A 115,343-nucleotide genomic window follows, 5' to 3' on the forward strand; every position below is an offset into this window, starting at 1 on the left:
GCCGGGCAGTGACGTCGTGGCGACCGGCAGTTCGCTGTCCGTCAAAGTGGGACCGGAAATCCTCGGCAAGGTACTGGACGGATTGGGACGCCCGCTGAAGGGAAGCATCCCGCCCGGCCTTGCCACCTATCCGACCAACAATGCGCCTCCCAATCCGCTGCTGCGGCCGCGCATCACAGAACCGCTCAGCGTCGGCGTGCGGGCCATCGACGGGCTGCTGACGGTCGGAAAAGGACAGCGTGTGGGGATCTTCGCCGGTTCCGGCGTCGGAAAGAGCACGCTGCTGGGAATGATCGCCCGCAACACGACGGCGGACATCAACGTCATCGCCCTGATCGGGGAGCGCGGCCGCGAGGTGATGGAGTTTATCGAGCGGGATCTCGGGGAAGAAGGACTGAAGAGGTCGGTTGTCGTGGTCGCCACCTCCGACCAGCCGGCCATGATCCGGATCAAAGGGGCAATGATCGCCACCTCGATCGCCGAGTATTTTCGCGACCGCGGCCTGAACGTCATGCTGATGATGGATTCGGTCACCCGTTTTGCCATGGCGCAGCGGGAAATCGGCCTGGCGATCGGCGAACCGCCGGCGACGCGCGGCTACACCCCGTCCGTGTTTGCTCTGCTGCCCAAGCTGTTGGAGCGGGCCGGCACGGCGGACAAAGGCAGCATCACCGGTTTTTACACCGTTCTGGTCGATTCCGACGACATGAACGATCCGATCGCGGACGCGGTGCGCGGGATCTTGGACGGGCATATCGTCCTCGACCGAAAAATCGCGCAAAAGGGACACTTTCCGGCGATTGACGTGCTTGCCAGCGTCAGCCGGGTGATGAACGAGATCTGCACTGAACGTCATCTTGAAGCGGCCCGCCAGGTAAAGCGGCATCTCGCCACATTCCGGGAAGCGGAAGACCTGATCAACATCGGCGCCTACAAGCCGGGAACCAACCGGGAGATTGACGCGGCGATTCGCTACAAGGACATCATCCGCGATTTTACGGCGCAGGGAACGCACGAACCGTCCGATCTGGACACCACGATTCAGGCGTTAACCGCCCATTTCGGAGGGGTGAACTAGCGTGAACGTGTTCCGGTTTCAACTCCAAAAAGTGCTGGATGTAAAAGAAAAGGAAAAAGAGCAGGCGGAGTGGGCGTTTGGCAAATCCGTGCAGCGAAAGAACGAAGAGGAGCTCAAGCTGTTTCGACTGACGGAGCGCCACGAGGCGGTGACCAACATGCTGCACGAGGCGCAGAGCCAAACCTGCAGCGCGGCCCAGTTGATCGAACTCACGCGGTACCGCCAGGCCGTCGAACAATCCATCGCCAACCAGCGGCGGACGCTGTACGGGTGTGAGCAGGAAGTGGAGCGCTGCCAGCGCAGGCTGGCGGAGCGGATGCGGGAGACGCAACTGTGGCAGCGGCTGCGGGAAAAGGCGCTCGGGCAGTTTCTCTACGCGGAAAGGCTCAGGGAGCAGAAGGAATTGGACGAGATTGGCACGCAGCTCTATCTTCGCAGGAGCAACTGAGGGAGGTTCACGATGGAAGAGATCCAAGAAGAACGGGAGTACAGCAGGTGGGAATGGTTTTTCTACATGATTGCGATCCCCGCTCTGTTTGCCACTCTCCTCGGAGGCGTGCTACTCAGCCTGTTGGGATACAACGTGTTGGGCAGCGTGCTCAGTTGGGCCAACACGATTCCCTACGTGGAAAAAATCGTGCCTGACCAGTACGCGACGGCCGATGCGGAAGAAAAGTCAGTCGACCTTGGCAAACAGGTGAGCAGCTTGCAGGAGGAGCAGGCGAAAAACAAACAGACAATCGCCAGCCTGCAGAGCGAAACGGCGAAAAAGGACGCCACCATTCAGGCGTTGGAAAAACAGGTGCAGGATCTGCAAAAGATGCTCGAGGACAAGCGCACCAGCGAGGAGGAGCGGCAGAAGCAGTATCAGGACCTGGCCAAATTGTACGCGACGATGTCGCCCAAAAACGCGGCGGCCATCGTCGAAAACCTCAGCCTGAGCGAAGCGGTTTCGGTCATGACGAAGATGAAACCGGAGCAGCAGGCGAACATCCTGGCCAAGATGGATCCGAAAAAAGCGGCCGACATCTCCATTCAATTGAAGGATACGGTGGTGAACAAGGACGATGACATCGCCGCGCTGCAGGAACGGGTACAGATCTTGACCAAGGCGCTGAGCGAGACGCGGAAGGATACGACCAGCATCGATTCGCTGATCCAGACCTTCTCGCAGATGCCGGCTGAGGATGCCGCCGCCGTCATCCGCTCGCTGATGGGCACCAACCGCAACCGGGCCATCTCCATCATGGCCGGCCTGTCTCATGACAAACGGGCGCAAATCCTGGCGGCGATCGCCCAGCAGGACAGCCAGCGGAATGAGAACGTGGCTGCCCGCATCACAAGCGAGTTGCTTCGATAGGCGACGGCAATACAAGAACCGCGTCTGTCGTTCTCATAAGCAACAATACAACCCGAGGAGGTGAATGAGATGAATGTAGCCAATGTGAAGGGGGCCCCGGCAGTGTCCGCCACCACATCCGGCGTTTCGGCACAGCAGAAACCGGACGGCGGCGATCTGTTTGCTGCACAAATCGGAAACGCGCTGCAGAATGTGCAGGCGGGGGAACTGCCCCAGACCCTGCCAGGAGAAGCAGGCGCCGAAGACATGGCGCTGCTGGCAGATCTGCTGGCGCTGATCCAACAGCTCTTCCCCACGCTTCACACGCAGGATCCCGAAGAGGTAACCGCTACGTTCACTCAGCGGGGAATCCCGCAGGCAACGGCAGAAAAACTGGCCGATGTGCTCGTATCGTTCGCACGTGCCGAAGGAGGCGCGAAGGTGCCGGAATGGCAGCAGGTGGACAAGCAGGTGGTGGCTCTGCTGAAGCAGTTTGGCGAGGAGCTGCGGGAAGCGGCCGGCAAACAGGCGGGTGACGCCAGGAAGCTGCCGCTCGTCTTGATCCATGGAAAGGGCGGTATTCGGAGCGCTGAACCGTCTGTCGTTCCGGTCCGGCACGCGGAGAAGGAACTCACCATGCAGTCCCTTCGCGTCACGCAGGCCCTGTCCAGCTACCAGGCGGAAGCCGCCGTACAGGTGCGGGGCAGCGGCACACCAGCGCAGCAGACGCTGAACGTGCAGGCTTCGCCGCTGGCGGAATCGGATTCAGCCCTTCTGCCTGAGCAGGCGGCTGTCCTTCCGTTCCACCAGGTGGCCAGTCATGGCCGGATTTCGCAGCAGCCGGTGACATCCCATCCGGTACACGCGCATCAATTTGCGCAGCAAGTCACGCAGCTGTTTGTCCAGCAGATGAAAATCACGCAGGGGAACGGCGTGCACGAGGCCAAACTGATTCTCCACCCGCAGTCGCTGGGACAAGTGGACGTGATCATCACAGCCCGTGACGGGGTGATTACGGCTCAGTTTTCCGCGGAAACGGCGGCCGGCAAGGAATTGCTGGACAACCAGCTTCCGCAGCTTCGCGCGGCGTTGACCCAGCAAGGCCTGCAGGTGGACCGCCTGGAAGTGAATCAGCAGCAGGCGAGTTCGTTTGCCTTCCAGCAGCAGCGGGAACAGGCACGTCAGCAAGGCGATGGACGCCAACGACAGGAACAGCAGGAAGATCAGGCGGAATTTTCGCTGGACGCCCTGCTGGAGGAAAGTGATGTTGCCGCGGTTGGGCGGGAGTTTGGCCGCGCTGCCATGAACGGCATCCGCTATCCGGTCTAGCTGTTCGTGAAAGGGGGACCCGCCATGCACACGTTTTACGTGGGGCAGACCTACTTTCCCAACAAGCCAAAGCGGCCAGCCGCTGTCAGCCAAACCGGCGCGGAACCGGCCGGCAAACCGTTTCGCCACTACCTCGCCGAGTCCGTTGGCCAAGCGGAAGGCCCCAAGTCCCTCACGTTCAGCCAGCACGCTCTGACGCGTCTGCGCGAACGGGGGATTTCGCTCAACGAAGCCGAGCTGAACCGACTGCAGTCGGCCGTGCAAAAAGCGGCTGACAAAGGGGCGAAAGAATCGCTGATCATGATGGACAACGTCGCCTACGTCGTCAGCATCATCAATCGAAAAGTGATCACCGCCGTCGACGTCGTCAGCATGAAGGAAAACGTGTTTACCAACATCGACAGCGCGGTCTTTGCATGACAGGATCACAGGGCTGGACCTCTCGGAGGAAGCCCGCCGGCTGCCGACTGACCGAGGCAGTCGACAAAAGACCCGATACCCATTTGTGAAGGAGGAATTGCGTTATGCTTCGTTCCATGTACTCCGGCATTTCCGGTCTGCGCGGTTTTCAAACCAAACTGGACGTAATCGGCAACAACATCGCCAACGTGAACACGGTGGGATTCAAGAAGGGCCGCGCGATGTTTCAGGACATTCTCAGCCAAAACATTGCCGGTGCGACCGCTCCAACCGACGGCGGGAAAGGCGGATCCAACCCGATGCAGGTCGGACTGGGATCGCAGATCGGCTCCATTGACACCGTGTTTACGGCGGGCAGCCCGATGACCACCAACGTGCCGACGGATTTGTCGATCGAAGGGGAAGCGTTCTTCATGGTAACGCCGGATGACGGTACGACCTACTACTACACCCGTGCCGGCAACTTTACCCGCGACGCGCAGGGCTTTTTGGTAAACCCGCAAGGTTTGAAGCTTGTTGACATGTCCGGTGATCCGATTCAGATTCAGCGGAACGCAGGAATCGTCTCCTACTCCATCGGAAAAGACGGGGTCATCACCACGGTGGATGATCAGGGGACGCTGGATTCTTCCATCCAGATCGGGCTGATGACGTTTGAGAATCCGGCCGGTCTCAAGAAAATCGGCAACTCCCTGTACGAATATACCGTCAACGCAGGGGCTTACGGAGATGCTCCCGATACCCCGATCGATGCGGCAACCGCCAAAGTGAACATCATCTCCGGCCAGTTGGAGATGTCCAACGTGGACCTGTCCGAAGAGTTTACCGAGATGATCGTGGCTCAGCGCGGGTTCCAGGCCAACTCCCGCATCATCACCACGTCTGACACCGTGCTGGAAGAACTGGTCAACCTGAAACGATAACGCCTAGCGGATGAGTGAGGGGGAGGCGGTCATCCCGCCGCCCCCCATCCCGAAAGGAGCAGCCGATGATCAGACTGACGCGATTTAACGGCGGGGCGTTTTACCTCAACGCTACCCATGTCGAAATGGTGGAATCCACTCCCGACACGGTCATCACGCTGTTTAACGGCAAGAAGTACATCGTCAGGGAAAGCGCTGAGGTAGTGGCTTCGCGGATAGTGGACTTTTACAGGCAGACGTTCCCGGCAAGCGCGACGCCGCGCGTTCCGGACGATTTCATTGAATAGCGGGAGGCACGTGTGATGTTTCAAAACCGGTTGTTTAACATGGCACTTATCATCATCATCGCGATTTCGCTTCTGGGCGTCGTTTCCTTCGTTCTCTGGCAGACGTACCTGTCCCCAGCAGCACAAACCGCAGGCCATGGAGAAGAAAAGGAGGTAAAGGCTCTCACGGCTAAGGAACTGGAGGAATACTCCGTCGATACCGGAGAAATCACCACCAATCTGCTCTCCAACAACTACATCATTGTCCGCTTCACGATTACGGCGGACAGTGCGGATGCCAAGGAAGAACTGGAGCAGCGCCTGCCCCAGGTCAACCAGATCATCATCAAGACGCTGGCCGGCCTGTCCCCCGAGGACATCAAGGGAACGGAAGGCGTCAACAAACTGGAAGCCAAGATCATGAACGAAATCAGTTCGCTCATGCAGGAAGGAAAAATCGTGCAGGTGCTGACGACGAAGCGCGTCTTGTCGTAAGCCGCGATGGATGTATACATAGCTGGGAGGTGACGACACATGGCCGAGGTTCTCTCACAAAGTGAGATTGACGCGTTGTTGGCCGCACTCTCGTCGGGAGAGATGGATGCCAACGAGCTGAAAAAAGAAGAGACTGAGCGAAAGGTAAAAGTATACGACTTTAAACGGGCCTTGCGTTTTTCCAAAGACCAGATCCGCGGCCTGACGCGCATTCACGAAAACTATGCGCGGCTGTTGACGACGTATTTTTCCGCTCAGCTTCGTACCTTCGTGCAAATTACGGTTGCCTCCGTCGACCAATTGCCGTATGACGAGTTTATTCGCTCCATTCCCAAAATGACCATTCTCAACATTTTTGAGGCGCCACCGCTGGAAGGGCGCATGGTATTGGAAGTGAATCCGAACATCGCATACACCATGCTGGATCGGCTTCTCGGCGGACAGGGAACGATTCCAGACAAGATGGGGGCGTTGACGGAAATTGAAACGACAGTCATGGAACGGGTGTTCAGCAAGGCGCTGGACACGTTTCATGAGGCATGGAAGCAGATTATCGAGCTTGATCCGTACCTGGAAGGACTGGAAATGAATCCGCAGTTCATGCAGATCGTTTCCCCCAACGAAATTGTTGCGGTCATCTCGTTCAGCACGAAGATCGGAGACACCACGGGCATGATCAACCTCTGCCTGCCCCATGTCGTGCTGGAGCCGATCATGCCGAAGCTGTCCGGGCAGTATTGGTTTTCCAAGCAGAAGAAGAACAGGGACGAAGAAGAGCGGCTGCGCGTGGAGGAGCGGGTGAAGACGGCCAAGCTGCCGGTGATCGCCGAGCTGGGCACGGCCACCATCACGGTAGGCGAGTTCCTGCAGTTACAGCCGGGTGATGTGATCCAGCTCGACCAGCTCATCGAGAACAAGCTGAAAATCCGGGTGGGCAACCGCCTGAAGTTCCTCGGACAGCCCGGTACGCAAAAAGGGCGTGTAGCCGTGCAGATCGAAGAAGTCCTCGAGGAAGGGGAGGAAAACAATGAGTAGAGACATGCTTTCTCAGGAAGAGATTGACGCGCTGCTCCGCGCGAACAATCTGGTTGAGGAGGAAGAGGAAGAAGCTTCGAGCGCTCCCAACGTCGCCGACTACCTGACCGAGTTTGAGCAGGACGCGCTCGGGGAAATCGGCAACATCTCCTTCGGCAGCGCTGCAACGGCTCTTTCCACGCTGTTGAACCAAAAAGTGGACATCACCACGCCGACGGTCTCGATGGTTCAGGTCGACGATCTGGAAAAGGAATTTCCCATCCCGCACGTCGCGGTTCACGTCGAGTACACGGACGGATTCAAGGGAATCAATCTGCTGGTCGTGCGGATGGAAGACGCGGCGGTGATCGCCGACCTGATGATGGGCGGTTCCGGCCGGCCGGAATCGATGGAGCTGTCGGAGCTGCACATCAGCGCGGTACAGGAAGCGATGAACCAGATGATGGGGTCTGCCGCCACGTCGATGTCCACCATCTTCAACCAGTTGGTGAACATCTCTCCGCCCGGCATCGACATCATGGATTTGGCCAAGGGAAAAGAAGGGCACAGCTTCACCGAGGATGACACGCCGCTTGTCAAGGTGTCTTTCCGGTTGAAAGTGGGGGAACATGGCGAGCTGATCGACTCCAACATCATGCAGCTTCTGCCGCTTTCCTTCGCCCGGGAAATGATCAACCGGCTGACCGGCGGTTCCGCGAGCGAGCTGGAAGCGGCGGCGGCTACGACGGAGGTGCCGGAAATGGCCGCATTGAGCGCGTCGGCTCCACAGCCGGAGGTACAGCAGAACGCTCCCGCTGCGCAGGAGACTTCGCCGCAGCAGCCGATGCAGTCGGTGCAACCGCCGCAGCAGCCGGTTCAACCGCCGCAAGCTCCTCCGGCCGGATATGCGCCGCCGATGGGGTATCCGGGATACCCGGGACAGCCCATGTACCCGAACGCCTACCCGCAGGGAATGCCCGCAGGCTATCCGCCGTATCCACCTCAGTATGCGCAGCAGCAGGTGCCGCCCGCACCGCAGCATCTGGGCGGACAGCCGAACAACCAGGCGAACGTGAAACCGGCCCAATTTGCGCCGTTTGGAGGTGGCCCGATGATTTCCGCTGACGGACAAAATCTCAACCTGCTGCTGGACATTCCTCTGCAGGTGACCGTTGAACTGGGGCGGACGAAAAAACTGATCAAGGAAATTCTCGACCTGTCGGCCGGATCGATCATCCAACTGGACAAGCTGGCAGGCGAACACGTCGACATCCTGGTCAACAACAAGCTGATCGCCAAAGGGGAAGTCGTCGTGATCGATGAAAATTTTGGCGTGCGCGTGACCGACATCATCAGCCAGTGGGACCGCGTACAAAAATTACAATAAATCATCAAATCATCGGATAAACAAGGAGGAGCTTACCTATGTCCAACAAAGTACTCGTTGTAGACGACGCAGCGTTCATGCGCATGATGATCAAGGAAATCCTGTCCAAAAACGGATACACCGTCGTAGGGGAAGCGAGCGACGGCGCGCAGGCGGTGGAGAAGTACAAAGAGCTGGGACCGGATCTGGTGACGATGGATATTACCATGCCGGAGATGGACGGCATCACTGCCCTGAAGGAGATCAAGAAAATCGACCCGAACGCCCGCGTCATCATGTGCTCGGCGATGGGGCAGCAGGCGATGGTCATCGATGCGATTCAGGCGGGCGCCAAAGATTTTATCGTCAAGCCGTTCCAGGCTGATCGCGTGCTGGAAGCGATCAAGAAGACGCTGGGCTAATGATGAAGGGCTTCCGGAAAACAGGGGCGCGTCTCATCTGGGTGTGCAGCATCATCGCCGCGATTGTCGCTTCCCTTCCGGCTTCCGCACTGGCGGAGGAAGACTCCGTAGCCGACGCCCTACGCAAAGGAACACTCTCTCCCGGTGCGCCTGCCGGCGGCCAACAGCCGGCGGCCATTCCCGGCAGTGAAACGGGCAGCATGTGGGGATATCTGCTCCAGGTGATCTTTTCGCTTGGGGTGATCGTCGTCCTGATCTATCTGCTGCTTCGTTTTCTCGCCAGGCGGCAGATGGGACAGACGCATGGTCCGATCAAAGTGATCAGTGCGGCTCCGCTGGGCAACGGCAAGACGATCCAACTGGTGATGATCGGGGAATCGCTGTACCTGCTCGGTGTGGGGGAAAACGTTCAACTGCTCAAGCACATTCCACCGGGGGAAGAGGCAGACCTCATCCTGGCGGAAGCGGAGATCAAGCCGATTGCCGGATTTTCGCTCGATTGGCTGCCGTTTGGCCGGAAGCGGCAGACGGAAGACGAGGAGATACACCTGTCCGCTGCGGACGGGCGCACGTTTGAAGAACTGCTGCACAAGCAGTGGAACGATCTCGACAAGCGATCCGACCAGACGGGAACCTGGATGGAGAAGCAAGGTCATGACAGAGGGGATCGAGGATGAAATCACTACTCCAGCTCCTGGCGATCGCCGCGGTGCTGCTGGCGATACCGGAATGGGCGGCCGCAGCGCCTGCCAACGCGCCGCTCGTACCTACCATCGATCTGAAAATTGGCGGCGGCAGCGGAACGCCGCAGGAAACCTCCTCGGCCGTACAGATTCTGCTGATGTTGACGGTCCTGTCCGTAGCGCCTGCCATCCTGCTGTTGATGACCAGCTTCACGCGGATCGTGGTTGTGCTGTCCTTCGTCCGCAACGCGCTGGCTACGCAGCAGATGCCGCCCAATCAGGTGCTGGTTTCGCTGGCGCTGTTCATGACGTTTTTCATCATGGCGCCCACGCTGGCCAAGGTAAACGAGACCGCGGTACAGCCGTTCATGCAGGGCAAATTGACCCAACAGCAGGCGCTGGAAGCGGCGGTGATCCCGTTCAAGGAGTTTATGGCCAAGCAGACGCGGGAAAAAGACTTGGCGCTCTTTTTGGCGTACACGAAAGCGGAGAGGCCCAAGACGATTCAGGACATTCCGCTGAGCGCGCTCGTGCCGGCGTATGCCATCAGCGAATTGAAGACCGCATTTCAAATCGGCTTCATGATCTTCATTCCGTTTCTCGTCATCGACATGATCATTTCCAGCATTTTGATGGGTATGGGGATGATGATGCTGCCCCCCGTGATGATTTCGCTGCCGTTCAAGATTTTGCTGTTCATCATGGTGGACGGATGGTATCTGGTCGTGAAATCGCTCTTGGCCAGTTTCTGACATCCGGCCGACAAGCCAGCCTAGGAGGGAGAGCATGACACAAGAATTTTTGATGCAAATCGCCCAAAGCTCCGTGTACACCATCCTGCTGGTGACGGCTCCGGCGCTGGGCGTCGGCATGCTGGTCGGCTTGCTCGTCAGCATTTTTCAGGCAACCACGCAAATTCAGGAACAGACGCTGGCATTCATCCCGAAAATTGTCGCCATCTTCGTCACGATTTTGGCCGTCGGGCCGTGGATGCTGCGGGTGATGCTGGAGTTCACGATGGGGATCTTCGGCAATCTGCACCGCTTTGTGGGATAAATGATGGCTGCCGTAATGCTTCATCTACCCGTGCTGCTGCTGGTGTTTGTCAGGATGACCGCGTTTTTCGTCTCGGCTCCCTTTTTCTCGGTGCGCGGCGTGCCCAATCCGTTCAAGATCGGCCTGGCCTTTGTCCTGGCCCTGATCAGTTTCAGCTACGTGCCGGTCCAGGGGCAGATTCCGCTGGATCTCACCTTTGTGCTGTACGCGGTCAAGGAAGCGCTGGTCGGCCTGATTCTCGGCGTGATCTGCGAGCTGATGTACGTCACCGTCCAGGTTGCCGGCGGATTGATGGACATGCAGATGGGGCTGGCGATGGCCAACGTGATCGACCCGCGTACCGGCGCCTACGTGCCGCTGACGGGCAACTTCAAGAACATCTTGGCGATGCTCTATTTGTTGAGCATCAACGGCCATCACGTGCTGATCAAAGGGATTCTCGCCAGCTACCAGGCGATTCCGCTCGACAGGATGTGGGCCGCGTTCGGCAGCGAACACGTGATGTGGATGGCCGTCAAGGTGTTTCGCGACATGTTTCTCAGCGCCTTTCTGATCGCGGCGCCGATCGTGGTCGCCCTCTTTCTGGTCGACCTCTCTCTTGGAATTATCGCCAAATCGGTTCCGCAATTTAATATCTTTGTGGTGGGACTGCCCATCAAATTGCTTGCCAGCTTTCTGATGCTGATCGTGGTCATGCCCGCATTTTTGCTGACGCTGAACGGCTTGTTTGAAAAGATGTTTCGGGCGCTTGCGGAAATGATGAAGTGGCTCGGAGGCGCAGCATGAAACGACTTGCCTTTTTGTATCCGGTCGATCTGCAGTATTTTAACGGCGAAAAGACGGAAAAGGCGACGCCGAAAAAGCGGGAAGATGCGAGAAAGAAAGGACAGGTGGCCAAAAGCGCGGACCTGTCTTCGGCCGTCAGCCTGACCGCGGCGTTTCTCATGTTGATCCTGCTGGGATCGTCGATGTTTCACACGTTCCAGAACGTGATGCGGGAGTCGCTCGTCACCTACACGAGCTGGCAGGTAAACGAGGAAAATCTGCGGGTCATCCTCTACCAGCTTTCCTTCGAAGCGGTCAAAATCGTCGGACCGGTTCTGGCCGTGGTGTTCATCGTCGCCGTCTTCGTCAATTACATGCAGGTGGGCTGGCTGTTTACCACCGAACCCCTGCGGATCAAACTGGACAAGCTGAATCCCGTGCAGGGGATGAAACGCCTGTTCAGCCTGCGCTCCGTGGTGGAACTGTTCAAATCGCTGTTGAAAATCAACGCGGGCATTCTCGTTGCGTTCATGATCTTGTGGGACACCAAGGACGATCTGGTGCAGCTCTCGCTGAAACCGCTGGAAGCCGCGCTCTCGCTGACGGCGGCGGAAGCGTCCAAATTGGGGCTGTACATCGGCCTCACACTGGTGGTCCTGGCTGTCCTGGATTACGCGTACCAGCGCTACGAGCATGAAAAGAGCCTGCGCATGTCCAAACAGGACATCAAGGATGAATTCAAACAGGCGGAGGGGGATCCCTTGATCAAGGGGAAAATCCGCGAGCGTCAGCGCAGCATGGCCATTCGCCGGATGATGCAGGAACTGCCGAAAGCGGACGTGGTGATCACCAACCCGACGCACTTCGCCGTTGCCATCCGGTACGACGCCCGCGAGATGAGCGCCCCCACGGTCATTGCCAAAGGGCAGGACTACCTCGCGCTGAAAATCAAGGAGATCGCCCAAAAACACCGGATCGTCACCATGGAAAACAAGCCCTTGGCCAGGGCTCTCTATAGTCAGGTCGAGATCGGCCAACAGATTCCCGAAGAGTTGTTCAAAGCGGTCGCGGAAGTTCTCGCGTACGTGTACAAGCTGCAAGGGAAAGTGAAATAAGCAGAAGAAAGGAGGATGCACGGTGGGATTCAAATTCAAGGAGCTGGGTACCGTTCTGTTCGTCATCAGCATTGTCGTCATGATGGTGATCCCACTGCCGTCTGAACTTTTGGACTTGCTCTTGATACTCAACATCTCCCTTGCATTGACGATTCTGCTCGTCTCGATGTACACAAAGGAAGCCCTGCAATTTTCCATCTTTCCCACGGTGCTCCTGATCACCACGCTCTTCCGCCTGGCGCTGAACGTGTCGACGACGCGGAACATTCTCTCGCACGCCGAGGGCGGCAAGGTCATCGAAGCGTTCGGCAGCTTCGTCGTCGGCGGCAATCAGGTGGTGGGCTTTGTCGTCTTCTTGATTCTCGTCGTCATCCAGTTCATCGTGATCACCAAAGGATCGGAGCGCGTGGCGGAAGTGGCCGCCCGCTTTACGCTGGACGCGATGCCGGGGAAACAGATGAGCATCGACGCCGACCTGAACGCGGGGATGATTACGGAGGCGGAAGCGCGCGCCCGCCGCAAAAAGATCGAGGACGAAGCCGACTTTTACGGCGCCATGGACGGTGCCAGCAAATTCGTCAAAGGGGACGCGATCGCCGGCATCATTATTTTCATCGTCAACATCATCGGCGGCTTCATCATCGGGATGGTGATTCACGATTTGAGCTTTACCGAATCGGCCTCCCGATTCACCACCATGTCCGTCGGCGACGCGCTGGTCAGCCAGATTCCGGCACTCTTGATTTCGACGGCGACTGGTATCATCGTCACCCGCGCCACTTCCGGCGAAGGGCTGGGCGAGGACATCAGCAACCAGTTGTTCAGCTATCCCCGCCTGCTGCTGATCGTGGCCGGCGGCATCATGCTGTTGGGCCTGCTGACGCCAATCGGCCTGCTGCCCGTCGTGCCGGTTGCGGGGCTGCTCGGGTTCGCCGGATGGAAGATGAACAAGAAGCAGAAAGTGGAGCAGGAAGAGTCTGCCCAACAGGAAGAGGAACAGCAGATCGAAGAAGTGCGCAGCCCCGAGAGTGTGGTCAACCTGCTGCAGGTGGACCCGATCGAGTTCGAGTTTGGCTACGGCCTGATCCCGCTTGCCGACGCCAAACAGGGTGGCGACCTTCTGGATCGCGTCATCATGATCCGCAGGCAGATCGCCCTGGAATTGGGGATCGTCGTGCCGGTGATCCGCATTCGCGACAATATCCAACTGCGTCCCAACGAGTACATAATCAAAATCAAAGGAAACCAGGTCGCCAAGGGAGAGATCCTCTTGGATCACTATCTGGCGATGAGTCCCGGCTTCGAAGACGATGCGGTCGTCGGTATCGAAACGGTCGAACCGGCGTTTGGACTGCCCGCATTGTGGGTAACAGAAGAGAATAAGGAGATTGCCGAACTGTCCGGCTATACGGTGGTCGATCCGCCGTCCGTTGTCGCCACCCATCTGACGGAAGTGATCAAGCGGCACGCCCACGAACTGCTCGGCCGCCAGGAGACGCGGGCCCTGATCGACAACGTGCGGGAGACGGCGCCTGTGCTGGTGGACGAACTGATTCCGGGCACGCTGTCGATCGGCGACGTGCAGAAGGTGCTGCAAAAACTGCTTCGGGAAAAGGTCTCGATCCGCAACCTGCCCGTCATTCTGGAAGCGCTGGCCGATCACGCGGTCTACACCAAGGATCCGGACGTGCTGACGGAGTACGTGCGTCAGGCGCTGTCCCGTCAAATTACGCTGCAATACACCGAACCCGGACAGCCGCTGCGGGTGATCACCGCCGGCCCCGGACTGGAAAAGGCCATCTCCGAGCGGATCGAGCAGTCGGAGCAGGGAACGTATCTGGCCATGGATCCGGAGACATCCCAGCGGATTTACCAGAGCGTGTCGGCGGAAGTGAGCAAAATGGTCAATGCCGGCCAGCAGCCGATCATTCTCGCCTCTCCGGCGATTCGCATGTACCTGCGGCAGCTTATGGAGCGGATGATGCCGGATGTTCCCGTCTTGTCGTACAGCGAGCTGGAGCCGCATGTTGAAGTGCAAAGCGTAGGGATGGTGAACCTGTCGTGAGAGTGAAACGCTATGTAGTCGATTCCATGCCGGACGCTCTGGAAAAAATCCGGATTGACCTGGGAAAGGACGCCATTATCCTCAACTCCAAGCCGATCCGAACCGGTGGACTGTTCGGATTGTTCGGGAAGCAGCGGATCGAAGTGGTGGCCGCCGTTGACGACAAGGGGGCCGAGCGGGCGCCGAGCGCTTCTCCCGCCCGTCAGCCCGACCTTCCTGCCCGGCCGCAGACAGGCAGCTACGCCGCTCAGCAGGCCTATCAAAAAGCGGCGATGGCGGCTGCTGCGCAGCCGGCCGCAGAAACAGAGCCGACCGGCACCGGTACCCGGCAGACGCCTCAAGAGACGGCCGCCGCCGCTCCCCAGGCGGATTCTCGTCCCGACCGACCGCCGGCAAAGAGAGCCCCTTCCGCGCCAGCGGCAGTAGCCGCGGCACTTGACGCTGACAGCAAGCAGTTGGCGGACGAAGTGCGGGATATGCGGCAGATCTTTGAAAAGCTGTTGATCAGCGGTCTCAACAGCCAACTGCCGCCTGCCATCCAGGCGGTTCAGGCGCATCTCGCAAAGCAGGAGGTCGCGGAAGAGGTGACGGCGGACATCATCCGCAAGCTGCTCCTGCACGGCGAGCCGTCCGCCCAGTGGACGGAGGAAGAAGCGAGGCAGGCCGCCGCGCGGATCATCGCCGAACTGGTGGAAAAGGCATCGCCCATGCCGTCCCGGATCGAGCCCGGCGTCAAGTACGCTTTCTTTTTTGGGCCGACCGGGGTGGGAAAAACCACCACCATTGCCAAACTGGCGGCAGACAGCATGCTGAAAGACAAGCGGCGGATCGGATTCATCACGGCGGACACGTACCGGATCGCCGCCGTCGAGCAGTTGAAGACGTACGCCAACATCTTGAACGTGCCGCTGGAAGTGATCTTTTCGCCGAAAGAGATCGTCCAGGCGATGGAGCGGCTGAGCGGATGCGACCTGATCTTTGTCGATACGGCCGGGCGCAATTTCCGCAACGACGAATACGTGCAGGGGATTCGCGACCTGCTGCGGGACGATGCGGACTGCCTCAATTTCCTGGTGCTCAGCCTGACCGCCAAGTACAGCGACATAAAAGCGATCATCCGCAACTTTGGCGATGTGCCCGTTTCCCGGGTGATCTTTACGAAGGCGGATGAGACGGAAGCGTACGGGGCGATGCTGAACGTGGCATATGAGACCGGTCTTCCCTTTTCGTACATCACCACAGGACAAAACGTGCCGGACGACATCGTGGCGGCCACGCCTGCGCTGGTAGCCAACATGATCATGGGAGATTGAAGCACATGCAAGACCAAGCCGAACGACTGCGCGCACGTATGCAACAGAACAACGTCTCCCGGCAGACCCGGCTGATTACGGTCACCAGCGGCAAAGGGGGCGTCGGCAAGTCCAACTTCAGCCTCAACTTTGCCCTGGGCCTGCAGGAAAAGGGGCACAAGCCGATCCTGTTCGACCTCGACCTGGGACTGGCCAACCTGGATGTGCTGATGGGGATATCGCCCAAGCGGCATCTGCTGCATCTGCTGGAGCCGGACATGACCGTGTGGGACATCATGGAAAGGGGACCGGGCGAGCTGGAATTTATCGCCGGCGGGTCCGGCTTCACCAAGCTGCTGCAGTTGGACGACGCCAAACTGGACCTGCTGTTTGCCCGTCTGGAGCCGCTGCAGGGCTATGCGGACACGATCATCTTTGACACCGGTGCGGGCATCTCCAACGAATCGCTGCGGTTCATGCTGTCTTCCGACGAGGTGATTCTCGTCACGACCCCGGAGCCGCCGGCGATCACCGACGCCTATGCCGTGATCAAGATGCTCCACTCCCGCAATCCCCGGACGACGATCCGGCTGGTGGTCAATCGCGTCACCTCCGCCCGTGAAGGGACGATGACCGCGGAAAAGCTGGCGATGGTGGCCAAACGGTTTCTCAACATGGACGTCCATCTGCTGGGATTTGTGCTGGACGACCCTCACGTTTCCAAAGCGGTGAAACTGCAGCGGCCCTTTTTGCTCGCGTATCCGCAGGCGCAGGCGTCCAGAGGAATCCGGAATCTGGCGGCCGCCTACCTGGGAAACGAGGCGGGAGGAAGGCAGTCTCCACCGGCAGGGCTCGGAGGTTTTCTGGAGAAGCTGAAACGCTTCATTCGTTAGGCAACAGGAGGAAGGAAGGAGCGGCAGCGGATGAACAAGATTCGAGTTCTCGTCACCGACGACTCTGCCTTTATGCGTAAAGTCATCACAGACATCTTACATAGCGATCCTGACATCGAAGTGGTTGACCGAGCCAAGAACGGACTCGAATGTCTTGAAAAAGTCAAGCAGCTCCATCCCGATGTCGTAACGCTCGATATTGAAATGCCGGTCATGAACGGACTGGATGCGCTGGAGCGTCTGATGACCGAGCACCCCGTCCCGGTCGTGATGCTCAGCAGCCTGACCAGGGAAGGGGCGGAAGCGACGATCCGCGCGCTGGAACTGGGCGCGGTAGACTTCGTGACCAAGCCGTCCGGTCCCATCTCGCTCGATATTCACAAAGTGGCCGAACGGCTGATCGAGCGGGTGAAAGCGGCGGCACAGGCGAACGGCCGTCTGCGAAAACCTCCGGGCAGACTCGGCACGACGGTCGCCCCGCTTTCGGCCATGCTCAAGCGGAAGACGGTGTGGACGCAGCCGGAGCCGGCCCATCCGGGCACGGGTGCACCGGATCGTGCCGCTCCGGGCACCATCCAACCGGGGACGGCTGATTCCGGTGTTACCCCGCCGGCGGCTGCCGCCCCGCGGCGAACGGCGGCCGTCTCCAAACTGGTTGTGCTGGGGACGTCCACCGGGGGGCCGAAAGCGCTGCAAACCGTGTTGACCGCACTCCCGGCCGACTTTCCGGCGCCGATTCTCATCGTCCAGCACATGCCGGCCGGTTTTACCAAATCGCTCGCGCAGCGGCTGGATTCGCTTTGCGCCATCCGCGTGACGGAAGCGGAAGACGGCGAATGGATCCAGCCGGGGACGGCGTATATCGCGCCGGGCGGCTTCCATCTGGAAGTGGTTCAGGCAAGCGGCGGGCGGCTGGAAACGCGCTTGCACCAAGAGGAACCGAGGGGCGGACACCGTCCTTCCGTCGACGTCCTGTTTGAGTCGGCAAGCCGATTGACAAATGTAGACAAATGGGCAATCATCATGACAGGCATGGGAAATGATGGGGCAAAAGGCCTGGGACGAATGAAAGAGACGGGACGCGTGACCAGCATTGTCGAGGACGAGTCGACATGTGTCGTTTTCGGAATGCCGCGGGCTGTCATTCAGGCGGGCCTTGCCGACAACGTCGTTCCTTTGGACCGGATAGCCGAAACGCTGTGTAAGCTGTTGCATTGATTATGGGAGGTGGATCACCCGTGGACATGAATCAATACCTGGACATGTTTATCGAAGAGTCAAAGGAACACCTGCAGGCGATCAACGCCAATCTGCTCCTCTTGGAGAACGATCCGGAAAACATCCAGATCGTGAACGAAATCTTCCGTTCCGCCCATACCCTGAAAGGGATGTCGGCCACCATGGGGTTTGAGGACATGGCAAGCCTCACGCACGAGACGGAAAACGTGCTGGACATGATCCGCAACCACAAGCTGACGATTACCGGCGACATCATGGACGTCATCTTTCAGAGCGTCGATTTGATCGAGGGCATGGTGATGAACATCGTGGAAGGCGGCGACGGTTCCGCCGATGTTTCCGCCCTGGTGAAAAAGCTGCGCGCCATCGTGGCAGGCGATTTTTCCGCCGTGCAGACCGCTGCGGCAGCCGAGGCGGCCGTGGAAGCACCCGCCGGGAAGGAAGCCGCCGGATCGGAGCGGCAGCACAACCTGGATGAGTTTGCCCTGACCGTTCTGAAACAGTCCAAGGAAGCGGGCCACAATCTGTTCTGGATCAAGGTGACGCTTGACGAAGGATGCGTGCTGAAGGCGGCCCGCGCCTACATGGTGTTTGATCAGCTGGAGTCGATGGGCGACGTGATCAAGTCGACACCGGCGGTGGAAGAGATCGAGAACGAACGGTTTGACCGATCGTTTGAACTGGTGTACGTCACGATGCAGCCGGCCGACAAGATCCGCCAGACCATCGCCAACATTTCGGAAATCAGGGAAGTGGAGCTGGAGCCGCTGCAGTTGAAGGAACCGGCCGCCAAGGCAGAGCAGGAAGTGAAGCAGGCGAAAGAACAGGCGGCGGCCAGCGCAGCGCCGGCAGTCGAGAAAAAGCCGGAGGCACCGGCAGGCGGATTGAAAAAGGTGTCCACCGCGGGCAAGACGATCCGCGTGGATATCGAGCGGCTGGATGTGCTGATGAACCTGTTCAGCGAACTGGTGATTGACAGGGGACGGCTGGAGCAGTTGGCGCGCGAGATCGGCAAGAGCGAACTGCAGGAGACCGTCGAACACATGAGCCGGATCAGCGGCGACCTGCAGAACATCATTCTGACCATGCGCATGGTGCCGGTCGAGCAGGTGTTCAACCGCTTCCCGCGGATGATCCGCGATTTGGCAAAAGACTTGAACAAAAAAGTAAATTTGGAGATTTTTGGTGCGGAGACCGAACTGGACCGCACCGTCATCGACGAAATCGGAGACCCGCTGGTGCACCTCCTGCGCAACTCGCTGGACCACGGCATCGAATCTCCGGCGGAACGGAAAAAGGCGGGCAAGCCGGAAGAGGGAACCATCTTCCTTCGGGCGTACCACAGCGGCAACCACGTCTTTATTGAGGTGAAGGACGACGGGGCCGGCATCAACAAGGAGAAGGTCCTGAAAAAAGCGATCGAACGGGGAATCGTCAATCCGGCCAATGCCGACAGCATGACGGACAAGCAGATTTACGAGCTGCTGTTCGCATCCGGCCTGAGCACGGCAGAGGTCATCTCCGATATCTCCGGCCGGGGGGTCGGCCTGGATGTGGTGAAGTCCAAAATCGAGTCCCTGGGCGGCAGCGTCAGCGTCGACTCCGTCCGCGGCCAGGGCACCACGTTCCTCATCCAGCTTCCGCTCACCCTGTCCATCATCTCGGCGATGCTGGTGCAGGTGCAGAACGAGAAGTACGCCGTGCCGCTCAGCTCGATCATCGAGACAGCTGTTTTCCGCAAAGATCAGATCATGATGGCGCACCGGCAGCAGGTGATCGACTTCCGCGGCAGGGTGGTTCCCCTCGTCTCGCTGCAGGACATCTTCCAGGTGCCTGACGCCGGAGTGGGCAGTGACGACGAAGTGGCCGTCGTGATCGTCCGCAAGGGAGAGAAAATGGCCGGCCTGGTGGTCGATTCCTTCATCGGCCAGCAGGAAATCGTTCTGAAATCACTGGGCAAATACCTGGTGAACGTCTTTGCCATCTCCGGCGCGACGATTCTTGGCGACGGACAGGTCGCACTGATTATCGATTGCAACGCACTGATCAAGTAAAGGGAGGCGCAGCCCATGCTGGAGCAAAAAGAAATTACAGGCGAAGTGAAAGTCATTGTTTTTCGGTTGAAAGACGAAGAGTACGGCGTGGAAGTGAACCAGGTCAAGTCGATTGAGAAGCTGGAGCATATCACGCGCGTTCCGCGCACGCCCAAGTTTGTCAAAGGGGTCATCAACCTGCGCGGCGTGGTCACGCCGATCATTGACCTGCGCAGCCGTTTCGGCCTGGAAGAGACGGCCTACGGCGAATCGACCCGGATCATCATCGTGGGGGTCGGCGAGCTGGAAGTGGGGCTGATCGTCGACGCAGCCAACGACGTCATCGATATTCCGGTCGACGCCATCGAGCCGCCACCGGAAGTGGTCGGCGGAGTGGAAGCGGCATACCTGCGGGGTGTGGCCAAGCTGGAGAAACGCCTCCTGATCCTGCTCAACCTCGACAAGGTGCTGAGCACCGAAGAAATCAAACAATTGGACGCGCTTGAGGGATAAGTGCAATGGAGTACTTTGCCAAGTTTGGAGACTTCCAGTTCGACGTGCTGCGCGAGGTGGGCAACATCGGCGCCGGCCATGCGGCTACGGCACTCTCCAAGCTCATTCAAAAAGAAATTGACATGAATGTGCCGAAGGTCAGCGTGATCCCGTTTGACCAGGTGGCCGATTGCGTCGGCGGTTCCGAGGCGATCGTCGTGACCGTGTTTCTTCGCGTGGAAGGCGATTGCCCCGGCAACATGTTCTTCATACTGGACATGGAGTCCGCCCGCAGCCTGCTGCGGCAGATGACGGGCGCGGACAAAGACGTGCACGAATGGACCGATTTCGAGTATTCCGCCCTGCACGAAATCGGCAACATCCTGACCGGGTCTTACCTGTCGTCGCTGGCGGATTTCACCAATCTGAACATGCAGCCTTCCGTGCCGGCGCTGGCCATCGACATGGCCGGAGCGATCCTCAGCCACGGGCTGATCGAACTCGGTCATTCGGGAGACGTCGCCCTGACGATTGACACCGCCTTCTTTGAAGGAAACGATCAGGTGCAAGGCCACTTTTTCCTGATCCCGGACCCGGATTCGTTGAAAACACTATTTGGTTCATTAGGAGTTCCGTTCGATGGAGATCATTAAAATCGGCATGGCAGACCTGGGCGTGGCAAAACCTCCGGACCGGCTGCGCACGACCGGATTGGGGTCGTGCGTCGGAGTCGTCTTGTATGACGTCGTGCACAAGGTGGGCGGGATGGCCCATGTGATGCTGCCCGAATCGTCCCTGGGAAAAGGCGGGCCGCTCACGGTGGGGAAATACGCGGACACCGCGATTCCCCAATTGATTCAGGAGATGGAACGGGCAGGCGCGTCGGTCCGCCACATGGTGGCCAAGCTGGCGGGCGGCGCGCAGATGTTCGCGTCTTTGGGCAACAGCGATACGATGCGGATTGGCCCGCGCAACGTGGAGGCCTGCAAGCAGGCGCTCCAATCCGCGCAGATCAGGATTGTGGCTGAGGATACCGGCGGCAATTGCGGAAGGACGATCGAATTCGACACGTCTACGGGCATTCTCCAGATCCGGACCGTAAATCATGGTGTGAAGGAAGTATAGGTATGTGGGGAACCATTTGGCTGAACACAGGGATCGGCTTTCTCGGCTTCGTCATGACGCTGGCCACGGCCTTGGCAGGAAACATCTGGCTTGTCTCTCTGGAGCGGGCCTTCACGGCTTTCATTCTCTTTTTTCTCGCGGCGTTTCCCCTGCGCTGGCTGCTGGCAAGGGTCATGGATACATCGGAGGCCGCCGCAGGCAAGGCAGCAGCGGACGGAACGGATGCCTCCCCGGAGAGTGGGGAGCAGCAGACCGCTCCGGACGATGAACCGTTTATGCCGCTGAACACAAACCAAATCGACCGAATTGCTCCGGTTCAAGATCCCTCTGTCGTTGCGGATGTTGTCAGGCGGTTAACTGATGAGTAAAGGTTGGTGACTGATTCGTGGCACGGCTTACCAATCAGGAGAAGGCAAGACAGTTCGATAAATGGGTGATGTGGAAGCAGGAAGGCAGTCGCGAGGCGGAGGAGGACCTGGTGACCCAGTACCTCCCCCTCGTCGACAAGGTTGCCAGCCGCTTGGCTGGCAGCCTGCCGGCCAACGTGGACAAGGACGATCTGATCAGTTACGGCCGCTTTGGCCTGCTGGATGCGCTGGCCAAGTTTGACCACACCCGCGGGCTGCAGTTCGAGACCTACGCGATGTGGCGCATTCGCGGCGCGATGATTGACGGACTGCGGGAGAACGACTGGATCCCGCGGACGATTCGCGACAAGGCCAAGAAGATCGAAGAGGCCTACTCCTACCTGGAACAAGAGAAGCTCCGCACGCCCACCGAAGGGGAAGTGTCCCAGTATCTGGGCATCTCCGAGAAGGAACTGCGGCAGGTTCACTACGAGACCTCCCTGGCATCGATGATCTCCATTGATGAAGCGGTCGGCGAAGAAGACGAACAAAAGACCGCGCGCCATTCCTACATCGTCGATGAAGTGACGCCCAGTCCGGAATACGTGGCGGAAACGGCCGGCTTGAAGGAAGTGCTGGTAAGCGTCATCGACAAGCTGCCGGAAAAAGAACGGCTGGTCGTCTCGCTGTTCTACTTCGAAGAACTGTCCTTGTCGGAAATTGCCGAGGTGATGAATCTCTCTCCGTCCCGCATCTCGCAGCTTCATTCCAAAGCGATTTTCCGCATGCGCTCCGCTCTGTCGCGCTGGAAATCGCAGTTGATGTAGGAGCGGACGGGAGCGGTGATTGCAGAACGAGAGCAATCCATGGTTTTGAGGGGGGCAGAAAGATGGAAGAGACAGGGAACATCAGGCTGGAAGTGAACATCTCTCCGGACAAGCTGGAAGCGAGGGTCACGCTGATCGTCCCCGACGAGGGGCGGGGTGGCCCTATCCTCATTACGGAACAAGACGTGCGTGATGCCCTGCGCGCGAAAAACGTGACGCACGGCATTTTGGACAGCGTCATCAGCGAACTGGTCGGCAACCCGGCCAAATTCGCCAACGTTTCGGTCACCGTCGCCTGCGGCACACCCCCGGTTCCCGGGATCGACGGAAAAATCGAGTATCCGTTTCTGACGCTCCTGCATGACGACAAACGTCCCAAAGAGCTGGATGACGGGCGGGTGGATTATTACAGCATCACCAATATTCCCAACGTGGCCAAAGGGCAGCTTCTGGCCGCCAAGACGCCGCCTACACCGGGGACGCCGGGAACGGCCGTGACGGGCGAGCCCATCGCTCCGAAGGCTGGCAGGGAAGTCATGATCAAGCCGGGAAAAAACGTCGTGATGAATCAGGAACGCACGCTGCTCTACGCCGCCATCGACGGCCAGGTGTCGTTTACGGAAAACGACAAGGTGAACGTCTTCCCCGTGTTTGAAGTAAACGGAGACGTGGATTTTCGCGTCGGCAACATCGACTTTGTGGGAACGGTGGTCATTCGCGGGAACGTCCCGACCGGGTTCAGGATCAAGGCGTCCGGCGACATCCGCGTGCTCGGCAGCGTGGAGGGAGCCGAGCTGGAGGCAGGGGGCTCGATCGAAATCCGAAGCGGCATCGTCGCCCAGGACAAGGGACATGTGGTGGCCGGCTGCAATGTAAAGACATCCTATATCCAAAACGCCAACGTCACCGCCGGCAATCAGGTGCTGGTGTCGCAGAGCATCATGTTTTCCCAGGTCCGGGCCGGGAAGCAGATCATCTGCAACGGCGCCAAGGGGTTCATCATCGGCGGCGTGCTGCAGGCCGGTGAAAAGATCGCGGCCCGCGTCATCGGCAATGCGAGCGCGACCCCGACCGTGCTGGAAGTGGGCGTCAAGCCGGAACTCAGGCAGGAATTGTCGACGATCACCAAAGAACTGCAAAACGTGTACGAAAATTTACGCAAAACGGATCAGGGGCTGGGCGTGCTCAGCCAACTGCTGCAGGTCGCCGGCGAACTGCCTCCGGAGAAACGAACGATGCAGATCAAGCTGACCAATACGCGTCTCGTGCTGGAGAAAGAGGTAAAGAAACTGGAGGCGCGAAAAAAAGAGATCGAACAGGAATTGGAAGGGGATGTGCCGGCTGCCGTGGAAGTGTACAACCTGATGTACCCCGGCATCAAGCTGGTGTTTGGCAAGCTGGTGCGCTTCATCAAACAGGAGTTCCCCCGCACCCGGTTTATCGTGCTGGAGGGGGAAATCACCACCTCCACCCTCATCTGACGCGGCCTGGTGGGAAACGGGATGAAGGAGTTGAGGCCGGATGAGTTTGAAAGCGGTTGAATGGCAGGTGTCCCTGCCGCGGAGCCCGGAGATCGGCCGCATCCAGGAACATGATCAGCAGCGGGCCGTGCACGAGCAGCAGTTGCAGACGGACGACCGCAAACTGGCGGATCTGCAGATGCGCCAGCGCCCCACAGACGTCAACGAGACGGCGAAAAACATGATTCGGGAACGGGAACATCCGCAAAAGCGAAAAAAACAAACCGCTTCCGGCGCGGAACAGGACGAAGCGAAGGACGGGTCGGCTGAAGGCAGGACGTCCGCCGGCGTGTCCATGCGCGATCCGCTGCGCGGGCGGTTTATCGACATCTCTTTGTAAACATCCGAGACAAGATGGGAGCATAGGTGACTTCAATGGATCTTCCTTATTATATTCTGATCGGAGCGGGAGCGCTGATCATGACGGCGGCGCTTCTGTTCAAACGGGAACGGACGGCCGGTTCGGATGAAACCACGCCGCCGCAAGGGCCATGGGACAAGGCGGACATGGAAAGAAGCCTGCAGCGGTTCCTCAACCAGATCAAACACGAACAGAAGGCGGCGGAAGTCAGATGGACGCAAGCCAATGCGGCGCTTGCGGAAGAGGTGGCGGAACTGAAGCAGCGCCTGGCCCGTGTGGAAAGCGAATGGGCCGCATGGCGAGCCGCAGGACAAGCGGCGGTCTCAGGGGCTCCGCGCGCGAGCGAAGAGGAATTGGCCGACGCGTTCTCCCTCCGGGAGCGCTATCGGCGCGTCTTTGAACTGCGGCAGGAGGGATTGTCCCCCGATGAAATCGCCAAAAGGCTGGGAGCCGGGCAGGGCGAGATCGAATTGATCCTCTCGCTGGCCGGTTCCGGAGAGAGAGGGAAGGCCGATGGGCAAGCGTGAACTGTTGGTTGGATTCGGCGCCGGCCTGATGGTGGCGGCAGCCGTGCTGGGCGCGGTGCATCAAGCCGCTCCGGCCTCTTCCGCCTCGCTGACCAAGGAACAGGTGAAACAGGCGGCCGAGGCTATGCAGATGGTGCTCCTGTCCAAAGCCGAGTACGACCGCCTGCGCCAGGAGCAGAACGTCTCGCTTCCGCCTGCTCCGACTCCGCCAAAGCAGCCGCAGGCACCCGCTGTCACGGCGCCGACGCAGCCCCAAACGCAGACGCCCCGACCGCCCGAGGGCAACCGCGCGCCGCAGCCTCCGTCCGCAGCCGTCCCTGCCGCTGCCGGCGAGCCGTCCAAACCGGACGGGAACACCCGCATTTCCGCCCCGGCGACACCGAAACCGCCGGCAGCGACCGTCACGGTTCAGGTCCCGTACAAGGCGACCGCCGAAGGTGTCGCCCGCAAGATGGTGGAAGCAGGGGTTCTCGACGCCGACAACACACTGGTGGAAACGCTGCGCGCGCAGAATAAACTGAACCGGATCCGGGTCGGGACCTATCAGATCCCGGCAGGAGCGAGCGAAGCGGAGATCGTCCGGATCATCACCACACCGCCTGCGAAGTAAGGCGGTGTTTTTTTGGGCAGGCCGCTGTCCGCCATCCCGTTCGCGCGCGGTCCGGGCCGGCATCCGGCGGGCGGATGACGCCTCGGACAGGGGAGGAACGATTTTGCAAAAAACAATGGAATCGTTTGTTGCATTTGAATGTGCCATGTGATATATTCATTAACGGTGTTGAATTCGCACGTCCACCAATTCCGACAACGGTGCTGCCCGTCGGCAGTCTTGTCCGGAAGATGCGGTGAGGCGGAGGTAGGCATCACTAAAAACCAATCTGAAGGAGGTGTGAAATATGGCAGTTATTTCGATGAAACAGCTCCTCGAGGCTGGTGTTCACTTCGGTCACCAAACTCGTCGCTGGAACCCGAAAATGGCTCGCTATATCTTCACCGAACGCAATGGTATCTACATTATCGACCTGCAAAAAACCGTAAAAAAAGTAGAGGAAGCGTACAACTTCGTGCGTGAACTCGCTGCAAACGGCGGTAAAATGCTCTTCGTGGGCACGAAGAAGCAAGCGCAGGAATCCGTGAAAGAAGAAGCGGAACGCACCGGTCACTACTACATCAACCAACGTTGGCTGGGCGGCACGCTGACCAACTTCGCAACCATCAAAAAGCGTACGGCTCGCCTGGCTGAGCTGAACCGCATGGAAGAAGACGGCACCTTCGACGTACTGCCGAAGAAAGAAGTAATCGTGCTGCGCAAGGAAAAAGAGCGCCTGGAGAAATTCCTCGGCGGTATCGCGAACATGGAAGAACTGCCCGACGCCCTGTTCGTCATCGACCCGCGCAAAGAGCGCATTGCTGTAGCGGAAGCCCGCAAGCTGGGCATCCCGATCGTGGCGATTGTCGATACCAACTGCGATCCGGACGAGATCGACTACGTAATCCCGGGCAACGACGACGCGATCCGCGCCGTGAAACTGCTCACCTCCAAAATGGCTGACGCCCTGCTGGAAGGCAGCCAAGGCGGAGAACAACAAACCACTACAACTGCGTAAGCAAGTGTTAAGAGGGTGGACTGAGGGTTTCAGAACCCCGTCCACCCTTTATTCACCACTATATACCCAGCTCGTCATTTTTCAAGGAGGTTCAACTCATGGCAATCAGTGCACAAGCGGTGAAAGAACTGCGCGAACGCACCGGCGCAGGCATGATGGACTGCAAACGCGCCCTGGAAGAAACCAACGGCGACATGGAAAAGGCGATTGACCTGCTGCGTGAGCGCGGCATCGCCAAAGCGGCGAAAAAAGCGGGCCGCATCGCTGCGGAAGGGCTCACCTCCTACGCGATCGAGGGCAACGTGGCAGCCATCGTGGAAGTGAACTGCGAGACCGACTTCGTGGCGAAAAACCCCGAGTTCCAAACGCTGGTGAAAGACATTGCCGAGCACGTGGTAAAACAACGTCCGGCTACCCTGGAAGCAGCTCTGGAACAGCCGTTCAAAGGCGAAGGCGCTCCTCTCTCCCAAGTGATCAGCGAGAAAATCGCCACCATCGGAGAAAACATCTCCTTCCGCCGCTTCTCCGTTCTGGAGAAATCCGACAACGGCGTGTTCGGCGCTTACCTGCACATGGGCGGTAAAATCGGTGTTCTGGTAGCGCTGGAAGGCACCAAGGACGAAGTGCTGGCGAAAGATCTGGGCATGCACGCGGCTGCGTCCAACCCGCGTTATGCCAACCGTGAAGAAGTATCCCAGGAAGAGATCGAACGCGAGCGCGAGGTACTCAAGAACCAGGCGCTGGCTGAAGGCAAACCGGCCAACATTGTGGAGAAAATGGTGGAAGGCCGCCTCTCCAAGTTCTTCGAAGAGTTCGTCATGGTCGAACAACCATTCGTGAAAGATCCGGACAAGAAAGTGTCCGCTCTCTTGAAAGAGGCAGGCGCTACGCTGAAGGCATTTGTCCGCTTCCAAGTTGGCGAAGGCATCGAGAAAAAACAGGAAGACTTCGCTGCGGAAGTAATGGCGCAAGTGAATAAACAGTAAAAACCGAAATGGGGAACACCTGTGTGTTCCCTATTTTGTAAGAGGCTTGTCGAAAGAGAGTTTCACACGATCCCTGTGTGAAACTCTCATCCGCGTAAAAAGAACAAGCCGCCGGCGGGTGCCGGAAGGATTCCGGTTCCGGACAGAGAATGATTCATGAATGGAGGCCGTTTCACATGCCACTTCCTGCCTATAAACGGGTTGTGTTAAAGTTGAGTGGGGAAGCTCTGGCGGGGGAATTAGGGTACGGAATCGACCCGAAAGTGATTTTCTCCATCGCTACTCAGATCAAGGAAATTGTAGAATTGGGCGTACAAGTCGCAGTCGTTGTCGGTGGAGGCAATATCTGGCGCGGACTTTCCGGCAGCTCCAAAGGCATGGATCGGGCCACTGCCGATTACATGGGCATGCTGGCGACGGTCATGAACTCGCTCGCTCTGCAGGATGGATTGGAAAAAGTGAACGTCCCGACTCGTGTACAAACGTCGATCGAAATGAGACAGGTGGCGGAACCGTACATACGCCGCCGGGCGATCCGCCATCTGGAGAAAAACCGGGTCGTGATTTTCGCGGCAGGCACGGGCAATCCGTATTTCTCCACGGATACAACGGCAGCCCTGCGTGCGGCGGAAATCGAGGCCGAAGTGATCCTGATGGCGAAAAACAAGGTGGACGGCGTCTACTCCGCCGACCCCAGCGTCGATCCTGCTGCAGTCAAGTATGACAAGCTGACATTCCTCGACGTGCTGAACAAGGGATTGGGCGTCATGGATTCGACGGCGTCCAGCCTGTGCATGGACAACAACATTCCGTTGATTGTCTTCAACATTTCCGAAGAAGGCAACATTCGCCGTGCCGTAATGGGCGAAAAGATCGGTACACTGGTTAAGGGGGAATCATAATGCCGCAAACCGTGCTGAAGGACATGGAAGAACGCATGAACAAAGCGATTGCCACACTGAAAAAAGACCTTGCCAGCCTGCGTGCCGGCCGTGCCAATCCGGCGATGCTGGACAAAATCACCGTGGATTACTACGGCACGCCGACGCCGATCAGCCAACTGGCCAACATCAGCGTACCGGAGCCGCGCATGCTGACGATCCAGCCGTGGGACAAATCGGCCCTGAAAGAGATCGACCGCGCGATTCAGCAGTCCGATCTGGGGCTGACGCCTTCCAACGACGGCAGCATCATCCGGATCGTCATCCCACTGCTGACGGAAGAGCGCCGCAAAGAGCTGGTGAAAGTGGCAAACAAGAGCGGTGAGGAAGCGAAAGTAGCCATCCGCAATATCCGCCGCGATGCCAACGAAGAAATCAAGAAGCTGGAGAAGAGCGGCACCATTTCCGAAGACGAGTCCCGCCGCCATCAGGAAACCGTGCAAAAAACCACGGACAAGTTTATCGCGGAAGTGGACAAGATCATCAAGGAAAAAGAGAAGGACATTCTCGAAGTGTAAGCCAGGAAATCCCCCTCTGATGAGGGGGATGTATGTCTATATCTCTCATTGCGGGGGAACACTTTATGTTAGAACATCTGGCGCGCAAATGGTCGCGCAAGGAACAACAGGCAACGACTGCTGAACTGGACCCGTCCGGCCAGATTCCGCATCACGTGGCGGTGATCATGGACGGCAACGGCCGGTGGGCCAAGAAGCGCAATCTGCCCCGGATGGCCGGCCATCGGGCAGGGATGAAAACGGTAAAGGAAGTCGTCAAGGCAGCCGACGAGATCGGCGTGCAGTATTTGACGATGTACGCGTTCTCCACCGAGAACTGGAAACGGCCGCGGGACGAAGTGGATTTTCTCATGAAACTTCCCCAGGAGTTTTTGTCGACTGAATTGGAAGAATTGGTCGAACGGAACGTGCGGGTCCGGATGGTCGGCAGCCGGGAGCAGTTGCCGTCCTATACGATTCAGGCGCTGGAAACGGCGGAGCAGAGGACGCGCAACAACACCGGTCTCCAGTTGAACTTCGCGCTCAACTACGGAGCGCGCAAGGAAATCGTCGAAGCGGTAAAGGACATTGCGGCCCGTCTGCAGGCGGGTGAAATCGACCTGGAGCAATTGAATGAAGATGTCATTTCCCGGCATCTCTACACGAGCGGAATCCCGGACCCGGATCTGTTGATACGCACCAGCGGAGAAATTCGCTTGAGCAACTTCATGCTGTGGCAGTTGGCCTACACGGAATTGTGGTTTACCGATGTGCTGTGGCCTGATTTTACCCGGGAACATTTTTATCAGGCGATTGTGGAATACCAGGGCCGAGCTCGACGCTACGGGGCGGTTTAAGCCGAGAGGTGGAATCAGTTGAAGCAGCGGATAATCACGGGCCTCATTGGTGGGGCAACCTTCCTGTTCCTCGTCTATCTGGGGAACGTGTGGTATTCATTACTGGTGTTGTTTTTGGCCGTCATGGGCCTTTTTGAATTTTTGCGGATGGCGGGACTGCGGCCGTTCAGCGCGGCGGGTGTGCTCGCTTACGCGTTGATGGTCAGCATCGTCTGGCCGGCTCTCTCCTTTTCGGCCGGGACCGGTGTTGTGATACCGGATTTGGTGCTGCCTGTCACGCTGCTGCTGCTGGTTTATTCCGTACTGCGGAAAAATCAGTTTCACATTGAACACGCCGCCCTTACGCTGATAGGGGCGTTATACATAGGCTACGGTTTTACATACATGGCGGCCGTGCGCAACCTCCCGGACGGCTTGATGCTGACGGTGCTGGTCATCCTGGGCATCTGGGCGTCTGATTCCGGTGCCTATTTCATCGGCAAGGCCGTGGGCAGGCGAAAGCTCTGGCCGGCCATCAGTCCGAACAAAACCGTAGAGGGATCGTTTGGCGGACTGCTCGCTGCGGTCGCGGTCGTGCTGGGCGTCAACGCCGCTTTCGGGCATCTCCCCCTCGGACAGGCTGTGGCGATTGCCCTGGTGGCGGCAGTGGCCGGACAGTTGGGCGATCTGGTGGAATCGGCGATCAAACGCCACTTTGGCGTCAAGGACTCCGGCCGCATCCTGCCCGGCCACGGCGGAGTCCTCGACCGCTGCGACAGTTGGATCATGGTCTTTCCCGTCTTGTATCTGCTGGGTATCGTCTAAATGCGAACGCCATATAGAAAGAGATATAGAGGGTGAAACGATTGAAACGCATATCGCTCTTGGGCTCTACCGGGTCGATCGGCATGAGTACGTTGGACGTGGTGGCCCAGCATCCGGAGGAGTTTTCGATAGTGGCCCTGGCGGCAGGGAACAATATGGAACGGCTTGCGGAGCAGGTGAAGCAATTCCGGCCCGAGCTGGTATCCGTCGGCAGTGAAAAAGCGGCGGGCGAACTGCGGGAGCGCCTCGGCAGCGCCCATCGTCCGGAGATCGTCTGCGGAACGGCCGGATTGGAGCTGGCCGCCCGCCATCCGAACGCCGATTTCGTCGTGACGGCGGTGGTCGGGAGTGTGGGAGTCGCGCCTACGCTGGCCGCCATCGAGGCGGGGAAAGCGATCGCACTGGCCAACAAGGAGACGCTCGTAAGCGCCGGTCACCTCGTCATGAAAGCCGCGCGCGAACGGGGAGTGCCGATCATCCCGGTGGACAGCGAGCACTCCGCCGTGTTTCAATCGCTCCAAGGGGAGCGCCGGGAGGACGTGGCCCGGATTATCCTGACGGCTTCCGGCGGCTCGTTCCGCCACTTGAGCCGGGAGGAACTGGCCCACGTGACCGTCGCCGAAGCGCTGAAACACCCCAACTGGAGCATGGGCGCCAAGATTACCATTGATTCCGCCAGCATGATGAACAAAGGTTTCGAGGTGATCGAAGCCCATTGGCTGTTCGACATGCCGTACGAACAGATCGACTGCATCCTGCACTATGAAAGCATCATTCACTCTATGGTAGAATATAAGGACCGGGCTGTCATGGCTCAACTGGGCACCCCGGACATGCGTGTTCCGATTCAGTACGCGCTCAGCTACCCGAAGCGCATGCCGCTGATGACGGAGCCGCTTGATCTGGTGAAGTGCGGAACCCTGCATTTTGCGCCGATGGATTTTGACCGTTATCCTCTGTTACAATTGGCATATGAATGCGGAAAACAAGGCGGTACCCATCCCGCCGTCCTGAACGCGGCCAACGAGGTAGCCGTTGCGCGCTTCCTCCAGGGCGAGATCGGCTTCCTGGACATTGAACGCATCGTGCGGGAAACCTGCGAAATCCACCAAGGAATCAGCCAGCCGTCCCTGGAGGAGATCATGGCTGCCGACGAGTGGGCACGCAATCAGGCGCTAGCCCTGTCTGCGCGATAATGGAGCTTGACGATAACGCAATGAAAGGTGGCTTCTCCCTTGCCTTTTCCCAACCTGGATTCAGTCGAATCGATTCTCGCGATCATCATCGTGTTTGGCGTACTCGTGTTTGTGCATGAATTGGGCCATTTCCTGCTGGCCAAGCGGGCCGGCATCCTCTGCCGGGAGTTTGCGTTGGGCATGGGGCCGAAAATCTTCAGCATAAAACGGGGAGAAACGGAATACACACTGCGCTTGCTGCCGATCGGGGGATTGGTGCGCATGGCCGGTGAAGATCCGGAGCTGGATATCCTCAAGCCGCACATGGAAGTGAGCGTGGAACGCGATGCAGTGGGAAAAGTGACGCGCATTCTGCTGGACAGAACGGACAGCGGTGGCAGAGGAAGCGTGACCGGAACGATCGTCCGCTTTGATCTGGAACACCAACTGACGCTCACCCTGGACGTGGACGGGGAGGAGCGGACGTTCTCCGTACACCCGCAGGCCCACCTGGTCAAGGACGGCCAGGAGGTGCAGATTGCGCCCTACAACAGGCAGTTCAAGGGAAAGACGGTCATGCAGCGCTTCTGGGCCATCTTTGCCGGTCCGGCGGCCAACTTTTTGCTCGCCTTCGTCCTGTTTGTCGTGATCGGACTGTCCTACGGGGTCCCCAGCAATGTGCCGTACCTCGGCGAAGTGAGGCCCGGCGGCCCCGCCGCCCAGGCAGGCCTGATGGAAGGGGACAGGGTGATCGCCATTCAGGGGCAGCCGGTCTCTTCGTGGAAGGAGATCGTGCAGATCGTCAGCCAGTCTCCCGGCAAGGAACTGGTCTTTGAAATCGAGCGGAACGGACAGCGCAAAAGCGCGAAAGTCCGGATCTTCAACGACAACAACGTCGGCAAGATCATGGTGACGCAGACGCTGACGTACGCGCCTGGCGAGGTGCTAAAGTACGGAGCCCTCTCCACGTACGAGTTTACCGCGATGATCCTGAAAAGCCTGGGCATGCTGTTTACCGGCGCCGTCGGGTTGAACGATCTGAGCGGACCGGTGGGGATCTTCAAGATGACGGGCGAATTCGCCCAGCAGGGATTGGCGGTCCTGTTGAAGTGGGCGGCGGTGCTCTCCATCAACCTGGGCTTGTTTAACCTGCTGCCGCTGCCGGCGCTGGACGGAGGACGGCTGGCGTTTTTGCTGGTGGAAGCACTGCGCGGCCGGCCGGTCGACCCGCACAAGGAAGGCATGGTGCATTTCCTCGGCTTCGCCTTCCTGATGCTGTTGATCCTGGTCGTGACCTGGAACGATTTGCAACGCTTGTTTTTGCAGTGACGCGTAATCACCGACACAAACAAAAGGATGGTGCTCTATGTACAAGCGCGAGGAGACGAAACCGGTTTTTGTTGGAGGCGTACAGATCGGCGGACAAAAAAGCGTCGTGATCCAGTCGATGACGACGGCGGACACCCGCGACGTGGAAGCCACGCTGGCACAGATCCAGCGGCTGTATGAAGCCGGCTGCCAAATCGTCCGCCTGGCGGTGATCAACGAAGACGCGGCGCGCGCCATCAAGGCGATCAAGGAACGCTCCCCGCTTCCGCTCGTCGCCGACATCCATTTTGACTACCGCCTGGCGCTGATCGCATTGGAAAGCGGCATCGACAAGATCCGCATCAACCCCGGCAACATCGGCTCCAAGGAAAAAACGAAAGCGGTCGTCGAGGCGTGCCGGGAGCGAAACGTTCCGATTCGCATCGGCGTCAACTCCGGTTCCGTGGAAAAACGGCTGTTGGAGAAGTACGGGTATCCGTCGCCGGAAGCGATCGTGGAGAGCGCCATGGACCACGTCCACATTCTGGAAGACCTGAACTACGACAACATCGTCATCTCCCTGAAGTCGTCCGACGTGCCGACGATGATCCAGACCTATTCGCTGATGGCCGAGAAGCGCGACTACCCGCTTCACGTCGGCGTGACGGAAGCGGGGACCCAGTTCTCCGGCAGCATCAAGTCGGCGGTCGGCATCGGCACCGTGCTGGCGATGGGCATCGGAGATACGATTCGCGTCTCGCTGACGGCTGACCCGGTCGAGGAGATCAAGGTGGCGAAGCAGATTCTCCGCAGCCTGGACATTGTCAACAACGACCCGGTGGTCATTGCCTGCCCGTCGTGCGGACGCTGCGCGATTGACCTGATCGGGCTGGCCACCAAGGTGGAGAATGCCGTCTCCACGCTGAAGGTTCCGCTCAAAATCGCCGTCATGGGATGCGCCGTCAACGGTCCCGGCGAGGCGCGCGAAGCGGATGTGGGCGTCGCCGGCGGCAACGGCGAGGGGCTCATTTTCCGCAACGGGGAGATTGTGCGGAAAGTGAAGGAAACGGAACTGTTCGAAGAGCTGATGAAAGAGATTCACGAATTGGTGGAAGAGCGGAAATCTACCACGGTTGGATAAGAGCAAGCCGCAACCGGTGACAAACCCACGTGCATGGCGGCGGCTCCTCGCGAAGCGGGAGGAGGAAGCACCCCCGCTGCGAGGTTCCCCAGGCACGTGGGTTTGGTTTGCCGAAAAAAGATTGTCGATGTAGTCGTGCCATGCAAGAAGGAGGACAAGCGTGTGTTGAAGCAAAGTCAGATGTTGATTCCCACCCTGCGGGAAGTGCCTGCGGATGCGGAGATTGCCAGCCACAAGCTGCTGCTTCGGGCCGGTATGGCCCGCCAGTTGGCGTCCGGGATTTACACCTACCTGCCGCTGGCGCTCCGCAGCCTGCAGAAATCCAGGCCATCGTGCGCGAAGAGATGAACCGCGCCGGGGCCCAGGAACTGCTGATGCCGGCGATGCAGCCGGCGGAGTTGTGGCATCAGACGGGCCGCTGGGACGTGTACGGCCCGGAACTGGTGCGCCTGCAGGACCGCCACGAACGTTCGTTTGCGCTTGGTCCGACGCATGAAGAAGTGATTACCAGTCTGGTGCGGGACGAAATCAACTCCTACAAGAAACTGCCGATCAACCTGTACCAGATTCAGACGAAGTTCCGCGACGAGGTCAGACCGCGCTTCGGTCTGATCCGCTGCCGCGAGTTCATCATGAAGGACGCCTACTCGTTTGACACCACGCCGGAAGGTCTGGACAAAAACTTCCAGGCGATGTTTGACGCCTACACCCGCATTTTCACCCGCGTCGGTCTGAACTTCCGCGCCGTGGAAGCGGACGCGGGGGCGATTGGCGGAAAAGGCACGTACGAATTCATGGCGCTGTGCGACATCGGCGAAGACACGATCGCCTATTCGGAAGAGGGCGATTACGCCGCCAATTTGGAAAAGGCGGAAGTGGTGTACAAGCCGGCCCCCAAACCGGCCGGCGAAACACCCGCGATGGAGAAAATCCACACGCCCGGCGTAAAAACCATTGACCAACTGACCGAAACGCTCGGCGTGGACGCGAGCCGGATCATCAAGAGCCTGATCTACCGGATCGACGACAAGCTGGTGATGGTGCTCGTCCGCGGCGACCACGAGCTGAACGAGGTCAAGCTGAAAAACCTGTTCGACGCGACGCAGGTCCGCCTTGCATCCGCAGAAGAGGTGCTGGCGGTCAGCGGCGCGCCGGCAGGCTTTGTCGGGCCGGTCGGCCTCGATGCCGAAAAAACGGAAATCGTCGCCGACAACTTCGTGCAGGATGTCTACGACGGAATCGTGGGCGCCAACGAAGCCGACTACCATCTCATCCATGTGCAGCCGGGCCGGGACTTTACCGTCTCCCGTTACGCCGACCTGCGCAACATCATGGAGGGAGACGAGTGCCCGCGCGGCGGCGGAGTCATCAAGTTTGCCCGTGGCGTGGAAGTGGGCCACGTGTTCAAACTGGGCACCAAGTACTCGCAGGCGATGGGCGCCACCTTCCTCGATGAGAACGGCCGCAGCCAGCCGATGATCATGGGCTGCTACGGCATCGGCATCTCCCGTACCCTGGCCGCCGTGATTGAGCAAAACAACGACGAAAACGGCATCATCTGGCCTGTGTCGGTGGCGCCGTTCCACGTCCACGTCATTCCGGTCAACACCAAAGTGGACGAGCAGCGTCAAGCGAGTGAACAGATCACGGAAGCGCTGATGGCGGCCGGCATCGAGGTGCTGTACGACGATCGGCCGGAGCGCGCCGGCGTGAAGTTCAAGGACGCCGACCTGATCGGCCTGCCGCTGCGCATCACCGTTTCCGACCGGGCCGCGCAGGAGGGCGTCGTCGAAGTGCGCGTCCGCCGTACCGGAGAAACGCACGAGGTCAAACGCGACGAACTGGTCGCCTTCGTGAAAGACCTGCTGACCCGCGTCGACCGGACGGGTGCGGAGCTGTTCCAAAAGTAAAAAGAAAGCAGGGATTCGGCTGATTTTGTCGAATCCATTCGGGGTACTCCCGTTGAACCGTGGGAGTACCCCCTGTTTTTTCCGGACATGTTTGTACTGATGGCATGATTGAGGTGGAGAACCGTGAATCGGTTGGAAGAGCAAAAACATCGCTTCTCGCTGTTGGTGAAGCAGTTGGATCTGCCGGCAGAGTGGGTGGAGCGATTTTTTCTTGATGGACAAATCGATAAATTGGAACTCTACCGGCAGAACAAGGAGTGGGTGTTTACCTTCACGCTGCCCCGGCTGCTGCCGGCAGAGATGTATCAGGCCTTTATGCGCCGGCTGACCCAGAGCTTTTCCCATCTGGCGACAGTGGACGCCCGATTCCGCTACCGCGAACAGCCGAGCGTGGAGCAGGCCGTCAACCAGTACTGGGACGTGCTGCTGGAGAATCTGGAGCAAAAGATCAACTCGCTGGCGGTGACGCTGCGCCAGGCGAAGCGGCAGGTGGAGGCGCAGAACGTAACCGTGTACCTGCCCACGGAGATGGCGGTCGAGATGGCCAAGCGGAAGAAAGCGGACAGCGAACTGGCGGCCGCATTTGAAAAAGTGACGGCCTGCGTGCCGCGCTTTACGTTTTTGGCCGAAGAGAGCGACGAGGCGTACAAGGCGTTCATGGAACAGCGGGAAGAAGAGGAGCGGGCGCTGATCGAAGTGGTCATGAGCGCGGTCCAGCAGGAGAAGGACAGCAAGGAGAGCGACAAGACAGAAGCGGTGACCACGCTGATGATCGGGTACGAGATCAAGGACGAGCCGCTGCCGATCCGCGAGATCCAGGACGAAGAGCGGCGTGTCACCATCCAGGGCACGGTGTTCGGCGCGGAGCTGAAGGAACTGCGCAGCGGCCGCCATCTGTTGACGTTCAACATCACCGACTACACCGATTCGCTGACAGTCAAGATTTTCTCCCGCGACAAGGAAGACGTCAAAATGCTGGAGGCCTTGAAGGACGGCATGTGGGTGAAGGTGCGCGGCAGCGTCCAGCATGACACCTTCTTGCGGGAACTGGTGATGGTGGCCAACGACATCAACCAGATCGAACAGGTTGCGCGAAAAGATACGGCCGAGGAGAAGCGGGTGGAGTTGCACTGCCATACGCCGATGAGCGCGCTCGACGCCGTCGCCTCCGTCAAGTCGCTCATTTCCACGGCGGCCAAGTGGGGACACAAGGCGATCGCCATCACCGACCACGGCGTCGTCCAAGCGTTCCCGGAAGCGTACAGCGTCGCCAAGAAGAACAACATCAAGTGCATCCTCGGCATGGAGGCGTACGTGGTGGAAGACGGCGTGGACATCGTCTACAACCTGACGCCGGAGAACAACCTGCCGATCGACGAAAACACCGAGTACGTCGTGTTCGACACGGAGACGACCGGTCTCAACGCGGCGGAGCACACGATTATCGAAATCGCGGCGGTGAAGATGCGCGGCACGGAGATCGTCGACAAGTGGACAGAGCTGATCGATCCACAGATCGAGATCGGCCCCAAGACGACCGAAATTACCGGGATTACCAACGAAATGCTGCGCGGCAAGGATACGCTGGACGTGGTCCTGCGCCGGTTCAAGGAGTTTACCGGCGACGCCGTGCTCGTGGCGCACAACGCAGAGTTTGACAAGGCGTTCATCAACGCCTGCGCCAAGCGGATCGGCATGGAGCCGTGGAACAACCCCATCCTGGACACGCTGCCGCTGGCCCGCCTGCTCTACAAGGGCATGCGCAACTACCGCCTGGGAACGCTGGCGAAGAAGTTCAACGTGGAGCTGATCAACGCCCACCGCGCGCTGGATGACACCGTGGCGCTGGCCCACGTCTTCCAGTACATGCTGAAAGACATCCGGGAGGCGGAGATCAAAACCCTGGCGGATCTGAACGAGCGGAGCAACGCGGAGGCCGATTACAAGAGCGGCCGCCCGTTCCACGCCACGCTGTTGGTCAAGACCAAGGCCGGGTTGAAAAACCTGTACAAACTGGTCAGCCGCTCCCACGTGGAGACGTTTTTCCGCGTCCCCCGCATCCAGCGTAGCCAGCTCGTCAAGTACCGCGACGGGCTTTTGATCGGCACGGCCTGCAAGGAGGGCGAGCTGATGCAGGCAATCCTGCGCGGGAAGTCGCGGGACGAGCTGAAAGAAGTGGCCGCCTTCTACGATTTTCTCGAACTGCAGCCGCTGGATCACTACACGCCGCTGCTGCGCAACGAGGAGATTCCCTCGCTGGAGACGATGAAGGGCTACCACCAGTTGATCGTCGAAATCGGAAAGGAACTGGGCAAGCCGGTGGTGGCGACGGGGGACGTCCACTTTCTCAACCCGCAGGACGACATCTTCCGCGACGTCTTTTTGCTGTCGCAAGGCTCCCCCGACGCGGGCAACCAGCCGCCGCTCTATCTGCGCACCACGGACGAGATGCTGGAGGCGTTTGCCCACCTCGGCGAAGAGACCGCCCGCGAAGTGGTGGTGACCGCGCCCAACGCGATCGCCGACATGATCGAGGACGTCAGCCCGATTCCGGACCGGCTGTACACGCCGATCATCGAGGGGGCGGATGACGAGCTGCGCCAGATGTGCTACGACAAGGCGAAGAAGCTGTACGGCGATCCGCTGCCGGAGATCGTGGAGAAGCGCCTGGAAAAAGAGCTGAACAGCATCATCACGCACGGGTTCGGCGTGATTTACCTGATCTCCCAGCGGCTGGTGACCAAGTCGCTGGCGGACGGCTATCTCGTAGGCTCCCGCGGTTCCGTCGGGTCCTCGTTCGTGGCCACCATGGCCGAGATCACCGAGGTCAATCCGCTGCCGCCGCACTACCGCTGTCCGAACTGCAAGCACAGCGAGTTCATCACGGACGGCTCGATCGGTTCCGGTTTCGACCTGCCGGACAAGGACTGCCCCGTCTGCGGGCACAAGCTGGCCAAAGACGGGCAGGACATTCCTTTCGAGACGTTCCTCGGCTTCAAAGGGGACAAGGTCCCCGATATCGACCTGAACTTCTCGGGCGAGTACCAGCCGCGCGCCCACAAGTACACCCAGGAGCTGTTCGGCGTGGACAACGTCTACCGCGCGGGGACGATCGGCACGGTGGCGGAAAAGACGGCCTACGGCTACGTGCGCAAATACGCGGACGAGCGCGGCCTGACGCTGCGAAACGCGGAAATCGCCCGGCTGGTAAACGGCTGCACGGGCGTCAAGCGGACCACCGGCCAACACCCGGGCGGGATCATCGTGGTGCCTGACTACATGGAGATCGAGGATTTTTGTCCGATCCAGTACCCGGCGGACGACAGCGAATCGGAGTGGCGGACCACGCATTTCGACTTCCACTCCATCCACGACAACCTGTTGAAGCTGGACATTCTCGGCCACGACGACCCGACCGTGATCCGCATGCTGCAGGATTTGACCGGCATCGACCCGAAGACGATCCCGCTGGACGACAAGGCGACGATGTCCATCTTCAGCTCGACCGAGGCGCTGGGCGTCACGCCGGAGCAGATTCGCACCAATCTGGGGACGTTGGGCATTCCCGAGTTCGGCACCAAATTCGTGCGGCAGATGCTGGAGGACACCAAGCCGACCACGTTTGCCGAGCTGGTGCAGATCTCCGGTCTTTCCCACGGAACGGACGTCTGGCTGAACAACGCGCAGGACTTGATCCGCAGCGGCACGTGCAAGCTGTCCGAGGTCATCGGGTGCCGCGACGACATCATGGTGTACCTGATCTACAAGGGGCTGGAACCGTCCCGCGCCTTCAAGATCATGGAGTCGGTGCGGAAAGGAAAAGGCGTTCCCGAGGAAGACCAGGAGGAGATGCGCCGAAACAACGTGCCGGAATGGTACATCGAGTCCTGCCAGAAGATCAAGTACATGTTCCCGAAGGCGCACGCCACCGCCTACGTGATGATGGCCGTGCGGATCGCCTACTTCAAGGTGCATTATCCGCTGGAGTTTTACGCCACCTACTTCACTGTGCGGGCGGACGACTTCGACATTCCGCTGATGGTCAAGGGCTCGTCGGCGATCCGGCAAAAAATCGAGGAGATCGAAGAAAAGGGACACGAGGCGCAGCCTAAGGAGAAGGCCCTTTTGACCGTGCTGGAAATGGCGCTGGAGATGGTGGAGCGCGGCTTCCGCTTCGCCAACGTCGACCTCTACCGCTCGGACGCGACCAAATTCCTGATCGACGGCAACAGCCTGATCGCTCCGTTCAACGCCCTGCCCGGTCTGGGAACCAACGCGGCGATCAGCATCGTCAAGGCGCGGGAGGAAGGAGAGTTCCTCTCCAAGGAAGACCTCTTGACCCGCGCCCGGATTTCCAAGAGCATCTTGGAATACCTGGAGGAGCAGGGAGCCCTGCAGGGGCTGCCGGAATCCAATCAGCTCTCGCTGTTCTGACGACGGCGGACGGGGAGCGGACCTGAGACAGCCTGTCGGGTTTCCGGGTAACACCCGGTTGTCAACGACAGGCTGTTATGCTATAATTTTTTTGGAAATACTGGTTATACGCACGCAGAGCGAGAGTGGGGAAACCCACTCTTTCTTTCTGGCCGAACCCCATGCTTGAAACGACAAGGAGGTACTTGCTTGAGCAAGGTAACAGACATTGTCACCGACCTGGTTACGCCCATTCTCGACGAACTGGGTCTGGAACTGGTTGACATCGAGTACAAGAAAGAAGGCAGCAACTGGTTTCTCCGCGTGTTCATCGACAATGAAACCGGGAACATCGACATCGATGACTGCGGCCTTGTCAGCGAGCGGCTGAGCCAGCGGCTGGACGAGGTGGACCCGATTCCCACCGCGTACTTCCTGGAGGTGTCGTCACCGGGAGCGGAGCGTCCGCTGCGCAAGGAAAGCGATTTTCGCAAGGCTGTCGGCAGGCACGTACATATCGTGACCAAGGAGCCGCTGGAAGGATCTACCGTGTTCGAAGGCGAACTGGTATCCTTTGAGGACGGCAGGCTGACAGTGAAGGAAGCGAAAAAAACGTACGTCATTTCCCTGGACCAAATCGACGCGGCCCGGATGGCCATCGTCTTTTAATTCCGCGGGGTGTGCTTGTAAAGGAGGAGGCAACGAAAATCATGAACGCCGATTTTATCGAGGCATTGGAAGCCATTGAGAGAGAAAAAGGAATCTCCAAAGACGTGTTGATCGAGGCCATCGAAGCGGCCCTCATTTCCGGATACAAACGGAATTTCAATTCGGCGCAGAACGTCCGCGTAGACGTGAATCGCCACACCGGCCAGGTGCGTGTGTTTGCCCGCAAGACGGTCGTGGAAGAAGTGCTCGACCCGCGTCTGGAGATTTCCCTGGAAGGGGCGCAGGAGATCGATCCCAATTTCCGGCTGGATGACATCGTCGAGATCGAAGTGACGCCCCGCGACTTTGGCCGCATCGCCGCCCAGACGGCGAAGCAGGTGGTGACCCAGCGCATTCGCGAAGCGGAGCGCGGGCTGATCTACAGCGAGTTCATCGAGCGGGAGGACGACATCATCACCGGCGTGGTCCAGCGGATGGATGCCCGCAACTACTACATCGACCTGGGCAAGGCGGAGGCGGTCATGCCGATCACGGAGAAGATGCCGACCGACGACTTCAAGCCCCAGGATCGGGTGAAAGCCTACATCATCAAGGTGGAAAAGACGACCAAAGGGCCGCAAATCGTCGTGTCCCGCACGCATCCCGGCCTGTTGAAACGGCTGTTTGAACTGGAAGTGCCGGAAATCTACGACGGCGTGGTGGAGATCAAATCCGTCGCCCGCGAAGCCGGAGACCGCTCCAAGATCGCCGTCCATTCGATCAATCCCGACGTCGACCCGGTAGGCGCCTGCGTCGGGCCGAAGGGAATGCGCGTGCAGACCATCGTCAACGAGCTGAAGGGCGAAAAGATCGACATTGTGCGCTGGTCGGAAGATCCCGCGGAATACGTGGCCAACGCGCTCAGCCCGGCCAAGGTGCTGCACGTGGAGGTAAACGCGCCGGAAAAAGTGACCCGCGTCATCGTACCGGATTACCAGTTGTCGCTGGCGATCGGCAAGCGCGGGCAAAACGCCCGTCTCGCGGCCAAGCTGACCGGCTGGAAGATCGACATCAAGAGCGAGACGCAGGCTGAACAGGAAGGCATCGCCTATCCGAAAGCGGGCGATGAGGGGGCTGACATCGAATAGCCATGAAGCAAAAGAAAATTCCTTTGCGGAAATGCATCGTGTGTCAGGAAATGTTTCCCAAAAAAGAACTGGTGCGCGTCGTGCGGACCCCGGACGAAGAGATCATCATCGATCCGACCGGCAAAGCAGCCGGGCGCGGGGCGTACGTGTGCCGTCAGGAAAGCTGTCTGAAGCCGGACACGTTTGCTTCGGGCAAGTGGAAAAAAGTGCTGGAACGCGCACTGAACATGTCCATCACCCAGGAAAAATACGACGCGTTCCGTGAAAAATGGCTGGAGATGATGGGACAATGATCCCCAAGGCAGCGCAATTGCTGGGGTTGGCCATGCGTGCACGCAAGGTGATTGCCGGCGAGGAGCTGGTCGTGCAGGCAGTGCGGACCGGTCAGGCCAAGCTGGTGCTGCTCGCGGCCGACGCCTCCGCCAACACGGCCAAGAAGGTACGCGACAAGTGCGCCTATTACGGCGTTCCGTGCGTGACGGCCGGCGACCGGTACGCGCTGGGGCACGCTATCGGCAAGGACGGGCGTGTCACCGTCGCGGTTACGGACGGGAAGCTGGCGGACAGCATGCTGCGCCTGCTCACCTAATTCAGAAGGGGTGAAGATCACTTGAAGACTCGAGTGTATGAATACGCCAAACAGCACAACATGAGCAGCAAGGAAATCCTCAATTTGCTAAAGCGGTTGAACATAGAAGTGGCAAATCATATGAGTATCATGGACGAAGCGACGATCAAAAAAATTGAGGATCACCTTGCCAAGCTGCGGGCCGGCGGCAAGCCGGAACAGCAGCGGTCCGCCGGACAGGCGGAAGCGAAGCCCAAACAGCAGGGCGACAAGAAGCGGACGGAGGAGTCGAAAGGGCAGCAAAAGCCGCAGCAGCAACAGCAGCAGCGCCGCAACGAACGTCCGTCTGATCGCGGCGGCAGCCGTCAGGGCGGCGGCCAGCGTTCCGACCAGCAGCGTCCGCATCAAGGCAAAAATCAGGGGAAGAATCAGGAGAGAAAACCGAGCGATATGAAAAGCCAATCCGCAAAACCGTTTGATCGCAAGCAGCAGGTTACCCAACAAGAGCCGACGGTCAATGAACTCGACGATCCGCGCGCAGGCGACGATTTCGAGGACAAGGTAAAAATCCCGCCCAAGGTTTCCCTGGAGAAGCGGGAAAAGATCAAAAAAGGACCGGGCGGCAAGAAGACATTCGACGAGAACAAAAAGAACCAGCCGTTCAAGGGCGGCAGCAAACGGCAGGACAACCGCCGTCAGGGGCATCGCGAACAGCAGCAGCGTCCGATGCCGGAACCGCCGTCCAAAATTACCTTCACCGAGTCTCTTACCGTCGCCGAACTGGCGAAAAAACTGCGCAGGGAACCGGCGGAAATCATCAAAAAGTTGTTTAATTTGGGCATCATGGCCACGATTAACCAGGATCTCGACCGCGACGCCATCGAGCTGATCTGCTCCGAGTACAACGTCGAGGTGGAAGAGAAGATCGTCATCGACGAAACCAATTTCGAGACGATCGAAGAGGTGGATAACCCGGCCGATCTGGTGGAACGTCCGCCGGTCGTCACCATCATGGGTCACGTCGACCACGGGAAGACCACCCTGTTGGACGCCATCCGCTCCACCAACGTCGTAGCGGGTGAAGCAGGCGGCATCACCCAGCACATCGGCGCGTACCAGGTGGAAGTCAAAGGGAAGAAGATCACCTTCCTGGACACCCCCGGCCACGCGGCGTTCACCACGATGCGTGCCCGCGGCGCCCAAATCACCGACATCACGATTCTCGTCGTAGCCGCGGACGACGGCGTCATGCCGCAAACCGTGGAGGCGATCAACCACGCGAAGGCGGCCAATGTGCCGATCATCGTCGCCGTCAACAAAGTCGACAAGCCGGAGGCAAACGTCGACCGGATCAAGCAGGAACTGACCGAGTACGGACTGGTGGCCGAAGAGTGGGGCGGCGACACCATTTTCTGCCCGATCTCCGCGAAACAGCGCATCGGCCTCGAGGAGCTGCTGGAGTACATCCTGCTCGTTGCCGAGGTGCAGGAGCTGAAAGCCAACCCGAACAAACGCGCCCGCGGTACCGTCGTCGAGGCGGAGCTGGACAAGGGACGCGGACCGGTGGCAACTGTCCTGGTGCAGCACGGTACGCTTAAAGTAGGGGATCCGATCGTCGTCGGCAGCACCTACGGCCGCGTCCGCGCGATGGTAAACGACAAGGGACGCCGTCTGAAAGAAGCGGGACCGTCCACGCCGGTGGAGATCACCGGTCTGAATGACGTGCCGCAGGCGGGCGACCAGTTCATGGTCTTCGAAGACGAGAAAAAGGCCCGCGCCATCGGCGAAGCGCGCGCGGCCAAGCAGCGCGAATCGGAACGGCGCGCCAACACGCGCGTGTCCCTGGACGATCTGTTCCAGCACATTCAGGAGGGCGACGTGAAAGAGCTCAACCTGATCGTGAAGGCGGATGTGCAGGGTTCCGTGGAAGCCCTCCGCGGCGCGCTCGAGAAGATCAATGTGAACGGTACGCGCGTCAAAATCATTCACACCGGCGTAGGGGCGATTACCGAGTCCGACATCACGCTGGCCAACGCGTCCAACGCGATCGTGATCGGCTTCAACGTGCGTCCTGAGCCAAACGCCCGCAACATGGCGGAACAGGAGAAGATCGACATTCGCCTGCACCGCGTCATCTACAACGTGATCGACGAGATCGAGCAGGCGCTGAAAGGCATGCTGGATCCGGTCTACAAGGAGACCATCATCGGCCAGGCGGAAATCCGCGAGGTCTTCAAGGTTTCCAAAGTGGGCAACATCGCCGGCTGCTACGTCACCGAAGGCAAGCTGACCCGCGATGCCGGCGCCCGGTTGATTCGCGAGGGCGTGGTCATCTACGAAGGCAAGCTGGATACGCTCAAGCGCTTCAAGGATGACGTCCGCGAAGTGATGAGCGGCTACGAGTGCGGCTTGACCCTGGAGCGCTTCCAGGACATCAAGGTGGGCGACGTGATCGAAGCCTTCATCATGGAGGAAGTGAAGCAGTAATGCTGGCGGGGGCGCGGATTGAACTGTTTCTGCCCGCCTGCCGCAACCTAAAAGAGAAACGGGCCATCGTCAAGAGCATTCTCGGCAAGCTGCGGAGCCGCTTCAACGTCTCCGCGGCGGAGGTGGCCTGTCAGGAGCAGTGGCAGCGTGCCGTACTGGGTATCGCTGCCGTTGCTAATGAATGGTCGTTTTTGCAGGAACAAATCCAGGCGGCTGTCCGTCTGGTGGAAAACCATCCCGGCGTGGAGTTGATCCGCGCCGATACGGAATACTACGACTAACGCCAGCGGAGGTGACAGACATGAACAAGACGAGGATGAGCCGGGTGGGCGAGGAGATCAAGAAAGAGCTGAGCCTCCTCCTGCAGCGCGGCCTCAAGGACCCGCGCATCGGCTTTGTCACGGTAACGGATGTGGAAGTGACCAGCGATCTCCAGTTGGCCAAGGTGTTCGTCAGCATTTTCGGCGACGACGAACAGCGCAAGGCGTCCCTGGCCGGGCTGCAAAAGGCAAAGGGCTACCTGCGCACGGAGATCGGCCGGCGCGTAAAGCTGCGCCACGTGCCCGATTTCGTGTTTAAACTGGACGAATCGATCGATTACGGGAACCGGATCGAATCAATTCTCCGCGAAATCTCCACAGAAGGTGCCAAAGGAGACAAACAGGATGAGTGATTATCGCCGTGCCTTGGAGGAAGCGGCCCGGTTCATGCGGGAACACGACCGCTTCCTAATTCTCTCCCATGTCAACCCGGACGGGGATGCGACCGGTTCGACACTGGCGGTGGCCGCGATGCTGGAACAGTTGGGAAAATCGTACCTGCTCGCCAACGAGGGCGGCACGCCGGACAAATTTTCATTTTTGCCCCGTTTTGAGCGGATTTGCAATCTTTCGCAAGCTTCGCCCGATGAGACCTTTTCCGCGGTGATCGCGGTCGATTGCGCCGACGCGTCGCGGATGGGCGACGTGCGTCATCTGTTTGCCCCCGACGCCGTCCTGCTCAATATCGACCACCATCCCACCAACGACGCCTTCGGTGCGGTAAACGTCATCCGTACCGACGCGGCCGCCACCGCGGAGATTCTGTTCGACCTGAGCGAAGCGGCCGGGCTGCCGATCACGGAAGACTTCGCGCTCTGCATCTACACGGGACTCTTGACCGACACGGGCGGCTTCCGCTACTCCAACACGTCGCCGCACGTCATGGAAATCGCCGCCCGCCTGCTGCGGTACGGCGTCAATCCGGGCGACGTGGCGAAGCGGTGCCTCGAAGTCATCACGCTGTCCCACGTCAAGCTGCTCCGGCGGGCGCTGCAGTCGCTGCGCGTGTCCCATCGCGGCCAGGTGGCATCCGTTTCCGTCAGCCTGCAGGATTTGGAGGATGTGGGAGCAGATCGGGAGGATGCCGGCGGACTGGTGAATTACTGCCGCAACATCGAAGGTGTGGAAGTGGGCGTGTCGTTTGTGGAAGCGGAGCCGGGGGCGGTGAAGGTGAGCCTGCGGGCCCGCAGCCGCGTGGACGTGTCGCAGATCGCCAAGGAACTGGGAGGCGGCGGCCACGCCAAAGCGGCGGGCTGCACGCTTCGCGGGACGCTGGCGGAAGCGCAGGAACGGGTGTGGAACGCCCTGGGGCAGGCGTTGGGAGTGAGCGCGGATGAGTAGCAAGTGGCATGGCGTCGTGGTGCTGGACAAGCCGGCCGGAATGACCTCTCACGACTGTGTGGCCCGCATCCGCCGCCTGTTTCGCACGAAAAAGGTGGGCCATGCCGGCACCCTGGACCCGGACGTGACCGGCGTGCTGCCCGTCTGTCTGGGACACGCCACCCGCCTGGTCGAATACCTGCAGGACCTCCCGAAGCGCTACGACGTGGTGATGCGCCTCGGTTCCTCCACCACGACCGAGGACGCGGCCGGGGAACTGGTGGAACACCTGCCGGTCGACTCCGCAGCCATCACGCCGGAGCGGCTGAACGGCGTGTTCCGCCAGTTTCTGGGCGAGATCGAGCAGGTCCCCCCGATGTACTCCGCCGTCAAGGTAAACGGCAAACGGCTGTACCAACTGGCCAGAGAGGGCGAAGTGGTGGAGCGCCCTGCACGCAGGGTGACGATCTACGAGCTGGACCTGCACGACATCCGTCCGGACGGCGACGCCGTGGACGTGTTCTTTTCCTGCACGTGTTCCAAAGGCACCTATGTGCGCACCTTGTGTGTTGACCTGGGACGCGCTCTGGGGTATCCTGCCCATATGAAGCAGTTGAGGCGCGTCAAAAGCGGCCCGTTTTCGGAACGGGACGCCGTGGCGCTGGAGCTGCTGGAAGAAAAGGGCGCGCGCGGAGAGGAGCTGTCCCCCTGGCTGGTCCCCTTGTCGCAAGCGGTCTCGTTTCTGCCGAGGTACCAGGTGCCGCCCGAGCGGACAAAAGCGGTGCTGAACGGTCTCTCCACCGCCCTCCCCGGCGTGAAGGCGGAAGAGGGCAGCCTGATCTGCCTGTTCGCGGGGGAACAGCTGCTGGGCATTCACCGCGTCTGCCGCGGCCCCAAAGGTCTTTTTGCCAAGGCTGAAAAAGTCTTTCCCACCGAGGTGTAAGCGTGAAAACGATATCCTTGACGTATCCACTGCCGCGGGATTTGCAGCCGGACCCCTGCGCCATCGCCCTGGGGTATTTTGACGGCGTACATATCGGCCATCGGCGCGTGATTCAAAAAGCGATCGACACGGCCAAGGCGAACGGATGGAAAAGCGCGGTCATGACCTTCGATCCCCATCCGCGCGAGGTGCTGGGGCAGACCGGGTACAGCCAGTATCTCACCCCGCTGGCGGACAAGCTGGAACAACTGGAGAAGATGGGCGTAGATCTGACCTACGTCATCCGTTTTGACATCGCCTTTGCGGCCGTCTACCCGGAGGACTTCATCGCCGAGTGCCTGCTGCCGCTCAACTGCCGCCACGTGGTCGTCGGGTTCGACTACACGTTTGGCTACCGCGGCATGGGCACGGCGCAAACGCTGCTGGCGGCGAGCGAGGGACGGTACGGCGTCGACATCATCGGGCCGGTCAACCGGCTGGGTGAAAAAGTGAGCAGCACGATTATCCGCGAGTATCTGCACCATGGCGACGTGGAGCAGACCCGCCTTCTGCTCGGACGGCCGTACAAGATCAGGGGCGTGGTCGTCCACGGCGACAAGCGCGGCCGCACGATCGGCTTCCCCACGGCCAACGTGCGCGTGTCCCGGCCGTATCTGATCGGGAAAAACGGGGTGTACGGCGTCCGCTTCAGCGTGGACGGCCAAAGCTACCGCGGCGTGATGAACGTGGGCATCAAGCCGACGTTTGAGCTGGAGAAGAAGGAGAAGTCGCTGGAAGTGCACATTTTTGACTTCCAGGGAGACCTGTACGGAAAAGAAGTGGAAGTGGAGTTTCTGTTCTTCATCCGCGACGAGCAAAAATTCTCCGGCGTGGACGCGCTGATCGCGCAAATCCGGGAAGACGTGGAATACGCCAAGCGGAAGTTTGCCGAGGCGAACGTGTAAATCTTTTTCTTTGCTTTTCCATGAGCGGTATGCTATAATTCAAAACGTTGTACAGATAACCGCAGCTTGGCTGTCCGACACTCACCGGCGGCAGACTCGGCTGACGGGGATAGACAAGAGGGAGGTGAGTCATGATGGCACTGTCTCAAGAACGCAAAGCTCAACTGATTCAAGAGTTCCGTACGCATGAGAACGACACCGGTTCTCCGGAAGTTCAGATCGCTATCCTGACCGAGAACATCAACAACCTGAACGAGCATCTGCGCACGCACAAGAAAGACCACCACAGCCGTCGTGGTCTGCTGAAGATGGTTGGTCAGCGCCGCAATCTGTTGAACTACCTGAAAGAAACGGACATTCAGCGTTATCGCGTACTGATTGACCGTCTCGGTCTGCGTCGCTAATGACATCAGTTGGAAAGCGGGTTCATCCCGCTTTTTCTGCTGTCTGCGCCTCTTTCCGCCGGCGGGGTGGCTGAAGACCGGGAGACAAGCCTCCTCTCGGGAAAGCTGCTGCGCCGGGCGGGCTCAGGCAGAAATCAATTCTTTTCTCCTTGCATCTGCCACAGCGTGCCATTTAATTTTCAAACAGGCAGGAAATAATACATATAGGTAGAAAAAAGATTGTGTACGTGTACTAAGTCGTGAAGGAGGACTGCTAGCAACATGGAGCAACAATACCGTACATACGACTTTGACCTGGCAGGCCGCAAACTGACGCTGGAATTCGGCAAGATGGCCAAGCAGGCGCAAGGTTCGGTTCTGGTTCGGTACGGCGATACGGCGATTCTCTCCGCCGTGACGGTGTCCAAGGAAGCAAAGCCGATCGACTTTTTCCCGCTGACCGTCAACTACGAGGAGCGGCTGTACGCAGTCGGGAAAATTCCGGGAGGCTTTATCAAGCGGGAGGGACGTCCCAGCGAAAAGGCGATTTTGGCCAGCCGCCTGATTGACCGTCCGATCCGTCCGCTGTTTCCCGAAGGGTTCCGCAACGAAGTCCAGGTGGTAAACACGGTGCTGTCCGTCGACCAGGACTGCTCGCCGGAGATCGCCGCCATGATCGGTACGTCGGCTGCGCTGTGCGTCTCGGAAATTCCCTTTAACGGCCCCATTGCCGGCGTGATCGTCGGGCGCGTCGACGGCCAGTTCGTGATCAACCCGACCGTCGAACAGATGGAAAAGAGCGACATTCACCTGGTCGTGGCCGGAACGCGCGACGCCATCAACATGGTGGAGGCGGGAGCCGACCAGGTGCCGGAAGAAGTGATGCTGGAAGCGATCATGACCGGCCACGAGGTCATCAAGGAACTGGTCAAATTCCAGGATCAGATCGTCGCCGAGATCGGCAAGGAAAAAATGGAAGTCGTGCTGCATGAAGTGGACCCGGTAATCGACCAGGCCGTCCGCAGCTATGCTGAAGCCCGGTTGAAGGAAGCGATCCGCATCGAGGAGAAGCAGGCGCGCTACGACGCTATCGACGCGATCAAGGAGGAAACGCGTCAGCATTTCGCCGAGCTCAATCCGGAGACGTATCCGGAACAGGAATCGATGATCAACGAGGTGCTGCACAACATCGTCAAGGAAGAAGTGCGCCGCCTGATCACGGAGGAGAAAATCCGGCCGGACGGACGGGCTCTCAACGAAATCCGCCCGCTGTCCAGCGAAGTGGGCCTGCTGGCGCGCACGCACGGTTCCGGGCTGTTCACGCGGGGCCAAACGCAAGCCCTCAGCGTATGCACGCTCGGCGCGCTGGGTGATGTGCAGATTCTGGACGGCTTGGGTCTGGAAGAGTCCAAACGCTTCATGCACCACTACAACTTCCCGCCGTACAGCGTAGGGGAAGCGCGGCCGCTGCGGGCACCGGGACGCCGCGAAATCGGACACGGGGCGCTGGGCGAGAGGGCCATCGAACCGATCATCCCGTCCGAGAGCGAGTTCCCGTATACCATCCGGCTTGTCTCCGAGGTCATCGAATCCAACGGTTCCACCTCCCAGGCGTCCATTTGCGCCAGCGTACTGGCTCTGATGGATGCGGGCGTGCCGATCAAGGCGCCGGTTGCCGGTATCGCGATGGGGCTGATCATGGGCAAGGACGGCAAGACCTTCTCCATCCTGACCGACATCCAGGGCATGGAAGACCACCTTGGCGACATGGACTTCAAAGTGGCCGGCACCGAAAAAGGGGTTACCGCCATCCAGATGGACATCAAGATTTCCGGCATCAACCGGGAGATCCTGCAGCAGGCGCTGGAACAGGCGCGCGAAGGACGGCTCGTGATCCTGAAGCACATGATGGAGACGATCTCCGCACCGCGGCCGCAGCTTTCTCCGTACGCGCCGAAAATTATTACGATGCAGATCAATCCGGACAAGATCCGCGAGGTGATCGGTCCCCAAGGACGCGTCATCAACAAGATCATCGACGAAACGGGCGTCAAAATCGACATCGAACAAGACGGCCGCATCTACATCGCCTCGGTTGACCAGGAAGCCAACCTGCGCGCGAAACAGATCATCGAGGACCTGGTGCGCGAGGTAACCGTTGGCCAGACCTATCTGGGCACCGTGAAGCGCGTGGAAAAATACGGGGCGTTCATCGAACTCTTCGCCGGCAAGGAAGGGCTCTGCCACATCTCCCAACTGGCGGAAGAGCGGGTCGCCAAAACCGAAGATGTCGTCTCCATCGGCGACAAGGTGCTCGTCAAGGTTACGGAAATTGACGATCAGGGCCGGATCAACCTGTCCCGCAAGGCCGTGCTGAAGGAACAGGCGGCACAGCGCGCGGCGGCCAAAGCAGAATAACTTTCAAGCAAAAGGCTTCGTCACTCGAAGGTATCTTCGCGTACGGAAGCTTTTTCTTTTTCTCCGTCCCTCCAACAGGGGGCGGAATTTGTCGACATAAAATTGTTGTACAACTCGCAATATTCATTTATTCTGTCAGCATATTACCGAATCCGGTACTGAAATCACCATCAACTACTCATTCGCGTTTTGCCGGACGAAGCGAATACCGGAAACGGTAGCAACCAGATGTTTGCAGATAGGGGCGTGCAGAGTGGTGAGCCACATGCTTGACGAACTGGACCTGGGGATCATCCAACTGCTGTCGAGAGACGGTCGAATGCCGTTCTCCGAGATGGCGGGACAGTTGGGCGTCACGGAAAAAACCGTTCGCGCGAGGTACAACAATTTGAAGGAAAACGACATGATAAGCGTCGTGGGCGTGGTCAATCCCATCTCCCTCGGGCTCAAGATCGGAGCCATCATCCAACTGCGGGTGGAGCACCGGCATCTGCAAAACGTGATGGAACAGATCAGCCGATGTCGAGAAGTCCGCTACGTCACGCTGACGTCCGGGGACTACCAACTGCTGATTCAGGTGCATGTGCGCCATCACGAAGAGCTGACTGATTTTGTCAAACACAAGTTGGGCAGCATCGAGGAGATTGCCAAGGTCAACCTGATCGTTCAACTGGAGGTGTACAAGAACACGTTCTCCTACATGTAAAGGGGACAAGCACTGCGGCATCTCGGCCGTCCGTGCGCGAAAGCCGCGGATGGCGGGGGAGGTCGGATTCCGGTTATCCATGCAAACCGGTCAACTCGTAGGGAGAGGGGAGAGATACCCATGAAAAAGCTCGCGACACTCGGCCTGGCGCTCGTCCTCGCGCTGCCAGCGCTGTCAGGATGCACGGGAGGGGGCTCCGGAGCCGCGGATCTGGCACAGGCGAACAAGTCCGGCGAAGGGAACAGACAGGAAATCGTCTTCAACGCCAAGTCCGAACCACCCGACCTGAATCCGCTGAAGTCGACGGACACCACGTCGTTCTGGATCATCGACCAGTTGTTTGAGGGATTGTACTGGACGAACCAAAACGGTGAGCCGGTATTGGCGGCCGCGAAAGACGTACAAATAACGGAGAATGGGAAACGGTACACGTTTACCCTGCGCGACGAGGCCAAATGGTCGAACGGCGACCCGGTCACGGCGGAAGACTTTGTCTATTCGTTCCTGACGCATCTCGACCCTGCGTTCGGTTCCACGACCGCCTTCCAGCTTTACTACATAAAAGGGGCGGAAGCGTTTAACAAGGGAACGGGCAAGGCGGAGGAGGTAGGGGTCAAGGCGCTGGATGACAAGACGCTGCAGATCGATCTGGTGGCGCCGATCAGCTATTTCCCGAAACTGTTGGCGACCCGTTACTACGCGCCGATCAACAAAAAAGTGGCGGAGGCCAACCCGAACTGGGCCGGAGATGCCAAGACGTACGTGTCCAACGGCGCCTATGCCTTGACCGAGTGGAATCACGATTCCTCCGTCACGATTGAGAAAAACGAACACTACTGGAACAAGGCCGACGTCAGCATGCCCAAGGTGACCTGGAAAATGGTGAACGAAGCCACCACGTACTATCAAATGTACAAGAGCGGCGAGCTGGATGTGATTCAGGACCTGCCGACCGAGGTGATCGAAAAGGAAAAGAACAATCCGGATTTCGTCAACAAGCCCAATTTTGGGACGTACATGTACATGTTTAACGTCGAACAGCCGCCGTTTACCAACAAAAAGATCCGCAAGGCGTTTGCCATGGCGCTGGACCGCAAGCTGATCACCGAGAGCGTGAGCATGGGCGGGGAAACGCCGGCGTATGCGATGGTGCCCGATGGAGTGGTCACCGCGACGGGAAGCGACTTCCGCAAAGAAAAGCCCGAATATTTTGCGTACGATCCGCAGGAAGCGAAGCGCTTGCTGGAAGAAGGGATGAAAGAAGAGGGATGGACGTCCTTCCCGGAGACGACGCTGATGTACAATACGGCCGAAAATCACAAGAAGATCGCCCAAGCGGTACAGGAAATGATCAGCAAGAACCTGGGCGTCGAACTGAAGCTGCAGAACCAGGAGTGGAAGGTATACCTCGACACGACTAAGCAAAAGAACTACCAGATGGCGCGGATGGGCTGGCTGCCCGCTGTCGTGGACCCGTCGTTCAGCCTGGATTATTACCTGGGAGACAGCCCCAACAACCGGACGGGCTGGGTCAACAAGGAGTACGACAGCTTGATGGCCGCGGCCAAGGTCGAACAGGACCCGCAAAAGCGAAACGACTTGCTGCACAGGGCGGAAGACATTCTGATGGACGAGATGCCGTTCATCCCGGTCTACTTTTACATGCAGAATTACCTCGTGAAACCGGATATCCACGGACTCTATTTCCCGCCGAACGGGTATCCGATCGCGCGGTGGGCGACCCGCGGGCAGTGACGCGCGGGCGAAAACGGCGGCCACGCCCCCAGCCTTGCCAATATCGGAGCGAAAGGAGCAGAGGCCATGGAGCCAACGGAAAAGCTGCTCGCCTTTTTGCGGGTGGACTCCGCGTATCAGCCGCAGGCCGTCCCCGGGCGGCGGTCGTTTACCTTCCTCTCCAAACGGACGGGAATTCCCCAACTGTGGACGTGGACGGAAGCGGGCGCGGACTTGGCGATCAACCTGCCCGACCGGGTGATGGAGGTGAGCCACTCGCCATCCGGCACCTATACGGTGGTCGGCATGGACTGCAGGGGGAACGAAAAACAGCAGTTGTACCTTCTGAACAACGACGACGCTTCCGTCGAAGAGCTGGCCGTTTCGCCGGATCATTTTCACTGCGTGGGCGGCTGGTCGCCGTGCGGAAAACGGGTGGCCTGGTCCAGCAACCGGCGTGATCCGGGCTGCTTCGACCTCTTTGTGCAGGACGTGGAGACGAAGAACATCGAGCGGGTCTACACGTGCGACGGGCGATTGGAGCCGATCGGCTGGCACCCGGATGGCGACAACCTGCTGGTCAGCCTGCAGGAGACCAACATCGACAACCGCCTGTACCTGATCGACCTGAAGCGGCAGACGGCACGTCGTCTGTGCGGGGATGATCGGCCGGCGCGGTATCGGTCGGCCCGGCTTGCAAAAGACGGGCGGGGCGGGTGGCTCGTGACCGATCAGGGGAGGAACACGATGGCGCTGTGCCGCTTCTCACTGGCGGACGGCGCGCTGGAGACGCTCGTCCACGTTCCCCGCTGGGACATCGTGGAGGCAATGCCGTCCGTCGACGAACAGCATCTGGCGTTCACGGTGAACGAAGGGGGAATCTTCGCCCTGTGCCTGTACAGCGTGACGGAGAAGTCGTTTCAGCGGGTGGAGGGGCTGCCCGCAGGCGTGGTCGATTCCCTCTCCTGGCTTGATCCAGACACACTGATCTTTTGTCTCAAAAGTCCCACGCTCCCCGGCGACGTGTGGCGTTACACCGTTTCGCGGCAGGAACTGTGCAGGCTGACCTTTTTCGGAAGAGCGGAGCAGATCGAGCATCTGTGGAAAGAACCGAAGATTCGCACCTATCGCTCGTTTGACGGTCTGGACGTGCCGTATTTCTTTTACGGAGACGAAGCCGATTCCCGCGGGCGGCCGGTCGTCGTCTACGTCCACGGCGGGCCGGAGAGCCAGATTCGCGCCGAGTTTCATCCGGTTCTTCAGTATCTCGCCAGTGAAGGCTTTATCGTCGTGGCGCCAAACGTCCGCGGCAGCATGGGGTATGGCAGGGAATACGTCCAACTGGACGACGGCCGCAAGCGAATGAATGCGGTCGCGGACCTGGCCTGGCTGGTCAGGGATCTTGCCGCCCTCCCCGCCGTCGATCCGACCAGGATCGGCATCATGGGGCGCAGTTACGGCGGATTTATGGTGCTGGCCGCCTTGACCCGCTATCCCGACTTGTGGGCCGCGGGCGTCGATATCGTCGGCATCTCGGACTTCCGCAGCTTCCTTGCCAACACCGGACCATGGCGCCGGAAGCTGCGCGAGGCCGAGTACGGCAGCCTGAGCGATCACGCCGATTTCTTCGCGGAGATCGCGCCGCTGCGCCACGCTCACAAGATACGGGTGCCGCTCCTCGTCTTTCACGGCCGAAACGACACCCGCGTGCCCGTGAGCGAGGCGGAGCAGTTGGTCGCGGACATGAAGAGGCGTCAACAGCACGTGGAACTGGTCGTATTTGAGGACGAGGGACATCAGACGGAAAAGCTGGAAAACCACATGGCGATGAATCGGCGCATCGCGCAGTTCTTTGGCCAGCACCTGCGACAAGCATGGATTAACGCAAAGGAAGGGTGATTCCCGTGAGGAAAAGCCGAGGCATGACAGCGGAAGATTTGTACCGGATCGCGTTTCTCGAAGATCCGCAGCTCTCGCCGGACGGAACCAAGGTTGCCTATGTGGTCAAAAGCATCGACGAATCGCGGCAGTACCGGTCCCATCTGTTCGTCCAGGGGATCGAGCAGGACGCGCCCGTCCAGTGGACGTACGGCAGCGTGCTTGACACCGCGCCGCGCTGGTCGCCGGACGGCAGGTCGCTGGCGTTTGTCTCCAACCGGAGCGGCCAGCCGCAAATCTGGTTATTTTCCGCGGAAGGCGGGGAACCGAGGCAGTTGACAACCTGCAGGCACGGGGCGAGACAGCCGGTCTGGTCGCCGGACGGGACGCGCATCCTGTTTTCCACGCGCCTGTCCGTCGACGAGCGGGCGGACGAAGAGGCTCCGCCTTCAACCGATCGGGAGGCGTCCGCTTCGGCGGGTGACGACCGCCGCGTCAAGAGGCCGATGGTCATCGATCGCCTCAAATACAAATCGGATGAGAGCGGATTTTTCGACGGGAAATACCGCCACCTGGCCGTCCTTGACCTGATTACCGGAGAAGTCCGCCAAATAACGGAGGGCCCCTATGATCACGACGGCGGCGCCTGGTCTCCGGATGGAACCATGATCGCGTTTACGGCCAATCGTACCGACGATCCCGACCGGACGCTGATCGCGGACGTGTACGTCGTCTCCATCCGAACGGACGAGTGGCGCAGGCTGACGAACGGCACCGGGGTGTTTTCCGTGCCGAGCTGGTCACCCGACGGCAGCCGGATCGCCTGTATCGGGCATGAAAAGGAGTACGCCGGCGCCACGCTGAAGAGAATCTGGACGATTGATCTCGTCTCCGGCGGCATGACCTGCGTCACCCGGGACTGGGATGTTCACGTGGGCGACGTCGTGATCGGCGACATGCGGTCCGACCACGCGGACCGCCCCGTCCTGTGGACGCCGGACGGCACAGGGGTGTACTTCCTCGCCAGCGACCGGGGCAGCACCGGCGTGTACCATGCCGGTCTGGACGGCAGCGTGTCGCCAGTCGCGGGAGGGGAGCGGCACGTCTATGCCGTCACCATAGATAGGGAGCGGAAGACGGCTGTTCTCGCCGCAAGCGATCCGCTGAATCCCGGCGATCTGTACCGGCTCAGCCTGACAACCGGCGTCGAACGACGTCTGACCCGGGTCAATCAGGCGCTGCTCGACGAGGTCGTCCTGTCCCGCCCCGAACCGCTCGCCTTTGAGGCGGAAGACGGGTGGCAGATTCACGGCTGGATCATGAAGCCGGTCGGCTGGCGGGAGGGGGAAACGTATCCGCTCATCCTGGAAATTCACGGCGGCCCCCACATGATGTACGGGTATACGTTTTTCCACGAAATGCAGATGCTGGCATCCCGCGGCTATGCCGTCCTGTTTACCAATCCGCGCGGCAGCCACGGCTACGGCCAGCGGTTTGTCGACGCCTGCCGCGGCGATTACGGCGGCAAAGACTACCGCGACCTGATGAACGCGGTGGACTACGCCGTGAAAACGTTCGCCTTCATTGACGAGAGCCGGATGGGGGTGACCGGGGGCAGCTACGGCGGTTTCATGACGAATTGGATCGTCGGCCAGACCAACCGCTTCCGGGCGGCTGTCACCCAGCGCTCGATTTCCAACTGGCTCAGCTTTTACGGCGTGAGCGACATCGGCTACTTTTTTGCCGCCGACGAGATTGGCGCAAACCTGTACGACAACCCGGACAAGCTCTGGCAGCACTCGCCGCTGCGCCATGCGGCACAGGTGGAGACGCCGCTGCTCATTCTGCACGGGGAGCGGGATTACCGCTGTCCGATCGAACAGGCGGAGCAGTTCTACGCCGCTCTCAAGCACCAAGACAAGGCGCCGGTGAGATTGGTCCGCTTCCCCGACGCGAATCACGAGCTGTCCCGCAGCGGCGATCCGGTGCTGCGGGTGGAGCGGCTGCGCCTCATCGCCGATTGGTTCGACCAGTATGTAAAGGCTGGCGCGGAGGAGAGGAGAAACGAATACGCCAAAGGCTGATGCGTTTCCCGTCCATGTCATGGGCATCCCCTTTTTCAAGGGGATGTTCTTTTTTCGTCTATCCGTTTTCCTCGACTCATACACTGGACAAAGAGAGAGGTTGTACGGTAGGAAAGGGAGGGGGCAACCCTCATGGGTCAAAAGGCGAAACGCTTGTGGTTTGCGGGAGGGGGTGCTGTCCTCCTGTCCTTTGTTCTCAGCTACGGCCCGATCGACCAGTACGTTGACGCGGTCAAGCACCAGACTGTGCAGGTTGCGCTTCCCCTGGGGGAAGACGAGCGGCTGCGCGCCCTGATCGATCAGTGGAAACAGGGACGGGAAGAGGCACCGGTCAATGCCCGGATCGACTCCATCTGGAAAGCGATTCCCGGTTACAACGGGCGCGTCGTGGACATCGAGGCGTCCCTGGCCAACATGAAGCTGTCACGCACGCCGGGGCCGGAGTCGCTGGTATACAAGGAGATCCCTCCGGCGGTCACGCTGGAACAGTTGGGCGCGCACCCGGTTTATCGGGGGAACGAAAAAAAGCCGGCCATTTCCTTTATGATCAACGTCGCCTGGGGCAACGAGTATCTCGATACGATCCTGGACACGCTGGACAAACACGGCGTGAAGACCACGTTTTTCCTGGACGGCTCGTGGGTCAAACGCTACCCGGAATGGGCGAAAAAGATTGCCGCCCGCGGCCATGAGATCGGCAACCACGCATATTCCCACCCCGACATGAGCCGGCTGGGCCGGGAGCGGATCCGCCAGGAAATCGGCCGCACGCAGGAGGTGATCCGCCATACACTGGGGGTAACACCCGTGTTGTTTGCCCCTCCCTCCGGCGCGTTCAATCAAGCGGTCGTCGACATCGCCCGCCACGACTTTCAAATGACGACCATACTCTGGACGGCCGACACGATTGACTGGCAAAAGCCGTCGGCTGACGTGCTGATTCGGCGGATCGAGCCCAAAATGGGCAACGGGGTACTGGTCCTGATGCACCCGACCGCGCCCACGGCGGCAGGGCTGGATGCGTTGATCCGGATGGCCAAGCAAAAGGGGCTGGTTCCCGCCACCGTTTCCGAGGTGATTTCCAGCCGGCGCCTGCCCTGAAAGTGCAGGACAATGCGATCATTTATTGTGGAGTCAAGGGAATTTTGCTATAGTTAGACGTGTTTACAAGAAAGTCCCGAAGCGGATAGAGACAGATAGACAACCGAGGAGGATTTCTGTGATACAACGGCATACATGTGAAAACGGTCTGCGGATCGTGACGGAGAAGATTCCTTCCGTGCGTTCCGTTGCACTGGGCATCTGGGTGGGGACCGGTTCCAAATACGAGACAAAACAGGACAACGGGATTTCCCATTTTCTGGAGCACATGTTTTTCAAGGGGACCACATCCCGCTCCGCGAAGGAAATTGCCGAAACATTTGACGAGATTGGCGGCAATGTGAATGCCTTCACCTCCAAGGAGTACACCTGCTACTACGCGCGGGTGCTGGACCAGCATGCCCCGATTGCGCTTGACGTTCTGGCGGACATGTACTTTCACTCCGTATTTGACGAGGAGGAGCTGGAGAAGGAAAAAAACGTGGTGATCGAAGAGATCAGCATGTACGAGGATACCCCGGACGATCTGGTGCACGATCTGATCGCCCGCGCCAGCTTCGCCGACCATCCGCTGGGGTCTTCCATTCTCGGCACGGAAGAGGTGCTGCGGGCGCTCAAGCGGGACGATTTGATCAACTACATTGAACGGCGCTACCTGCCGGCCAATACTGTGGTGACGGTGGCGGGCAATTTTGACGAATCCCTGATCGAAGAAATCAAACGGCGCTTCTCCGCGTTTCAGCGCCAGGCCCCTGCATTTGACGTGGCCCAGCCGGTCTTTGCGGCCAACGCGATTGCCCAGCACAAGGCCACGGAGCAGGCGCACCTCTGCATTTCGCTGCCCAGCTATCCGGTCGGACACGAGGAGATCTACTCGCTGATTCTGCTCAACAACGTGCTCGGCGGCAGCATGAGTTCCCGGCTGTTCCAGGAAATCCGCGAAGAACGCGGGCTCGCCTACTCCGTCTACTCGTACCACTCTTCGTACAAAGAGACGGGAACCTTCACGATCTACACCGGGACGGCGCCGGAGCAGGTCGGGCAAGTCTTTGACATCGTCGCCCACGTTCTGCGGGACGTTGCCGAGAACGGCATTACCGACAAGGAACTGAACAAGGGCAAGGAGCAGTTGAAGGGAAGCCTGATGCTCAGCCTGGAAAGCACCAACAGCCGCATGAGCCGGCTGGGCAAAAACGAGCTGCTGCTGGGGCGCCACCTCAGCCTGGACGAGACCCTCGCCAAGATCGACCGCGTCTCCCACGAGTCGGTCCACGCCGTGGCACGCGAGCTGTTCCGCTCCAAACTGGCGCTGGCGATGGTCAGCCCGCTGGACGGGTTCCCGGCCAATGTGAAAAGCGATATTCTCCTGTAAGAAGGGAAGACGAAAAATCCGGCATAGGCCGGATTTTTTCGTATAAGCATGGTGATGACGGGCTGTTGCCCAAACACGGGAAAGATCCGCCAGTGAAGGCGCGCGGCGGTTCGAACAAAGGGGGAAACGGCATGCGTTTGAGCGAGTTGGGCGGCAAGGAGATCATCGGACTGGACAACGGGGAACGGATGGGCGTGATCGGCGACGCGGATCTGGAGATCAATACGGAGACGGGACAGATCCGTTCGATCATCATCCCGGGAGGCAGCTTTTTCGGCTTGGGGAAACGGCGCGAGGACATCGTGATCCCCTGGGAGGCGATCGTCAAAATCGGTCCCGACATGGTGATCATCCACGTGGACAAGAGGGAGCCGCAAGCCTCCGAAAAGTAGGGGCGGGTGTCACCGAACCCATAAACGGCGAATAGGATGGGGGTAGACCGCAACGATTTCCGTCATCTTTTTCACACGGAAAAACCTTTGCGTTTCGAATCGATTGCAGTAAAATGTGTGGAAAGGGGAACGCAGCATGCTAACGGGCATACATGTTGCCTTTATCGGCGGCGACGCCCGCCAGTTGGAAGTCATCAAGCGGTGCATACAACTGGATGCCAGCGTCACGTTGATTGGCTTTGACAACCTGGAAAGCATCTTCACCGGGGCAACGAAGAGACCATTAACATGCGATGTGTTGCGAGACGTGGACGCCCTCATCCTTCCCGTGGTCGGTACTGATGACGACGGCTACGTGGAGAGCATCTTCTGCTCCAAGCCGCTGCAGCTTTTGGAGGAGCACGCAGCCAGCCTGCAAAAGCACTGCGTCGTGTACACCGGCATGGCGAAGCCCTATCTGAGGAATCTGTTGGCTGCCCAGCAGATTTCGCTGGTGGAACTCTTAGATCGTGATGACGTCGCCATCTACAACTCCATCCCGACGGTGGAGGGAGCGTTGATGATGGCGATTCAACATACTGACATTACGATTCACGGGTCACAGGCCATCGTGCTCGGACTGGGGCGGACAGGCATGTCCATGGCGCGGGCTCTGCATGCGCTGGGAGCCCGCGTGAAGGTGGGGGCAAGGCGTCAGGAACACTTGGCGCGCATTTTTGAAATGGGGCTTACCCCCTTTCATTTCAGCGAATTGAAGCAGCAGGTGAGCAATGCCGATTATATTTTCAACACCGTTCCACAGCTCGTCCTCACAGCGGAAGTGATTGCCCAGATGCCGCAAACGGCGTTTATACTGGACCTGGCGTCGAAGCCGGGGGGCACTGATTTTCGCTATGCCGAAAGACGAGGCATCAAGGCGCTTCTCGCTCCCGGATTGCCTGGAATCGTCGCACCGAAAACCGCCGGAAAGATCATGGCCCAAACGCTGTCTCGTCTGATTGCGGAGCAAACGATCACCAGGGGGAGTCATCATGAGTAAACTGCAGGGAAAGACCATTGGTTTCGGTTTGTCCGGTTCCCACTGCACGTTTGACGAGACGATGCCGCAGATCAAACGGCTGGTGGACGCAGGCGCGAGAGTCGTCCCGATTGTCACGCAGACGATCCTGACGACGGACACGCGCTTCGGCACTTCGGAAAGCTGGCAGCGCAAGCTTGTGGAGATTACGGGGGAAACGCTGATCACCTCGATTCCGGAGGCGGAGCCGCTGGGGCCGTCGAAGCTGCTGGACGTGATGGTGATCGCCCCCTGCACGGGAAGCACGACCAGCCGTCTGGCCAACGCGATCACCGACAGCCCGGTGTTGATGGCAGCCAAGGCGACGATGCGCAACTTGCGGCCGGTCGTCATCGCCATTTCCACCAATGACGGCCTCGGCTTGAACGCAGCCAACATCGCCAAGCTGCTTGCGGCCAAAAACATTTACTTTGTTCCGTTTGGACAGGATGCGCCGGACAAAAAGCCCAATTCGCTTGTCGCCCGCATGGATTTGATCTTGGAGACGTGTGAAGCTGCTTTGGAAGGCCGACAGTTGCAACCCTTGTTAATAGAAAGATACAACTATTCGTAATAGCTGAAATGCGATTTGGAGGAGAGTAAAAGATGGCGAACCAACTGACCTACAACGTCGCTGTGGTCGGCGCGACCGGCGCAGTCGGGCAGCAGATGATCAAGATTCTCGAAGAGCGCGATTTTCCGGTCAAGCAGCTGAAGCTGCTCGCTTCCGGACGTTCCGCCGGCAAGACCGTCCCCTTCAAGGGACAGGAAATCGTCGTGGAAGAGGCGACGCCGGACAGCTTTGCCGGAGTGGATTTTGCCTTGTTCAGCGCCGGTGGGGCGGTCAGCAAGGAGCTGGCTCATCACGCCGTGCGTCACGGTGCCGTGGTGATTGACAACACCAGCGCGTTCCGGATGGACCCGGACGTCCCCCTCGTCGTGCCGGAAGTGAACATGGAGGCCGCGCTCAAGCACAAGGGGATCATTGCCAATCCGAACTGCTCGACGATTCAGATGGTAGCCGCTTTGAAACCCTTGTATGATCGGTATGGAATAGATCGCATCATCGTCTCCACGTATCAGGCTGTATCCGGTGCGGGGGCGTCCGCCATTCAGGAGCTGTTGACGCAGACCCGCGACGTTCTGGACGGCAAGCAGCCGGAGTGCAAGGTGCTGCCTGTCGGCAAGCTGCCGGTGCATCACCCGATCGCCTTTAACGCCATTCCGCAGATCGACGTGTTCACGGACAACGGCTTCACGTACGAAGAGATGAAAATGGTCAACGAGACCAAGAAGATTCTCGGTGACGACAGCGTACAGGTTTCTGCCACGTGCGTGCGCATCCCGGTCGTCTACGGCCACAGCGAAGCCGTCTACGTGGAGCTGAAACAGGACTACGACCTGGTCGAAGTGAAGTCTCTCTTGGAACAGGCGCCTGGCGTCGTGCTGGTTGATCAGCCGGAAGAGCAGCGTTATCCGCTGGCGACGGATGCGGCCGGCAAGCTGGACGTGTTTGTCGGTCGGGTAAGACGCGACCTGCATCATCCCCGCGGACTGCACATGTGGATCGTTTCCGACAACTTGCTCAAAGGTGCGGCTTGGAATACGGTACAAATCGCTGAAGAACTCATCAAAGCACGAGCATAGGGGAGAGGTTTGTGAAAATTCTCGTCCAGAAGTTCGGCGGTTCTTCCCTGACGACGGAAGAGTGCCGAATGAGGGCCATTACGCATATGGAACGAGCGCTCGACGAAGGCTATGCCCTCGTCGTCGTCGTGTCTGCGATGGGCCGCAAAGGCGACCCGTATGCGACCGACACGCTCCTGCAGTTGATTCGCAACAACGGCAACCGTCTGCCCAGCAGGGAGACGGACCTGCTCATGCACACCGGAGAAATCATCTCCGCCACCGTGATGTGCAGCATGTTGAACGCCCGCGGCATCAAGTCCACCATCCTGACGGGCGGGCAGGCAAACATCGTCACGACCGACGAGTTTACCAACGCCCAGATCGAATCGATCGATCCGGGCCGCATCCTCAAGGAGCTGGAAGCGGGGTACGTGGTCATCGTCCCCGGTTTTCAGGGGCGCACGGCCGATTGGGAGATCACCACGCTGGGACGGGGCGGCAGCGACACGACGGCGACTGCGCTCGGTGTCGCCCTCCGCGCCGAAAGGGTGGACATTTTTACGGACGTGAACGGCATCATGACGGCTGATCCGCGCATTGTCGAGGAAGCGCAGCCGCTCAGCACGGTGACGTATACGGAAATTTGCAACATGGCCCACCTGGGGGCAAAAGTGATCCATCCCCGCGCGGTGGAGATCGCGATGCAGGCCAACGTGCCGATTCGGGTGCGCTCCACGTTTTCAGACGACCCCGGCACGCTGGTGACCACCATGCTGGAAATTGACAAGATGGGTTATACTGTACACGACCGTCTGGTGATGGGCATCGCGCACGTGCCGAACATCACGCAGATCAAGGTGGCGAACAAGGACGGAACGTACGACACCCAACTGCAGGTGTTCAAGGCGATGGCCCATCACAACATCAGCGTGGACTTTATCAACGTGAATCCGCTGGGCGTGGCGTACACCGTCCACGACGAGATGAGCGAAAAAGCTGCGCGGATTTTGAACGACATGGGATACGAACCGCAGATTTTGCCGCACTGCGCCAAAGTCTCCGTCATCGGGGCGGGGATTGCCGGCGTTCCCGGTGTAATGGCGCAGATTGTAGAGGCGCTGACGCAGGAAGACATCCAGATCTTGCAGTCGGCCGACTCGCATACGACCATCTGGGTACTGGTGCACGAAACGGACATGGTGCGGGCGGTTCGCGCCCTGCACAAACAGTTCAAGCTGCACATCGGACACATGTAGCACCATTTGCCGCACGGCAGATGGGGAAACAATCGAGGAGGAGTTGGAGGACGTGGCACGTTTTGGCCGACTGGTTACCGCCATGGTGACCCCGTTTACGGAACAATTGCAAATCGACTACGAGAAAACGGAACGACTGATTGACCATCTGCTGTCGACCGGTACGGAAGCGCTGGTGGTCAGCGGGACGACCGGTGAATCGCCGACCCTGACCCGTTCCGAAAAACTGGACTTGTTCCGGCATGTCGTGGCGTACGCGAAAGGCAAATGCCACATTATCGCCGGGACGGGGAGCAACGATACGGCCGCCAGCATCGAATTCACGCAGGAAGTGGAAAAGATCGGCGTGGACGCCGTGATGCTGGTGGCGCCTTACTACAGCCGTCCGTCGCAGGAAGGCTTGTACCGGCACTTCAAGGCGCTGGCTGAAGCTACCAACCTGCCGGTGATGCTGTACAACGTGCCCGGCCGCACCGGCGTCAACATGGCCGCCGAAACCACCGTGCGGTTGGCGCAGCTTCCCAATGTGGTGTGCATCAAGGAAGCGTCCGGCAACCTGTCGCAAATCGCCCGGATTGTCGAGGAGGCGCCCGAAGGATTTGAACTGTACAGCGGGGACGACGCGCTGACGCTGCCGATTCTGTCCGTAGGCGGCGTCGGTGTGGTCAGCGTGGCCAGCCACGTCGTGGGCAGCGAGATGGCGGAGATGATGGCGGCCTTCTTCGGAGGCGACAACGCCAAGGCGGCGGCCCTTCACCGCAAGCTGCTGCCCGTGTTCGAAGGGCTGTTCAAATACCCGAGCCCCGGTCCGACGAAGGCGGCACTGGAGAAGCTGGGCGTGCCGGTGGGCGGCGTTCGCCTGCCGCTGGTGGAGCTCAACGACGAGGAAAAAGCGTTTGTGCATTCGCTGCTGCAATAAACTGGCGGCTGCAGCCAAAAAGCTGTCCCGAAGGCGGAGAAAGCGCCGGACGGGCAGCTTTTTTTGCGTCGTGACACGGGTACAATCTTTTGGTTCATTTTTCTTGTGTTCCGCTTTTGCGTTCGGTTATAATGATACTAAGTGATTTGGGGCGGTTTTTTTGAGTGTAATGGACAACTAAATATAGGAGGTTACACGTTTTGGCAAAATCGAAACACTCTGTTCTCATTTTCGCCCTGGGCGGAGTTGGCGAAATTGGGAAGAACATGTACGTGGTGCAGTGCGATGACGACATCGTGGTCATCGACGCCGGATTAAAATTCCCGGAAGAGGAAATGCTGGGAATTGACATGGTCATTCCGGACATCACGTACCTGGAGGAACATCGTGACAAGGTTCGCGGCATCATTATCACGCACGGACACGAAGATCACATCGGCGGTCTCAGCTATGTGCTCAAACACCTCAATGTGCCCGTTTACGCCACTAAACTTACTCTGGGCCTGATTGAAGCCAAGCTGAAGGAAGCGGGTATCTTGGCGGATACCAAGCGGGTTTTGATCAACAGCGACTCGGAGATTGTTCTCGGCAAGATGAAAGCGACGTTTTTCCGCGTCAACCACAGCATCCCGGACAGCGTCGGGGTTTGCCTGGAGACGCCGGAAGGGTACATCGTGCACACCGGGGACTTCAAGTTTGACCAGACGCCGGTCAACAATCAACAGGCGGATCTGGCAAAGATGGCGATGATCGGCGACCGGGGAGTCCTGTGTCTCTTGTCTGACAGTACCAATGCCGAACGGCCGGGATTCACCGGTTCGGAACGTGCAGTCGGCATGGCGATCAAGGATGTCTTTAGCAAGGCGAGGGGACGCATCATCGTGTCCACCTTTGCGTCCAACGTCCACCGCATTCAGCAGGTGGTGGATGCGGCGCTTCAGTTCAACCGCAAGATTACGGTTGTCGGCCGGAGCATGCAAAACGTCATCAACATCAGCATGGACCTGGGTTACCTGAATGTGCCCGAGGGCTTGTTTGTCGAGACGGATGAAGTAAACAAGCTTCCAGCCGAACAAGTTGTCATTCTCTCCACTGGAAGTCAAGGGGAGCCGATGTCCGCGCTCACCCGGATGGCCCGATCCGCCCATCGGAAAATTGACATCCTTCCAGGGGATACGGTCGTGATTGCCGCGACGCCCATCCCGGGCAACGAAAAATACGTGGCGCGCACGATCGACCAGTTGTACCGCATTGGCGCAGAGGTGATTTACGGCGGTCACGGACCCAGCGGCACCGTCCACGTTTCCGGTCACGGCAGCCAGGAAGAACTGCGGCTGATGCTCAACCTGATGAAACCCAAGTACTTTATCCCCATTCACGGCGAATACCGCATGCTGCGGATGCACGGCATTCTGGCGGAACAAGTGGGCGTTCCGCGGGAGAACATCTTCCTGCTGGACAACGGCGACACGGTGGAGATCTCCGGCGGCAAAGCCCGATACGGTCCGAAAGTACACGCCGGCAACGTGCTGATTGACGGTCTCGGCGTCGGCGACGTCGGCAATATCGTACTGAGAGACCGCAAACTGCTCTCTCAAGATGGCATTCTGGTAGTTGTCGTTACACTCAGCAAACAAAATGGCACGATCCTGTCTGGTCCTGACATCATCTCCCGCGGATTCGTCTATGTGCGTGAATCCGAAGAACTGCTGGACGAGGCGAATCGCATAGTGACCCAAACACTTGTCAAATGCATGGAAGAAAACGTGAACGAGTGGTCTTCCCTGAAAAACAACGTCAAAGAAGCACTGGGGCGCTTCCTGTACGATCAGACGCGCCGCCGTCCGATGATTCTGCCCATCATCATGGAAGTGTAATGCTGCACGTCGAGAAATATTCATGGAACCCTTGATTGATCAAGGGTTCCTTTTGTTTTTGTTGCCCGACAACGAGGGCTTTGACACCCATTTGACAACCGTTCGTACGAAAAAGTCCAGGAAAAATCAAAGGTCCCGTGTTACCACGTATCCTGACCATCCGGCCGTTCATTCAATGGGGTACATGTACAGTCCCGACAGGCCAAAACCGCCGTCATACGTTTGTTTGCCTGCCTTTTCTGCCGCATTTCCAGAAGTGTATCGTTTTCCCTTGCCCAATCCATACTAACGGAGGAAAGCGAGGAGGATGGTTCATGCCAAACCGACGAATAACCGATTACCTGAACCGACCGCCTTTTTCGGGAAGTCAGGACGTCCCCCAGCCGGCACCGGCGGAGCAGCCGCAGCCGGCTACGGCGCCGCCGGCGGAAGCGCCGGGAACCGAGGATCAGAAAAAGAAGGTGCTCGATTCGATTACCCAGCTCGGGCAAACCAATGTCCCGCAGTTGGAGAGCAACATCTACTGCTTGACGATTATCGGGCAGGTGGAGGGGCATATCCAACTGCCGCCGCAAAACAAGACCACCAAATATGAGCACATCATTCCGCAGCTGGTTGCGGCCGAGCAAAACAGCAAGGTGGAAGGAGTGCTGGTGATCCTCAACACCGTGGGCGGCGATGTGGAAGCAGGACTGGCGATCGCGGAGATGGTCTCATCCCTCTCCAAACCCGTCGTCACCCTGGTGCTGGGCGGCGGACACAGCATCGGCGTGCCGATTGCCGTCGCGGGCGACTACTCGTTTATCGCCGAAACCGCGACGATGACGATTCACCCCATCCGCCTGACCGGATTGGTGATCGGCGTGCCGCAAACGTTCGAATACCTGGATAAAATGCAGGATCGGGTGGTCAGTTTTATCGCCCGCCACTCCAAGATTTCGGAAGAGAAGTTTCGCGAGCTGATGCTGCGCACCGGCGAGCTGACCCGCGACATCGGGACCAACGTGATCGGTGCCGATGCGGTCAAATACGGGCTGATTGACGAAGTGGGCGGATTGGGCAAAGCGCTGAAAAAACTGAATGAGCTGATTGAAAAGGCGCGCAGCGGAGAGAAGGTGCTGCAGTGATTTTCTACTCGGTCGTCCCGATGGAAGTGGTGTTCGCCAACATGGAGCAGGTGGAAAAGCGGGAACTGCGCGAACTGCCGCTGGGCGAGGCCACCATGGTAGTAGAACCGACAGGGCCCTACGAGGGCCGGATCGTGCGGCTGATCAGCCCCAACCCCCAGGATTACCTCAATCCGCGCCTGGCTCCCGGCGAGACGGTTCGCTTTCGCCCCGATTGGCACGCCTAAGAAGTCCTGTATTTCTATGAATTTCCTGTGTTATACTAGACATGAACGAACAGCAGCCGAACAGCGGACGGCTGCCTTTTTATGCAGGACAAAAGGAGGCGTGCCATTGAGTAGAAAAGAGAGAAGACAGTCACAAGCGGCATGGGCCTCGGTCGTCAAAGTGGAGCTGTTGGGCCTGGTCGTGATCGTGCTCAGCCTGATCGGCCTGTTGGAGAGCGGCTGGCTGGGGAAAAATGTGCTTGCCTTTTTGTTCCGGTTCGTGGCGGGCTCGTGGGACTTTGTCATCCCGCTGCTTCTGATCGGAATGGCCATCCACATGATGTTTACCCGCAAACCGCCGCGGCTCACCTACCGGGTGCTGGGCATCCTGTTTATCTTCTTGGCGATTTTGACGTGGGACCATCTGATGCTGTACAAGCAGGTTACGGCAGACGGCAAATTCGCCGAACAGAGCATCGTCCGCGTCACGTGGGACCGGCTGTGGCTGGACCACAGCCAGAAGGTGTCCACCACCGGCGTCGGCGGCGGCATGGCTGGAGCGCTCTTTTTTGTCCTGTGCAACAGCCTGGTGGGATTGACCGGGACCGGCCTGATCATCGCCCTGCTGTTTTTGGCCGGCATTATGTTCCTGTTTAACCTTTCGTACGTGGACATCGTGATCTTCATGCGCAACAAGACGGCGCAGCTATACGGCAAGTTGAAGGACTCGGTGAAAGATTCGGTCCAGCTTTTGCAGGAAGAAAGCGAGAAGCGCAAGCAGGAGAAGGAAAAGCGGAAGGCCCGCGAAGAGCGGACCGCCAAAGAGGCGGGGGCCGCTGCCCGGCAGGACGGAGCAGCCGATCCTGCGGCGGAGGCTGCCGATTCCCCGGAGGCGGCGGGACCGTCGGCGGACGGGGAGGAAGCGCTGCCCGTCGCCCCGCTGATCCGCGACTTCACCGAGCGGGTGGCGAGCGAACACGAACAGGAATCCCCCGAATCGGCGGCGCCGCCTGTCCGTCCGCAAGCGGCGCGGGAGATTACGTTCTCGCTGGAAGGCGACGAAGAGATTTTCGGCACGCTGGAAAACGCGGAGGTGCAGCCGGCTGTCCCCTATGTGCTTCCCAACTTGCAGATGCTGGCCCGGCCCAAAGGCTATACGCCGGGCAAGGACGTGGACCACACGTCCAACGCGGCCAAGCTGGTGCAGACGCTGAAAAGCTTCGGCGTCAGCGCGATCGTTTCGGAAGTGCACCGGGGACCGGCCGTTACCCGCTACGAAGTGCAGCCCGCGACCGGCGTGAAAGTGAGCCGGATCGTCAGCCTGACCGACGATTTGGCGCTGGCGCTGGCGGCCAAGGATATCCGCATCGAGGCGCCGATTCCGGGCAAGTCGGCGATCGGCATCGAGGTGCCCAATGCCGAAGTGGCGGTGGTTTCGCTTCGCGAGGTGCTGGAATCGCCGCAGTACCAGGAGGCGCCCGGCAAGCTGACGGTGGCGCTCGGCCGGGACATCTCGGGCGAGCCGATCGTGGCCGACCTGGCGAAAATGCCCCACCTGCTGGTGGCAGGCGCGACCGGCAGCGGCAAATCGGTCTGCATCAACGGATTGATCATGAGCATCCTGTTCCGGGCGAAGCCGGATGAAGTGAAGCTGATGATGGTTGATCCGAAGATGGTCGAGCTGAATGTGTACAACGGGATTCCCCACCTGCTCGCACCGGTGGTGACCGACCCCCGCCGCGCGTCCGTCGCGCTGAAGAAAGTGGTCGCGGAGATGGAGCGGCGCTACAATCTGTTCGCCAAAACGGGCAGCCGCAACATCGAGATGTACAACCAGCAGGCGGAGGGAAGCCCGCTGCCGTACATCGTGGTCATCGTCGACGAGCTGGCGGACCTGATGATGGTGGCGCCGGGAGAAGTGGAAGACGCCATCTGCCGCCTGGCTCAGATGGCCCGTGCGGCCGGCATTCACCTGATTATCGCCACGCAGCGTCCGTCCGTGGACGTCATCACCGGCGTGATCAAGGCGAACATCCCGTCGCGGATTGCCTTTGGCGTTTCGTCCATGGCCGACTCCCGCACCATCCTGGACATGGGCGGGGCGGAAAAACTGCTCGGCCGCGGGGACATGCTCTACCTGCCGATGGGGGCTTCCAAGCCGATTCGCGTGCAGGGGGCGTTCGTCTCCGACAAGGAAGTGGAGGACGTCGTCCGCTTTGTCAAGGAACAGCAGGAAGTCCACTACCAGGAAGAGATGATCCCGGACGAGGTGGCGGACGAGCAGCAGGCCGTTGTGGACGACGAGCTGTACGATCAGGCGGTGCAGATTGTCGTCGAGGCGCAGACCGCATCCGCATCCCTGCTGCAGCGCAGGCTTCGGATCGGCTATACGCGGGCGGCCCGGCTGATCGACATGATGGAAGCGCAGGGGGTCGTCGGCCCGTATGAGGGCAGCAAGCCCCGCGAAGTGCGCATACCGCGTCCGGCCCAGGAGAGCAGCATCTCCTGAGCCGGGCGTTTCTTTTTCATCTGCCGGATTGGAACTTCAAATGAGCGGTCGCTCAGTCGCTGCCTGAAAACGCAAAAACTGGCAGGAGACTTCTGAAAATTTATATTGCATGATACCTGCCCCTACGGTACAATTTTTACGGGATTCAAGGAAATTGTTGTTATCGTTGCGTGTGAATCAGAGGTCTGACGTCCTACCTGTTGGGATGGCTGAAGGGTAAGCAGGAGTGAAGGTGGATGAGCATCAAGGGGAATTTCCGGTCGCTGAGCCTCTTGGTCATGGACAAGATCAAGAGCAATATTGATTCCGGGGAGCTAAAACCCGGCGAACGTCTCCCTTCCGAAGCCGAGCTGTCAAAACAGTTGGGTGTGAGTCGGGCGACGCTGCGGGAAGCGCTTCGCCTTCTCGAAGAAGAGAAAATCGTGATCCGTCGTCACGGGGTCGGCACGTTTATCAATTCCCGTCCTGTTTTTTCCGGCGGGATTGGGGAACTCTTTAGTGTGACGGACGCGATTGAGCGGCAGGGGTACAAGGCGGGGACGATCATTCTCCGCACCGCGTTCGGCGAGCCTGGCGAGGAAGAGCGCAAACGGCTGTCCCTCAATCCGGGCGAAGGCGTGCTCATGGTGGAGCGCATTCGCACGGCGGACGGCGACCCGGTCGTCTACTGCTTTGACCGCATCCCGGCCCACCTGGTGCCCGGAGGCTACACGGCAGAGGGCGAGTCCATCTTCAACTGGCTGGAGAGCAAAACGGGCCTGCGCATCGCGTATGCAGTGGCTCACATCGAACCGCTGGGCTACTCTGAAAAGGTTTCCAATCTGCTGCGGTGCGACAAAAACGCGACGCTGCTCCTGCTGAAACAGATTCACTACGACGAGAGTGAACGGCCCGTGCTTTATTCCCACAATTATTTCCGGGCGGACAAGATTCACTTTCACGTCGTGCGCAGACGGCTCTAACAAGCGGGGGAAACCTCGCACAACAATTTCATTCCATTTAAAAACAGGGGGTATTCCGGCATGAAAAAGGTACTTTCCGTCCTCTCCGTGGCAGCCCTCAGCCTTTCGCTTGTCCTGGCTGGGTGCGGCGGAAAAACAGAAGGACAGCAAGGAGCGGCCAACCAAGGGGAAGGCCAGGCGGCTGCGCCGAACGCGAGAATCGGCATGGTGACCGACGTGGGCGGTGTGAACGACAACTCCTTCAACCAGAGCGCGTGGGAAGGTCTGCAAAAACTGCAAAAAGACCTCAACCTCCCGGAAGAAAACGTAAACTACCTCCAGTCCACCAGTGACGCCGACTACATCCCGAACCTGACCCAGTTCGTCAAGGACAAATGGGATCTGACCTGGGGGATCGGCTTCCTGATGGGCGACCACGTGAAAAAAGTGGCTTCCGAAAACCCGGACGCCAAACTGGCGATCATTGACGCCGAAGTGGACGCGCCGAACGTGGAATCCGTCCTGTTCAAAGAGCATGAAGGTTCCTTCCTGGTTGGCGTGGTAGCCGCGAAAATGAGCAAAACGAAAAAGGTCGGCTTTGTCGGCGGGATGGAAATTCCGGTGATCAAGCGCTTTGAAGCCGGCTTCGAAGCAGGCGTGAAGGCCGTCGATCCGAGCGTTCAGGTCGTGAAGGTGTACACCGCCGCATTCGACAAACCGGACCAGGGCAAATCCACCGCGTCGCAAATGTACGACCAGGGCGTTGACATCATCTTCCACGCGTCCGGCGCGACCGGCGACGGCGTGTTCAACGAAGCCAAGGCTCGCAAGGCCAAAGGCCAACAGGTTTGGGTAATCGGCGTGGACAAGGACCAGTCCCTGACCTTCGGCGACGACATCACCCTCACCTCCATGGTGAAGCGCGTGGACGAAGCCGTATACCGCGTGTCCAAAGACGTCATCGACGGCAAATTCAAAGGCGGCATCGTATGGCTTGGTCTGAAGGAAAACGGCGTAGGCCTGGCCGACACCTCCAACAAGAACGTGCCGGCAGACGTGCTGAAGCTGGTTGACGAGTACAAGCAAAAAATCGTAAACGGCGAGATCAAGGTTCCTGAAACACCTCAACAGTAACCCACAGCAGGCTGCACACGGACAAGGCTAGTTCGAGCAACTAGCCTTGTTCTTTACCTTCAAACTAAGACCCACAAAAACGGGGGGAACATGGTTGAATTCGGTACAGACAGTTGTTGAAATGCGCGGGATTACCAAGCGCTTTCCCGGCATCGTCGCAAACGACAACATCAACCTGGTCGTGAAAAAAGGCGAAATCCACGCCCTCCTGGGGGAGAACGGCGCGGGGAAGTCCACGTTGATGAACATCTTGTTTGGCTTGTATCAACCGGATGAGGGAGAAATCCTCATCAACGGGAAACCGGTACACATCACGAGTCCCAACGTCGCGAACGAACTGGGCATCGGCATGGTGCACCAACATTTCATGCTTGTGGAAACCTTTACGGTCACTGAAAACATTGTGTTAGGAAACGAACCGAAAAACGGGTTGCAGATAGATATTCGCCGAGCGGTCAAGGAAGTGGAGGAGCTTTCCCGCAAGTACGGGCTGAAAGTGGATCCCACTGCCAAAATTGCCGATATTTCCGTAGGCATGCAGCAGCGGGTGGAGATTTTGAAAACGCTTTACCGCGGGGCGGACATCCTCATTTTTGACGAGCCGACCGCCGTCCTGACCCCGCAGGAGATTCAGGAACTGATCGAGATCATGCACAATCTGGTAAAAGAGGGCAAGACGATCATCCTGATCACCCACAAGTTGAAGGAGATCATGGCCGTCTGCGACGCGGTCACGATCATTCGCCGGGGCAAGGTGATCGATTCGGTCGCCGTCAAGGATACCAACCCGGACGAGTTGGCCGCCAAGATGGTGGGGCGCGAGGTTACGTTCAAAGTGGACAAGCAGCCGCCGCAGCCGAAAGAGGTCATCCTCTCCGTCGAGAACGTCACCGCCATGGGCAACCGCGGCGTCAACGCGCTGAACGGCATCTCGTTTGAAGTGCGCGCCGGGGAGATCCTCGGCATCGCCGGCGTGGACGGCAACGGCCAAAGCGAACTGATCGAGGTGCTGACCGGACTGCGCAAGGCTTCCGGCGGACGGATCCTCTTGAAGGGCCAGGACATTACCAACCGGCTGCCGCGGGAAATCTCGGAAGCGGGCCTGTCCCACATTCCGGAAGACCGGCACAAGCGCGGGCTGGTGCTCGACTTTACCATGAGCGAAAACATGGTGCTGGAGACGTACTTCCACCCGCGGTTCAACAAAAACGGCTTCCTGGACTACGCGGCGATTGACAAGCACGCATCCAGACTGATCGAGGAGTTCGACGTCCGCACGCCGAGCATCCACACCAAGGCACGAGCGCTTTCCGGCGGCAACCAGCAGAAGGCAATCATCGCCCGCGAAGTGGACAAGGACCCGGATCTTTTGATCGCGGCGCAGCCGACGCGTGGGTTGGACGTGGGGGCCATCGAGTTTATCCACAAACGGCTCGTGGAGCAGCGCGACAAGGGCAAGGCCGTGCTGCTGATTTCGCTCGAACTGGACGAGGTAATCAACGTATCCGACCGGATTGCGGTCATTTACGAGGGACAGATTGTCGGCATTGTCGACGCCAAGTCGACGACCGAACAAGAACTGGGCTTGATGATGTCCGGCGGAAAACGGATGCAAGGAGGAGGAAGCGATGAATAGAGTGATTGCTGTTTTTACCAAGGAATCGTTCCTCGTCCCGGCAGCAGCTATCATTCTTGGATTATTGACCGGAGCCGTCGCCATGCTCGCGGGGGGATTCAACCCGATCAAGGCGTACGCGTCCCTTGTGGAAAAGGTATTCGGCAGTTCGTACAACTTCGGTGAGACGATCCGCCAGATCACGCCGCTGATCTTTACGGGCCTGTCCGTGGCGTTTGCTTTCCGCACCGGCCTGTTCAACATCGGGGCGGAGGGGCAGTTCATCATGGGGATGATCGCCTCTACGGCGGTGGGCATTTCCCTGGATCTCCCGGCGTACATTCACGCGCCGCTCGCCGTGCTGGCCGGTGCGCTGGCAGGGGGCCTGTGGGGAGCCATCGCCGGCTACCTGAAAGCGGCCCGGGGCGTCAACGAGGTCATCACGACCATCATGCTGAACTGGATTGCCCTCTACTTCGCCAACTACATTCTGAACGCTTTCTTCGTGCCGGCGGGACAGCAGCGTTCCGAGATGATCAAGGATTCCGCCTCCATCACGATCGGCTGGCTGTCACAGATGTTTGACAGCGCCCGGCTGCACTGGGGGACGCTGCTGGCCGTGCTCGCCGCCGTCTTTTTCTACGTCGTCCTGTGGAAGACCAAGACCGGTTTCGAACTGCGCGCGGTCGGCCTGAACCCGCACGCGTCCGAGTACGCCGGAATGAACGTCAACCGCAACGTGGTCAACGCCATGTTTATCGGCGGGATGTTCGCCGGCATCGGCGGCGCATGCGAGATCCTGGGCGTGTCTCACTACCAGGCTGTCATGGCGGGCATGCCGGGGTACGGCTTTGACGGAATCGCCGTCGCCCTGATCGGCGGCAACAACCCGTTGGGCGTCGTCCTGGCAGCGATTCTGTTCGGCATGCTGACGTTCGGCGCGGCCGGCATGAAGTTTGGCGCCGGCGTTCCGGTCGAGCTGATTCGCGTCGTGATCGCGTCCGTCATCTTCTTCGTGGCTGCTCACGGCATCGTGAAAGTCTTCCTGAAGCCTATTCTGAAGAAAAAGGAGGGTGGAAACTGATGGATTGGGGCATGATCCTCAGCAACCTGGTTCACGATACCATCGTGTTTTCCACTGCCTTGATTTTTGCCGCGCTGGGCGGCATGTACTCGGAGCGTTCCGGGGTCGTCAACATCGCGCTGGAAGGGATGATGATCATCGGGGCGTTTACCGGTGCCGTGGTCACCTTCTTTGCGCAGGACGCGTTCGGCAGCGGCGCGCCGTGGGTGGGCTTTGCCGCCGCGATCGTGGCCGGTGCGATTTTCGCCCTGCCGCACGCGGTCGCCTCGATCACGTTCAAGGCCGACCAGGTGGTCAGCGGCGTTGCGCTGAACTTCCTGGCCGCGGGGTTGTCCGTCTACCTGACCAAGATCATCTTCCACGGTGCGGGTCAAACCACGACGCTCTCCCACGTGTTCGGCAAATGGCACATTCCGCTGTTGGCCGACATCCCGTATGTGGGACACGCGCTGTTCGAAGGGTATCCGACCAGCTTTATCGCGTTTGCGCTGGTGGCTCTCTCCTGGTACGTGCTGTTCAAAACGCCGTTCGGTCTGCGGCTGCGGGCGGTCGGTGAGCATCCGCGCGCCGCGGACACCGTCGGCATCAACGTCAAGCGCATGCGCTACACCGCGGTCATGATCAGCGGCGCCCTGGCGGCGATGGGCGGCGCGACGATCGCCCTGACCACGACCAGCAACTTCTCCCACAACACGGTGTCCGGCCAAGGATTCATCGCGCTGGCTGCCTTGATTTTCGGGAAGTGGCATCCGGCCGGCGCGATGGGCGCGGCGCTGTTCTTCGGGGTGGCGCAGGCGATCAAGTCGCTGGTGCAGATCTTCGGTCTGACCCAATACGTTCCGACCGGATTCATCTACATGCTTCCGTACATTTTGACCATCCTGGTCCTGGCGGGCGTGGTCGGCCGTTCGAGCGCACCCGCCGCACTGGGCAAGCCGTACGAGACCGGCTCCCGCTAATAAAACTCGATCATGCGTCTGGAACCTGGCGCTCTCCCTCCGCGGTCGTGCTCTCGCCAAACCGCGCAGGGGGAGAGGAGCGATTCGCCGTTTGTGGAAACGGCGGTCGGTCTCTTGCCCGGACTTCCGGGCGCTTTTTTGTTGGAACGCGAACGATCAGCGGATGCGTCCGCGTAATCCCGAGGGAGATTGGGGCACACTACACGGAGGAAGCACTTCTTCATAAAGGAGGACGTCTGATGTGGACCTGCCCCTACTGCGGCGGCACCCACGGCCTGCCGTTTCACGACAGCCAACTGGACGGGATGCTCTGCCTGGAACCCGACTGCGGCCGCTTTGTCGAAAGCAATGCGGACCCCGACGATCTCAGCGAGTGGGATGACACCGATCTGTAGCGAAACGGGAGCGGGACCCGTTCTTTTGCAGTGGTAGGCATCGGCCGGGGTGCATACAGTAACAGAAGAGATCATTTTCACGGCGAAAAGGCGGAGACGGTACGGTCCCGCCTTTTCTCGTCTGCTTTGCTGAACGGCCTGCCAATTGGTTACAATAGAAGAGATCAAGCCGACGGAGAAGGGAGAATGGGATATGAGCGAGCAGCGGAATGAGATTGCGTTTCACACCTCCTCAGTCAACGGAATCCATGTACATATCCTGCCGACTGCCAAATTCAAGACCACGACCATCGTGACTATGATCGAACAGGAACTGTCCGAAGCGCACGTGACCAAGACGGCGCTCCTGGCCATGGTAATGAAGCGGGCAACCGCCCGATTCCCCGAGACCAAGCAGCTTCGCGAACATCTGGACTATCTCTACGGAGCGATTTTCGACGTGGACGTGGTGAAAAAGGGAGAGCGGCAGATCCTCCAGATCTACATGGAAGTGCCGAACGAGAAGTACCTTTCGCAAGAGACGTCCCTCTTGGACCAGGCGATTCGCTTCGTCGGCGACGTGCTGACCCGCCCCTATCTGGAAGGGGAAGCGTTTGCCGAAAAGTACGTCGCCCAGGAAAAAGAGACGCTGCGCAAGCGGATCGAGAGCCTGATTGACGACAAGATGAAGTACGCCAACCAGCGGGTGACGGCGGAGATGTGCAAAGGGGAGCCGTTCGCCCTGCTCGCCCAGGGGCGGACCGAGGATCTGCCGTCCATTACGGGGGCGGAGCTGTACCGCTATTTCCGCGAGATCACGTCGCGCAATCCGATCGACATCTTCGTGGTCGGGGACGTGCAGCGGGCGGAAGTGGAGGAGGCGATCAGCACCCATGTGACCCCGGATCGGGCGGAGGTGATAACGTTCCCGCCGACCAACGCCACCAAACAAGTGACCCAGGCGCGGGAAGTCATCGAGCGGCTCGATGTCAGCCAGGCGAAACTGAACATCGGCTGCCGGACGCAGATTTCCTACAAGGACGACGATTACCCGGCGCTCCTGGTCTACAACGGCGTGCTGGGCGGTTTTCCCCATTCCAAACTGTTTGTCAACGTCCGTGAAAAGGCGAGTCTGGCTTACTACGCCGTCTCCCGGCTGGAGAGCCACAAAGGCATCCTGATGATGATGTCCGGCATCGACGTAAACAACTACCGGCGGGCTGTCGACATCATCAAGGAACAGTTGGAGCTGATGCGGCAGGGAAGCATCACCGCCGGAGAACTGGAGCAGACAAAAGCCACGCTGACCAACCAGTTCCGCGAACTGCTGGACAGCGCCCGGATGATGATCGACTTTGCCTACAACGGCGTGCTCAGCGGGCGGAAACGGCAGTTGAACGAACTGCTGAACGAGATCAACGGTGTGACGGTGGACGACATCAAGCGCGTGGCGGAACGCGTCGCGATCGATACCATCTATCTCTTGCGGGACAAAAAGGGGGATGTGTAACATGCAGACCACCGTGTTTGAACAGGTGAACGAAACCGTTTATCACGAGAAACTGCCGAACGGCCTGCAGGTGTACCTGGTGCCCAAGCAGGGATTCAGCAAGACGTACGCCGTTTTTACCACGCGATACGGCTCCGTCGACAGCCATTTTCGCACCCGCAGCGGGGAAGAGGTGCACGTGCCGGACGGGATCGCTCATTTTCTGGAACATAAAATGTTTGAGAAAAAGGACCGGGATGTCATGCACGAGTTCAGCAAGAACGGCGCCTCCTGCAACGCCTTCACCAGCTTCAACCGCACGGCGTACCTGTTTTCCTGCACCGACAAGCTGGAGGCCAACCTGAATCTGCTGCTGGATTACGTGCAGGAACCGTACTTTTCCGACGCCAGCGTGGAAAAGGAAAAAGGCATCATCGGCCAGGAAATCACCATGTACGACGACAACCCGGACTGGAAAGTGTACATGAATCTCCTGAAAGCCATGTATCAGCGGTATCCGATCAACATCGAGATCGCCGGCACGATTGACTCTATCTCCAAGATCACCAAGGAGATGCTGTACCAGTGCTACGAAACGTTTTACCATCCGGCCAACATGCTGCTGTTGGTGGTGGGGTCGTTTGAGCCGGAAGCAGTCATGGGCTTGATCCGGAACAATCAGGCCGCCAAGGAGTTCCCGCCCGCGCCGAAGATCGAACGCATCTTTCCGGAAGAGCCGGCGGAAGTGGCCAAGCAGCGCATCGAACATCATCTGCCCGTGGGGATGCCCAAATGCATGATCGGCTTCAAGGAAAAACAAAGCGGTTTGTCCGGAGAGGCCTTGTTAAAACGGGAGCTTGCCACTAAACTGTTGTTGGACATCGCGTTTGGCACCAGCTCCGCCCTCTACCAGAAATGGTACGACAGCGGGCTGATCACGGAGAATTTCGACGTCGACTACAGCGGCGAACAGGACTACGGCTACTCCATTATCGGCGCCGACACTCCCGATCCCGACCGCTTGGCCGAAGAAGTCAAGCAGGGAATCGCGGCGTTGAAGCAGTCGGGCATCGCGCAGGACGATTTTGAACGCGCCAAGCGGAAAAAAATCGGCCAGTTTTTGCGCTCGCTCAATTCCGTGGAGTTTATCGCCAACCAGTTTACCAGCTACAAATTCAACGGCAGCGACCTCTTCTCCGTGGTGCCGGCGCTGGAGTCGATCACCCGCGAAGACGTGGAGGAACGCTTGAGGGAGCACTTTCTGCCGGAACAAATGTCCATCTCGATCGTTCGTTCCGCTTCGCCGCAGGAGTAGTGAACGCACATGAACCCACAGACGCCTTGGGCGTTGGTGACAGGGGCGTCCGGCGAGATCGGCCGCGCCATCAGCCTGGCGTTGGCCGCGTCGGGCGTCCCGCTTTACCTGCATTACCATCAATCCTACGACAAGCTGGAGCCGGTGCTGAACGAATGCCGGGCGCGGGGCGTCCCCGCGTATGCCCTGCAGGCCGACCTGCGCGACGTGGGGCAGATCACCGCCATGTTTCAGGCCATGCCCGTTGCCCCGCTGCTGCTCGTCAACAACGCGTCGGCGGATCACGTCGGTCTTTTTACCGATGTGTCGCCCGAAATGTTTGACGAGCTGGTGGCGCTCAACGTCCGCTCCGCCTATTTCGTGACGCAGGCGGCGTTGGGCGCGATGCTTCGGGAGCGGTACGGCCGGATCGTCAACATCTCCTCCGTCTGGGGCCTGACGGGCGGCTCCTGCGAAGTGCTCTACTCGCTCACCAAGGGGGCCGTCAACGCCTTTACCAAAGCGCTGGCCAAAGAGCTTGCCCCCAACGGCATCACCGTAAACGCGGTGGCGCCGGGAGCGATTCAGGGCGGCATGATGGAGCGGTTTTCTCCCGAGGAACTGGAAATGATCGCCGCCGAGATCCCAGCGGGCCGTCTGGGCACGCCGGCGGAGGTGGCTGCGGTCGTCCGCTTTTTGCTGATGGCAGAGGCGAGCTACCTGACCGGTCAGATCATCAGTCCCAACGGTGGCTGGTACGCCTGAGACGGCATGCATAATTCCCTCCTGATGATGGCATTCTACCAATATACGGGCACAAACCTGTCCGTAACGCACAGAAGGAGGGAATAGTACATGTCGGTTCTCGACAATTTCCGCGACTGGAAGCAATTTCTCGGCGAGCGCGTAGAGCAGGCCAAACAGGCTGGCATGGAAAGCGACACCATTCAAAATGTGGCGTATCAGATCGGCCATTACCTGGCCGGTCAGGTGGACCCGAAAAACGATCAGGAGCGCCTGCTGAAGCAGTTGTGGGACGCCGGCGACGAAGAGCAGCAGCGCGCGCTGGCATCCATGATGGTCAAGCTGGTGGAGAACGACGCCGGCCCCAACCAAGGCAGCTAACTGCACTGAAATCCCCTTTCCACGGGGATTTTTCTTTTCCGTCCGAATCTCTGATTGTCGATCGTTCGGAACGTGATATACTACATACGAAGAGAAAATTGGCTGTCGGAGAGGATAGGGGCATGGAAGCGAAAAAAGAGTGGTACATGGAATACGAAATCTCCAAAAACCGGCCCGGTCTGCTGGGGGATGTCGCCTCCATCTTGGGGATGCTCAACATCAATATCGTGACGATCAACGGTGTCGACAACATGCGACGCGGCATGCTGCTGCTGACGGATGACGACGAAAAAATAGAGGTACTGCGCAACGTTGTGCTAAAAATGGACAATATAACCATAACGAGGCTGCGGCCGCCGACGATGCTGGACAGACTGGCGGTTCGCCACGGGCGCTACATCGAGCGCGACAGCGAGGACAAAAAAACGTTCCGGTTCGTGCGCGACGAGCTGGGGCTCTTGGTCGACTTCATGGCGGAGATTTTGAAGCGGGAGGGCCACCAGTTGATCGGCATCCGCGGCATGCCGCGCGTCGGCAAAACCGAGTCGATGATCGCGGCCAGCGTGTCGGCCAACAAGCGCTGGACGTTCATCTCCTCCACGCTGCTGCGGCAGACCGTGCGCAGCTCCCTTGCCGTTGATGAGATGACGACTGATCATGTATATTTAATAGATGGAATTGTGTCGACGCTGCGCTCCACGGAGAAACATCACGCGCTGCTGAGGGAAATCATGAACTTCCCGGCCGCCAAGATCATCGAACATCCCGATATTTTCGTCCGCGAGTCGGAGTACGAACTGTCAGATTTTCACTACATCATCGAACTGCGTCAGCATCCGGACGAAGAGATTACATACGAGTTGATCAACAACCGCGGCTTCGACCATTTCGACATGAATTAAGGAGGGTAAGCTGTGTCTGAGCTAGGTCAAGTACTACAAAGGGCCCGCGAAGAAAAAGGGATCACGCTCGACGACATCCAACGGATCACCAAGATCCAGCGGCGATATTTGGAAGCCATTGAAAGGGGCCATTTTCACGTACTCCCTGGCCACTTTTACGCACGGGCTTTCGTCAAGAGCTACGCGGAAGCCGTCGGTCTTGATCCGAACCACATCATGAGTCACTTCCAGGCGGATCTGCCTGCCCAACCTCCGCAGGAACAAGTGGAACGGCTGCGCCGCCGCCGGGTGGCGTCCGCCAACAACCCGCTGCAGGCCGGCAGATGGCTGACCAAGACCTTGCTGGTGCTGTTTATCGCGCTGATCATCGGGGTGATCTACATCGCTGTCGTCAACAGCGGGATGAACACCCAGCCGGCGGTGCCGGGGGGGAATCTGTCGTCAGGCGCGGAAATCGTCAATCCGGGCCAGAGCGGCACGCCGACGCCAACCCCTTCGCCGCAGACCCAGACGCCCAGACCTCCCGCCACCGTTACGGAACCGGCTCCCGATTCGACCGCGGCCGTCCCGGAGGTTCCGAGCGGCGAGCAGCAGGCGACGGTCACGTTCGAGTCGCAGCAGGGGTCCCTGTACAAGTACACGCTGAGCGGCGGCGGCGACAAGATCACGGTCAAACTCAAAGTCGTCAACGACAAATGCTGGTACGGGGTGTCCGAGGCGAAGGGCAAGAAATACGTCAAAGAGGGCACGTTGAAGAAAGACGAGGAAGTCGTCGTCGAACTGGGCAAGACGGCGTACATCCGTCTGGGCAAGCCGACGGTCGTGGAGATGACGGTCAACGGCGCGCGTGTAGACACGTCCAACATGAAATACATGCCGTCCAACGTCGTCGTTACGATGGCACCATCCGTTACCCAATAGGCAAGCGTCATGCTTGCCTTTCGTACTTTCTTCACTTTTGACACTCCGTTGCGGCTTATATTATACTGAATAGGTGTAATCTGGGCAGGTGTGACCAATTGGAGGAAAACAGATGACAGAGAAGGTAGGCTCACGTGAAAAAGTAGCGATCGTTACGCTGGGCTGTGAAAAGAATCTGGTCGATTCGGACATGATGGCCCATCTGATAGATGAAAAAGGCTACGAACTGGTCGATAACCCCGAAGAAGCAACGGTCGTCATCGTCAATACCTGCGGATTCATCGACGCCGCCAAGGAAGAATCGGTCAACAAGATTCTCGACATGGCGGAGCTGAAGGAATCCGGCAAGCTGAAATCGCTTGTCGTGGCAGGCTGTCTCACGCAACGGTACAAAGAGGATATTCTAAAAGAGATCCCGGAAGTGGACGGCATTGTCGGAACAGGCGATTTTATGTCGATTACGGACATTATTGCTGAATCGCTCGCGGGCAAGCGGCCCGCCTATGTCGGCAATCCCGTCTTCACTTACGAGGAAGTGGTCAAACGGAAAGTGAAGGCAGGGACCTATTCCGCCTACATCAAGATTGCGGAGGGCTGCGACAACGCCTGTACGTTCTGCAGCATTCCGCTGATGCGCGGAGGATTTCGCAGCCGGACCATCGAATCGATCGTGGAGGAGGCAAAACACCTCGCTGCGCAGGGGATCGTGGAGATCAGCCTGATCGCGCAGGATTCCACCAACTACGGCACCGACATTTACGACGGCAAGCACATGCTGCCCGAGCTGCTGAACCGGTTGGCCGAGGTGGACGGGATTCAGTGGATCAGACTGCACTATGCGTACCCCGGATTCTTTACAGACGAGCTGATCGAGGTGTTTGCGACCAATTCCAAAGTGTGCAAATACGTTGATATGCCGCTGCAGCACTCCGAGGATCATATCCTGAAAAAGATGCGCCGCCCCGGCCGCCAGCGTGATGCCCGCGAACTGGTGGCGAAGATTCGCGCCCGCGTTCCGGACGTCGCCCTGCGAACGTCCCTGATCGTCGGCTTCCCCGGCGAGACGGAAGAGGACTTCCAGCGCCTGTGCGAATTTGTGAAGGATGTGAAGTTTGACCGGCTGGGCGTCTTCACCTATTCGAACGAAGACGATACGCCGGCGACCCGTCTGCCGAACCACGTCGACGAGGAGACCAAGGAAAAACGGGCCAACATCCTGATGGAGATTCAGCGGGAAATCGCCGCCGAGCGAAACGGCCGCTTTGTCGGACAGGTGCTGGACGTGCTCATCGAGCGGTACGAAGGGCGCAATGACATCTACGTCGGCCGCACCCAGTACGACGCTCCGGAGATTGACGGCGAGGTGTTCGTCACGGGATACAAGGGCGAACTGGGCAAAATCGTGAAGGTGAAGATTACGCACTCCTACGAATACGACTTGGCCGGGGAGGTAGTCTAGGTGAATCTCGCCAACCGCATCACCCTCGCCAGGATCTTCCTGGTGCCGGTAGTCATGTTTTTTCTGCTGGTGCGTTACAACATCGGGACGTTTACCATCGGCAGCGTGTCGATGACGTACAACGAACTGATTGCGGCATTGGTGTTCATCCTGGCGGCCAGTACCGACGGTCTGGACGGCTATATCGCCCGCAAACGCAAAATCGTGACCAACTTGGGGAAGTTCCTCGATCCGTTGGCGGATAAGCTGCTGATTTCCGCGGCGCTGATTTCGCTGGTGGAAATGCACCGGCTGGAAGCGTGGATCGCCATCGTCATCATCAGCCGCGAGTTTGCCGTGACCGGTCTGAGACTGGTGGCAGCGGCGGAAGGGCAGGTAATTGCCGCCAGCGCATTGGGCAAACTAAAAACATGGGTGCAGATCGTGGCCATTACTGCGGTGATGGTAAACAATTTTCCGTTTGAGATTTTCGGCATTCCCTTTGATGAAGCGGCGATATGGGCAATGGTGGTGATTACCCTGTACTCCGGGTATGACTACTTCGCCAAGAATCGCAACGTCATCCAATACTCGTAAGAAACGGGTATTGGTCTTCTTTTCTTACCGTATCAGACAGGAAAACCGTTCGGGGACGGCCTGACGATGCGGCAGGAAAAGCTTCGCCGGATGGGCTTCGACGGCAGCGTTACTTTATTTCCAAAGAGAGTGGATGAGGGGCATGAGAGCGGAGATTATCGCGGTGGGAACGGAACTTTTGCTTGGGCAGATCGCCAATACGAACGCCCAGTATCTCTCCCAGAAGCTGGCGGAAATCGGCGTTGGCGTCTATTTCCACACGGTGGTGGGGGATAATGCCGAACGGCTGGTAAGCGTGATCCGCCAGGCGGCGGCTCGGTCCGATCTGATCGTGTTCACCGGCGGACTGGGACCGACCCAGGACGACTTGACGAAAGAAACCGTGGCGGAGCACCTGGGCGTCGGGTTGACCACCGATCAGGCGGCGATGGAGCGGATCGAGGCGTTTTTTCGCCAGCGGGGCATCACGATGACGGAGAACAACCGCAAGCAGGCGCTGGTGCTGGCGGGCAGCCGCGTCTTCCCGAACGATCACGGCATGGCGCCCGGCATGGCGGCGCAGCGCGACGGACGCACCTACGTGCTGCTGCCGGGGCCGCCTAGTGAACTGTACCCGATGGTAGAGAAATACGTGATGCCGTATCTGATCGGGCTGAAGCCGGAGCAGCAGGTGTTTCACTCGCGCGTGCTGCGCTTCTACGGCATTGGCGAATCGGCGCTGGAGGAACGGCTGCTCGACTTGATCGAACGGCAGGACAACCCGACGATCGCCCCGTACGCCAAGGAGTTTGAAGTGACGCTGCGGATCACGGCCAGGGCGGCGAACGTGGACGATGCGGAGCGGCTGATTCAGCCCGTGGAGAGGGAGATTCGCGAGCGGTTGGGCGAGTACATCTACGCGACGGGAGAGACGTCGCTGCACGAGGTGCTGGTGGACGAACTGAAGCGCAGGAGCGCGACGATCGCCTGCGCGGAGAGCTGCACCGGGGGAACGGCCGCCTCCCTCATCACATCCGTACCCGGCAGTTCCGCCGTCATGCGCGGCGGAGTGGTGTGCTATACCAACAAGGCGAAGCGGCAGCTGCTCAACGTGCCGGAGGAAGTCCTGGCAGGGGAAGGGGCCATCAGCGAGACGACGGCCCGGCTGCTTGCCGAAAACGTCAGGACGACGCTCGGCGCGGACGTCGGCATCTCCGTGACGGGGGTGGCCGGCCCGGATTCCTCGGAAGGCAAACCGGTGGGATTGGTCTACGTCGGCGTCGCCGTGGAAGGGCTGCCCACGCTGGTCAAGGAGCTTCGCCTCGCCGGACGACGACAGGCCATCGTCGGCCGGGCGGCCAAATTTGCGCTGTTTTACGCGCTGCAACGACTAAAAGAAAGGTGACAACACATGACGATTTTTTCTGATTTTCCTTTACATAAATCCATTCTGCAAGCCATTTACGACATGGGCTTCGAAGAGCCGAGCCCGATCCAGGCTGCCTGCATCCCGAAAGTGCTGGAGGGCGGGGACCTGATCGGTCAGGCGCAAACGGGTACGGGGAAAACCGCCGCTTTCGGCATTCCGCTGATTGAAAAAGTGACGCCGGGCAACCGCGTGCAGGCGATCGTCCTGACGCCCACCCGCGAGCTGGCCATCCAGGTGGCGGGCGAGCTCTTGCGCATCTCCAAGTATAAAAAAGTCCGCACCCTGCCGATCTACGGCGGACAGTCCATCGGGCACCAGATCCGTGCGCTCCGCCAGGGCGTCCAGGTCGTGGTCGGGACGCCCGGCCGCGTGCTTGACCACCTGCGCCGCAAAACGCTGAAGCTGGAGCACGTGCACACGCTGGTGCTGGACGAAGCGGACGAAATGCTGGACATGGGGTTCATCGACGACATTGAAACCATTATCAACCACCTCCCGGAAGACCGTCAGACCCTGCTGTTCTCCGCGACCATGCCGCCGGAAATCAAGCGCCTGGCGACCCGCTACATGAAACAGCCGCAGACGATCGCCGTCAGCCGCGAAGAAGTGACCGCTCCGCTGATCGAGCAGGTCTACTACAAGGTGTTTGAACGCAACAAGGTGGAAAGCCTCTGCCGCATCCTGGACAGCGAAGACGTCGAGCTGGGGATCATCTTCTGCCGCACCAAACGGGGCGTGGACGAACTGACCGAAGTGCTGCAAGCGCGCGGTTACCTGGCCGACGGCTTGCACGGCGACCTGTCCCAGGCGCAGCGCGACAAGGTGATGAACGCCTTCCGCGAGGGCTCCATCGAGCTGCTGATCGCGACCGACGTGGCGGCGCGCGGCATTGACGTCGGCAACGTCTCCCACGTCATCAACTACGACATCCCGCAGGATTCCGAAAGCTACGTGCACCGGATCGGCCGTACGGGCCGCGCCGGCCGCAAGGGCATTGCCATGACGCTGGTGACGCCGCGCGAGATGCGCCAGATGATGTTCATCCAGAAACAGACCAAAGCCCAACTGATCTGCCGCAACGTGCCGTCCCTGGAGGAAGTGGCGGAACGCAAGCAGGAGCAGCTGCGGGAACAACTAGTCAACCTGTTGGAGAGCGATGGCGTGGCCGACATGTACGTGAAGGTGGCCAACTCGCTCATCGGACAGTACCCGGCGGAGAAGATCGCCGCTGCGGCGCTGCACCTCGCGTTCCACACCGAGATCGGCGAGTCGGAGGAGACCGAGGTCTACAACTTCGGGGAGACCGGCGCCGCCAAGGGGATGGTGCGCTTCTTCCTCAACGTGGGCCGCAACGTCAACGTACGCCCGCAGGATCTGGTGCGGGAGATTTCCGAGTCCGTCGGAATCCCCGGAAAGGCGGTCGGCCGCATCGACATCTTCGAGAACTTCACCTTCGTGGAGGTTCCGGAAGAAGTGGCGCCGTTCGTCTACGAATCGCTTCGCCAAACGCGCATCAACGGCAGACGGATCAACCTGGAGCCGGCAAAGCCGCGCGCCAAGCGTTCCTGATACCGACAGCCGACAGAGGCCGTCACGTTCCGTTTTCGGGGCGGACGGCCTCTTTTCATCATGCGAATATTTGTTCGCAAAAAATACTTGGCAAACGCTTCTGTCTCGATGTATGATGAAGACAAGCAAATCAGTTACGAGTTGAAAGGGAGTGTACCATTTGTCAGATCGTCGCGCTGCTTTGGAAAGTGCATTGCGTCAAATAGAAAAACAGTTCGGGAAAGGATCCATCATGAAGCTGGGGGACATGGCCAACGTTCAGGTTTCCACCGTCTCCAGCGGAGCGCTCGCCCTCGACATCGCCCTGGGTGTGGGCGGATTCCCGCGCGGCCGGATCATCGAAATCTACGGACCGGAATCCTCCGGTAAAACGACGGTTGCCCTTCACGCCATCGCCGAAGTGCAGCGCCAGGGCGGACAAGCCGCGTTTATCGACGCAGAGCACGCGTTGGACCCGGTCTACGCGGCAAAACTGGGCGTAAACATCGATGAGCTGCTGCTCTCCCAGCCTGACACGGGCGAGCAGGCGCTGGAAATCGCCGAGGCGCTGGTGCGTTCCGGTGCCGTTGACATCATCGTCGTGGACTCCGTAGCCGCGCTCGTGCCGAAAGCAGAGATTGAAGGCGAAATGGGCGACTCCCACGTGGGGCTGCAGGCCCGCCTCATGTCGCAGGCGCTGCGCAAACTGTCCGGGGCCATCAACAAATCGAAGACCATCGCCATCTTCATCAACCAGCTCCGCGAGAAAGTGGGCGTCATGTTCGGCAATCCGGAGACGACGCCGGGCGGACGCGCGCTCAAGTTCTATGCGAGCATTCGACTGGACGTGCGCAAGGCGGAAGCGATCAAGGTGGGCAACGACGTGATCGGCAGCAAGACCAAGATCAAGGTCGTGAAAAACAAGGTGGCGCCGCCGTTCAAAACCGCCGAAGTGGACATCATGTACGGCGAAGGCATTTCCAAGGAGGGCAGCATCCTCGACATCGGCGCGGAGATCGATGTGATCCAGAAGAGCGGGGCATGGTACTCCTTCAACGATGAGCGTCTGGGCCAAGGACGGGAGAACGCCAAACTCTTCCTCAAGGAAAACCCGGAAGTGGCGGCGCAAATCGAAGCCAAAGTGCGCGAGTATTTCAGCCTCAATCCCAACTCCATCCCGAGTATGGAGCCGGTCAACGATCCGGAGCAGGATGAGGAACCGGTATTTGATTTCGAGTAATCGCTTGACAGCCTGTCGCCCTGACAGGCTGTTTGATGTTCGAACCCCCGCCCGGCGCAGACGTGCTGCGAGCCGGGCGGGGTTCGCCGTAAAGGGGGGAGAGGCGCGATGAAAAGCGGCCGGATTACCGCCGTTCACCGCGACGCGAAAAACCAGCATCGCTATCATATTCAAATCGGCGACGAGGTCGTCTTTTCCGTCCATGAAGACATCCTCGTCAAGTATCAGCTTTTGAAGGGAACGGAGCTGGACGAGGCGTTCTGCCGGGAGGTGCTGCTCGCCGAAGAAGAGCACAAGGCCTACCTGTTGGCACTCCGCTATCTGGGCATCCGCCCGCGGACGAAAAAGCAGGTCGCTTCCTATCTCCGGGAGAAAGGGTATGCGGCGGACGTGGCGGATGAAATCTGCCGCCGCATGGAAGAGCAGGGCTATCTGGACGATGAGCGGTTTGCCCGGCAGTGGGTGGACGAACGGCTGCGGCTCAAGCCGCGCAGTCCGTACATGATGCGGATGGAACTGCAGCAGCGGGGAATTGACAGCGACACGGCGGATGCGGCCGTGCGCGCCGTCTCACGCGAGGATGAGCTGGAAGCGGCCCGCAGGCTGGTGGAAAAGAAGCGGCGGCACCGGCAAGGGCCGCCGGAACCGGACGAGGAGCGAAAGCTGCTGGCGATGCTGGCGCGCAAGGGGTTCTCCGGCTCAATCGTGCAGCAGATTCGCCGCGAACTGCGTGAGGACGGCGGGTCATAGCATTTGCAGTTCTTGACAATTCTTGTTCACAAATAATAAAATAGATTTGTATTTACTTGGTGCATCATACCTTTTCGCTGATTTGATCGCTCGTTGCCAGTGTAACAACTGAACACCCGTACGAACCTGTGCGGATTCAGCGGACCGAGTAAAATCGGTCTTGTTTTTTAACTATACCGGAGCGAAACAACAGCGACACGCCATGAAAAACGAATGTTTGGAAAGCGGGGAGATGTCTTACCACAAGGAGGTGAAACAAAAGAGCCTATGGCCATTATGGATCCGATTGTACTGATCGTGCTATTCGCCGTGCTGATTGTCGGTTATGGTGCCGGCTACTTCACGCGCAAATCCATTGCGGAGGCGAAGATCTCCAGCGCCGAAGAAGCGGCGCGGCAGATCGTCGAAGAAGCCAAACGGGACGCCGAAGCCGTCAAAAAGGAAAAGGTGCTGGAAGCCAAGGACGAGGTATTCAAACTGCGCTCCGAGGCGGAAAACGAACTGCGCGAACGCCGCAACGAAATTCAGCGCCAGGAACGCCGCATCCTGCAGAAGGAAGAGGCGTTGGACCGCAAGATGGAACAACTGGAGCGCAAGGAGGACGAACTGGCCGAGCGCGACAGAACCATCGCGGAACTGCAAAGCAAGGTAGAGCACTTATATAAAGAACAAGTGGCCGAGCTGGAACGCATCTCCGGACTGACCCAGGAAGAAGCCAAGAACATCATCCTGACCGATGTGGAGAACACCGTTCGCCACGAAATGGCGGTCATGATCAAGGAGATCGAGACACAAGCCAAGGAAGAGGCGGACAAGCGGGCACGCGAGATCATCACCACCGCCATCCAGCGGTGCGCGGCCGACCATGTGGCGGAGACCACCGTTTCCGTGGTTACGCTGCCGAACGATGAGATGAAAGGCCGCATCATCGGACGCGAAGGACGCAACATCCGCGCGCTGGAAACGCTGACCGGCATCGACTTGATCATCGACGACACGCCGGAAGCGGTCATTCTGTCCGGCTTCGATCCGATTCGTCGGGAGATCGCCAAAACCGCTCTGGACAAGCTTGTTGCCGACGGACGCATCCACCCCGCCCGCATCGAGGAGATGGTGGAAAAAGCGCGTCGGGAAGTGGATGAGCGCATCCGCGAATACGGCGAGCAGGCGACGTTTGAAACCGGTGTTCACGGCCTGCATCCGGATTTGATCAAGATTCTCGGCCGTCTGCGCTACCGGACCAGCTACGGGCAAAACGTCCTGAAGCACTCGATGGAAGTGGCCCACCTGGCCGGACTGATGGCAGCCGAACTGAGAGAAGATGTCAAACTGGCCAAACGGGCCGGTCTGCTTCACGACATCGGCAAGGCCATCGACCACGAAGTGGAAGGTTCCCACGTGGAGATCGGCGTGGAACTGGCGAAGAAATACAACGAGCATCCCGTTGTCATCAACAGCATCGCGTCCCACCACGGGGATACCGAGCCGACATCCGTCATCGCGATGCTGGTGGGAGCGGCTGACGCGCTCTCTGCCGCCCGGCCGGGAGCCCGCCGCGAAACGCTGGAGACGTACATCAAGCGGCTGGAAAAGCTGGAGGAGATCTCCGAGTCGTTCGACGGCGTGGAAAAATCGTACGCGATTCAGGCCGGCCGCGAAATCCGCGTGATGGTGCAGCCTGAGAAGATCGACGATGCGGAAGCGGCGCGTCTGGCACGCGACATTACCAAACGAATCGAAAACGAACTTGACTATCCGGGTCACATCAAGGTGACCGTAATCCGTGAAACGCGGGCAGTCGAGTATGCAAAGTAAAGTGGCTTACGGCCACTTTACTTTTTTGCGCGAAAGAAAGGAGAACGGTGGGAAGCCTGCCGGTCCGTTCCGGACCGAACCGCTTTCCGACCAGGTTCAGCGTCGTGGGGAGTTCTCCATGTACGTTTTTCTTCGGTCATCCGGTCGTGTATACTAGAGGAGAGGTGAAAAGCCAATGAAACTGCTGTTTATCGGCGACATCATGGGTGCGCCCGGGCGGGACATCGTGAAGGCGTATCTGCCGCTGCTCAAGCGAAAATACCAGCCGACCTTTCTGGTCGCCAACGGGGAGAATGCCGCCCACGGCAGGGGCATTACCGAGAAGATTGCCAAGGAGTTGTTTGAAGGCGGCGTTCAGGCGATCACCCTCGGCAACCATGCCTGGGACAACAAGGAAATCTATGAGTTTATCGACAGCGAACCCCGTCTGATCCGCCCCGCCAACTTTCCCGCAGGTGCTCCGGGACAAGGGATTACATACATCAAACAGCCCGAAGGCGAACTGGCCGTGATCAACCTGCAGGGCCGTTCCTTTTTGCCGCCGCTGGAGTGTCCGTTCCAGACGGCCGACAAACTGGTGGAACAGGCACGCAAGCGGACCAAATACATATTTGTCGACTTCCACGCCGAAGCCACCTCCGAGAAACAGGCGCTCGCCTGGTATCTGGACGGCCGCGTCAGCGCGGTGGTGGGGACACACACGCATGTGCAGACCGCCGATGAGCGCGTCCTTCCCCAAGGCACCGGCTTCTTGTGCGACGTAGGCATGTGCGGTCCGATGAACGGCATCCTCGGGATGGAACGGGAAGCGGTCATCCGCAAGTTTCTCACCCAACTGCCCGTTCGCTTCGAAGTGGCGGGAGAACCGGCCCAGTTGAATGCCGTGCTGATCACGTTGGACAAGGCGACCGGCCACGCGAAAAAACTGGAGCGAATCAGAATTGACGACGACCACCCGTTTATGGAATAATAAGAACGAGATTTGAATTTTTCGAATCTTTGCTGCGCATAAGCAGGAATTTTTCGGGGTTATGCGAATATCATTCTAATAATGACAGGTATCCTATCAGACGGGAGGTTCAAAAGGATGGAAGTATTAAAAGTTTCAGCAAAGTCTAACCCCAACTCCGTTGCTGGTGCCCTTGCCGGTGTTCTGCGCGAACGCGGCGCCGCCGAAATCCAAGCCATCGGCGCTGGGGCGCTTAACCAAGCTGTGAAGGCAGTAGCTATCGCACGAGGATTCGTAGCGCCGAGTGGAGTTGACCTGATTTGCATTCCAGCCTTTACCGACATCGTGATTGATGGAGAAGAGCGCACAGCGATCAAGCTTATCGTAGAACCCAGATAAATCGATGTGGAATACGACTTGACCGGCCTGTTTGTTCGTTGAATGAACAGGTTTTTTTCGTTTGTGAAGGGACAAAAATCGAGAGCGCCTGCCGGTGCCCTCCGTCATGGGCCCTTCGATTCCAGAAAACAGAAACGGGGAGAAACGGATGTTCAAGATTTTTGATGCGCACTGCGACGTATTGTCCAAGCTGTGGCAGCAGCCGGAACTCGACTTTTACCGCGAAGACGAACGGCTGCAGGTAAGTTATCCCGAAATGGTGAAGGGAAACGTGGACATCCAGGTGATGGCCTGCTACGTTCCCAGCCATGTTCCCTACGGCCGCCGTTTTCAGGCCGTGCTGGAGATGCTGGACCTGTTTCACGAACGCGTGGCCAGCGGCAAGATTCGCGCGATTCTCAGCCGCGCCGATTTGGATGCGTGCGTATTAAAGGAAGAAAAAGGGGCTATTCTGTTTGTAGAAGGCGCGCATGCCCTGGAGGAAAGCCTCGTGCAGCTAAGGACCTGGCACCGTCTGGGGCTGCGGGGGATGACGCTGACGTGGAACCACAGCAACGCGGTTGCGTCCGGATGCCATGAGCCGCATCCGGGGGGCCTGACCTTGTTCGGACGCAAGGTCGTCGAAGAGATGAACCGGCTGGGCATGATCATCGACGTGTCGCACGTGGCCGAGCCCGGCTTCTGGGACACGCTGGAACTGTCCAAGGCGCCGGTGATCGCTTCCCATTCCAACGTCAGACGGCTGTGCGACCATCCGCGCAACCTGACCGACGACCAGATCAAGGCGCTGATTGCCAACGGCGGCGTGATGGGACTGACGTTCGTCGACTTTTTCGTCACGGCGGAAAAGCGGACGGTCTGGATTGACGACCTGCTGCGCCACCTGGATCACGTCTGCGCCTTGGGCGGTGTGGATCACGTCGGGTTTGGCTCCGACTTTGACGGCATTACCGAGACGTTTGGCGACCTGACCCGGGCAGGAGACTACCACAACCTGGTGGAGGCGCTCCTGAAGCGCTACAAAGAGGCGGATGTAAAGAAATTTGTGCGTGAAAACTGGTTGCGTGTTTTCCGAAACGTGCTACAATAATAAGCGAGAACATTAATGTACCAAGTTCATCGTTTTATTCAGATCAATACTAATTTGAGTAAAAGCACTTGCATTTTTGCATAGCTCGGACTACAATTGGTACAGTCTATGCACAATTTTGTCACATCTTATCGGAACCTGTCGGGTAAGGTGGGGCAGCTTTTTCTCACAGTCACTGAAGGGGTGGAATCTGAATGATTAGTCAACTTTCCTGGAAAGTTGGAGGACAGCAAGGGGAGGGTATCGAGAGTACCGGTGAAATCTTCTCGATGGCGATGAACCGGATGGGATACCATCTGTACAGCTATCGCCACTTCTCTTCCCGGATTAAGGGTGGACACACCAACAACAAGATTCGTGTGAGCACCAAACCGATGCGCGCCATTTCCGACGATTTGGACATCCTCGTCGCGTTCGACCAGGAGACGATCGACTTCAACGCGCACGAACTGCGCGAAGGCGGCATCATCATCGCGGACGCGAAATTCAACCCGAAACTGCCGGAAGGTTTGAAAGCGGTTCGCTTTTTGACGGTTCCGCTGACGGAAATTGCCGACGAGCTGGGAACGTCCCTGATGAAGAACATGGTGTCCATTGGTGCGTCTGCCGCAATCCTCGGCATTCCGGTGGAAAGCTTCCGCAACATTGTTGAAGACATGTTCCTCCGCAAAGGCGAAAAAGTGGTGGAAAAGAACATGGAAGCCATTCGCCGCGGATTTGACTACGTCAACGAACTGACGGGTGGACAACTCCCTGAATTCCAACTGGAGAAGGCTGACGGTCAAAAGCAGCTCTTCATGATCGGCAACGATGCGATCGCACTTGGCGCACTGGCAGCGGGTTGTCGTTTCATGCCGGCTTACCCGATCACCCCGGCTTCCGAGATTATGGAATATCTCATCAAAAAACTGCCGAAGTTTGGCGGTACCGTTATCCAGACCGAAGACGAAATTGCGGCCATCACCATGGCGATCGGCGCCAACTACGGCGGCGTGCGCGCCATGACCGCTTCCGCCGGCCCGGGTCTGTCCCTGATGATGGAAGCAATCGGTCTTGCCGGTATCACTGAAACACCGGTTGTCATCGTGGACACCCAACGCGGCGGTCCGTCGACCGGTATGCCGACCAAACAAGAGCAATCCGACGTCAACGCCATGATCTACGGTACGCATGGCGATATTCCGAAAGTGGTTATCGCGCCGAGCACGGTGGAAGAGTGCTTCTACGACACCGCCGAGGCGTTCAATATCGCGGAAGAATTCCAACTGCCGGTTATCGTGTTGACCGACCTGACACTGTCGCTGGGCAAACAGACGGTAACGCCGTTTGACTACAGCAAGGTGGAAATCCGCCGCGGCAAGCTGCTGGCTGGACAAGAACTGCCGCCGAAAGAGCAAAACGACTTGTTCAAGCGCTACGAAGTGACCGAAGACGGCGTTTCTCCGCGCGTGCTGCCGGGTCAAAAATACGGCCTGCACCACGTGACAGGGGTCGAGCACGATCAAACCGGTCGTCCGTCCGAAAACGCCGCAAACCGCGTGCAGCAAATGGATAAACGGATGCGCAAGCTGGACGGCGTGCTGAAATCCTTCAAAAACCCGATCACCTTCGACGCTCCTCATGAAGAAGCCGATGTGCTGATCGTGGGTATCAACTCCACCATCGGCACGATCCAGGAAGCGAAAGGTCGTCTGGAACAAGAAGGCGTAAAAGTGAACCATGCACAAATCCGCCTGATCCATCCGTTCCCGGCCGAACTGCTGAAGCCGTACGTGGAAAAAGCAAAAAAAGTAATCGTGGTGGAACACAACGCGCAGGCGCAGGTGGCCAACCTGATCAAACTGCACGTTGGACACGCAGAAAAAATCAAATCCGTGCTGAAATACGACGGAAACCCGTTCTTGCCGAAGGAAATCTATACCGAAGTTAAGGGGCTGATTAAACATGGCGACTATGAAAGAGTTTCGCAATAACGTAAAGCCGAACTGGTGCCCGGGCTGTGGTGACTTCTCCGTACAGGCGGCCATTCAACGCGCCGCTGCCAACGTAGGCCTGGAACCGGAACAACTGGCGGTCGTTTCGGGTATTGGATGCTCCGGTCGTATTTCCGGCTACATTAACTGCTACGGATTCCACGGCGTACACGGCCGCGCCCTGCCGATCGCGCAAGGGCTGAAAATGGCAAACCGCGAACTGACGGTTATTGCCGCCGGCGGTGACGGCGACGGTTTCGCCATCGGGATGGGCCACACGGTTCACGCCATTCGCCGCAACATGGACATCACCTACATCGTGATGGACAACCAAATCTACGGTCTGACCAAAGGGCAAACCTCTCCGCGTTCCGCGACCGGTTTTGTGACCAAGTCCACACCGGCCGGTTCCATCGAGTCGGCGATCTCGCCGGTTGAGCTGGCGCTGTCCGTTGGCGCGACGTTTGTTGCCCAATCCTTCTCCAGCGACCTGAAAGGCTTGACCGAACTGATCGAGATGGGGATCAAGCACAAAGGCTTCTCCCTGATCAACGTGTTCAGCCCGTGTGTCACCTACAACAAGGTGAACACTTACGACTGGTTCAAGGAAAACATCGTACCGGTGGAAACCATCGAAGGGTACGATCCGCATGACCGCATCAAGGCCATGTCCTACTCCATGCAGTACAAAGGCCTGATCACCGGTCTGATCTACCAAAACACCGAACAAAAATCTTACGAGCAGCTGGTTCCGGGCTTCAAGGAAGAAGCGCTGGCCAACCAAGACCTCCGCATCTCCGACGAAGACTTCGCCAAACTGGTTGCGGAATTTGCGTAAGCAGCACAAACGAAAGCGAAAAACCTCTCCCGCGCGGAGAGGTTTTTTTGTCGGGGATGTTGTCCATGCGCGGCCCGGCAGCGTTCAGATGGAGCGGTTCCACACCTGGCGGATAAACAGCATGAACAAAAACAGCACGACAAGCTGGCCAAACAGCGGATAGAGGAAGCGCAAAAGCGGCCCGAATCCGATGAAACTGACGGCGTAGCAGACGAGCAGGATGCCGAACACCACCACCGGTCTTCGCAGGCGGGTCGCCTTTTTCAACTGTTCCGACAAGCCGAAGACATTGGCGGCCAGCGTCGAAAAAATCTCGGCGTACACCAGCAGGGAAAAGAGAAACGGAATCCCTTTGCCCACGCTCTGCAGGAGGGCGATCATCGGCATGTCCGCTTCGCCGATTCCCGGCATTCCCACCGACAGGGAGGCGTACGCCAACAGCAAGAGGACGCCGATGCCTGTTCCTCCCAAAATGCCTCCCCAAATCAGCGGTCGTTCGCTCTCGCTCTGCCTGCCGATCGGCACCAACACCGCTTGTGTCAGCGACACGTTTAAGGCAACATAGTAGAGAGGAGAGCTGAGCCAGACCCACGGACGGATGCTCTCCACCTGCGGGCCGCTGTCGTTCCACGGCTGCGTGTACAGAAACACGAGAAAGGTGAAGCCGATCAGCAGGGGAACGAAGAGACTGTTGACCGAGTGAATGGCAAACAATCCTTTTCGCGCCACGAGAAAGATCATCAGCATGCTGAGCCAGATGCCCACCTGCGGCGACAGGCGGAACGATTCCCAGAAGATCGCTCCCGTGGCGGCCAGCATGACGGACGTGGTGCCGAACAGGACGGTAAGCAGGAGTGTGTTGAACAAGGTGCCGATGGGCCGGCCGAACAAGTAGGTGCTCACGTCCTGATACGAGTCGGCCTGAATCCGGTAGGCCACCACCATGATGCGCACCCCCGCCCACACGAACAGCAGCGAGGCGAGCAAAATGCCGATGAAGCCCTGCGTGCCGTACCGGACAAAAAATTCCACGATCTCTTTTCCCGAGGCAAAACCGGCGCCCACCACCGTACCGATATACGTAAAGGCGATTTGCAGTGCGGCTTTCCATGATTGCTGCATGTCAAACCTCCTGTCCCACTTAGTTCATTCTATGAAAGGAAGCGATGTGAATATGCTGGTTACCGTGTTGGGCTTTCAGTCGCCGTATCCGGGTCCCGGCGGCGCCACTCCCGGGTATCTGGTGCAAACTGATCACGCCACCCTGTTGCTCGACTGCGGCAGCGGCGTGCTGGCCAAGTTGGGAGAGATGCTCCCGATTTACAAGCTGGATGCGCTCCTGGTGTCCCATTTTCATCACGATCATGTGGCCGATGTCGGGGTTCTGCAGTACGGATTGATGGTCCATCAACTGTCTGGCGAGCGCTCTCCCGATCAGCCGCTGCCGATCTACGCGCCGGGACAGCCGGCGGAAAAAGCGGCAGGGCTCACCTACCGGGAAGCGACCCGCCTGGTTCCCGTAGACGAGAGTTCGCATGTGACGGTGGGGGACGTGCGGATCAGCTTTCTTCGCACGGACCACGGAAATGGGGACCCCTGCTATGCCATGCGGCTGGAAGCAGGAGGAAAAACGCTGGTAAACGGGGCCGACAGCGGACCGGAGACGCCGTGGGATCCGTTTGCCCGGCAGGCCGATCTGTTTATTTGCGAGGGAACTTTCCTGGAGCGTAACAAGCCGGCGCAGCCCAACGGTCACCTCTCCGTGCGGCAGGCGGCGCAGGTGGCGGAAACGCTGGCCTGCCGGTCGCTGTTGATTACCCATCTGTTTCCTGCATACACGGAGGAGGAAGTGCGGGCGGAAGCGGATGCGTACCGGACGGGGACGTGTTACATCGCCCGGTTCGGCCTGCAAATCCGGCTCTAATGCAAGACGAGAGGAGTGATTGGCGTTGTTCCCCAATGTATTGGAAGTAGCACGAAAATTGATTCGCGAACGCGTCGGCGAGGGAGAGACGGTCATCGACGCGACGATGGGAAACGGCAACGACACCCTGTTCCTCGCCCAACTGGTCGGGGAAACGGGGAGAGTCATCGCCTACGACATTCAGCCGCTCGCCATGGAAAAGACCCGGCAGCGCCTGGAGCGGGAAGGAGTGCTGCAGCGGGTTCAGCTTCAACTGGCCAGCCACGAAGAGATGGCCAACCTGGATGTTTCCGCGGGGGCGATCATGTTCAACCTCGGGTACCTGCCCGGCGGTGACAAGGAAATCACGACGCAGGCGGTCAGCACGGTCCGGGCGATTGAAGCGGGGCTAAAGATCCTGCGGCCGGGCGGGATCATGACCGTGATGATTTACTGGGGCCACCCTGCCGGCCAGGTGGAAAAAGAGGCGGTGGAGGCGTACTGCCAGACGCTCAGTCAGTTGGATTATCTGGTGTTGAAGTACCAGTACATCAACCAGCAGAACCAGGCGCCGTTCCTGCTGGCGATTGAGCGGCGGCCGGTTACCTAGAAGCGCGTCATTGCGTTTCCCGGGCAAGCGCAGAATGCGACAGCGGTGACGACGCGCGAAAAATCGTGTCGCCCGGCTGTCGGACGGGTGCGCCCCACCGGCTCCATTCCCCTGTGTTGTGCCGCGGATGAGCAAAAATAGGCACGCGCTTGCCGCGTGTGATTCATATCAATAGGATGAGGAATGGCAGCAAGGGGGATAACCGTGGACCGAGTTGGCATCATGTTGGATTGGGCTGTCATGCAGAGCGGCATCAGAGGCGACAAGTCTTACGAACGTCTTCCCTATTACGTGGAGATTGGAAAGGAACTGGGAATGGAGCCGGTCTTTTTTCATCCGCGCCATGTGCGGTCCGGCGGACAGATGGTGCTGGGCCACTTTTGGAACGGAAGCCGATTGGTTCCCCGGCTGGTGAAGGTGCCGAGGGTGATCCACAACCGCGTGCTGACCGGAGACGGCCGGGCCCGGGCCACGATCCGCCGGCTGAGCAGGACGCGCACCGTGTTTAACGGTCTGGTGGTGAGGGACAAATGGAAGGTGCACCAGATGCTGTGGAAAAATCCGGCCATCCGCGCCTATTTGCCGCATACGGTTCCGTTCACGCCAGAAAAGCTCCAGACCTTTTTGGACCGGTACCGGACGGTGTACGTCAAACCGGCGATCGGTTCGGTGGGGATTGGCGTTGTCCGCATTGAACGGCACGGAGACGCCTACAGGTTCATCGCTTCCAGACGGAAGAGAACCTTTTCCCGCAAGAGGCTGATGGCGGAAGCGGCCAGGTGGGTGGGAAACAGGCGGTTTTTGGTTCAGCAGGGGGTGCCGCTTGCCCGCTACCAAGGCAAGACGTTTGACATCCGCGTGTCGGTGCAGAAGAACGGAGAACGGGAGTGGACGGTAAGCGGACTGGTGGCCAAAGTGGCCAACCGGGCAAACAAATTGAGCAATCTGGCTCGCGGCGGACGTGCCGTCCCCTTGTCGCAGGCCCTGGAGCCGCTGTTCACCGCCGAGCAGCAGAAAGAGGTGGTCGAGCGGATTAAACAGGCGGCTGTCGAGATTGCCAGACAGTATCAACACCACTTTCCGTCGCTGGCCGATCTGGGAATGGACATGGGCATCGACAGGCAGGGCCACCCGTACCTGATTGAGGTAAACGTGCGGGATCAGCGGTATTCGTTTTACAAAGCGGGAGAGCTGGCCATGTTCAAGCAGACCTACCGCCATCCGATGGAATACGCCCGCTCCCTGCTTGCCGAGAAGGGGAGGGGCAGGCGGATACGTCCGCAAAGCAAGCAGACCTGGGCCGGAGTGGGCTAGGTCTGCTTTTTTCATGCGCAGAGGCGGAAATCATCCGCTTTTCTTTTTATGTACGGTCGGTGGATTGGTTTTCCGCCGCGGGGTAGGGGAGGTTGCGGAAGTGGCGGTAGAGGACCGCGAGGATCGACCTGCGGGTCAGGATGCCCTGGAAGATGCCGTTTTCGTCCTCGATGCAGATAAACGGATGATTGATGGACATCTCCAACGCCTTGAGAAACGCATCCGACTCTTTCATGCGGGGGACTTTGGTGTTCATGACTTCATCGACGGTATGGTCGGACAGCTTTTCGTATTCAAACCGTTCGAGTCCCAATATCTTGTTGACGATCATTGTGGTGCTGATCTGGCCGTGCAGCCGGTAGGAGTGGTCCAGTACGGGTATGGCGGAATATCCGGTTTTGGTAAGCACTAGCAGCGCGTGTTCCAGCGAGTTGCCCAACTGCACGTGGGCCACCTTGGTCGAAGCGATGACCAGTTCGTTGATTTTGGTGTGCAGCAATTGCCCATCCTGCTTCAAACAATCCACCACCTTTTTTCGTCTCTGACGGCACGGCAGTACCGCCCGTGGTTCACTTCTATGATACCGTATGGGTGGAGCGTACGGTAGCCCCGCACGAAAAAAAGCCCGGCGGAATGCCGGGCAATCGATCGAGGTGAGGAACAAGTCGTCCCTGTTCGTAGTATGAACGATGGACGCGTGCCTTACACGGGGCGTTTGCTGGATGGACGTGTAACCTTTTGCCTGGTTCCATCGTATTACCAGTGGACCCCTTTTGTATGCAAGGAGTTGGATACCCATGCGTAAACCCATCTGGGGAGCGGTCGCCTTGATGATGCTGGTTTCGGCCGGACTTGGGCTGTTGGCCGGCCGGCTGCTGATCAAGCCGGCCGGCCACTCGGAGCAGGCATCGGGCGCGTCGGCTGTGCCCGCGTGGATGGTGGAGGACATGCGCGAACGGCTGGACGCCTCGCTCCGCTCCCGCGTGATGCCGGAACGAGTGCATGTCATGACGCTGCCGCCGGATACACAGGACCAGCCGGCTTCTCTCCCCGCCGATCTGGCCGGTTCTGTCACGCTGGACGGTGAGAAAGGCTTGTTCGTCGTGTACGCCAGCGGGGAGGGAGGCTATCGGGCCGCCTACAGCAAGGCGGAGCCCCTCTTCAGTCTCCAGTACGCCGGCGGCGGATACCTGGTGGTGACGACGGTGAAACCGGCGAGCGGCGGTCAGGAGCGCGTGCTGTACGTCCTGCGGAAAACGGCGTCCGGCTATCGGGAAGTGTGGAGCGGCATGGCCCACCGGCATAAACAGGGAGAGACGACGGAACTGCTGGACGGAACCGTTCAGATTGACCCCATGCGCCACACGATGATCTATTTTCGTCTGGAGCGCACGCTTGACCAAACCGGCCTCTCCCGGATGGAAAAAAGCTCCTACGAACTCTTGCGCTACAATGAGCGGACACACCGTTTCGAAAAGTGACGCCAATCGAAAGCGCCTCTCCTCGTGAGGCGCTTTTTTCGCTGTGTAAGGCATGAAGGGTGATCAGCCGGGCAAACGCCAGTCGGGCCGAATCAGTTCATCCGCCGTGAACGCGAACAACCCCAACCGCTCGGCGAGATGGTGTCGGGATTCGTCCATCAGTGATTCCGGCACGGCAAACGGGGCGGGGCTGATCGGCCACTCCCTGCGGACGGCGGCCAGCAGGCGTTCCTTGACGTCCGGGACGGTAACGGCGCGGCCGGTCAAACCGGCGATGCTGCCTACGGTACTCCCGTCGATGAAGGGAATCGGACGGTGTTTGTCCATGTCGCTGAGGCCGGCTTCCGCGTAAAAGCGTTCCATCCACGCGCCGCGCGGCTGTTCCTCGACGTTGATGCACAACTGCAGGATGGACCCGAAGCGGGTGCGCCGTTGCGCCATGCCGCCGATTTTTTTGCCGCGAATCGAGAAGTCGTATTCGCCCGCACAGTAGGAACCCATCACCTCGCCAAACTGCATGTCGCCGTACTCGCGCAATCCCACGTGCAGCATCTGGGCGACAAATCGGAAAAAAGCGTCGATCGCAATCGACGTGTCGGGCAGCAGACAGGCGAGGTTGAGCACGCCCGCGTCCAGCGGCACACAGGCTCCTCCGGACGAGCGCAGGACGCAGCCGAAGCCCTCCTGACCAAACCGGCGCAGCGCCTGTTCCAGCCGCGGCAGCTTGGCGTCGCGGCGACCCAGGTAAAGCGCTTTGTCGTACACCCAGAGGTGGATGACGGGTTGGGCGTCTTCCCGGTTCATGCCGGCGGCCAGCGCTTCGTCGCGGATCAGCGGCTCCAGCGGACTGTCCCGATAGACCCCGGAATCCATCCAACGGAACGGCTGAGTAACGGAAAATGTCATAGAAAACTCCTTCCCCGGTCAAGAATCGCTACCATTATACAACTGAACCTTGTTCATTTCTAGTGATCCGCCCCGCGGCATGTTTGCCGGGAAAGAAAAAAGACCGCTTCCCGTCAGGGGGCCGTCATCCGGCCGTCCTGCCGACGGAAGCGGTGTCTGTTTCGTTAGGGCTGTGCTTTAAAGGAGAAGTTATCCAGATAGGTGATGCTGCGCGGCGCGTCTTTGGTCGCGTTTCTTTGCAGATACAGCCCCAGTTTGGTGCCCTCCGGCTTCACTTTTTGCTGACCGAAGAGGAACTGGTCGTTCATGTAGATGGAAACGCTGTCGCCATTGACGACCACTTTCAGCCGGTTGCTCGCCTTCAACTTGTAGGAACCGGACGCGATTACGTCGAGATCGTCGTCCTTGGCGTCTTCCACGCGGGCGAGCGTGACGCGGTCCTTTTTGACGAAGACGACATGGGCTTTGCCGTCCTTGCCGTTGAAGTACACGCCGCCCAGCCCTTCCGAGCCGCTCACGTTGACGTCTACGGTCAATTCGTAGCGGTTCGTGTTTTTGTCTTCATCCCAGAGCAGCGGCAGGAAATAGTGATCCAGGTTGCTGTCGGTGGAAATGGCGGTCACCTGCTTGTTGACGACTCCCCAGGTACCGACCGCTTTGCCGGTGTCCCAGTTTTTCAGTTCGGCATCGGAGAAGCTGTCGCTTACACTGCGCGGCAGCTCCGGTTTATCCGGGGTGGGGAAGACCACTTTGGTCTCGTCGTCGTCCCGGTCCAGCAGCGCGCGGTACAGGAGCGAGGCGGCTTCGGCGCGGGTGATCGGATCTTGCGGACGGAACTCGTTGTTGTAGCCTTTCATCAGATCGGTCTGGATCGCGATGGCGATGTACGGGCGGAGATTGGGGGAAATTCGCTCATCGTCGCGGAAACGCTTCAACACATCCAGGTCCGCCTTGTTCGTGCGGTCGTAACCGAGCAGGCGAACCAGCGCCACGGCGATGTCTTCCCGGACGGCGTACTGGTCAGGCTTGTAGTAGTAGCGGGTGCCGGACTTGTAGCCCGTCAGGTACGGTTTGGCATGTTCCACGTAAGGGAACGCCCAGTGCGACTTGGGCACATCCACAAACGTCTGGCTTGCCTTGTTCGTACGAATGTCCACGCCGGCCGCGGCAATCATGATCTTGGCAAATTCAGCGCGCGTTACCTGATTGTTGGGACGGAATTTGCCGTCCTCGTATCCCTTGATGATTCCTTTGGCCGCCATCTCGGTGATTTCCTTGTAGGCCCAATGGCTGCGGGGCACATCGGAGAACGAGGGTGCCGCCTGAACAAACGGCACGAGAGTCAGAATCATCAGAACCGCCAGAAAAAAAGATAGGACTCGTTTCATGGGAACCTCCTGTTCGCGGTAGGATCGTTTTGCTGCTATTCTGACGGCGGACGGGGCGTCAATGTTGCAAGCGGACGGGCCTGATTCGGAAAAATGTGAAAAAAGTCTTAGGGAAATGGTTTTCCAGAAAGATTCACTGGAAGTTCCTTTTTTATTCGTTACAATAAAATGTTCTATGCTATAATGTGTTGATGGTAAACCAGAATATAACGCTTACTGAGGTGATAGACAGATGACAACGAGAACCGAGGCGACTACGGACTTAAAATCCGCCAAGTCCCCGAAGACGACAGCAGACTACGCCAAGTACTTCCAGCCCCCTTCCTTGAAGGACGCGAAAAAGCGCGGCAAGGAAGAGGTACAGGTGCACTACGACTTCGCCATCCCGGATGACATGAAGGGAATCGGGAAAGGCAAACGCTACTACGTCCGCACCTACGGCTGTCAAATGAATGAACACGACTCCGAGACAATCGCCGGGATTCTCCAGCAGATGGGCTACAGCCCGGCGGAAGAAGCGGAAGAAGCGGACGTGGTGCTGTTCAACACCTGTGCGATCCGTGAAAACGCCGAAGACAAGGTGTTTGGCGAACTGGGCAACATGAAGCGGGTGAAAAACAACAACCCCAACCTGATCCTCGGCGTCTGCGGCTGCATGTCGCAGGAGGAAAGCGTGGTCAACAAGATCCTGAAAAGCTTCCCTCACGTGGACCTCATCTTTGGTACGCACAACATTCACCGCCTGCCGGTTCTGCTGCGCGATGCCATGTTCAGCAAGGAAATGGTGATCGAGGTGTGGTCCAAAGAGGGCGACATCATCGAAAACATGCCGAAGATCCGCGAAGGCAGCATCAAGGGTTGGGTCAACATCATGTACGGCTGCGACAAGTTCTGTACGTACTGCATCGTGCCGTACACGCGCGGCAAGGAGCGCAGCCGCCGTCCGGAAGACGTGATCGCCGAGGTGCGCGAACTGGCCCGCCAAGGCTTCAAGGAAGTCACCCTGCTCGGTCAGAACGTCAACGCGTATGGCAAGGATTTCCAAGACATCCGCTTTGGCTTCGGCGACCTGTTGGACGAGATTCGCAAGATCGACATTCCGCGCATCCGCTTTACCACCAGCCACCCGCGCGACTTTGACGACCGTCTGATCGAAGTCCTGGCCAAAGGGGGCAATCTGGTGGAACACATCCACCTGCCCGTGCAGTCCGGTTCCAGCGAAGTGCTGAAGCGGATGGCCCGCAAATACACGCGTGAACACTACCTGGAGCTGGTGCGTAAAATTAAAGCGGCGATTCCGAACGTAGTGCTTTCCACGGACATCATCGTCGGCTTCCCCGGCGAGACGGACGAACAGTTTGAAGAAACGCTCTCCCTCGTGGAAGAGGTCCGCTACGACTCCGCCTATACCTTCATTTATTCGCCGCGCGAGGGCACGCCGGCTGCCGTCATGGAAGACAACGTGCCGATGGAGGTAAAGAAGGAGCGCCTCTACCGCCTGAACGAGCTGATGGCGAAGATCAGCCTGGAGCAGAATCAGAAGCTGCAGGACCAGGTCGTCGAGGTGCTGGTGGAAGGCGAATCGAAAAACAACCCCGAAGTGCTGGCCGGCCGCACCCGGTCGAACAAGCTGGTGCACTTCGTCGGCGACAAATCGCTGATCGGTCAGTTCGCTCACGTACGGATCACGGACGTGAAGACGTGGACCCTGCACGGAGAGATCGTGACAAAAGTCGAGGTGTAATCGAGCGATGGAACAAACAAGCCTGTACACGCAAAACGAGATTCTGGAAAAGGCTCGCGAACTGGCAGTGATGATTGCCCGCACCAAGGAAGTGGATTTTTACAAGCGGGCGGAGCAGCAGATCAAGAACAATGAACGCGTTCAGGAGCTGATCGCGGAATTAAAGAAGAAACAGAAGCAGATGGTCATGTTTGAATCGATGAACAAGCCGGAGCTGGCGAAAAAAGTGGAAGCGGAGTACAACCAGCTTCACGAGGAACTGGACGCCATCCCGATCGTGACCGAATTCAAGCAGTCTCAGGTGGATGTGAACGATCTTTTGCAGATGGTCACCAACGTGATCACCAACACGGTGTCCGAACGCATCATCCTGGACACCGGCGGCAATCCGCTGACCGGCGAAACAGGCGGCGGACCGGCAAAATCCCGTCACGACGGCTGCTGTTCGTAATCGTCTAAAAAAACGGCGCGCGATCAGTTCCCGACAAGCCTCCCCAAAATGGCAGTGGGTGTTTGCACCCTAGTCGAATGCCCTGCATACAAATGTACAGAAACGTTGTATGGAGGAGGTAACGAAATGTCGGGTATAGACAAAGACCTGCAGTGCCGGGAACTCATCGCAAAAGCCGTCTGCGGTAAAGGTCATAAATTCTCCCAAACGACCCACACCATCATACCGTCGCACACTCCTTCGACGGTCCTCGGATGCTGGATGATAAACACGAACTTCCAGGCGGAGATGGCTGGGGACGCGGTTGAAGTGACTGGTACGTACGACGTCAACCTGTGGTACTCGTTTGCCAATAACACGCAAACCGAAGTCACGCGGGAAACCGTCAAGTTCTCCGTACTCGTTCCGCTTACGTTCTTCGACAAACATTGCCGCGGCGACCTGGAAATCGTCGCCCGGGCCGTGGAACAGCCGAAGTGCGTCAAAGCCGAACTGAGCGGCGGTGGTACTGTCACGGTGAAAGTGGAAAGCGAATTTGCCGTCGAGATCATTGGCGAAACAAAAGTGTGCGTGGTCGTCTGCAACAGCTGCGATGACAAGGACTTCCACCTGCTCGGTGACTACGAAGACAGCAGCGACGAGTATGACGACTTTGATTCGGCCACATTACTCGACGAATTGGATTAAGAGGAGAGGCACATCTCCTCTTTTTTCTTTTCCTCGGGAAGAGAGGCGGGCAGCCATCCCGCCTCACTTTTTTTCCCCGGGACACATAGGCTATAGCAGCAGAGCGGGGGTGACGGCGATGTTTATCCACGTACGCGAAAGCGGCAGGCCATCCGGGACAGGCGGGCGATATGCCGCCGAAGTGATGCCGGCCAATGCCAAGGCGGCCATTGACCGTCTGTCGCAGCGCGGCCAGTCCAAAAATCTGCTCAAAATGAGCGGCATTGCGACGGCAGAAGCCCGTCCAGAGCCGGGAACGCGGACCTATCGCGTCCAACTGTATCAGTTCCATCTCTTGTATCTGGAAAAAAGTCCGGAACAGGCGCATTGGCTGTCCCAGCCGTCGGGCGAGCAGCACTTCGAGCCGGTGGCGCCGCTGCCGGATGATCCGGAAGCGCAGGTGGCCGTCAGGCTGGCGGTGCGTGCCCTTTACGCCGCGGGGCTGGAGTGCGGCCAGGTGCTGCTGACCGCCGCCTCGCCCCATCGGGTCAAAGTGGTGCGGGTATCGCCGTATTGGCCCGCCCGCATGGCCGATCGATTTATGCGGGAGGCGCGGGACTGGTGGCTGGCCCAGAGGGACGGGCGCAGCGCTGACAGGCTGATGCTGGGAGCGGACCCGGAGTTTGCCCTGCGGGGAGCGGACGGCACGATGGTTCTGGCCTCCGACTACATGGGCAAAGGCGGGGTGGTCGGGTGCGATTCCACCCGGTATCGGGAAGAGCTGGCGCTGCACCAGCATCCGTTGGCCGAAGTGCGTCCGGACCCGTCCGAAGACCCGGATGAACTGTTCGCCCACATCCGGCAGGCGCTGCTGCTCGCCCGCCGAAAGATCGCGGACAAGACGGTCGAGTGGCTGGCGGGCGGCATGCCGTTCGACGGCTATCCCGTCGGCGGGCACATCCACATCAGCGGCGTGGTCTCCGACTTTTCCCTGCTGCGCAAGCTGGACGCCTATCTCGCCCTGCCGCTGGTGCTGGTGGAAGACCCCGGCTGCCGGAAGCGGCGCCCCCGTTACGGATTCCTCGGCGACATCCGGGAAAAGGAGCACGGCGGGTTTGAGTACCGCACCCTGCCCAGTTGGCTGGTTCATCCGGATGTGACGCGGGGCATTCTTCACCTCGCCCGACTGGTGGCCGCCTGTCACGGGCAGTTGACGGCCCGGCCCCATCTGGATCTGTCGCTAATCAGGGCGTATTACCGCGGCGACAAACAGACGCTGGTTCCGTATGTGAAAGCCCTGTGGGAAGAGCTCTCCCGCCTCTCCGCCTACCGCGACTCCCGGGACCCGCTCGACCGCTACTTTTCCTATCTGCTCGCAGGTGAAACGTGGCCGGCCGGGCAGGATCTGCGCAAAGCCTGGGGAATCGGCTGAGCGGGCGAACCGCACCGCACAGTCCTGAAAACGAATCGCATCCGATCTGCGGGGAAGAGGTTCAACTTCCCCGGCCGGACATGCTATAATGTACAGGCGAGATTGCAGGCTAGGAGATCGAAAACATGGCTCAATACACTCCGATGATTCAACAGTATCTGGCGATCAAGCGAGAGTACCCGGATACTTTCTTATTTTTTCGTTTAGGCGATTTTTACGAACTGTTTTTCGACGATGCCATCACCGCCTCGCGTGAGCTGGAGATCACGCTGACCGGGCGGGACGGCGGCGGGGACGAGCGTATCCCGATGTGCGGCGTACCGCATCACTCGGCCGACGCCTATATCGCCGAGCTTTTGAAAAAAGGCTACAAGGTGGCCGTCTGCGAACAGGTGGAAGATCCGAAAGAGGCGAAAGGCGTCGTCCGCCGCGAAGTGACCCGCGTCATTACCCCGGGAACCATGATGGAGGGGAAATGGCTGACGGACAAGGAGAACAACTACATGGCGGCGATCGCCGAGGCGGACGGCCGGATGGGCGTCGCCGCCTGCGACATGAGCACGGGCGAGATGTACGTCACCTCGCTGTTCGGCAAGGCGGGAGCCGCGCTGGACGAGGCGATGCAGTACCGGCCGAAGGAACTGGTGGTGTGCGGCCTGCCGCAGGACCTGAAGCCTGACATTCCCGTCACGTACATAGAAGCCGGGGCGGTGGACGCGTTTGCCGTCGACCGGCAGTATCAGGATCAGGCGCGCGAGCTGGATCTGGCGATGCGCCTCGCCGTTAACGCGCTCCTGCACTACATCGGTTCCACGCAGAAGCGCAGCCTGACCCACATGCGGCTGATCAAGCGCTATGACGCCAAACAGTACCTGCAGATGGACAGCTTTTCCCGGCGCAACCTGGAGCTGACCGAAACCATTCGGGACAAGACCAAAAAAGGCTCTCTGCTGTGGCTTTTGGACCGTACGGAGACGGCCATGGGCGGACGCCTCCTGCGCCGCTGGATCGAGCGGCCGCTTTTGAACAAGAGCGAACTGGAAGCGCGGCTGGACGCCGTGGACCATTTGAAAGGGGATATGCTCTTGCGCTCCGACGTCCGCGCCTGCCTGGATCGTGTCTACGATTTGGAGCGTTTGGCGGGACGCGTCTCGTACGGCAACGCCAACGCCCGCGACCTGGTGCAGCTTCGCCTGTCGCTGGAGGCGGTGCCCGAACTGCGGCAGCTTCTGCTGAACGCCGGTTCCCCGGTGCTGGCCGAGCTGGCCGAAGGGATGGACGAGTGTGCCGACATCGCCGCCTTTCTGCGGTCGGCGCTGGTTGACGACCCGCCGGTTTCCGTGCGCGAAGGAGGTTTGATCCGGCCCGGATACGACGAGTACCTGGACAAGCTGCACACGGCAAGCCGCGAAGGCAAGAACTGGATTGCCCAACTGGAACAGGCGGAGCGGGAAGCGACCGGCATCCGCTCGCTGAAGGTAGGCTTCAACAAGGTGTTCGGCTACTACATCGAGGTGTCCCGCGCCAACCTGGCAAACGTGCCGGCCGGCCGCTACGAGCGCAAGCAGACGCTGGCCAACGCCGAGCGGTTCATCACCCCGGAGCTGAAGGAAAAAGAGGCGCTCATCCTGGAAGCGGAAGAAAAGATGGTGGAGCTGGAGTACCAGTTGTTTACCGCGATCCGCAGCGAAGTGGCCAACCACATTCCCCGCCTGCAGGGGCTGGCCGAACGCATTGCCGCCGTGGACGTGCTGCAGGCGTTTGCCACCGTCAGCGATGAGCGCGGCTACGTGCGGCCCGAACTTGTCACGACCGGCGAGTGCATCATCCGCGAAGGGCGCCACCCGGTCGTGGAAGCGGTGCTGGATCGGGAAAAGTACGTCGCCAACGACGTGGAGATGAACCAGTCGGACCGGCAGATCCTGCTCATCACCGGCCCGAACATGGCCGGGAAGAGCACCTACATGCGCCAGATCGCGCTGATCGTCATCATGGCGCAGATCGGCTGCTTTGTTCCGGCGAAAGCGGCGAAATTGTCGCTGGTGGACCAGATTTTTACCCGGATCGGGGCGGCCGACGACCTGGTCGGCGGACACAGCACCTTCATGGTGGAAATGCTGGAGACCAAGCACGCCCTGCAGAAAGCAACGGCGCAAAGCCTGATCCTGCTGGACGAGATCGGCCGCGGCACGTCCACCTACGACGGGATGGCGCTGGCGCAGGCGGTGATCGAGTACATCCGGGAAAAGATCGGGGCCAAGACGCTCTTTTCCACGCACTATCACGAGCTGACCGGCCTGGAAGAGTCGCTGCCCGGCGTGGTCAATGTGCACGCCCGCTGCGAAGAGCGTGACGGCAAGCTCTTGTTCCTGCACAAAATCGAGCCGGGACGGGCGGACAAAAGCTACGGCATCCACGTGGCCGAACTGGCAGAGATGCCCGGCCGGGTGATTGAACGGGCGCGGGAGATTCTCGCCGGACTGGAGGCGGGAGCCGCCGCCGCATCGGCGCAGGACGTGCAGATGACCTTGGACGCGCTGTGGGCGGCTCCTGCGGCCGCGGGGCAGGAGGAGCCTGCGTCCCGCCTGTCGCCGGAGGAAGAAGCGGTGACGACGGAGCTGCGCGAGCTGGATTTGAACCAGATGACGCCGATGGAAGCCATGCTGAAGCTGTATGAGTGGAAACAGCGCCTGAAAAAAACGTAACGGGCCGATCCAAGGAGGAGACCGATGGGACACATTCAAGTGCTGGACGAGCATCTCGCCAACATGATCGCCGCCGGCGAAGTGGTGGAGAGGCCGGCTTCGGTCGTGAAAGAACTGGTGGAAAACGCGGTGGACGCCGGGGCAAGCGCGGTCGAGGTGCACGTGGAAGAAGGCGGGCTGCAGCTCATCCGCGTGGTGGACAACGGCCACGGCATGGATCGGGAAGACTGCCAACTGGCCTTTGAACGGCACGCGACCAGCAAGATTCGCACGACGCGCGACCTGTTCCGGATTCGCACCCTGGGGTTTCGCGGCGAGGCCCTGCCCAGCATCGCGGCTGTCTCCCGGATGGAGCTGACGAGCAGCCCCTCCAGCAGCCAGGTGGGGACGCGCCTGACGATTGAGGGCGGAACCATTACGGAGGTAGCCGACGCCGCCGCGGTCAAAGGGACGGACATTCGCGTGCGCGACCTGTTTTACAACACGCCGGCCCGGCTGAAGTACATGAAGTCGATCGCCACCGAAATCGGCCATATTTCCGACTACGTCAACCGGCTGGCGCTGACGTATCCGTCCATCGCCTTTACCCTGACGCACAACGGCAAAGTGCTCCTGCAGACCTCCGGCGACGGCAAGCTGCTGCACGTGATGGCGGCGATTTACGGCGTGCAGGTGGCCAAGCTGCTGCTGCCGATCAGCGGGGAGACACTGGACTTCCGCTGGTCGGGCTTCGTCTCCAAAACGGAAGTGACGCGGGCCAACCGCTCCTACCTGTCCACGCTGGTCAACGGCCGGTACGTCCGCCATTTTGGCCTGAACAACGCCATCCTGCGTGGCTATCACACGCTGCTGCCGGTCGGCCGCTATCCGATCGTCACGCTGCAGATCGAGATGGACCCGTCGCTCGTCGACGTCAACGTCCATCCCGCCAAGCTGGAGGTTCGTTTCAGCAAGGAAGACGAGCTGGTAGGCGCCATCGAACGCTCCGTCCGGGAGACGCTGCGCCAGGGGCTGGAGATTGTCCGGCCGATGGCGGCAGAGCGCAGGGCGAAAGTGGTGGAGCAGGTGGTGCAGCCGCAGTTTGACCTCCAGCTCCCCAAACCGGGAGCGGTGAGCAGCCCGGGCATCCCCCGCGCCGTTGATCTTCAGGCCAGTCCGCGTTTGCGGGAGTGGCTGGCAAGACAGGAGGCCCCGTCACAAGAGCCATCCCCGCATCCAGGCGGGACCGCGCCCGCTGACGTCTCCGTCGTAAAGGAAACCGCCGGGGAGTACGCGGGCCTTTCGCAGGAGCGGTCCGCGGCCGTTTCGCTGCAGGAAAATCAGGCAGCGGGAGGAATGACCGCAACTTCGGAGGCCCTTGGCACGTCTCATAGAGAGGGAAACGCGCCGTCCGGGGCAGCCGGCGGGCTGGAAACTCCGGCGGCCGATCGGCAAGCGGCGCCCCTTGCGCCGGCAGAACCTGCGCCGGTGACGGAAGCAGGCCTGGGGACAGAGCCGCCTGCTGCCGAGCCTCTCTACGCTCCCGAGACGGAACGGGCCACAGCAGAGCCCGGAGGCGATACATCGGCCGTGCCACTGCTCTTTCCGGTCGGGCAGGTACACGGCACCTACATCGTGGCGCAGAACGACGACGGCATGTATCTGATTGACCAGCACGCCGCGCAGGAGCGGATTTTCTACGAGTACTTCATGGAAAAACTGAAGCAGGAGAGCGTCGCCAGCCAGATGCTGCTCTTCCCCCACACCGTGGAGTGCACGGCCCAGGAAGCGGTGAAGCTGGAGAAAAAGCTGCCCCTGCTGCGATCGTTTGGCCTTGACATCGAGTCGTTTGGCGGCCGCACGTTCATCGTGCGGGCCCATCCTCACTGGTTTCCGGAGGGAAGCGAGCTGGAAGTGATCGAAGAGCTGATCCAGTTTGTGCTGGAGACGGGCGAGGCGGCTCAGGTGGACATACGGGCGATGCGCGAGAAGGCCGCGATCATGATGTCCTGCAAGGCGGCGATCAAGGCCAACCGCTATCTGACCCATGCGGAGATGGAAAGCCTGCTGAACCAGCTCCGCGAAACGACCAGTCCGTTTACGTGTCCGCACGGGCGGCCGATCGTCATCCACTTCTCCAGCTACGATTTGGAGAAAATGTTCAAACGGGTGATGTAGATGCTGATTACCACCGGACTGGAACCCAGCGAGGAGACGCGCCGCCACGCAACCGAACTGGCTGCGCAGTTTGGACTGCCGGTCGTCGAGCGGGGCGGCAGTTCGATTGAGGAGCTGCGCCGGCGCTACGGAGAGGCGGAAGTGCTGATCGTCACCGCCAAAGGGGCCCGCCTGGAAGCGGAAGGAAAGCGCCCGTTCTTTTTTCATCCGAACACGGCCGCCTTTCGTATAAAGCGCCTGGAGCGCGGTGATACTGATACTATGCTTGCCGCTTGCCAAATTCACCCAGGAGACCGCGTGCTGGACGCCACGCTCGGCCTTGGCGCCGACGCGATCGTCTTTGCCCACGCTGTCGGCCGAACCGGCCGGGTCGTCGGGATCGAGTCGGAAAAGCGCATCGCGATTCTGGTCGCAGACGGGTTGCGTCACTATCCGGCCGACTCGGAGGCGCTGCGCGAGGCCATGGGCCGGATCGAAGTGCGGCACGGGCACCATCTCGACATCCTGAAAGGCCTGCCGGACCGCTCGTTTGACGTGGTCTACTTCGACCCGATGTTTGTGCGGACGGTGCACGACTCCACCGGGATTGCCGGCATCCGCGAGCACGCCAACATGGCTCCGCTGGACGCGGAGGCGGTGGAGGAGGCGCTCAGGGTTGCCAAACGGCGCGTCGTCCTGAAGGAAGGCAAGGCGGGACGGCTGTACGAGCGGTTCGGGTTTACCCCGTTTCGCACGCGCGGACACCAGGTCGTGTACAGCTATAAAGAGACAGATGGAGGGGAGTGACTTTGCCACCAAAAGAAAAACTGGTCGTGATCGTCGGCCCGACCGCCGTGGGCAAAACGGAGTTGAGCCTCGAGCTGGCCGAACAGTTTGACGGCGAGATCATTTCCGGCGATTCCATGCAGGTCTACCGCGGCATGGATATCGGGACGGCCAAGGCGACGCCGGAAGAGCGGGCGCGCGTGCCGCACCACCTGATCGACATCATCGATCCGGATGAAGAATACTCAGTGGCGCTGTTTCAGGAAGCGGCGACCCGGCTG

At 59.2% G+C, this 115,343-nt stretch carries 107 protein-coding genes and 3 pseudogenes (2 of these 110 running past the window's edge); 106 read left to right on the forward strand and 4 right to left on the reverse strand.

Annotated features, from left to right (window positions below; translation table 11 throughout):
* From fliI to FOI68_RS07905, 94 genes and pseudogenes are all read left to right on the forward strand, one after another.
* Positions 1-1,078: the 3' portion of a flagellar protein export ATPase FliI gene (gene fliI, locus FOI68_RS07450; RefSeq protein WP_029098949.1), read on the forward strand. It extends 239 nt beyond the left edge of the window; 1,078 of the gene's 1,317 nt are visible here — the last part of the coding sequence; its start codon lies beyond the left edge, outside the window; it ends in the stop codon at positions 1,076-1,078.
* Between the two features lies 1 nt (position 1,079).
* A complete protein-coding gene (gene fliJ / locus FOI68_RS07455; RefSeq protein WP_035297325.1) occupies positions 1,080-1,526 on the forward strand; it encodes a flagellar export protein FliJ in 447 nt (148 codons plus the stop codon).
* Between the two features lie 12 nt (positions 1,527-1,538).
* Entirely contained in the window at positions 1,539-2,438 is a 900-nt protein-coding gene (locus FOI68_RS07460) for a magnesium transporter MgtE N-terminal domain-containing protein (RefSeq protein ID WP_029098951.1), read from the forward strand.
* A gap of 69 nt (positions 2,439-2,507) precedes the next feature.
* Positions 2,508-3,746 (forward strand): flagellar hook-length control protein FliK, encoded by a 1,239-nt coding sequence (locus FOI68_RS07465; protein ID WP_143862769.1) that lies wholly within the window; start codon positions 2,508-2,510, stop codon positions 3,744-3,746.
* Between the two features lie 24 nt (positions 3,747-3,770).
* Positions 3,771-4,166 carry a TIGR02530 family flagellar biosynthesis protein gene (locus tag FOI68_RS07470; RefSeq protein ID WP_029098952.1) on the forward strand — a complete coding sequence of 132 codons (396 nt, stop codon included), beginning with the start codon at positions 3,771-3,773 and terminating at the stop codon, positions 4,164-4,166.
* A gap of 104 nt (positions 4,167-4,270) precedes the next feature.
* On the forward strand, positions 4,271-5,089 hold the full coding sequence (gene flgG, locus FOI68_RS07475; protein WP_029098953.1) for a flagellar basal body rod protein FlgG: 819 nt from the start codon (positions 4,271-4,273) through the stop codon (positions 5,087-5,089).
* A 65-nt stretch (positions 5,090-5,154) separates the two neighbouring features.
* Positions 5,155-5,376, forward strand: a complete 222-nt coding sequence (locus FOI68_RS07480; RefSeq protein WP_143862770.1) for a flagellar FlbD family protein — start codon at positions 5,155-5,157, stop codon at positions 5,374-5,376.
* Positions 5,377-5,391: 15 nt separating this feature from the next.
* A complete protein-coding gene (locus FOI68_RS07485) occupies positions 5,392-5,850 on the forward strand; it encodes a flagellar basal body-associated FliL family protein (RefSeq protein ID WP_029098955.1) in 459 nt (152 codons plus the stop codon).
* Positions 5,851-5,889: 39 nt separating this feature from the next.
* Positions 5,890-6,885, forward strand: a complete 996-nt coding sequence (gene fliM / locus FOI68_RS07490; protein ID WP_029098956.1) for a flagellar motor switch protein FliM — start codon at positions 5,890-5,892, stop codon at positions 6,883-6,885.
* A complete protein-coding gene (fliY, locus tag FOI68_RS07495; protein WP_143862771.1) occupies positions 6,878-8,251 on the forward strand; it encodes a flagellar motor switch phosphatase FliY in 1,374 nt (457 codons plus the stop codon). The genes fliM and fliY overlap by 8 nt, the downstream gene beginning before the upstream one ends.
* A gap of 38 nt (positions 8,252-8,289) precedes the next feature.
* Positions 8,290-8,652 (forward strand): response regulator, encoded by a 363-nt coding sequence (locus FOI68_RS07500; protein ID WP_029098958.1) that lies wholly within the window; start codon positions 8,290-8,292, stop codon positions 8,650-8,652.
* On the forward strand, positions 8,652-9,329 hold the full coding sequence (locus tag FOI68_RS07505; protein WP_143862772.1) for a flagellar biosynthetic protein FliO: 678 nt from the start codon (positions 8,652-8,654) through the stop codon (positions 9,327-9,329). The genes FOI68_RS07500 and FOI68_RS07505 overlap by 1 nt, the downstream gene beginning before the upstream one ends.
* Entirely contained in the window at positions 9,326-10,087 is a 762-nt protein-coding gene (fliP, locus tag FOI68_RS07510) for a flagellar type III secretion system pore protein FliP (protein WP_029098960.1), read from the forward strand. Before FOI68_RS07505 ends, fliP begins: the two co-directional genes overlap by 4 nt.
* 34 nt (positions 10,088-10,121) lie before the next feature.
* Positions 10,122-10,391, forward strand: coding sequence for a flagellar biosynthesis protein FliQ (gene fliQ / locus FOI68_RS07515; RefSeq protein ID WP_029098961.1), 270 nt, complete (start codon positions 10,122-10,124; stop codon positions 10,389-10,391).
* Positions 10,392-10,394: 3 nt separating this feature from the next.
* Positions 10,395-11,177, forward strand: a complete 783-nt coding sequence (gene fliR, locus FOI68_RS07520; protein ID WP_143862818.1) for a flagellar biosynthetic protein FliR — start codon at positions 10,395-10,397, stop codon at positions 11,175-11,177.
* Positions 11,174-12,271 (forward strand): flagellar biosynthesis protein FlhB, encoded by a 1,098-nt coding sequence (gene flhB / locus FOI68_RS07525; protein ID WP_143862773.1) that lies wholly within the window; start codon positions 11,174-11,176, stop codon positions 12,269-12,271. The genes fliR and flhB overlap by 4 nt, the downstream gene beginning before the upstream one ends.
* Before the next feature lie 22 nt (positions 12,272-12,293).
* Complete coding sequence (gene flhA, locus FOI68_RS07530; RefSeq protein WP_029098964.1) at positions 12,294-14,336, forward strand: flagellar biosynthesis protein FlhA; 2,043 nt, start codon at positions 12,294-12,296, stop codon at positions 14,334-14,336.
* Entirely contained in the window at positions 14,333-15,649 is a 1,317-nt protein-coding gene (gene flhF, locus FOI68_RS07535) for a flagellar biosynthesis GTPase FlhF (protein WP_143862774.1), read from the forward strand. Before flhA ends, flhF begins: the two co-directional genes overlap by 4 nt.
* 5 nt (positions 15,650-15,654) lie before the next feature.
* Positions 15,655-16,521 carry a MinD/ParA family protein gene (locus tag FOI68_RS07540; RefSeq protein ID WP_029098966.1) on the forward strand — a complete coding sequence of 289 codons (867 nt, stop codon included), beginning with the start codon at positions 15,655-15,657 and terminating at the stop codon, positions 16,519-16,521.
* A 30-nt stretch (positions 16,522-16,551) separates the two neighbouring features.
* Positions 16,552-17,739: a protein-glutamate methylesterase/protein-glutamine glutaminase gene (locus tag FOI68_RS07545; RefSeq protein ID WP_143862775.1), complete on the forward strand. Its 1,188-nt coding sequence runs from the start codon at positions 16,552-16,554 to the stop codon at positions 17,737-17,739.
* 20 nt (positions 17,740-17,759) lie between these two features.
* Positions 17,760-19,814 (forward strand): chemotaxis protein CheA, encoded by a 2,055-nt coding sequence (locus FOI68_RS07550; RefSeq protein ID WP_035297334.1) that lies wholly within the window; start codon positions 17,760-17,762, stop codon positions 19,812-19,814.
* A gap of 15 nt (positions 19,815-19,829) precedes the next feature.
* Entirely contained in the window at positions 19,830-20,306 is a 477-nt protein-coding gene (locus FOI68_RS07555) for a chemotaxis protein CheW (RefSeq protein ID WP_029098969.1), read from the forward strand.
* 5 nt (positions 20,307-20,311) lie between these two features.
* Complete coding sequence (locus FOI68_RS07560) at positions 20,312-20,938, forward strand: chemotaxis protein CheC (RefSeq protein WP_029098970.1); 627 nt, start codon at positions 20,312-20,314, stop codon at positions 20,936-20,938.
* The gene (locus FOI68_RS07565) at positions 20,925-21,410 is read left to right on the forward strand and encodes a chemotaxis protein CheD (RefSeq protein WP_029098971.1); all 486 of its coding nucleotides are present in this window, start codon (positions 20,925-20,927) and stop codon (positions 21,408-21,410) included. The genes FOI68_RS07560 and FOI68_RS07565 overlap by 14 nt, the downstream gene beginning before the upstream one ends.
* A gap of 2 nt (positions 21,411-21,412) precedes the next feature.
* A complete protein-coding gene (locus FOI68_RS07570) occupies positions 21,413-21,778 on the forward strand; it encodes a hypothetical protein (protein ID WP_029098972.1) in 366 nt (121 codons plus the stop codon).
* A 17-nt stretch (positions 21,779-21,795) separates the two neighbouring features.
* On the forward strand, positions 21,796-22,584 hold the full coding sequence (locus FOI68_RS07575) for a FliA/WhiG family RNA polymerase sigma factor (RefSeq protein WP_029098973.1): 789 nt from the start codon (positions 21,796-21,798) through the stop codon (positions 22,582-22,584).
* A gap of 62 nt (positions 22,585-22,646) precedes the next feature.
* The gene (locus FOI68_RS07580) at positions 22,647-24,065 is read left to right on the forward strand and encodes a flagellar assembly protein A (protein ID WP_143862776.1); all 1,419 of its coding nucleotides are present in this window, start codon (positions 22,647-22,649) and stop codon (positions 24,063-24,065) included.
* 40 nt (positions 24,066-24,105) lie between these two features.
* Positions 24,106-24,444 (forward strand): hypothetical protein, encoded by a 339-nt coding sequence (locus FOI68_RS07585; RefSeq protein ID WP_029098975.1) that lies wholly within the window; start codon positions 24,106-24,108, stop codon positions 24,442-24,444.
* 35 nt (positions 24,445-24,479) lie between these two features.
* Positions 24,480-24,992, forward strand: a complete 513-nt coding sequence (locus FOI68_RS07590; RefSeq protein ID WP_143862777.1) for a DUF6115 domain-containing protein — start codon at positions 24,480-24,482, stop codon at positions 24,990-24,992.
* The gene (locus tag FOI68_RS07595; protein ID WP_143862778.1) at positions 24,979-25,602 is read left to right on the forward strand and encodes an endolytic transglycosylase MltG; all 624 of its coding nucleotides are present in this window, start codon (positions 24,979-24,981) and stop codon (positions 25,600-25,602) included. Before FOI68_RS07590 ends, FOI68_RS07595 begins: the two co-directional genes overlap by 14 nt.
* Before the next feature lie 286 nt (positions 25,603-25,888).
* The gene (gene rpsB, locus FOI68_RS07600) at positions 25,889-26,599 is read left to right on the forward strand and encodes a 30S ribosomal protein S2 (RefSeq protein ID WP_029098978.1); all 711 of its coding nucleotides are present in this window, start codon (positions 25,889-25,891) and stop codon (positions 26,597-26,599) included.
* Between the two features lie 98 nt (positions 26,600-26,697).
* Positions 26,698-27,585 (forward strand): translation elongation factor Ts, encoded by an 888-nt coding sequence (gene tsf, locus FOI68_RS07605; RefSeq protein ID WP_035297343.1) that lies wholly within the window; start codon positions 26,698-26,700, stop codon positions 27,583-27,585.
* Positions 27,586-27,761: 176 nt separating this feature from the next.
* Positions 27,762-28,487 carry a UMP kinase gene (gene pyrH / locus FOI68_RS07610; RefSeq protein WP_029098980.1) on the forward strand — a complete coding sequence of 242 codons (726 nt, stop codon included), beginning with the start codon at positions 27,762-27,764 and terminating at the stop codon, positions 28,485-28,487.
* Entirely contained in the window at positions 28,487-29,044 is a 558-nt protein-coding gene (frr, locus tag FOI68_RS07615; protein ID WP_143862779.1) for a ribosome recycling factor, read from the forward strand. Before pyrH ends, frr begins: the two co-directional genes overlap by 1 nt.
* Positions 29,045-29,109: 65 nt before the next feature.
* Complete coding sequence (locus FOI68_RS07620) at positions 29,110-29,880, forward strand: undecaprenyl pyrophosphate synthase (protein WP_029098982.1); 771 nt, start codon at positions 29,110-29,112, stop codon at positions 29,878-29,880.
* Positions 29,881-29,898: 18 nt separating this feature from the next.
* On the forward strand, positions 29,899-30,684 hold the full coding sequence (locus FOI68_RS07625) for a phosphatidate cytidylyltransferase (RefSeq protein ID WP_044898023.1): 786 nt from the start codon (positions 29,899-29,901) through the stop codon (positions 30,682-30,684).
* Between the two features lie 41 nt (positions 30,685-30,725).
* A complete protein-coding gene (locus tag FOI68_RS07630; RefSeq protein WP_143862819.1) occupies positions 30,726-31,880 on the forward strand; it encodes a 1-deoxy-D-xylulose-5-phosphate reductoisomerase in 1,155 nt (384 codons plus the stop codon).
* A gap of 39 nt (positions 31,881-31,919) precedes the next feature.
* Positions 31,920-33,188: an RIP metalloprotease RseP gene (gene rseP / locus FOI68_RS07635; RefSeq protein ID WP_029098985.1), complete on the forward strand. Its 1,269-nt coding sequence runs from the start codon at positions 31,920-31,922 to the stop codon at positions 33,186-33,188.
* 37 nt (positions 33,189-33,225) lie between these two features.
* Positions 33,226-34,308 (forward strand): flavodoxin-dependent (E)-4-hydroxy-3-methylbut-2-enyl-diphosphate synthase, encoded by a 1,083-nt coding sequence (gene ispG, locus FOI68_RS07640; protein WP_143862780.1) that lies wholly within the window; start codon positions 33,226-33,228, stop codon positions 34,306-34,308.
* Between the two features lie 165 nt (positions 34,309-34,473).
* Positions 34,474-36,218, forward strand: a pseudogene (locus FOI68_RS07645) (proline--tRNA ligase).
* 123 nt (positions 36,219-36,341) lie between these two features.
* Positions 36,342-40,652 carry a PolC-type DNA polymerase III gene (locus FOI68_RS07650; RefSeq protein WP_143862781.1) on the forward strand — a complete coding sequence of 1,437 codons (4,311 nt, stop codon included), beginning with the start codon at positions 36,342-36,344 and terminating at the stop codon, positions 40,650-40,652.
* Positions 40,653-40,841: 189 nt separating this feature from the next.
* Positions 40,842-41,300 (forward strand): ribosome maturation factor RimP, encoded by a 459-nt coding sequence (gene rimP, locus FOI68_RS07655; protein ID WP_029098989.1) that lies wholly within the window; start codon positions 40,842-40,844, stop codon positions 41,298-41,300.
* Between the two features lie 41 nt (positions 41,301-41,341).
* Positions 41,342-42,427: a transcription termination factor NusA gene (gene nusA / locus FOI68_RS07660; protein ID WP_029098990.1), complete on the forward strand. Its 1,086-nt coding sequence runs from the start codon at positions 41,342-41,344 to the stop codon at positions 42,425-42,427.
* A 2-nt stretch (positions 42,428-42,429) separates the two neighbouring features.
* Entirely contained in the window at positions 42,430-42,720 is a 291-nt protein-coding gene (gene rnpM / locus FOI68_RS07665) for an RNase P modulator RnpM (RefSeq protein ID WP_029098991.1), read from the forward strand.
* Positions 42,717-43,016, forward strand: coding sequence for a YlxQ family RNA-binding protein (locus tag FOI68_RS07670; protein ID WP_029098992.1), 300 nt, complete (start codon positions 42,717-42,719; stop codon positions 43,014-43,016). The genes rnpM and FOI68_RS07670 overlap by 4 nt, the downstream gene beginning before the upstream one ends.
* A gap of 21 nt (positions 43,017-43,037) precedes the next feature.
* Entirely contained in the window at positions 43,038-45,482 is a 2,445-nt protein-coding gene (infB, locus tag FOI68_RS07675) for a translation initiation factor IF-2 (protein ID WP_143862782.1), read from the forward strand.
* On the forward strand, positions 45,482-45,763 hold the full coding sequence (locus FOI68_RS07680) for a DUF503 domain-containing protein (protein ID WP_035297353.1): 282 nt from the start codon (positions 45,482-45,484) through the stop codon (positions 45,761-45,763). The genes infB and FOI68_RS07680 overlap by 1 nt, the downstream gene beginning before the upstream one ends.
* 20 nt (positions 45,764-45,783) lie before the next feature.
* Positions 45,784-46,155 carry a 30S ribosome-binding factor RbfA gene (gene rbfA / locus FOI68_RS07685; protein ID WP_029098995.1) on the forward strand — a complete coding sequence of 124 codons (372 nt, stop codon included), beginning with the start codon at positions 45,784-45,786 and terminating at the stop codon, positions 46,153-46,155.
* Positions 46,148-47,143, forward strand: coding sequence for a DHH family phosphoesterase (locus FOI68_RS07690; RefSeq protein WP_143862783.1), 996 nt, complete (start codon positions 46,148-46,150; stop codon positions 47,141-47,143). The genes rbfA and FOI68_RS07690 overlap by 8 nt, the downstream gene beginning before the upstream one ends.
* On the forward strand, positions 47,136-48,065 hold the full coding sequence (gene truB / locus FOI68_RS07695) for a tRNA pseudouridine(55) synthase TruB (protein WP_143862784.1): 930 nt from the start codon (positions 47,136-47,138) through the stop codon (positions 48,063-48,065). The genes FOI68_RS07690 and truB overlap by 8 nt, the downstream gene beginning before the upstream one ends.
* A 2-nt stretch (positions 48,066-48,067) precedes the next feature.
* Positions 48,068-49,009, forward strand: a complete 942-nt coding sequence (locus tag FOI68_RS07700) for a bifunctional riboflavin kinase/FAD synthetase (RefSeq protein ID WP_029098998.1) — start codon at positions 48,068-48,070, stop codon at positions 49,007-49,009.
* Positions 49,010-49,143: 134 nt separating this feature from the next.
* Positions 49,144-49,413 (forward strand): 30S ribosomal protein S15, encoded by a 270-nt coding sequence (rpsO, locus tag FOI68_RS07705; protein WP_029098999.1) that lies wholly within the window; start codon positions 49,144-49,146, stop codon positions 49,411-49,413.
* Positions 49,414-49,674: 261 nt separating this feature from the next.
* On the forward strand, positions 49,675-51,810 hold the full coding sequence (gene pnp, locus FOI68_RS07710; RefSeq protein WP_065066513.1) for a polyribonucleotide nucleotidyltransferase: 2,136 nt from the start codon (positions 49,675-49,677) through the stop codon (positions 51,808-51,810).
* A gap of 265 nt (positions 51,811-52,075) precedes the next feature.
* Complete coding sequence (locus tag FOI68_RS07715) at positions 52,076-52,516, forward strand: Lrp/AsnC family transcriptional regulator (protein WP_044898046.1); 441 nt, start codon at positions 52,076-52,078, stop codon at positions 52,514-52,516.
* A 120-nt stretch (positions 52,517-52,636) separates the two neighbouring features.
* Positions 52,637-54,271, forward strand: a complete 1,635-nt coding sequence (locus FOI68_RS07720) for a peptide ABC transporter substrate-binding protein (protein ID WP_143862785.1) — start codon at positions 52,637-52,639, stop codon at positions 54,269-54,271.
* A 66-nt stretch (positions 54,272-54,337) separates the two neighbouring features.
* Positions 54,338-56,149 (forward strand): S9 family peptidase, encoded by a 1,812-nt coding sequence (locus tag FOI68_RS07725; RefSeq protein WP_143862786.1) that lies wholly within the window; start codon positions 54,338-54,340, stop codon positions 56,147-56,149.
* Between the two features lie 23 nt (positions 56,150-56,172).
* Positions 56,173-58,212, forward strand: a complete 2,040-nt coding sequence (locus FOI68_RS07730) for a S9 family peptidase (protein WP_143862820.1) — start codon at positions 56,173-56,175, stop codon at positions 58,210-58,212.
* Between the two features lie 132 nt (positions 58,213-58,344).
* Entirely contained in the window at positions 58,345-59,313 is a 969-nt protein-coding gene (locus FOI68_RS07735) for a polysaccharide deacetylase family protein (RefSeq protein ID WP_035297365.1), read from the forward strand.
* 118 nt (positions 59,314-59,431) lie between these two features.
* The gene (locus tag FOI68_RS07740) at positions 59,432-60,685 is read left to right on the forward strand and encodes a M16 family metallopeptidase (protein ID WP_143862787.1); all 1,254 of its coding nucleotides are present in this window, start codon (positions 59,432-59,434) and stop codon (positions 60,683-60,685) included.
* A 131-nt stretch (positions 60,686-60,816) separates the two neighbouring features.
* On the forward strand, positions 60,817-61,077 hold the full coding sequence (locus FOI68_RS07745; protein ID WP_029099007.1) for a YlmC/YmxH family sporulation protein: 261 nt from the start codon (positions 60,817-60,819) through the stop codon (positions 61,075-61,077).
* A gap of 136 nt (positions 61,078-61,213) precedes the next feature.
* A complete protein-coding gene (gene dpsA, locus FOI68_RS07750) occupies positions 61,214-62,116 on the forward strand; it encodes a dipicolinate synthase subunit DpsA (protein WP_029099008.1) in 903 nt (300 codons plus the stop codon).
* Positions 62,109-62,708, forward strand: coding sequence for a dipicolinate synthase subunit B (locus FOI68_RS07755; RefSeq protein ID WP_044898032.1), 600 nt, complete (start codon positions 62,109-62,111; stop codon positions 62,706-62,708). Before dpsA ends, FOI68_RS07755 begins: the two co-directional genes overlap by 8 nt.
* A gap of 32 nt (positions 62,709-62,740) precedes the next feature.
* The gene (locus FOI68_RS07760) at positions 62,741-63,781 is read left to right on the forward strand and encodes an aspartate-semialdehyde dehydrogenase (protein WP_029099010.1); all 1,041 of its coding nucleotides are present in this window, start codon (positions 62,741-62,743) and stop codon (positions 63,779-63,781) included.
* A gap of 11 nt (positions 63,782-63,792) precedes the next feature.
* Positions 63,793-65,019 carry an aspartate kinase gene (dapG, locus tag FOI68_RS07765; RefSeq protein ID WP_029099011.1) on the forward strand — a complete coding sequence of 409 codons (1,227 nt, stop codon included), beginning with the start codon at positions 63,793-63,795 and terminating at the stop codon, positions 65,017-65,019.
* Between the two features lie 52 nt (positions 65,020-65,071).
* Positions 65,072-65,938, forward strand: a complete 867-nt coding sequence (gene dapA, locus FOI68_RS07770; RefSeq protein WP_029099012.1) for a 4-hydroxy-tetrahydrodipicolinate synthase — start codon at positions 65,072-65,074, stop codon at positions 65,936-65,938.
* A gap of 200 nt (positions 65,939-66,138) precedes the next feature.
* The gene (locus FOI68_RS07775; RefSeq protein WP_044898034.1) at positions 66,139-67,815 is read left to right on the forward strand and encodes a ribonuclease J; all 1,677 of its coding nucleotides are present in this window, start codon (positions 66,139-66,141) and stop codon (positions 67,813-67,815) included.
* 314 nt (positions 67,816-68,129) lie between these two features.
* Positions 68,130-68,942, forward strand: a complete 813-nt coding sequence (locus FOI68_RS07780; protein ID WP_029099014.1) for a ClpP family protease — start codon at positions 68,130-68,132, stop codon at positions 68,940-68,942.
* Positions 68,939-69,169, forward strand: a complete 231-nt coding sequence (locus tag FOI68_RS07785; protein WP_029099015.1) for a YlzJ-like family protein — start codon at positions 68,939-68,941, stop codon at positions 69,167-69,169. Before FOI68_RS07780 ends, FOI68_RS07785 begins: the two co-directional genes overlap by 4 nt.
* Before the next feature lie 106 nt (positions 69,170-69,275).
* Positions 69,276-69,954, forward strand: a pseudogene (locus FOI68_RS24345) (DNA translocase FtsK 4TM domain-containing protein); the annotation flags it as partial.
* A 311-nt stretch (positions 69,955-70,265) separates the two neighbouring features.
* A pseudogene (locus FOI68_RS24350) lies at positions 70,266-71,657 on the forward strand (DNA translocase FtsK); the annotation flags it as partial.
* Positions 71,658-71,893: 236 nt separating this feature from the next.
* Positions 71,894-72,619, forward strand: a complete 726-nt coding sequence (locus FOI68_RS07795; protein ID WP_143862789.1) for a GntR family transcriptional regulator — start codon at positions 71,894-71,896, stop codon at positions 72,617-72,619.
* A 60-nt stretch (positions 72,620-72,679) separates the two neighbouring features.
* On the forward strand, positions 72,680-73,732 hold the full coding sequence (locus FOI68_RS07800) for a BMP family lipoprotein (protein ID WP_143862790.1): 1,053 nt from the start codon (positions 72,680-72,682) through the stop codon (positions 73,730-73,732).
* A 121-nt stretch (positions 73,733-73,853) separates the two neighbouring features.
* On the forward strand, positions 73,854-75,368 hold the full coding sequence (locus FOI68_RS07805; RefSeq protein WP_176703223.1) for an ABC transporter ATP-binding protein: 1,515 nt from the start codon (positions 73,854-73,856) through the stop codon (positions 75,366-75,368).
* The gene (locus FOI68_RS07810) at positions 75,361-76,431 is read left to right on the forward strand and encodes an ABC transporter permease (protein WP_035297380.1); all 1,071 of its coding nucleotides are present in this window, start codon (positions 75,361-75,363) and stop codon (positions 76,429-76,431) included. Before FOI68_RS07805 ends, FOI68_RS07810 begins: the two co-directional genes overlap by 8 nt.
* A complete protein-coding gene (locus FOI68_RS07815; protein WP_035297382.1) occupies positions 76,431-77,390 on the forward strand; it encodes an ABC transporter permease in 960 nt (319 codons plus the stop codon). The genes FOI68_RS07810 and FOI68_RS07815 overlap by 1 nt, the downstream gene beginning before the upstream one ends.
* Positions 77,391-77,629: 239 nt before the next feature.
* On the forward strand, positions 77,630-77,785 hold the full coding sequence (locus tag FOI68_RS23360; RefSeq protein ID WP_162836724.1) for a CpXC domain-containing protein: 156 nt from the start codon (positions 77,630-77,632) through the stop codon (positions 77,783-77,785).
* Positions 77,786-77,978: 193 nt separating this feature from the next.
* On the forward strand, positions 77,979-79,274 hold the full coding sequence (gene yfmF / locus FOI68_RS07820; protein ID WP_035297384.1) for an EF-P 5-aminopentanol modification-associated protein YfmF: 1,296 nt from the start codon (positions 77,979-77,981) through the stop codon (positions 79,272-79,274).
* A gap of 1 nt (position 79,275) precedes the next feature.
* Positions 79,276-80,568 carry an EF-P 5-aminopentanol modification-associated protein YfmH gene (gene yfmH / locus FOI68_RS07825; protein ID WP_143862791.1) on the forward strand — a complete coding sequence of 431 codons (1,293 nt, stop codon included), beginning with the start codon at positions 79,276-79,278 and terminating at the stop codon, positions 80,566-80,568.
* Between the two features lie 9 nt (positions 80,569-80,577).
* Entirely contained in the window at positions 80,578-81,312 is a 735-nt protein-coding gene (ymfI, locus tag FOI68_RS07830; RefSeq protein WP_143862792.1) for an elongation factor P 5-aminopentanone reductase, read from the forward strand.
* Between the two features lie 90 nt (positions 81,313-81,402).
* The gene (locus FOI68_RS07835) at positions 81,403-81,672 is read left to right on the forward strand and encodes a DUF3243 domain-containing protein (protein WP_029099025.1); all 270 of its coding nucleotides are present in this window, start codon (positions 81,403-81,405) and stop codon (positions 81,670-81,672) included.
* Positions 81,673-81,794: 122 nt separating this feature from the next.
* On the forward strand, positions 81,795-82,574 hold the full coding sequence (locus tag FOI68_RS07840; RefSeq protein ID WP_029099026.1) for a DUF3388 domain-containing protein: 780 nt from the start codon (positions 81,795-81,797) through the stop codon (positions 82,572-82,574).
* Positions 82,575-82,586: 12 nt separating this feature from the next.
* Positions 82,587-83,495 carry a helix-turn-helix domain-containing protein gene (locus FOI68_RS07845; protein ID WP_029099027.1) on the forward strand — a complete coding sequence of 303 codons (909 nt, stop codon included), beginning with the start codon at positions 82,587-82,589 and terminating at the stop codon, positions 83,493-83,495.
* A 112-nt stretch (positions 83,496-83,607) separates the two neighbouring features.
* Positions 83,608-84,954 carry a 30S ribosomal protein S12 methylthiotransferase RimO gene (gene rimO, locus FOI68_RS07850; RefSeq protein ID WP_143862793.1) on the forward strand — a complete coding sequence of 449 codons (1,347 nt, stop codon included), beginning with the start codon at positions 83,608-83,610 and terminating at the stop codon, positions 84,952-84,954.
* Positions 84,955-85,530: a CDP-diacylglycerol--glycerol-3-phosphate 3-phosphatidyltransferase gene (gene pgsA / locus FOI68_RS07855; protein ID WP_029099029.1), complete on the forward strand. Its 576-nt coding sequence runs from the start codon at positions 84,955-84,957 to the stop codon at positions 85,528-85,530.
* 142 nt (positions 85,531-85,672) lie between these two features.
* Complete coding sequence (locus tag FOI68_RS07860) at positions 85,673-86,914, forward strand: competence/damage-inducible protein A (protein WP_143862794.1); 1,242 nt, start codon at positions 85,673-85,675, stop codon at positions 86,912-86,914.
* Positions 86,915-86,920: 6 nt separating this feature from the next.
* A complete protein-coding gene (locus FOI68_RS07865; protein ID WP_029099031.1) occupies positions 86,921-88,507 on the forward strand; it encodes a DEAD/DEAH box helicase in 1,587 nt (528 codons plus the stop codon).
* Between the two features lie 160 nt (positions 88,508-88,667).
* Positions 88,668-89,726 carry a recombinase RecA gene (gene recA / locus FOI68_RS07870; protein WP_029099032.1) on the forward strand — a complete coding sequence of 353 codons (1,059 nt, stop codon included), beginning with the start codon at positions 88,668-88,670 and terminating at the stop codon, positions 89,724-89,726.
* Positions 89,727-89,834: 108 nt separating this feature from the next.
* On the forward strand, positions 89,835-90,476 hold the full coding sequence (locus FOI68_RS07875) for a regulatory protein RecX (protein ID WP_143862795.1): 642 nt from the start codon (positions 89,835-89,837) through the stop codon (positions 90,474-90,476).
* 276 nt (positions 90,477-90,752) lie between these two features.
* A complete protein-coding gene (gene rny / locus FOI68_RS07880) occupies positions 90,753-92,291 on the forward strand; it encodes a ribonuclease Y (protein WP_035298299.1) in 1,539 nt (512 codons plus the stop codon).
* A gap of 175 nt (positions 92,292-92,466) precedes the next feature.
* Positions 92,467-93,261: a TIGR00282 family metallophosphoesterase gene (locus FOI68_RS07885; RefSeq protein ID WP_029099035.1), complete on the forward strand. Its 795-nt coding sequence runs from the start codon at positions 92,467-92,469 to the stop codon at positions 93,259-93,261.
* A 117-nt stretch (positions 93,262-93,378) separates the two neighbouring features.
* Entirely contained in the window at positions 93,379-93,639 is a 261-nt protein-coding gene (spoVS, locus tag FOI68_RS07890) for a stage V sporulation protein SpoVS (protein WP_003385776.1), read from the forward strand.
* 148 nt (positions 93,640-93,787) lie between these two features.
* Positions 93,788-94,729: a dipeptidase gene (locus FOI68_RS07895; protein ID WP_029099036.1), complete on the forward strand. Its 942-nt coding sequence runs from the start codon at positions 93,788-93,790 to the stop codon at positions 94,727-94,729.
* 194 nt (positions 94,730-94,923) lie between these two features.
* Positions 94,924-96,702 (forward strand): 2-oxoacid:acceptor oxidoreductase subunit alpha, encoded by a 1,779-nt coding sequence (locus tag FOI68_RS07900; protein ID WP_143862796.1) that lies wholly within the window; start codon positions 94,924-94,926, stop codon positions 96,700-96,702.
* Positions 96,674-97,540, forward strand: a complete 867-nt coding sequence (locus FOI68_RS07905; protein ID WP_029099038.1) for a 2-oxoacid:ferredoxin oxidoreductase subunit beta — start codon at positions 96,674-96,676, stop codon at positions 97,538-97,540. The genes FOI68_RS07900 and FOI68_RS07905 overlap by 29 nt, the downstream gene beginning before the upstream one ends.
* 84 nt (positions 97,541-97,624) lie before the next feature.
* Here the strand turns inward: FOI68_RS07905 and FOI68_RS07910 are convergent, their stop codons facing one another.
* On the reverse strand, positions 97,625-98,662 hold the full coding sequence (locus FOI68_RS07910) for a YkvI family membrane protein (protein WP_035297398.1): 1,038 nt from the start codon (positions 98,660-98,662) through the stop codon (positions 97,625-97,627).
* A 52-nt stretch (positions 98,663-98,714) separates the two neighbouring features.
* On the opposite strand from FOI68_RS07910, the gene FOI68_RS07915 reads away from it, so the two are divergent.
* The 3 genes from FOI68_RS07915 to FOI68_RS07925 all read left to right on the forward strand — a co-directional run bounded on the left by FOI68_RS07915 (position 98,715) and on the right by FOI68_RS07925 (position 101,367).
* A complete protein-coding gene (locus FOI68_RS07915) occupies positions 98,715-99,464 on the forward strand; it encodes an MBL fold metallo-hydrolase (protein WP_143862797.1) in 750 nt (249 codons plus the stop codon).
* A 25-nt stretch (positions 99,465-99,489) separates the two neighbouring features.
* Positions 99,490-100,053, forward strand: coding sequence for a tRNA 5-(aminomethyl)-2-thiouridylate-methyltransferase MnmM (gene mnmM, locus FOI68_RS07920; RefSeq protein WP_044898233.1), 564 nt, complete (start codon positions 99,490-99,492; stop codon positions 100,051-100,053).
* Positions 100,054-100,257: 204 nt separating this feature from the next.
* Complete coding sequence (locus FOI68_RS07925) at positions 100,258-101,367, forward strand: YheC/YheD family endospore coat-associated protein (protein WP_143862798.1); 1,110 nt, start codon at positions 100,258-100,260, stop codon at positions 101,365-101,367.
* Between the two features lie 46 nt (positions 101,368-101,413).
* On the opposite strand, the gene cbpB is transcribed toward FOI68_RS07925, so the two are convergent.
* Entirely contained in the window at positions 101,414-101,884 is a 471-nt protein-coding gene (gene cbpB / locus FOI68_RS07930) for a cyclic-di-AMP-binding protein CbpB (RefSeq protein WP_065066497.1), read from the reverse strand.
* Between the two features lie 280 nt (positions 101,885-102,164).
* Between cbpB and FOI68_RS07935 the strand changes: the two genes are divergently transcribed.
* Positions 102,165-102,848: a hypothetical protein gene (locus FOI68_RS07935; protein ID WP_143862799.1), complete on the forward strand. Its 684-nt coding sequence runs from the start codon at positions 102,165-102,167 to the stop codon at positions 102,846-102,848.
* Between the two features lie 63 nt (positions 102,849-102,911).
* Here FOI68_RS07935 and FOI68_RS07940 read toward each other — a convergent pair whose 3' ends face one another.
* Positions 102,912-103,754 carry a lipoate--protein ligase family protein gene (locus FOI68_RS07940; protein WP_143862800.1) on the reverse strand — a complete coding sequence of 281 codons (843 nt, stop codon included), beginning with the start codon at positions 103,752-103,754 and terminating at the stop codon, positions 102,912-102,914.
* A gap of 164 nt (positions 103,755-103,918) precedes the next feature.
* A complete protein-coding gene (locus FOI68_RS07945; protein ID WP_044898238.1) occupies positions 103,919-105,142 on the reverse strand; it encodes an S-layer homology domain-containing protein in 1,224 nt (407 codons plus the stop codon).
* Positions 105,143-105,374: 232 nt separating this feature from the next.
* Here FOI68_RS07945 and miaB point away from each other — a divergent pair, with 232 nt between their 5' ends.
* The 8 genes from miaB to miaA form a co-directional block, all read left to right on the forward strand.
* Positions 105,375-106,886, forward strand: coding sequence for a tRNA (N6-isopentenyl adenosine(37)-C2)-methylthiotransferase MiaB (miaB, locus tag FOI68_RS07950; protein ID WP_035297410.1), 1,512 nt, complete (start codon positions 105,375-105,377; stop codon positions 106,884-106,886).
* A gap of 7 nt (positions 106,887-106,893) precedes the next feature.
* The gene (locus FOI68_RS07955) at positions 106,894-107,337 is read left to right on the forward strand and encodes a YlbF/YmcA family competence regulator (RefSeq protein ID WP_029099046.1); all 444 of its coding nucleotides are present in this window, start codon (positions 106,894-106,896) and stop codon (positions 107,335-107,337) included.
* A 126-nt stretch (positions 107,338-107,463) separates the two neighbouring features.
* On the forward strand, positions 107,464-108,024 hold the full coding sequence (gene cotE / locus FOI68_RS07960) for an outer spore coat protein CotE (protein WP_029099047.1): 561 nt from the start codon (positions 107,464-107,466) through the stop codon (positions 108,022-108,024).
* A gap of 118 nt (positions 108,025-108,142) precedes the next feature.
* Positions 108,143-109,435, forward strand: coding sequence for a putative amidoligase domain-containing protein (locus FOI68_RS07965; RefSeq protein ID WP_255433402.1), 1,293 nt, complete (start codon positions 108,143-108,145; stop codon positions 109,433-109,435).
* 125 nt (positions 109,436-109,560) lie between these two features.
* Positions 109,561-112,140, forward strand: a complete 2,580-nt coding sequence (gene mutS, locus FOI68_RS07970) for a DNA mismatch repair protein MutS (RefSeq protein ID WP_035297414.1) — start codon at positions 109,561-109,563, stop codon at positions 112,138-112,140.
* A 24-nt stretch (positions 112,141-112,164) separates the two neighbouring features.
* Entirely contained in the window at positions 112,165-114,297 is a 2,133-nt protein-coding gene (gene mutL / locus FOI68_RS07975) for a DNA mismatch repair endonuclease MutL (RefSeq protein ID WP_029099050.1), read from the forward strand.
* Positions 114,298-115,083, forward strand: coding sequence for a class I SAM-dependent methyltransferase (locus tag FOI68_RS07980; RefSeq protein WP_143862801.1), 786 nt, complete (start codon positions 114,298-114,300; stop codon positions 115,081-115,083). It abuts the gene before it with no gap.
* Positions 115,080-115,343, forward strand: the start of a protein-coding gene (gene miaA / locus FOI68_RS07985) for a tRNA (adenosine(37)-N6)-dimethylallyltransferase MiaA (RefSeq protein ID WP_035297419.1). The gene runs 696 nt beyond the window's last position; 264 of the gene's 960 nt are visible here — the first part of the coding sequence; the start codon lies at positions 115,080-115,082; its stop codon lies off the right edge, out of view. Before FOI68_RS07980 ends, miaA begins: the two co-directional genes overlap by 4 nt.

Origin of the sequence: Brevibacillus sp. LEMMJ03 (assembly GCF_007197875.1) — a bacterium.
Classification (GTDB): domain Bacteria; phylum Bacillota; class Bacilli; order Brevibacillales; family Brevibacillaceae; genus Brevibacillus; species Brevibacillus thermoruber.

Coding starts and splice junctions, on each gene's coding strand:
- FOI68_RS07460 (WP_029098951.1), top strand. CDS start 1,539: ATGGAAGAGATCCAAGAAGAACGGGAGTACAGCAGGTGGGAATGGTTT.
- FOI68_RS07465 (WP_143862769.1), top strand. CDS start 2,508: ATGAATGTAGCCAATGTGAAGGGGGCCCCGGCAGTGTCCGCCACCACA.
- FOI68_RS07470 (WP_029098952.1), top strand. CDS start 3,771: ATGCACACGTTTTACGTGGGGCAGACCTACTTTCCCAACAAGCCAAAG.
- flgG (WP_029098953.1), top strand. CDS start 4,271: ATGCTTCGTTCCATGTACTCCGGCATTTCCGGTCTGCGCGGTTTTCAA.
- FOI68_RS07480 (WP_143862770.1), top strand. CDS start 5,155: ATGATCAGACTGACGCGATTTAACGGCGGGGCGTTTTACCTCAACGCT.
- FOI68_RS07485 (WP_029098955.1), top strand. CDS start 5,392: ATGTTTCAAAACCGGTTGTTTAACATGGCACTTATCATCATCATCGCG.
- fliM (WP_029098956.1), top strand. CDS start 5,890: ATGGCCGAGGTTCTCTCACAAAGTGAGATTGACGCGTTGTTGGCCGCA.
- fliY (WP_143862771.1), top strand. CDS start 6,878: ATGAGTAGAGACATGCTTTCTCAGGAAGAGATTGACGCGCTGCTCCGC.
- FOI68_RS07500 (WP_029098958.1), top strand. CDS start 8,290: ATGTCCAACAAAGTACTCGTTGTAGACGACGCAGCGTTCATGCGCATG.
- FOI68_RS07505 (WP_143862772.1), top strand. CDS start 8,652: ATGATGAAGGGCTTCCGGAAAACAGGGGCGCGTCTCATCTGGGTGTGC.
- fliP (WP_029098960.1), top strand. CDS start 9,326: ATGAAATCACTACTCCAGCTCCTGGCGATCGCCGCGGTGCTGCTGGCG.
- fliQ (WP_029098961.1), top strand. CDS start 10,122: ATGACACAAGAATTTTTGATGCAAATCGCCCAAAGCTCCGTGTACACC.
- fliR (WP_143862818.1), top strand. CDS start 10,395: ATGGCTGCCGTAATGCTTCATCTACCCGTGCTGCTGCTGGTGTTTGTC.
- flhB (WP_143862773.1), top strand. CDS start 11,174: ATGAAACGACTTGCCTTTTTGTATCCGGTCGATCTGCAGTATTTTAAC.
- FOI68_RS07540 (WP_029098966.1), top strand. CDS start 15,655: ATGCAAGACCAAGCCGAACGACTGCGCGCACGTATGCAACAGAACAAC.
- FOI68_RS07545 (WP_143862775.1), top strand. CDS start 16,552: ATGAACAAGATTCGAGTTCTCGTCACCGACGACTCTGCCTTTATGCGT.
- FOI68_RS07555 (WP_029098969.1), top strand. CDS start 19,830: ATGCTGGAGCAAAAAGAAATTACAGGCGAAGTGAAAGTCATTGTTTTT.
- FOI68_RS07560 (WP_029098970.1), top strand. CDS start 20,312: ATGGAGTACTTTGCCAAGTTTGGAGACTTCCAGTTCGACGTGCTGCGC.
- FOI68_RS07565 (WP_029098971.1), top strand. CDS start 20,925: ATGGAGATCATTAAAATCGGCATGGCAGACCTGGGCGTGGCAAAACCT.
- FOI68_RS07570 (WP_029098972.1), top strand. CDS start 21,413: ATGTGGGGAACCATTTGGCTGAACACAGGGATCGGCTTTCTCGGCTTC.
- FOI68_RS07580 (WP_143862776.1), top strand. CDS start 22,647: ATGGAAGAGACAGGGAACATCAGGCTGGAAGTGAACATCTCTCCGGAC.
- FOI68_RS07585 (WP_029098975.1), top strand. CDS start 24,106: ATGAGTTTGAAAGCGGTTGAATGGCAGGTGTCCCTGCCGCGGAGCCCG.
- FOI68_RS07590 (WP_143862777.1), top strand. CDS start 24,480: ATGGATCTTCCTTATTATATTCTGATCGGAGCGGGAGCGCTGATCATG.
- FOI68_RS07595 (WP_143862778.1), top strand. CDS start 24,979: ATGGGCAAGCGTGAACTGTTGGTTGGATTCGGCGCCGGCCTGATGGTG.
- rpsB (WP_029098978.1), top strand. CDS start 25,889: ATGGCAGTTATTTCGATGAAACAGCTCCTCGAGGCTGGTGTTCACTTC.
- tsf (WP_035297343.1), top strand. CDS start 26,698: ATGGCAATCAGTGCACAAGCGGTGAAAGAACTGCGCGAACGCACCGGC.
- pyrH (WP_029098980.1), top strand. CDS start 27,762: ATGCCACTTCCTGCCTATAAACGGGTTGTGTTAAAGTTGAGTGGGGAA.
- frr (WP_143862779.1), top strand. CDS start 28,487: ATGCCGCAAACCGTGCTGAAGGACATGGAAGAACGCATGAACAAAGCG.
- FOI68_RS07620 (WP_029098982.1), top strand. CDS start 29,110: ATGTTAGAACATCTGGCGCGCAAATGGTCGCGCAAGGAACAACAGGCA.
- ispG (WP_143862780.1), top strand. CDS start 33,226: ATGTACAAGCGCGAGGAGACGAAACCGGTTTTTGTTGGAGGCGTACAG.
- nusA (WP_029098990.1), top strand. CDS start 41,342: ATGAACGCCGATTTTATCGAGGCATTGGAAGCCATTGAGAGAGAAAAA.
- rnpM (WP_029098991.1), top strand. CDS start 42,430: ATGAAGCAAAAGAAAATTCCTTTGCGGAAATGCATCGTGTGTCAGGAA.
- FOI68_RS07670 (WP_029098992.1), top strand. CDS start 42,717: ATGATCCCCAAGGCAGCGCAATTGCTGGGGTTGGCCATGCGTGCACGC.
- FOI68_RS07680 (WP_035297353.1), top strand. CDS start 45,482: ATGCTGGCGGGGGCGCGGATTGAACTGTTTCTGCCCGCCTGCCGCAAC.
- rbfA (WP_029098995.1), top strand. CDS start 45,784: ATGAACAAGACGAGGATGAGCCGGGTGGGCGAGGAGATCAAGAAAGAG.
- FOI68_RS07690 (WP_143862783.1), top strand. CDS start 46,148: ATGAGTGATTATCGCCGTGCCTTGGAGGAAGCGGCCCGGTTCATGCGG.
- truB (WP_143862784.1), top strand. CDS start 47,136: ATGAGTAGCAAGTGGCATGGCGTCGTGGTGCTGGACAAGCCGGCCGGA.
- rpsO (WP_029098999.1), top strand. CDS start 49,144: ATGGCACTGTCTCAAGAACGCAAAGCTCAACTGATTCAAGAGTTCCGT.
- pnp (WP_065066513.1), top strand. CDS start 49,675: ATGGAGCAACAATACCGTACATACGACTTTGACCTGGCAGGCCGCAAA.
- FOI68_RS07715 (WP_044898046.1), top strand. CDS start 52,076: ATGCTTGACGAACTGGACCTGGGGATCATCCAACTGCTGTCGAGAGAC.
- FOI68_RS07720 (WP_143862785.1), top strand. CDS start 52,637: ATGAAAAAGCTCGCGACACTCGGCCTGGCGCTCGTCCTCGCGCTGCCA.
- FOI68_RS07725 (WP_143862786.1), top strand. CDS start 54,338: ATGGAGCCAACGGAAAAGCTGCTCGCCTTTTTGCGGGTGGACTCCGCG.
- FOI68_RS07730 (WP_143862820.1), top strand. CDS start 56,173: ATGACAGCGGAAGATTTGTACCGGATCGCGTTTCTCGAAGATCCGCAG.
- FOI68_RS07735 (WP_035297365.1), top strand. CDS start 58,345: ATGGGTCAAAAGGCGAAACGCTTGTGGTTTGCGGGAGGGGGTGCTGTC.
- FOI68_RS07745 (WP_029099007.1), top strand. CDS start 60,817: ATGCGTTTGAGCGAGTTGGGCGGCAAGGAGATCATCGGACTGGACAAC.
- dpsA (WP_029099008.1), top strand. CDS start 61,214: ATGCTAACGGGCATACATGTTGCCTTTATCGGCGGCGACGCCCGCCAG.
- FOI68_RS07755 (WP_044898032.1), top strand. CDS start 62,109: ATGAGTAAACTGCAGGGAAAGACCATTGGTTTCGGTTTGTCCGGTTCC.
- FOI68_RS07760 (WP_029099010.1), top strand. CDS start 62,741: ATGGCGAACCAACTGACCTACAACGTCGCTGTGGTCGGCGCGACCGGC.
- FOI68_RS07780 (WP_029099014.1), top strand. CDS start 68,130: ATGCCAAACCGACGAATAACCGATTACCTGAACCGACCGCCTTTTTCG.
- FOI68_RS07795 (WP_143862789.1), top strand. CDS start 71,894: ATGAGCATCAAGGGGAATTTCCGGTCGCTGAGCCTCTTGGTCATGGAC.
- FOI68_RS07800 (WP_143862790.1), top strand. CDS start 72,680: ATGAAAAAGGTACTTTCCGTCCTCTCCGTGGCAGCCCTCAGCCTTTCG.
- FOI68_RS07805 (WP_176703223.1), top strand. CDS start 73,854: ATGCGCGGGATTACCAAGCGCTTTCCCGGCATCGTCGCAAACGACAAC.
- FOI68_RS07810 (WP_035297380.1), top strand. CDS start 75,361: ATGAATAGAGTGATTGCTGTTTTTACCAAGGAATCGTTCCTCGTCCCG.
- FOI68_RS07815 (WP_035297382.1), top strand. CDS start 76,431: ATGGATTGGGGCATGATCCTCAGCAACCTGGTTCACGATACCATCGTG.
- FOI68_RS23360 (WP_162836724.1), top strand. CDS start 77,630: ATGTGGACCTGCCCCTACTGCGGCGGCACCCACGGCCTGCCGTTTCAC.
- yfmF (WP_035297384.1), top strand. CDS start 77,979: ATGAGCGAGCAGCGGAATGAGATTGCGTTTCACACCTCCTCAGTCAAC.
- yfmH (WP_143862791.1), top strand. CDS start 79,276: ATGCAGACCACCGTGTTTGAACAGGTGAACGAAACCGTTTATCACGAG.
- ymfI (WP_143862792.1), top strand. CDS start 80,578: ATGAACCCACAGACGCCTTGGGCGTTGGTGACAGGGGCGTCCGGCGAG.
- FOI68_RS07835 (WP_029099025.1), top strand. CDS start 81,403: ATGTCGGTTCTCGACAATTTCCGCGACTGGAAGCAATTTCTCGGCGAG.
- FOI68_RS07840 (WP_029099026.1), top strand. CDS start 81,795: ATGGAAGCGAAAAAAGAGTGGTACATGGAATACGAAATCTCCAAAAAC.
- rimO (WP_143862793.1), top strand. CDS start 83,608: ATGACAGAGAAGGTAGGCTCACGTGAAAAAGTAGCGATCGTTACGCTG.
- FOI68_RS07860 (WP_143862794.1), top strand. CDS start 85,673: ATGAGAGCGGAGATTATCGCGGTGGGAACGGAACTTTTGCTTGGGCAG.
- FOI68_RS07865 (WP_029099031.1), top strand. CDS start 86,921: ATGACGATTTTTTCTGATTTTCCTTTACATAAATCCATTCTGCAAGCC.
- FOI68_RS07875 (WP_143862795.1), top strand. CDS start 89,835: ATGAAAAGCGGCCGGATTACCGCCGTTCACCGCGACGCGAAAAACCAG.
- rny (WP_035298299.1), top strand. CDS start 90,753: ATGGATCCGATTGTACTGATCGTGCTATTCGCCGTGCTGATTGTCGGT.
- FOI68_RS07885 (WP_029099035.1), top strand. CDS start 92,467: ATGAAACTGCTGTTTATCGGCGACATCATGGGTGCGCCCGGGCGGGAC.
- spoVS (WP_003385776.1), top strand. CDS start 93,379: ATGGAAGTATTAAAAGTTTCAGCAAAGTCTAACCCCAACTCCGTTGCT.
- FOI68_RS07895 (WP_029099036.1), top strand. CDS start 93,788: ATGTTCAAGATTTTTGATGCGCACTGCGACGTATTGTCCAAGCTGTGG.
- FOI68_RS07900 (WP_143862796.1), top strand. CDS start 94,924: ATGATTAGTCAACTTTCCTGGAAAGTTGGAGGACAGCAAGGGGAGGGT.
- FOI68_RS07905 (WP_029099038.1), top strand. CDS start 96,674: ATGGCGACTATGAAAGAGTTTCGCAATAACGTAAAGCCGAACTGGTGC.
- FOI68_RS07910 (WP_035297398.1), bottom strand. CDS start 98,662: ATGCAGCAATCATGGAAAGCCGCACTGCAAATCGCCTTTACGTATATC.
- FOI68_RS07915 (WP_143862797.1), top strand. CDS start 98,715: ATGCTGGTTACCGTGTTGGGCTTTCAGTCGCCGTATCCGGGTCCCGGC.
- FOI68_RS07935 (WP_143862799.1), top strand. CDS start 102,165: ATGCGTAAACCCATCTGGGGAGCGGTCGCCTTGATGATGCTGGTTTCG.
- FOI68_RS07940 (WP_143862800.1), bottom strand. CDS start 103,754: ATGACATTTTCCGTTACTCAGCCGTTCCGTTGGATGGATTCCGGGGTC.
- FOI68_RS07945 (WP_044898238.1), bottom strand. CDS start 105,142: ATGAAACGAGTCCTATCTTTTTTTCTGGCGGTTCTGATGATTCTGACT.
- miaB (WP_035297410.1), top strand. CDS start 105,375: ATGACAACGAGAACCGAGGCGACTACGGACTTAAAATCCGCCAAGTCC.
- FOI68_RS07955 (WP_029099046.1), top strand. CDS start 106,894: ATGGAACAAACAAGCCTGTACACGCAAAACGAGATTCTGGAAAAGGCT.
- cotE (WP_029099047.1), top strand. CDS start 107,464: ATGTCGGGTATAGACAAAGACCTGCAGTGCCGGGAACTCATCGCAAAA.
- FOI68_RS07965 (WP_255433402.1), top strand. CDS start 108,143: ATGTTTATCCACGTACGCGAAAGCGGCAGGCCATCCGGGACAGGCGGG.
- mutS (WP_035297414.1), top strand. CDS start 109,561: ATGGCTCAATACACTCCGATGATTCAACAGTATCTGGCGATCAAGCGA.
- mutL (WP_029099050.1), top strand. CDS start 112,165: ATGGGACACATTCAAGTGCTGGACGAGCATCTCGCCAACATGATCGCC.
- FOI68_RS07980 (WP_143862801.1), top strand. CDS start 114,298: ATGCTGATTACCACCGGACTGGAACCCAGCGAGGAGACGCGCCGCCAC.